Annotated in this window: 110 protein-coding genes, 2 pseudogenes and 2 riboswitches (1 of these 114 running past the window's edge); of the genes and pseudogenes, 77 read left to right on the top strand and 35 right to left on the bottom strand. The window is 70.7% G+C overall.

Features of this window, described 5'->3' with window-relative positions; genetic code table 11:
• The 9 genes in view from N1031_RS15600 to N1031_RS15560 are tightly spaced (at most 53 nt apart) and all read left to right on the top strand, a layout consistent with a single transcriptional unit that may run on beyond the window.
• Positions 1 to 827 carry the 3' portion of an ATP-binding cassette domain-containing protein gene (locus N1031_RS15600; protein ID WP_259480653.1) on the top strand. 4 nt of this gene lie to the left of the window's left edge, so the window shows 827 of its 831 coding nt (coding positions 5–831); its start codon lies beyond the left edge, outside the window; its stop codon occupies positions 825 to 827.
• Positions 824 to 1,522 carry a bifunctional 4-hydroxy-2-oxoglutarate aldolase/2-dehydro-3-deoxy-phosphogluconate aldolase gene (gene eda, locus N1031_RS15595; protein ID WP_259480652.1) on the top strand — a complete coding sequence of 233 codons (699 nt, stop codon included), beginning with the start codon at positions 824 to 826 and terminating at the stop codon, positions 1,520 to 1,522. Before N1031_RS15600 ends, eda begins: the two co-directional genes overlap by 4 nt.
• Positions 1,512 to 2,360, top strand: coding sequence for an SDR family oxidoreductase (locus N1031_RS15590; RefSeq protein WP_259480650.1), 849 nt, complete (start codon positions 1,512 to 1,514; stop codon positions 2,358 to 2,360). The genes eda and N1031_RS15590 overlap by 11 nt, the downstream gene beginning before the upstream one ends.
• Before the next feature lies 1 nt (position 2,361).
• Positions 2,362 to 3,543 (top strand): galactitol-1-phosphate 5-dehydrogenase, encoded by a 1,182-nt coding sequence (locus N1031_RS15585; RefSeq protein ID WP_259480649.1) that lies wholly within the window; start codon positions 2,362 to 2,364, stop codon positions 3,541 to 3,543.
• A complete protein-coding gene (locus N1031_RS15580) occupies positions 3,540 to 4,577 on the top strand; it encodes a zinc-dependent dehydrogenase (protein WP_259480648.1) in 1,038 nt (345 codons plus the stop codon). The genes N1031_RS15585 and N1031_RS15580 overlap by 4 nt, the downstream gene beginning before the upstream one ends.
• On the top strand, positions 4,574 to 5,545 hold the full coding sequence (locus N1031_RS15575) for a shikimate dehydrogenase family protein (RefSeq protein WP_259480647.1): 972 nt from the start codon (positions 4,574 to 4,576) through the stop codon (positions 5,543 to 5,545). Before N1031_RS15580 ends, N1031_RS15575 begins: the two co-directional genes overlap by 4 nt.
• A gap of 53 nt (positions 5,546 to 5,598) precedes the next feature.
• Positions 5,599 to 6,198, top strand: a complete 600-nt coding sequence (locus tag N1031_RS15570; RefSeq protein WP_259480646.1) for a glucose-6-phosphate isomerase — start codon at positions 5,599 to 5,601, stop codon at positions 6,196 to 6,198.
• 5 nt (positions 6,199 to 6,203) lie between these two features.
• Positions 6,204 to 7,166, top strand: a complete 963-nt coding sequence (locus N1031_RS15565) for an NAD(P)-dependent oxidoreductase (protein ID WP_259480645.1) — start codon at positions 6,204 to 6,206, stop codon at positions 7,164 to 7,166.
• Positions 7,144 to 8,046: a MurR/RpiR family transcriptional regulator gene (locus tag N1031_RS15560; protein ID WP_259480644.1), complete on the top strand. Its 903-nt coding sequence runs from the start codon at positions 7,144 to 7,146 to the stop codon at positions 8,044 to 8,046. The genes N1031_RS15565 and N1031_RS15560 overlap by 23 nt, the downstream gene beginning before the upstream one ends.
• A gap of 39 nt (positions 8,047 to 8,085) precedes the next feature.
• Here the strand turns inward: N1031_RS15560 and glpK are convergent, their stop codons facing one another.
• Positions 8,086 to 9,585 (bottom strand): glycerol kinase GlpK, encoded by a 1,500-nt coding sequence (gene glpK / locus N1031_RS15555; protein WP_259480640.1) that lies wholly within the window; start codon positions 9,583 to 9,585, stop codon positions 8,086 to 8,088.
• A gap of 123 nt (positions 9,586 to 9,708) precedes the next feature.
• Here glpK and N1031_RS15550 point away from each other — a divergent pair, with 123 nt between their 5' ends.
• Together N1031_RS15550 and N1031_RS15545 are read left to right on the top strand one after the other, a co-directional pair.
• Positions 9,709 to 10,800 (top strand): zinc-binding dehydrogenase, encoded by a 1,092-nt coding sequence (locus tag N1031_RS15550; protein WP_259480638.1) that lies wholly within the window; start codon positions 9,709 to 9,711, stop codon positions 10,798 to 10,800.
• Between the two features lie 60 nt (positions 10,801 to 10,860).
• Positions 10,861 to 11,457, top strand: coding sequence for a hypothetical protein (locus tag N1031_RS15545; RefSeq protein ID WP_259480637.1), 597 nt, complete (start codon positions 10,861 to 10,863; stop codon positions 11,455 to 11,457).
• Here the strand turns inward: N1031_RS15545 and N1031_RS15540 are convergent.
• Positions 11,430 to 12,380: a hypothetical protein gene (locus N1031_RS15540; protein ID WP_259480636.1), complete on the bottom strand. Its 951-nt coding sequence runs from the start codon at positions 12,378 to 12,380 to the stop codon at positions 11,430 to 11,432. The genes N1031_RS15545 and N1031_RS15540 overlap by 28 nt on opposite strands.
• A 15-nt stretch (positions 12,381 to 12,395) precedes the next feature.
• Positions 12,396 to 13,076, bottom strand: coding sequence for an SDR family NAD(P)-dependent oxidoreductase (locus tag N1031_RS15535; protein WP_259480635.1), 681 nt, complete (start codon positions 13,074 to 13,076; stop codon positions 12,396 to 12,398).
• Between the two features lie 96 nt (positions 13,077 to 13,172).
• Between N1031_RS15535 and N1031_RS15530 the strand changes: the two genes are divergently transcribed.
• From N1031_RS15530 to N1031_RS15515, 4 genes are all read left to right on the top strand, one after another.
• Positions 13,173 to 14,108: a transketolase gene (locus N1031_RS15530; RefSeq protein ID WP_259480634.1), complete on the top strand. Its 936-nt coding sequence runs from the start codon at positions 13,173 to 13,175 to the stop codon at positions 14,106 to 14,108.
• Positions 14,105 to 15,121 carry a transketolase family protein gene (locus N1031_RS15525; protein WP_259480633.1) on the top strand — a complete coding sequence of 339 codons (1,017 nt, stop codon included), beginning with the start codon at positions 14,105 to 14,107 and terminating at the stop codon, positions 15,119 to 15,121. Before N1031_RS15530 ends, N1031_RS15525 begins: the two co-directional genes overlap by 4 nt.
• Positions 15,118 to 15,684, top strand: a complete 567-nt coding sequence (locus N1031_RS15520; RefSeq protein WP_259480632.1) for a phosphatase domain-containing protein — start codon at positions 15,118 to 15,120, stop codon at positions 15,682 to 15,684. Before N1031_RS15525 ends, N1031_RS15520 begins: the two co-directional genes overlap by 4 nt.
• A 200-nt stretch (positions 15,685 to 15,884) precedes the next feature.
• Positions 15,885 to 16,622: a hypothetical protein gene (locus tag N1031_RS15515; protein ID WP_259480631.1), complete on the top strand. Its 738-nt coding sequence runs from the start codon at positions 15,885 to 15,887 to the stop codon at positions 16,620 to 16,622.
• A gap of 11 nt (positions 16,623 to 16,633) precedes the next feature.
• On the opposite strand, the gene N1031_RS15510 is transcribed toward N1031_RS15515, so the two are convergent.
• The 3 genes from N1031_RS15510 to N1031_RS15500 all read right to left on the bottom strand — a co-directional run bounded on the left by N1031_RS15510 (position 16,634) and on the right by N1031_RS15500 (position 19,259).
• Positions 16,634 to 17,395: an SDR family NAD(P)-dependent oxidoreductase gene (locus N1031_RS15510; RefSeq protein WP_259480630.1), complete on the bottom strand. Its 762-nt coding sequence runs from the start codon at positions 17,393 to 17,395 to the stop codon at positions 16,634 to 16,636.
• A gap of 74 nt (positions 17,396 to 17,469) precedes the next feature.
• Positions 17,470 to 18,390, bottom strand: coding sequence for a shikimate dehydrogenase family protein (locus N1031_RS15505; RefSeq protein ID WP_259480629.1), 921 nt, complete (start codon positions 18,388 to 18,390; stop codon positions 17,470 to 17,472).
• The gene (locus tag N1031_RS15500) at positions 18,387 to 19,259 is read right to left on the bottom strand and encodes an MBL fold metallo-hydrolase (RefSeq protein ID WP_259480628.1); all 873 of its coding nucleotides are present in this window, start codon (positions 19,257 to 19,259) and stop codon (positions 18,387 to 18,389) included. The genes N1031_RS15505 and N1031_RS15500 overlap by 4 nt, the downstream gene beginning before the upstream one ends.
• A 103-nt stretch (positions 19,260 to 19,362) precedes the next feature.
• Here N1031_RS15500 and N1031_RS15495 point away from each other — a divergent pair, with 103 nt between their 5' ends.
• Positions 19,363 to 20,670, top strand: a complete 1,308-nt coding sequence (locus N1031_RS15495; protein WP_259480627.1) for an MFS transporter — start codon at positions 19,363 to 19,365, stop codon at positions 20,668 to 20,670.
• A 108-nt stretch (positions 20,671 to 20,778) separates the two neighbouring features.
• Here the strand turns inward: N1031_RS15495 and N1031_RS15490 are convergent, their stop codons facing one another.
• On the bottom strand, positions 20,779 to 21,537 hold the full coding sequence (locus N1031_RS15490; RefSeq protein WP_259480626.1) for a hypothetical protein: 759 nt from the start codon (positions 21,535 to 21,537) through the stop codon (positions 20,779 to 20,781).
• A gap of 120 nt (positions 21,538 to 21,657) precedes the next feature.
• On the opposite strand from N1031_RS15490, the gene N1031_RS15485 reads away from it, so the two are divergent.
• Entirely contained in the window at positions 21,658 to 23,067 is a 1,410-nt protein-coding gene (locus N1031_RS15485; RefSeq protein ID WP_259480625.1) for a hypothetical protein, read from the top strand.
• Between the two features lie 121 nt (positions 23,068 to 23,188).
• Here N1031_RS15485 and N1031_RS15480 read toward each other — a convergent pair whose 3' ends face one another.
• Complete coding sequence (locus N1031_RS15480; RefSeq protein WP_259480624.1) at positions 23,189 to 23,398, bottom strand: hypothetical protein; 210 nt, start codon at positions 23,396 to 23,398, stop codon at positions 23,189 to 23,191.
• A gap of 94 nt (positions 23,399 to 23,492) precedes the next feature.
• Between N1031_RS15480 and N1031_RS15475 the strand changes: the two genes are divergently transcribed.
• Positions 23,493 to 25,067 (top strand): carboxylesterase/lipase family protein, encoded by a 1,575-nt coding sequence (locus N1031_RS15475; RefSeq protein WP_259480622.1) that lies wholly within the window; start codon positions 23,493 to 23,495, stop codon positions 25,065 to 25,067.
• Positions 25,068 to 25,092: 25 nt separating this feature from the next.
• On the opposite strand, the gene N1031_RS15470 is transcribed toward N1031_RS15475, so the two are convergent.
• Positions 25,093 to 26,589, bottom strand: coding sequence for an L-serine ammonia-lyase (locus N1031_RS15470; RefSeq protein WP_259480621.1), 1,497 nt, complete (start codon positions 26,587 to 26,589; stop codon positions 25,093 to 25,095).
• 44 nt (positions 26,590 to 26,633) lie between these two features.
• A riboswitch (glycine riboswitch) is annotated at positions 26,634 to 26,719 on the bottom strand.
• Positions 26,720 to 26,811, bottom strand: a riboswitch (glycine riboswitch). It lies immediately after the preceding riboswitch.
• Between the two features lie 101 nt (positions 26,812 to 26,912).
• Between N1031_RS15470 and N1031_RS15465 the strand changes: the two genes are divergently transcribed.
• The 4 genes from N1031_RS15465 to N1031_RS15450 all read left to right on the top strand — a co-directional run bounded on the left by N1031_RS15465 (position 26,913) and on the right by N1031_RS15450 (position 30,717).
• Positions 26,913 to 27,593: a trimeric intracellular cation channel family protein gene (locus N1031_RS15465; protein WP_259480619.1), complete on the top strand. Its 681-nt coding sequence runs from the start codon at positions 26,913 to 26,915 to the stop codon at positions 27,591 to 27,593.
• 160 nt (positions 27,594 to 27,753) lie between these two features.
• On the top strand, positions 27,754 to 28,275 hold the full coding sequence (locus N1031_RS15460; RefSeq protein WP_259480618.1) for a hypothetical protein: 522 nt from the start codon (positions 27,754 to 27,756) through the stop codon (positions 28,273 to 28,275).
• Positions 28,276 to 28,294: 19 nt separating this feature from the next.
• Positions 28,295 to 29,206 carry an FAD:protein FMN transferase gene (locus tag N1031_RS15455; RefSeq protein ID WP_259480617.1) on the top strand — a complete coding sequence of 304 codons (912 nt, stop codon included), beginning with the start codon at positions 28,295 to 28,297 and terminating at the stop codon, positions 29,204 to 29,206.
• On the top strand, positions 29,203 to 30,717 hold the full coding sequence (locus tag N1031_RS15450) for an FAD-dependent oxidoreductase (RefSeq protein WP_259480616.1): 1,515 nt from the start codon (positions 29,203 to 29,205) through the stop codon (positions 30,715 to 30,717). The genes N1031_RS15455 and N1031_RS15450 overlap by 4 nt, the downstream gene beginning before the upstream one ends.
• A 4-nt stretch (positions 30,718 to 30,721) precedes the next feature.
• Here the strand turns inward: N1031_RS15450 and N1031_RS15445 are convergent, their stop codons facing one another.
• The 3 genes from N1031_RS15445 to N1031_RS15435 form a co-directional block, all read right to left on the bottom strand.
• A complete protein-coding gene (locus N1031_RS15445; RefSeq protein ID WP_259480615.1) occupies positions 30,722 to 32,095 on the bottom strand; it encodes a cryptochrome/photolyase family protein in 1,374 nt (457 codons plus the stop codon).
• A gap of 57 nt (positions 32,096 to 32,152) precedes the next feature.
• Positions 32,153 to 32,596, bottom strand: a complete 444-nt coding sequence (locus N1031_RS15440; protein ID WP_259480614.1) for a MarR family winged helix-turn-helix transcriptional regulator — start codon at positions 32,594 to 32,596, stop codon at positions 32,153 to 32,155.
• 63 nt (positions 32,597 to 32,659) lie between these two features.
• On the bottom strand, positions 32,660 to 34,279 hold the full coding sequence (locus tag N1031_RS15435; protein ID WP_259480613.1) for an amidohydrolase: 1,620 nt from the start codon (positions 34,277 to 34,279) through the stop codon (positions 32,660 to 32,662).
• Positions 34,280 to 34,358: 79 nt separating this feature from the next.
• Between N1031_RS15435 and N1031_RS15430 the strand changes: the two genes are divergently transcribed.
• Positions 34,359 to 35,930, top strand: a complete 1,572-nt coding sequence (locus N1031_RS15430; protein WP_259480612.1) for a cell wall-binding repeat-containing protein — start codon at positions 34,359 to 34,361, stop codon at positions 35,928 to 35,930.
• 220 nt (positions 35,931 to 36,150) lie between these two features.
• Here N1031_RS15430 and N1031_RS15425 read toward each other — a convergent pair whose 3' ends face one another.
• A complete protein-coding gene (locus N1031_RS15425; protein WP_259480611.1) occupies positions 36,151 to 36,894 on the bottom strand; it encodes a winged helix-turn-helix domain-containing protein in 744 nt (247 codons plus the stop codon).
• A 343-nt stretch (positions 36,895 to 37,237) separates the two neighbouring features.
• Between N1031_RS15425 and N1031_RS15420 the strand changes: the two genes are divergently transcribed.
• Complete coding sequence (locus tag N1031_RS15420; protein WP_259480610.1) at positions 37,238 to 38,755, top strand: MFS transporter; 1,518 nt, start codon at positions 37,238 to 37,240, stop codon at positions 38,753 to 38,755.
• Here the strand turns inward: N1031_RS15420 and upp are convergent.
• Positions 38,740 to 39,372: a uracil phosphoribosyltransferase gene (gene upp / locus N1031_RS15415; RefSeq protein WP_259480609.1), complete on the bottom strand. Its 633-nt coding sequence runs from the start codon at positions 39,370 to 39,372 to the stop codon at positions 38,740 to 38,742. The two genes, N1031_RS15420 and upp, sit on opposite strands and share 16 nt — an antisense overlap.
• A 117-nt stretch (positions 39,373 to 39,489) precedes the next feature.
• On the opposite strand from upp, the gene tadA reads away from it, so the two are divergent.
• Positions 39,490 to 39,918: a tRNA adenosine(34) deaminase TadA gene (gene tadA / locus N1031_RS15410; RefSeq protein WP_259480720.1), complete on the top strand. Its 429-nt coding sequence runs from the start codon at positions 39,490 to 39,492 to the stop codon at positions 39,916 to 39,918.
• Positions 39,919 to 39,933: 15 nt separating this feature from the next.
• Here the strand turns inward: tadA and N1031_RS15405 are convergent, their stop codons facing one another.
• Together N1031_RS15405 and N1031_RS15400 are read right to left on the bottom strand one after the other, a co-directional pair.
• Entirely contained in the window at positions 39,934 to 40,662 is a 729-nt protein-coding gene (locus tag N1031_RS15405) for a glutamine amidotransferase-related protein (protein WP_259480608.1), read from the bottom strand.
• Positions 40,659 to 40,970, bottom strand: a complete 312-nt coding sequence (locus N1031_RS15400; protein WP_259480607.1) for a hypothetical protein — start codon at positions 40,968 to 40,970, stop codon at positions 40,659 to 40,661. The genes N1031_RS15405 and N1031_RS15400 overlap by 4 nt, the downstream gene beginning before the upstream one ends.
• A gap of 78 nt (positions 40,971 to 41,048) precedes the next feature.
• Here N1031_RS15400 and proC point away from each other — a divergent pair, with 78 nt between their 5' ends.
• Positions 41,049 to 41,900 (top strand): pyrroline-5-carboxylate reductase, encoded by an 852-nt coding sequence (gene proC / locus N1031_RS15395; protein WP_259480606.1) that lies wholly within the window; start codon positions 41,049 to 41,051, stop codon positions 41,898 to 41,900.
• A gap of 37 nt (positions 41,901 to 41,937) precedes the next feature.
• Here proC and N1031_RS15390 read toward each other — a convergent pair whose 3' ends face one another.
• The gene (locus N1031_RS15390; RefSeq protein ID WP_259480605.1) at positions 41,938 to 42,609 is read right to left on the bottom strand and encodes a potassium channel family protein; all 672 of its coding nucleotides are present in this window, start codon (positions 42,607 to 42,609) and stop codon (positions 41,938 to 41,940) included.
• The gene (locus tag N1031_RS15385; protein ID WP_259480604.1) at positions 42,602 to 44,092 is read right to left on the bottom strand and encodes a TrkH family potassium uptake protein; all 1,491 of its coding nucleotides are present in this window, start codon (positions 44,090 to 44,092) and stop codon (positions 42,602 to 42,604) included. Before N1031_RS15385 ends, N1031_RS15390 begins: the two co-directional genes overlap by 8 nt.
• 100 nt (positions 44,093 to 44,192) lie before the next feature.
• On the opposite strand from N1031_RS15385, the gene N1031_RS15380 reads away from it, so the two are divergent.
• From N1031_RS15380 to N1031_RS15360, 5 genes are all read left to right on the top strand, one after another.
• A complete protein-coding gene (locus tag N1031_RS15380) occupies positions 44,193 to 44,654 on the top strand; it encodes an ArsR/SmtB family transcription factor (RefSeq protein ID WP_259480602.1) in 462 nt (153 codons plus the stop codon).
• A 95-nt stretch (positions 44,655 to 44,749) separates the two neighbouring features.
• Entirely contained in the window at positions 44,750 to 44,944 is a 195-nt protein-coding gene (locus N1031_RS15375; protein ID WP_259480598.1) for a helix-turn-helix domain-containing protein, read from the top strand.
• Positions 44,945 to 45,026: 82 nt separating this feature from the next.
• Positions 45,027 to 45,125, top strand: coding sequence for a 30S ribosomal protein bS22 (locus N1031_RS15370; protein WP_003792170.1), 99 nt, complete (start codon positions 45,027 to 45,029; stop codon positions 45,123 to 45,125).
• 126 nt (positions 45,126 to 45,251) lie between these two features.
• The gene (locus tag N1031_RS15365; protein ID WP_259480597.1) at positions 45,252 to 45,509 is read left to right on the top strand and encodes a glutaredoxin family protein; all 258 of its coding nucleotides are present in this window, start codon (positions 45,252 to 45,254) and stop codon (positions 45,507 to 45,509) included.
• Positions 45,506 to 45,805 (top strand): Dabb family protein, encoded by a 300-nt coding sequence (locus N1031_RS15360; RefSeq protein WP_259480596.1) that lies wholly within the window; start codon positions 45,506 to 45,508, stop codon positions 45,803 to 45,805. Before N1031_RS15365 ends, N1031_RS15360 begins: the two co-directional genes overlap by 4 nt.
• A 327-nt stretch (positions 45,806 to 46,132) precedes the next feature.
• Here N1031_RS15360 and aspS read toward each other — a convergent pair whose 3' ends face one another.
• Positions 46,133 to 47,452 (bottom strand): aspartate--tRNA(Asn) ligase, encoded by a 1,320-nt coding sequence (gene aspS / locus N1031_RS15355; RefSeq protein WP_259480595.1) that lies wholly within the window; start codon positions 47,450 to 47,452, stop codon positions 46,133 to 46,135.
• 323 nt (positions 47,453 to 47,775) lie between these two features.
• On the opposite strand from aspS, the gene N1031_RS15350 reads away from it, so the two are divergent.
• The 22 genes from N1031_RS15350 to fgd all read left to right on the top strand — a co-directional run bounded on the left by N1031_RS15350 (position 47,776) and on the right by fgd (position 67,584).
• Positions 47,776 to 48,420 carry a histidine phosphatase family protein gene (locus tag N1031_RS15350; RefSeq protein ID WP_259480594.1) on the top strand — a complete coding sequence of 215 codons (645 nt, stop codon included), beginning with the start codon at positions 47,776 to 47,778 and terminating at the stop codon, positions 48,418 to 48,420.
• Entirely contained in the window at positions 48,417 to 49,034 is a 618-nt protein-coding gene (locus N1031_RS15345; RefSeq protein ID WP_310795705.1) for a TlpA family protein disulfide reductase, read from the top strand. The genes N1031_RS15350 and N1031_RS15345 overlap by 4 nt, the downstream gene beginning before the upstream one ends.
• 4 nt (positions 49,035 to 49,038) lie before the next feature.
• A complete protein-coding gene (locus N1031_RS15340) occupies positions 49,039 to 49,800 on the top strand; it encodes a cytochrome c biogenesis CcdA family protein (RefSeq protein WP_259480593.1) in 762 nt (253 codons plus the stop codon).
• Complete coding sequence (gene resB, locus N1031_RS15335; RefSeq protein WP_259480592.1) at positions 49,784 to 51,445, top strand: cytochrome c biogenesis protein ResB; 1,662 nt, start codon at positions 49,784 to 49,786, stop codon at positions 51,443 to 51,445. Before N1031_RS15340 ends, resB begins: the two co-directional genes overlap by 17 nt.
• Positions 51,446 to 51,454: 9 nt before the next feature.
• Positions 51,455 to 52,516, top strand: coding sequence for a c-type cytochrome biogenesis protein CcsB (gene ccsB / locus N1031_RS15330; protein WP_259480591.1), 1,062 nt, complete (start codon positions 51,455 to 51,457; stop codon positions 52,514 to 52,516).
• Positions 52,513 to 53,499, top strand: coding sequence for a family 78 glycoside hydrolase catalytic domain (locus N1031_RS15325; protein WP_259480590.1), 987 nt, complete (start codon positions 52,513 to 52,515; stop codon positions 53,497 to 53,499). The genes ccsB and N1031_RS15325 overlap by 4 nt, the downstream gene beginning before the upstream one ends.
• Positions 53,500 to 53,653: 154 nt before the next feature.
• Positions 53,654 to 54,544 carry a PaaX family transcriptional regulator gene (locus tag N1031_RS15320; RefSeq protein ID WP_259480589.1) on the top strand — a complete coding sequence of 297 codons (891 nt, stop codon included), beginning with the start codon at positions 53,654 to 53,656 and terminating at the stop codon, positions 54,542 to 54,544.
• 10 nt (positions 54,545 to 54,554) lie between these two features.
• Positions 54,555 to 55,487, top strand: a complete 933-nt coding sequence (locus N1031_RS15315) for an RBBP9/YdeN family alpha/beta hydrolase (protein WP_259480588.1) — start codon at positions 54,555 to 54,557, stop codon at positions 55,485 to 55,487.
• 165 nt (positions 55,488 to 55,652) lie between these two features.
• Positions 55,653 to 56,624, top strand: a complete 972-nt coding sequence (locus N1031_RS15310; RefSeq protein WP_259480587.1) for a transporter substrate-binding domain-containing protein — start codon at positions 55,653 to 55,655, stop codon at positions 56,622 to 56,624.
• A gap of 109 nt (positions 56,625 to 56,733) precedes the next feature.
• Complete coding sequence (locus tag N1031_RS15305; RefSeq protein WP_259480586.1) at positions 56,734 to 57,909, top strand: acyl-CoA dehydrogenase family protein; 1,176 nt, start codon at positions 56,734 to 56,736, stop codon at positions 57,907 to 57,909.
• The gene (locus N1031_RS15300; RefSeq protein WP_259480585.1) at positions 57,906 to 58,790 is read left to right on the top strand and encodes an amino acid ABC transporter permease; all 885 of its coding nucleotides are present in this window, start codon (positions 57,906 to 57,908) and stop codon (positions 58,788 to 58,790) included. Before N1031_RS15305 ends, N1031_RS15300 begins: the two co-directional genes overlap by 4 nt.
• 5 nt (positions 58,791 to 58,795) lie before the next feature.
• A complete protein-coding gene (locus N1031_RS15295; RefSeq protein WP_259480718.1) occupies positions 58,796 to 59,554 on the top strand; it encodes an amino acid ABC transporter ATP-binding protein in 759 nt (252 codons plus the stop codon).
• Positions 59,551 to 60,348 carry an SDR family NAD(P)-dependent oxidoreductase gene (locus tag N1031_RS15290; protein ID WP_259480584.1) on the top strand — a complete coding sequence of 266 codons (798 nt, stop codon included), beginning with the start codon at positions 59,551 to 59,553 and terminating at the stop codon, positions 60,346 to 60,348. The genes N1031_RS15295 and N1031_RS15290 overlap by 4 nt, the downstream gene beginning before the upstream one ends.
• A gap of 64 nt (positions 60,349 to 60,412) precedes the next feature.
• On the top strand, positions 60,413 to 61,678 hold the full coding sequence (locus N1031_RS15285; protein ID WP_259480583.1) for an acyl-CoA dehydrogenase family protein: 1,266 nt from the start codon (positions 60,413 to 60,415) through the stop codon (positions 61,676 to 61,678).
• Positions 61,675 to 62,010, top strand: coding sequence for a TIGR04076 family protein (locus tag N1031_RS15280; RefSeq protein WP_259480582.1), 336 nt, complete (start codon positions 61,675 to 61,677; stop codon positions 62,008 to 62,010). The genes N1031_RS15285 and N1031_RS15280 overlap by 4 nt, the downstream gene beginning before the upstream one ends.
• Complete coding sequence (locus N1031_RS15275; protein WP_259480581.1) at positions 62,007 to 62,306, top strand: TIGR04076 family protein; 300 nt, start codon at positions 62,007 to 62,009, stop codon at positions 62,304 to 62,306. Before N1031_RS15280 ends, N1031_RS15275 begins: the two co-directional genes overlap by 4 nt.
• Positions 62,303 to 63,313, top strand: a complete 1,011-nt coding sequence (locus N1031_RS15270; protein ID WP_259480580.1) for an LLM class flavin-dependent oxidoreductase — start codon at positions 62,303 to 62,305, stop codon at positions 63,311 to 63,313. Before N1031_RS15275 ends, N1031_RS15270 begins: the two co-directional genes overlap by 4 nt.
• A gap of 41 nt (positions 63,314 to 63,354) precedes the next feature.
• Positions 63,355 to 63,648: a putative quinol monooxygenase gene (locus N1031_RS15265; protein WP_259480579.1), complete on the top strand. Its 294-nt coding sequence runs from the start codon at positions 63,355 to 63,357 to the stop codon at positions 63,646 to 63,648.
• A gap of 35 nt (positions 63,649 to 63,683) precedes the next feature.
• On the top strand, positions 63,684 to 64,553 hold the full coding sequence (gene kynA, locus N1031_RS15260) for a tryptophan 2,3-dioxygenase (RefSeq protein WP_259480577.1): 870 nt from the start codon (positions 63,684 to 63,686) through the stop codon (positions 64,551 to 64,553).
• Between the two features lie 4 nt (positions 64,554 to 64,557).
• The gene (gene kynU, locus N1031_RS15255; protein ID WP_259480576.1) at positions 64,558 to 65,811 is read left to right on the top strand and encodes a kynureninase; all 1,254 of its coding nucleotides are present in this window, start codon (positions 64,558 to 64,560) and stop codon (positions 65,809 to 65,811) included.
• Positions 65,804 to 66,565 carry an alpha/beta hydrolase family protein gene (locus N1031_RS15250; RefSeq protein ID WP_259480575.1) on the top strand — a complete coding sequence of 254 codons (762 nt, stop codon included), beginning with the start codon at positions 65,804 to 65,806 and terminating at the stop codon, positions 66,563 to 66,565. Before kynU ends, N1031_RS15250 begins: the two co-directional genes overlap by 8 nt.
• Positions 66,566 to 66,579: 14 nt before the next feature.
• On the top strand, positions 66,580 to 67,584 hold the full coding sequence (fgd, locus tag N1031_RS15245) for a glucose-6-phosphate dehydrogenase (coenzyme-F420) (RefSeq protein WP_259480573.1): 1,005 nt from the start codon (positions 66,580 to 66,582) through the stop codon (positions 67,582 to 67,584).
• Positions 67,585 to 67,615: 31 nt separating this feature from the next.
• Here the strand turns inward: fgd and N1031_RS15240 are convergent, their stop codons facing one another.
• Positions 67,616 to 68,650: an o-succinylbenzoate synthase gene (locus tag N1031_RS15240; protein ID WP_259480571.1), complete on the bottom strand. Its 1,035-nt coding sequence runs from the start codon at positions 68,648 to 68,650 to the stop codon at positions 67,616 to 67,618.
• 87 nt (positions 68,651 to 68,737) lie between these two features.
• Here N1031_RS15240 and N1031_RS15235 point away from each other — a divergent pair, with 87 nt between their 5' ends.
• The 3 genes from N1031_RS15235 to N1031_RS15225 are packed head-to-tail and all read left to right on the top strand — an operon-like array spanning position 68,738 to position 71,874.
• On the top strand, positions 68,738 to 69,655 hold the full coding sequence (locus N1031_RS15235; RefSeq protein ID WP_259480569.1) for a 1,4-dihydroxy-2-naphthoyl-CoA synthase: 918 nt from the start codon (positions 68,738 to 68,740) through the stop codon (positions 69,653 to 69,655).
• A 19-nt stretch (positions 69,656 to 69,674) separates the two neighbouring features.
• Positions 69,675 to 70,901, top strand: coding sequence for an AMP-binding protein (locus N1031_RS15230; protein WP_259480567.1), 1,227 nt, complete (start codon positions 69,675 to 69,677; stop codon positions 70,899 to 70,901).
• A gap of 13 nt (positions 70,902 to 70,914) precedes the next feature.
• Positions 70,915 to 71,874, top strand: coding sequence for a 1,4-dihydroxy-2-naphthoate polyprenyltransferase (locus N1031_RS15225; RefSeq protein WP_259480566.1), 960 nt, complete (start codon positions 70,915 to 70,917; stop codon positions 71,872 to 71,874).
• Here the strand turns inward: N1031_RS15225 and N1031_RS15220 are convergent.
• A complete protein-coding gene (locus N1031_RS15220; RefSeq protein WP_259480565.1) occupies positions 71,838 to 72,197 on the bottom strand; it encodes a DUF4229 domain-containing protein in 360 nt (119 codons plus the stop codon). The two genes, N1031_RS15225 and N1031_RS15220, sit on opposite strands and share 37 nt — an antisense overlap.
• 94 nt (positions 72,198 to 72,291) lie before the next feature.
• Here N1031_RS15220 and N1031_RS15215 point away from each other — a divergent pair, with 94 nt between their 5' ends.
• From N1031_RS15215 to recQ, 3 genes and pseudogenes are all read left to right on the top strand, one after another.
• The gene (locus N1031_RS15215) at positions 72,292 to 72,642 is read left to right on the top strand and encodes a PLDc N-terminal domain-containing protein (protein WP_259480564.1); all 351 of its coding nucleotides are present in this window, start codon (positions 72,292 to 72,294) and stop codon (positions 72,640 to 72,642) included.
• Positions 72,639 to 74,336, top strand: coding sequence for a 2-succinyl-5-enolpyruvyl-6-hydroxy-3-cyclohexene-1-carboxylic-acid synthase (gene menD / locus N1031_RS15210; protein WP_259480562.1), 1,698 nt, complete (start codon positions 72,639 to 72,641; stop codon positions 74,334 to 74,336). Before N1031_RS15215 ends, menD begins: the two co-directional genes overlap by 4 nt.
• 93 nt (positions 74,337 to 74,429) lie before the next feature.
• Positions 74,430 to 76,283, top strand: a pseudogene (gene recQ / locus N1031_RS15205) (DNA helicase RecQ); the annotation flags it as partial.
• 375 nt (positions 76,284 to 76,658) lie between these two features.
• On the opposite strand, the gene N1031_RS15200 reads toward recQ, so the two are convergent.
• Together N1031_RS15200 and N1031_RS15195 are read right to left on the bottom strand one after the other, a co-directional pair.
• A complete protein-coding gene (locus N1031_RS15200) occupies positions 76,659 to 77,420 on the bottom strand; it encodes a DUF305 domain-containing protein (protein WP_259480560.1) in 762 nt (253 codons plus the stop codon).
• 4 nt (positions 77,421 to 77,424) lie between these two features.
• Positions 77,425 to 78,150 (bottom strand): thioredoxin-like domain-containing protein, encoded by a 726-nt coding sequence (locus N1031_RS15195; RefSeq protein ID WP_259480559.1) that lies wholly within the window; start codon positions 78,148 to 78,150, stop codon positions 77,425 to 77,427.
• Between the two features lie 128 nt (positions 78,151 to 78,278).
• Here N1031_RS15195 and N1031_RS20460 point away from each other — a divergent pair, with 128 nt between their 5' ends.
• The gene (locus N1031_RS20460; protein ID WP_310795703.1) at positions 78,279 to 78,989 is read left to right on the top strand and encodes a lysophospholipid acyltransferase family protein; all 711 of its coding nucleotides are present in this window, start codon (positions 78,279 to 78,281) and stop codon (positions 78,987 to 78,989) included.
• A 107-nt stretch (positions 78,990 to 79,096) separates the two neighbouring features.
• Here N1031_RS20460 and N1031_RS15185 read toward each other — a convergent pair whose 3' ends face one another.
• Positions 79,097 to 79,561 carry a winged helix-turn-helix transcriptional regulator gene (locus N1031_RS15185; protein WP_259480558.1) on the bottom strand — a complete coding sequence of 155 codons (465 nt, stop codon included), beginning with the start codon at positions 79,559 to 79,561 and terminating at the stop codon, positions 79,097 to 79,099.
• 64 nt (positions 79,562 to 79,625) lie between these two features.
• On the opposite strand from N1031_RS15185, the gene N1031_RS15180 reads away from it, so the two are divergent.
• The 11 genes from N1031_RS15180 (at position 79,626) to N1031_RS15130 (ending at position 94,575) form a co-directional block, all read left to right on the top strand.
• Positions 79,626 to 80,969, top strand: a complete 1,344-nt coding sequence (locus N1031_RS15180) for an MFS transporter (RefSeq protein ID WP_259480557.1) — start codon at positions 79,626 to 79,628, stop codon at positions 80,967 to 80,969.
• Positions 80,970 to 81,098: 129 nt separating this feature from the next.
• Positions 81,099 to 83,339: an acyl-CoA dehydrogenase family protein gene (locus N1031_RS15175; protein WP_259480556.1), complete on the top strand. Its 2,241-nt coding sequence runs from the start codon at positions 81,099 to 81,101 to the stop codon at positions 83,337 to 83,339.
• A gap of 159 nt (positions 83,340 to 83,498) precedes the next feature.
• Entirely contained in the window at positions 83,499 to 86,240 is a 2,742-nt protein-coding gene (locus tag N1031_RS15170; RefSeq protein ID WP_259480555.1) for an Ig-like domain-containing protein, read from the top strand.
• Between the two features lie 19 nt (positions 86,241 to 86,259).
• Entirely contained in the window at positions 86,260 to 87,435 is a 1,176-nt protein-coding gene (locus N1031_RS15165; protein WP_259480554.1) for a hypothetical protein, read from the top strand.
• Positions 87,436 to 87,463: 28 nt separating this feature from the next.
• Positions 87,464 to 88,588: a hypothetical protein gene (locus N1031_RS15160; protein ID WP_259480552.1), complete on the top strand. Its 1,125-nt coding sequence runs from the start codon at positions 87,464 to 87,466 to the stop codon at positions 88,586 to 88,588.
• Positions 88,589 to 88,764: 176 nt separating this feature from the next.
• Positions 88,765 to 89,736, top strand: coding sequence for an ABC transporter ATP-binding protein (locus N1031_RS15155; RefSeq protein ID WP_259480717.1), 972 nt, complete (start codon positions 88,765 to 88,767; stop codon positions 89,734 to 89,736).
• A complete protein-coding gene (locus N1031_RS15150) occupies positions 89,733 to 90,596 on the top strand; it encodes an ABC-2 transporter permease (RefSeq protein ID WP_259480551.1) in 864 nt (287 codons plus the stop codon). The genes N1031_RS15155 and N1031_RS15150 overlap by 4 nt, the downstream gene beginning before the upstream one ends.
• A complete protein-coding gene (locus N1031_RS15145; RefSeq protein ID WP_259480549.1) occupies positions 90,539 to 91,990 on the top strand; it encodes a sensor histidine kinase in 1,452 nt (483 codons plus the stop codon). The genes N1031_RS15150 and N1031_RS15145 overlap by 58 nt, the downstream gene beginning before the upstream one ends.
• The gene (locus N1031_RS15140; RefSeq protein ID WP_259480547.1) at positions 91,987 to 92,736 is read left to right on the top strand and encodes a response regulator; all 750 of its coding nucleotides are present in this window, start codon (positions 91,987 to 91,989) and stop codon (positions 92,734 to 92,736) included. The genes N1031_RS15145 and N1031_RS15140 overlap by 4 nt, the downstream gene beginning before the upstream one ends.
• A gap of 62 nt (positions 92,737 to 92,798) precedes the next feature.
• On the top strand, positions 92,799 to 93,710 hold the full coding sequence (locus N1031_RS15135) for an endo alpha-1,4 polygalactosaminidase (RefSeq protein WP_259480546.1): 912 nt from the start codon (positions 92,799 to 92,801) through the stop codon (positions 93,708 to 93,710).
• A 172-nt stretch (positions 93,711 to 93,882) separates the two neighbouring features.
• Complete coding sequence (locus N1031_RS15130) at positions 93,883 to 94,575, top strand: HAD family hydrolase (RefSeq protein WP_259480545.1); 693 nt, start codon at positions 93,883 to 93,885, stop codon at positions 94,573 to 94,575.
• On the opposite strand, the gene N1031_RS15125 is transcribed toward N1031_RS15130, so the two are convergent.
• Positions 94,566 to 95,255: a DUF2510 domain-containing protein gene (locus N1031_RS15125; RefSeq protein ID WP_259480544.1), complete on the bottom strand. Its 690-nt coding sequence runs from the start codon at positions 95,253 to 95,255 to the stop codon at positions 94,566 to 94,568. The genes N1031_RS15130 and N1031_RS15125 overlap by 10 nt on opposite strands.
• Positions 95,256 to 95,315: 60 nt before the next feature.
• Here N1031_RS15125 and N1031_RS15120 point away from each other — a divergent pair, with 60 nt between their 5' ends.
• Genes N1031_RS15120 through mtnB form a run of 4 tightly spaced genes read left to right on the top strand, consistent with a single transcriptional unit; the run spans position 95,316 to position 99,206 of the window.
• Complete coding sequence (locus tag N1031_RS15120; RefSeq protein WP_259480543.1) at positions 95,316 to 96,365, top strand: translation initiation factor eIF-2B alpha/beta/delta subunit family protein; 1,050 nt, start codon at positions 95,316 to 95,318, stop codon at positions 96,363 to 96,365.
• Positions 96,362 to 97,714, top strand: coding sequence for a phosphotransferase (locus N1031_RS15115; RefSeq protein WP_259480542.1), 1,353 nt, complete (start codon positions 96,362 to 96,364; stop codon positions 97,712 to 97,714). The genes N1031_RS15120 and N1031_RS15115 overlap by 4 nt, the downstream gene beginning before the upstream one ends.
• Positions 97,711 to 98,454, top strand: coding sequence for an acireductone synthase (mtnC, locus tag N1031_RS15110; RefSeq protein WP_259480541.1), 744 nt, complete (start codon positions 97,711 to 97,713; stop codon positions 98,452 to 98,454). The genes N1031_RS15115 and mtnC overlap by 4 nt, the downstream gene beginning before the upstream one ends.
• The gene (mtnB, locus tag N1031_RS15105; RefSeq protein ID WP_259480540.1) at positions 98,451 to 99,206 is read left to right on the top strand and encodes a methylthioribulose 1-phosphate dehydratase; all 756 of its coding nucleotides are present in this window, start codon (positions 98,451 to 98,453) and stop codon (positions 99,204 to 99,206) included. Before mtnC ends, mtnB begins: the two co-directional genes overlap by 4 nt.
• Positions 99,207 to 99,228: 22 nt before the next feature.
• On the opposite strand, the gene N1031_RS15100 is transcribed toward mtnB, so the two are convergent.
• From N1031_RS15100 to N1031_RS15080, 5 genes are all read right to left on the bottom strand, one after another.
• Positions 99,229 to 100,146: an aminodeoxychorismate lyase gene (locus tag N1031_RS15100; protein ID WP_259480539.1), complete on the bottom strand. Its 918-nt coding sequence runs from the start codon at positions 100,144 to 100,146 to the stop codon at positions 99,229 to 99,231.
• 82 nt (positions 100,147 to 100,228) lie between these two features.
• Entirely contained in the window at positions 100,229 to 101,440 is a 1,212-nt protein-coding gene (gene mtnK / locus N1031_RS15095; RefSeq protein WP_259480538.1) for an S-methyl-5-thioribose kinase, read from the bottom strand.
• A 2-nt stretch (positions 101,441 to 101,442) separates the two neighbouring features.
• Complete coding sequence (locus tag N1031_RS15090; protein ID WP_259480537.1) at positions 101,443 to 102,561, bottom strand: ABC transporter permease; 1,119 nt, start codon at positions 102,559 to 102,561, stop codon at positions 101,443 to 101,445.
• Positions 102,554 to 104,239 (bottom strand): sugar ABC transporter ATP-binding protein, encoded by a 1,686-nt coding sequence (locus N1031_RS15085; RefSeq protein ID WP_259480536.1) that lies wholly within the window; start codon positions 104,237 to 104,239, stop codon positions 102,554 to 102,556. The genes N1031_RS15090 and N1031_RS15085 overlap by 8 nt, the downstream gene beginning before the upstream one ends.
• Entirely contained in the window at positions 104,236 to 105,333 is a 1,098-nt protein-coding gene (locus N1031_RS15080) for a substrate-binding domain-containing protein (RefSeq protein ID WP_259480535.1), read from the bottom strand. Before N1031_RS15080 ends, N1031_RS15085 begins: the two co-directional genes overlap by 4 nt.
• A gap of 165 nt (positions 105,334 to 105,498) precedes the next feature.
• Between N1031_RS15080 and N1031_RS15075 the strand changes: the two genes are divergently transcribed.
• A complete protein-coding gene (locus N1031_RS15075; protein WP_259480534.1) occupies positions 105,499 to 106,074 on the top strand; it encodes a 1,2-dihydroxy-3-keto-5-methylthiopentene dioxygenase in 576 nt (191 codons plus the stop codon).
• Between the two features lie 30 nt (positions 106,075 to 106,104).
• Here the strand turns inward: N1031_RS15075 and N1031_RS15070 are convergent, their stop codons facing one another.
• From N1031_RS15070 to N1031_RS15055, 4 genes are all read right to left on the bottom strand, one after another.
• A complete protein-coding gene (locus N1031_RS15070) occupies positions 106,105 to 107,229 on the bottom strand; it encodes a VIT1/CCC1 transporter family protein (protein ID WP_259480533.1) in 1,125 nt (374 codons plus the stop codon).
• A gap of 48 nt (positions 107,230 to 107,277) precedes the next feature.
• Positions 107,278 to 107,712, bottom strand: a complete 435-nt coding sequence (locus tag N1031_RS15065; protein WP_259480532.1) for a pyridoxamine 5'-phosphate oxidase family protein — start codon at positions 107,710 to 107,712, stop codon at positions 107,278 to 107,280.
• A gap of 77 nt (positions 107,713 to 107,789) precedes the next feature.
• A complete protein-coding gene (locus tag N1031_RS15060) occupies positions 107,790 to 108,977 on the bottom strand; it encodes an acyl-CoA dehydrogenase family protein (protein ID WP_259480531.1) in 1,188 nt (395 codons plus the stop codon).
• Positions 108,974 to 109,639 carry a histidine phosphatase family protein gene (locus N1031_RS15055; RefSeq protein ID WP_259480530.1) on the bottom strand — a complete coding sequence of 222 codons (666 nt, stop codon included), beginning with the start codon at positions 109,637 to 109,639 and terminating at the stop codon, positions 108,974 to 108,976. The genes N1031_RS15060 and N1031_RS15055 overlap by 4 nt, the downstream gene beginning before the upstream one ends.
• Before the next feature lie 102 nt (positions 109,640 to 109,741).
• Between N1031_RS15055 and N1031_RS15050 the strand changes: the two genes are divergently transcribed.
• Positions 109,742 to 111,151 (top strand): amidohydrolase family protein, encoded by a 1,410-nt coding sequence (locus tag N1031_RS15050; RefSeq protein ID WP_259480529.1) that lies wholly within the window; start codon positions 109,742 to 109,744, stop codon positions 111,149 to 111,151.
• 107 nt (positions 111,152 to 111,258) lie between these two features.
• On the opposite strand, the pseudogene N1031_RS15045 reads toward N1031_RS15050, so the two are convergent.
• A pseudogene (locus tag N1031_RS15045) lies at positions 111,259 to 111,362 on the bottom strand (Fe-Mn family superoxide dismutase); the annotation flags it as partial.

Below are 111,362 nucleotides of genomic sequence, written 5' to 3'. Positions count from 1 at the left end.
CCGACACGACAACGACGACGACATCGACCACGCCCGACCCCGCTCCCGAGCTCATCCTCGAGGGCCGGGGCCTCGTGAAGCGCTACGGCCACGTGGTGGCGCTCGACGAGACCGACTTCGAGATCCGCCGCGGCGAGGTGCTCGCGGTGATCGGCGACAACGGCGCCGGCAAGTCCTCCCTCATCCAGTGCCTCTCCGGTGCGGTGCAGCCCGACGAGGGCGAGCTGCTCGTGGGCGGCGAGCGCACCACGCTCAAGTCGCCCGTCGAGGCGCGCCGGCTCGGCATCGAGACGGTGTTCCAGAGCCTCGCCGTGTCGCCCGCGCTCGACGTGGCGAGCAACATCTTCCTCGGCCGCGAGATCCGCCGCGCGGGCATCGCGGGCAGCGTGTTCCGGATGCTCGACAAGAAGAAGATGCGCCAGGAGGCCCTCGGCGCCATGTCGGAGCTCGGCCTCCAGACCCTCCAGAACGTGGGCCAGTCGGTGGAGACGCTCTCCGGCGGCCAGCGTCAGGGTGTGGCGGTCGCCCGCGCCGCAGCCTTCGGCTCGAAGGTGGTCATCCTCGACGAGCCCACCGCCGCCCTCGGCGTGAAGGAGTCCGGTCGGGTGGTGAAGCTCATCAAGGACATCAATGCCCGCGGCATCCCCGTCATCCTCATCAGCCACAACATGCCGCAGATCTTCGAGGTGGCCGACCGCATCCACATCCAGCGCCTCGGCAAGCGCATCGCGCTCGTGGAGACCGACCAGGTCGACATGGCGGATGCGGTGGCGATGATGGTGGGCGCGAAGACCCCCGAGCAGCTCGGCCTCGGGAGCCCGGCATGACCGGGAGCGGCGCGGCGGCCGGTGCGGCCACCCGCGCCGCCGACTACCTCGCCCAGGCCGGCGTGGTGCCCGTGGTCGTGGTCTCCTCGGCAGACCAGGCCCTCCACCTGGCCGACGCGCTGGCGGCCGGTGGGCTCACTGGCATGGAGGTGACCTTCCGCTCCGCGGCCGCTGCGGCAGCCATCCGGGCGGTGACGGATGCGCGTCCCGGCTTCGTGGTGGGAGCCGGGACGCTGCTCACCACGGCGTCGGTCGACGCCGCGGTGGAGGCCGGTGCGCACTTCGGGGTCGCCCCCGGCACCAACCCCGAGGTGCTCGCCCACGCCGCCTCACGAGGTCTCGACTTCATCCCGGGGGCGGCCACCGCATCCGAGCTCGACCGCGCCCTCGCGCTCGGCGCCGACGTGGTGAAGCTGTTCCCCGCCGAGGCGGCCGGCGGTGTCGCCCTCATCGACGCGCTCGCCGGGCCCTACCCGCACGCGCGGCTCATGCCCACCGGCGGCATCAGGGTCGACGATCTGCCGCGCTACCTATCCCGCCCCTCCGTGCTCGCCTGCGGCGGCACCTGGATCGCACCCCGCGACCTGCTCGAGGCCGGCGACTTCGCCGAGATCACGCGGCGGGCGGCCTCGGCCGCCGACACCGTGAGAACCATCAGAGACAACGCTCGAAAGGAGCACCACCATGGTGCCTGACTACCTGCCGACCCCCGGCGACGCGCTCGCCGGCAAGGTCGCCCTCATCACCGGCGCCGCCTCGGGCATCGGCGAGGCCGTCGCCCGCATCTATGCCGCCAACGGCGCCAAGGTGGCGATGATCGACATCGACACCGCCCGCCTCGACCAGGTCGCCGCCGACATCGCCGAGCGCAGTGCCGACCGCGGCGGCGAGGTGCTCGCCCTCACCGGAGACGTGGTCGACGAAGACCAGGTGCGCTCCTTCTTCGCCGAGACCCTCGCCCGCTTCGGCCGGCTCGACCTCGTGGTGAACAGTGCGGGCCGCGACTCGCTGGCGCCGCCCATCACCGAGGTCACGCTCGAGGAGTGGACGAAGACCATCGGCCCCAACCTCACCGGCGTCTTCCTCTGCTGCCGCGAGGCCTTCCTCGTCATGGAGAAGCAGTCCACGGGCGGCCGCATCATCAACATGGGCTCCTCGTCGACGAAGGTCGCCTCCGGGCCGGGCCACAGCCCGTACCGGGCGTCGAAGCACGGGATGCTGGGGCTGTCGAAGAACATCCTCATCGAGGGCATGGAGAAGAACATCGGCGTGACCGTGCTGAACCCCTCGCACGTGCGCACCCCCATGACCGAGATCATCGACCGCGGCCTCTACGACGGCGACCTGCCCGCCTACACCGACGGCTGGCTCGACGAGAAGGAGATCGAGGAGGGCCTCTCGGCCAGCTGCATCGACGTGTCGAACGTGGCCGAGGCCGCGCTCTACATCGCCACCCGCACGCCCGACGTCACCATCCCCACCTTCTCGCTCTACCCCACGCACAAGGTGCTGCGGTACGGCATGGAGGTCTGAGATGAAGGCGGCAGTGCTGGAGGGGGTGCGCTCGCTCGTCGTGCGCGACGTGCCCCCGCCCGAGCCCGTGGGCGTCGACCCGGTGCTCGTGCGCGTGGGCGCGGTGGGCGTGTGCGGCTCCGACGTGCTGCGCTACGGCGTGGGCAAGGGCTACGGCTTCCCGCTGGTGCTCGGGCACGAGATGTCGGGCACGGTGGAGGAGGACTCCGCCGACGGGATGCTCGTGGCGGGCGACCGGGTGGCGATCTTCCCGTGCATCCCCGACCCCACCGATCCGATGACCGAGATCGGCGAGTACACGCTCGGCGACCGGTACGACTACTTCGGCTCCCGGCGTGACGGCGGGCTGGAAGAGTACCTGCGGGTGCCGGCCCGCAACCTCGTGAAGCTGCCGGCGGGCACCTCGCTCATCGCGGGTGCGATGGTGGAGCCCGCGGGGGTGGCGCTGCACGCCGTGCGCAAGGCCGTGGTGCCGCCGAACGCGAGCGCGCTCGTGATCGGCGCGGGCCCGATCGGGCTCTTCGCGGCGCAGTGGCTGCGCATCCTCGGCGTGGTGCGCGTGCTCGTGGCCGACGTCGACGCGCGCAAGCGCACCGTCGCGGCGCAGCTCGGCTTCGAGACGCTCGACGCCTCGGCCGCGCCCTCCGACGAGCTCGCCCTGGCCGCCACCGGCGGCCGCGGGGTCGACATCTCCGTCGAGGCCTCCGGTCTGGGCGTCACCTTCCTGCAGGCGGTGCACGCCGCCGCTCACCGCGGCCAGGTGGTGCTGCTCGGCGACCTCTCGACCGACGTGGCCCTGCCCAAGGAGGCGGTGTCGCGCATCCTGCGCCGCGAGCTCGTGCTGCGCGGCACCTGGAACGCGACGATCGCGCCGCGGGTAACGAACGACTGGGAGATGGTGGTGGCCTGCCTCGGCCGCACGCTCGCGGTCGACGACCTGGTGAGCCACGTCGAGACGCTCGACGACGCGCCCGCGGTGTTCGCGCGGCTGGCGGATCGAGCGGGATGGTCGAACAAGACGGTGTTCGCGGTGTCGGCCGAGGCGCTGGCCGAGCGGGATGCGGCGCTCGCCGCGTCGCTCTCCGCGCGGCTCGCGGGGGAGGACGCCGCCGAGCGCGCCGCCACCGCGCCGGTCTCGCAAGGTGCCCCGGCCGCCCCGCTGGCCCCGGAGGTGGCCCGATGAAGGCCGCCGTCTTCCGCGAGCCCGGCGTGATCGAGGTCGCCGAAGTGCCGGTGCCGGCCATCGGGCCGGGCGACGTGCTCGTGCGCGTGCGCGCCGCGAGCATCTGCGGCACCGACCTGCGCATCGTGAAGCACGGCCACTTCCGCATCCCGGCCGGCACTCCACGCGTGCTCGGGCACGAGTGGAGCGGCGAGGTGGTGGAGGCCGGCGCCGAGGTGCAGGGCTTCGCCCCGGGCGACCGGGTGAGCGCGGCCCCCAACGTGGGCTGCGGGCGCTGCGCCCTCTGCGCCAAGGGCCTCAACCAGCTCTGCCCCGACTACGAGGCCTTCGGCATCACGATGGACGGCGGCTTCGCCGAGTTCCTCCGCGTGCCCGCCATCGCCCTCGAGCGCGGCAACCTCTTCCACCTGCCCGACAGTGTGGGCTTCGAGGTGGCGGCCGTGATCGAGCCGCTGTCGTGCTGCCTGCACGGGCAGCGCAAGGTCGAGGTGGGCGAGGGCGACACGGTGCTCATCATCGGCGCGGGGCCCATCGGATGCTTCCACACGGTGCTCGCGAAGAGGGCGGGCGCCCGGCAGGTGATCGTCGCCAACTCGCGGCAGCCGCGCCTCGAGATCGCCGGACGGATGGGCGCCGACGTGCTCGTGAACGTCACCGAGACCGACCTCGCCGCCGAGGTCGACCGGCTGACCGGAGGTGAGGGGGCCGACGTGGTCATCACCTGCGTGTCGAAGGCCGAGGTCATCTCCGCGGCCACCGGTCTCGCCGGACGGCTCGGCCGCATCAACGTGTTCTCGGGCCTCGGCGACGGCGCCCGGCCGCCGATCGACGTGAACTCGCTGCACTACCGCGAGCAGACGCTCACCGGCACCACGGGGTCGAGCGTCACCGACTACGGCGACGCCATCGACATCGTGGCGGGCGGGGGCGTCGACCTCACCCCCGTCATCACGGGGCGGTTCGCCCTCGACGACATCGCGCTCGCAATGGAGCAGTCGCGCACCGGCGCCGGTATGAAGTCGGTGATCGTGTGACCACCGTGCTCACCCCCGAGACCCTCGAGAACCAGCCCGAGCCCACCTTCTTCTTCGTGGGCGTCACCACGGGGTCGTCGTCGATCATGACGGTGTTCCCGCGCTGGGCGGAGCACCTGGGGCTGCCGCCGCGGATCGCCGGCATCGACATTCCGCTCGACGCTCCGCCCGAGGTGTACCGGCGCGTGGTGGAGTACCTGCGCGACGATCCGAACGCGCTCGGCGCGCTCGTGACCACGCACAAGCTCAACCTCTACAAGGCCAGCCGCGACCTCTTCGACGAGGTGGGGGAGTCGGCCGCGCAGCTCGACGAGATCAGCAGCATCTCGAAGCGGGGAGACCGGCTGCTCGGGCACGCGATGGACGACGTGACGGCCGGGCTCGCCTACGACGCGATCGTCGGGGAGGACACAGGCGCACGCGAGGGTGCCGGGGCCGCCGCTCGCGAGCTCCTCCTCCTCGGTGCCGGCGGCTCGTCGCTCGCGCTCACCCTGCACCTGCACCGCCTGCAGCAGGCGGGGCAGCCCGTGCCCACGCGGATCGTCGTGACCAACCGCCGCCCGGGCCGCCTCGACGAGATGCGCGCCTTCCACGATCGGCTCGGCTTCCGCATCCCGATCGACTACGTCGTCGCGCCCTCCCCCGAGCAGAACGACGAGGTGCTCTCCGGTCTCGCCCCCGGCGCGATCGTGGTGAACGCCACCGGCCTCGGCAAAGACCGTCCGGGGTCACCGCTCACGGATGCGGTCGGGTTCCCCGACGGCGCCGTCGCCTGGGACTTCAACTACCGCGGCGACCTGGTCTTCCTCGATCAGGCGAGGCGTCAGGCCGGCCGCGGCGTGCATCCGGTCGACGGCTGGTTCTACTTCCTCCACGGCTGGACGCGCGTGATGGACCAGGTGTTCGACCTGCGCATCCCCACCTCGGGCCCCGGCTTCGACCAGCTCTCCGAGATCGCCCGTCGCTGACGACGCGCGAGACCACCCACCCTTTTCCCGACACTCAGAAGGACACACCGACCATGAGCAGTACCACCGCATCCCTCGACCCCATCGTGAAGGCGGTCGCCACCCAGTTCGACCTCGGTACCGGCCTCACCGCCGACCGGCCGTCGCTCAAGCGCCCGCTCTCGGCGATGCGCGGCCTCTACGCCGACACCGAGGCCTTCGAGGCCGCCGTCGCTGCGGGCGACCCATTGAGCTACGAGTTCTACGACTTCGACGTGCCCCTGCTCGAGACCGAGGTGGCCTACGGCACGAGCATCACCTACCCCGGCAAGGTGGGCGACGAGTACTACATGACCAAGGGGCACTTCCACACCCGGCTCGAGTCGGCCGAGATCTACTTCTGCCTCTCGGGGCAGGGGCTCATGCTCATGGAGAGCCCAGAGGGCGACGTGCAGGTGGAGGAGTTCCGGCCCGGCCGCTCGGTGTACGTGCCCGGGCGCTACGCGCACCGCAGCATCAACACCTCGGCGAGCGAGCCGCTCATCACCTTCTTCGCCTTCCCGGGCGACGCCGGGCACGACTACGGCACCATCGAGACCAAGGGGTTCCGCACCATCGTGCTCGACCGCGACGGTGTGCCCGAACTCGTGGCGAACCCGCGCTGGGCGGACTGAGCGGCATGGACGCCGCTGTCTCTGCCTCGGCGGGGCGCATCGTCGTAACGCCCCGCTCGGCCTACGGCCACCCAGCCCTCGAGCGGATGCGCGACGCCGGTTACGAACTCGTCTTCCCGTCACCCGGAGCGGTGCCCACGCCCGAGCAGCAACGCGCGGCGCTCGGCTCGGCCGTGGGGTACCTCGCGGGGGTCGAGCCCGTCACGCGCGAGACGCTGGCGGCGGCTCCGCGGCTGCGGGCGATCTCGCGCAACGGCACGGGTGCTGACGCGATCGACCTGGCCGCCGCCTCGGAGCTCGGCGTGGAGGTGCTGCGGGCACCCGCCGCCAACGCGCAGGGCGTGGCCGAGCTCGCGGTCGGGCTGATGCTCGCCGCGGCGCGCTCGCTGCCCTCGGCCACGGCGGCCATCCGCGCGGGGGAGTGGGGCCGGTGGGAGGGGATCGAGCTCGCCGGGCGGCGGCTCGGCCTCGTGGGCGCCGGGCAGGTGGGCCGGCGCGTGGCGCGTGTCGCCCTGGCGCTCGGGATGAGCGTGCGGGCGTTCGACGCCTACCCCGACAGCTCGTTCGCGCCCGACGGCGACTTCGCCTTCGCACCCCTGGAGGAGGTGCTCGCCACCGCCGAGGTGCTGAGCCTGCACGCGCCGCCGGCCGCGACCCCGCTGCTGGATGCGCGGGCGCTCGCTGCCCTGCCCGCCGGCGCGATCCTCGTGAACACGGCGCGTGCATCCCTCGTCGACGAAGCGGCCGTGCTCGCCGCCCTCGACTCGGGCGGGTTGCGGGCCTACGCCACCGACGTGTTCGAGGTGGAGCCGCCCGGCGTCACCACGCTCACCGCGCATCCCGCCGTTCTGGGCACCGCGCACATCGGCGGCTTCACCCGCGAGAGCGTCGACCGGGCCCTCGGGGCAGCGGTGTCGAATCTGCTCGACGCCTTAGACTCTGACCGTGAGCGACCAGGCGATGAGTGACAACATCCTGCACCAGATCTCGCGCCGTGCAGGGTCGCTCAGTCCTGCGCTGCGAGGCGTGGCCGACGTCATCCTCACCAACCCCGAAGAGGCGCAGGCGCTCTCCATCACCGAGCTCGCCGGGCGGGCCGGGGTGGCCGACTCGACGGTGTCGCGGTTCCTGCGCGAGCTCGAGCTCGACGGCTACAACCAGCTGCGCCTCGGCATCGCCCAGGCCATCTACTCGCGGCCCGGCGCCGGAGAGCAGCGCACCAACTGGGTGTACGAGGGCGTGCTCAAGGGCGACAGCACCGAGAACGTGATCGAGAAGGTGCTGCACGGCAGCTACGAGTCGCTCACCCGCACCGCCGAGCGACTCGACCCCGAGGTGATCGCCGACACGGTCGAGCGCATCCACTCGGCCTCGTCGCTCTACTTCGCCGCCATGGGGTCGTCGTCGAGCGCGGCCGAGAGCGCCACCATGCGGTTCCTCCGCGCCGGGGTGCGGTGTCACTTCTTCCGCGACCAGAGCGTGCAGTCGATGGGCAGCGCCACGCTCGGGCCCTCCGACGTGCTCATCGCCATCAGCGACTCGGGCGACTCCACCTCGGTGGTGTCGTCGGCGCAGATCGCGAAGTTCCACGGGGCGCACACGGTGGGGGTCACTTCCAACGTCGACTCGGCGCTGGCCTCCGTGGTCGACACGGTGCTGCTGACGGCCGGGACGGTGGCCTCGTCGGACGTGTACGGTGAGTCGGTCACGGCGAAGTGGGGGCAGCTGCTCGCGATCGACGCGCTGTACGCGTCGTACGCCACGACGTACTACGAGGAGACGGCCGACTACCTGCAGGAGTCGTACCTCTCGGCCATCCGGCCCACGCGCGTCAGCGGCTCCCGGTAATTCGGGAGATAGCCCGAGAGCAGGGGAGCCGACTCGTCGTCAGTGCGCGACCCAGTCGAGGGAGCGCTCGACGGCCTTCGTCCAGCCGGCGTAGAGCTCGGCGCGGGTGGCGGCGTCCATGTGCGGCTCGAAGGTGCGCTCGATGTCGATGGTGTCGCGCAGCTCCTCCTGCGACCCCCAGAAGCCGACGGCGAGCCCGGCGAGGAAGGCGGCGCCGCGCGCGGTCGACTCCGTGATGCGCGGGCGGTGCACGGGCACCCCGAGCTGGTCGGCCTGGAACTGCAGGTGGAAGTCGTTCGCCACGGCCCCGCCGTCGACGCGCAGCTCGGGCAACGGGGTGCCCGACTCGGCGTTCATGGCCTCGATCACGTCGCGGTAGGAGTAGCTCATCGACTCCAGGGCGGCACGCACGAGCTGGGCGCGCCCGGTGCCGGGCGTGATGCCGAACACCGTCGCCCGTGCGTACTGGTCCCAGTACGGCGACGCGATGCCGGTGAACGCCGGCACCAGGTACACACCTCCGGTGTCGGGCACCGACTCCGCGATCTCGGCCGTCGACGCCACGTCGTCGATCACCCGCAGCTCGTCGCGCAGCCACTTGATGGTGGCGCCGACCCCGAAGAACACCCCTTCGAGCGCGTACTCCACCCGCCCGTCGAGGCCCCACGCGATGGTCGTGATGAGCCCGGCCGACGACTCCACGAGGGTCGTGCCTGTGTTCATCATGACCGAGCCGCCGGTGCCGTAGGTGGCCTTGACGGATCCCGCGGTGAAGCAGGCCTGCCCGAACAGGGCGCCCTGCTGGTCGCCGGTCGCCGACGCCACGGGGATCGCCGCGCCCAATCCGGCGGTCGAGCCCGTCACCCCGTACACCTCGCTCGAGGGCCGCACCGCGGGCAGCACGGCGAGCGGGATGTCGAGCAGCTCCAGGATCTCCGCATCCCACTCCAGGCGGCGGATGTTGAACAGCATCGTGCGCGAGGCGTTCGAGTAGTCGGTCACGTGCGCGGCGCCGTCGGTGAGCTTCCAGATGAGCCACGAGTCGATCGTGCCGGCCAGCAGCTCGCCGGCCTCGGCGCGGGCGCGGGCGCCGGGCACGTTGTCGAGCAGCCACTTCAGCTTCGTGCCCGAGAAGTAGGTGTCGATCGGCAATCCCGTCGCCGTGCGCACCCGTTCGGCGTGCCCGGCCTCGCGCAGTTCGTCGCAGAATCCGGCGGTGCGACCGTCCTGCCACACCAGGGCGTTGTGCACGGGCTCCCCCGTCACGCGGTCCCAGAGCACGCAGGTCTCGCGCTGGTTCGTGATGCCGATCGCGGCGACCGCCTCAGCCGCCACCCCCGACTCGGCGAGCACCCGCTGCGCCACGCGACGCTGCGACTCCCAGATGTCCACCGCATCGTGCTCCACCCAGCCGGGCGCCGGGTAGTGCTGCGCGAACTCCTCCTGCGCGATGTGCTCCACCGAGCCGTCGTGGCGGAACAGGATGGCGCGCACGCTCCCCGTTCCCGCATCCAGAGCCATCACGTGCGTCTTCGTCATCGTCGGGCGTGTCCACTTCATCGTGTGTGTTGACCGGGCTCGCTGCCCATCACTAGAGTGGCCGAAGTTTCTTTCGAATTCAACCCGAATTGCGAAAAAATTACCGACACGGGAGTCTTCACCATGCGCGCCGCCGTCCTGCACGCCCCTCACGAACCCCTGCGCATCGAACAGGTCGACACTCCGGATGTGCTGCTCGCCCAGGAGGTGCGGGTCGCCACGGCCGCCGTGGGGCTCTGCCATTCCGATCTCCACGTGATCGACGGCCGGGTGGCCCGGCCGATGCCCGTGGTGCTGGGGCACGAGGCCTCGGGCGTCGTGACCGAGGTCGGCGACGCGGTGACGGATGTGCGGGTGGGCGACCACGTGATCGCCTGCTTCGTCGTCTATTGCGGCGCGTGCCGGCAGTGCCGGGCCGGGAGGCCGGCGATGTGCCAGAATCGCGAGGCCACCATGCGGCCGGCGGAGGCGCCGCCGCGTCTGGCCCAGTCCGGCCGCGAGGTGCATCAGTGGACGAACATCGGGGGCTTCGCCGAGGAGATGGTGCTGCACCGCAACGCCGTGACGGTGATCGACCCGCGCATGCCGCTCGACCTCGCGGCGATGCTCGGCTGCGCCGTGGCCACCGGGGTGGGGTCGGCGCGCACGGTGGCGGGGGTGGGGCCGGGTGACCACGTCGTGGTGATCGGCGCGGGCGGGGTGGGGCTCAACGTGTGCCAGGGTGCGGCCGGCGCGGGCGCGGCGAGCGTCATCGCTCTCGACCGCAGCGACGAGCGCCTCGCCCTCGCGGCCGAGAGCTTCGGCGCCACGCACACCATCAACACTGCGGCTGATTCCCATGCCGCCGCGACGATCCATCGGCTCACCGACGGGGGAGCCGACCACGTGTTCGAGGCGGTCGGCGTGCCCGCCCTGGTCGATCTCGGCCTCGAAGCGGCGGCGCGGGGCGGATCGGTCTGGGCGGTCGGCGTTTTCGGCGACGACGCGGAGATCGCATTCCCCGCGGGGCATCTGCACTCGGGCAAGGGTGTGCACGGGGTGCGTGCTGGTTCTCTGGTGCCCCGGCGCGACCTGCCGCGGTTGGTGCAGGACTACCTGGCGGGCGCACTGGAGCTGGACGCGTTGGCCGGCCGTCGCATCCCGCTCGACGACATCCAGGACGGCATCGCCGACCTGGAGCGGGGAGTGGGAGCCCGCACACTGGTCGTGTTCTAAAGCGGTAACCGCATACCCCTAGACTGAGCATCACATCAGAGCTTTTGGGGAGCCCGACATATGAAGAACACAGAATTCGACCGTCGCACCGTCATGACCGCCGCGGCCTGGTCGGTGCCAGTCGTCGCCGTAGCCGTCGCCACCCCGCTCGCCTCGGCCTCGACCGAGCCGGCCACGCCCTCCCAGTACTTCGCCGGAACGCCTGCGACGCTGCTGGTGGGGTCGCAGGACACGTCTCCCGCGACCGCGCTCTACGCGGAGGGCCCCAGCTCGCTCTACATCCAGGCCGGCCCCGGAGGCCTCGACACCGAGGTGACATTCCTGGTCTCCCGCAGCGACTCCGCGCCGGGCGAGGCACCCGCACTCTTCCTGAGCGGCTTCACCCTCGTGGGGCAGGGTGCACTGCCCACGAACTGGACCAACATGGACATCGGCGGAGGCGTCACCAGCAGCCGCATGACTGTCGTGCTCGGTGCCAACGAGCTGGGGCGCATCGACTTCACGTTCTACTACAAGGACACCCCCGCGGCGACCTTCGCCCCTCTGGCCACGTGGCAGGTCCAGGTGCAGACGGTCTGGCTCTCCGACGTGACCACCACCGTCGAGGCCACCACGGAGCTCACCTCGGGCTACGCGATCGGCGTCTCGCCCACCTGAGCCGCCTCGCGCGCCGCGTCGCGCCCAGCGGGCCCCGCTCGCCGCTGCACGATCCGCGCGGCGAGCCGGCGCGAGGTGGCGCGGTCGGCACGCTCCACGGCGTCGACGATCACGGCACGCTCGGCGGCACGACCCGGCGACGCGATCAGCGCGCACGCCAGCTCGGCGCCGAACACGTCACCCGCGCCCACCAGCGCCGCGGGCTCGAGCGGTCCTGCTTCGCCGGTCGACACGTCGATGCGCTCACCGCGCAGGTGCACGCTCGCCCCCAGCGGCCCGCGCGTCACGACGATCGCGGTCGACGGATGCGCGCGCGACCAGGCGTGCGCGCGTGCATGCGCGACGCCCGGCAGGTCTTCCTCGCTGAGCACGGCCACGTCGAAGCGCGGCAGCACGTCCCCGGCCTCGACGAAGTCGCGTGGCAGCACCGGCCGCAGGCCGTCCGCGCCGGGCGCGCCCGGTTCGCGCAGGTAACCCTGCACGAGCAGCAGCCGAAGCGCGTCGGAGGGCACCGCCGCGGTGAAGGCGTCGACTGCACCCGCCCACGGCGAGGGTAATAGCGGCGTGAACAGCAGGGCGGCCGCGTCGCCCAGCGCGTCGGCGGTGCCGGAGTCGCGCCCGGGTGCGGTCACGAATGCCGTGTCCGCCTCACGCACCGACTGCATTCGCTGCGTGCGCCGCACGTCGTTGCGGTAGACGAGGGTGCGGTCGCCGACGGCCGGCTCGAGCATCCGGAGCCCCGTGCCAAGCGCGGCGAAGTCGCGACCGTGTGGCGCAGAGACGAGCGGCGTGCATCCGGCCTCGGTGAGCACGGGCGCCATGAAGACCGCGGGCGAACCGGCAGTGCGGTGCACGCTGCGGTCGGTCTGGATCTCGTCGACGCACACGTGGCCGGCGATCACCACGGTCGTCGGGGAGGTCATCCGACGAGCCTACGCTCACCCGATCGAGTAACCCCCGTCGACGTCGAGCACGCTCCCGGTCACGTACGACGCCTCGGTCGACACGAGGAACCCGATGGCCGCCGCGACCTCGGCCGCCGTGCCCCAGCGGGCGAGCGGGATGCGCGTGGTGATGCGGGAGTAGCGCTCGGCGTCGTTGCGGGCGCGACGCGACATGGGGGTCTCGATCCAGCCCGGGGCGACGGCGTTCACCCGGATGCCCTCGGCGGCGTACGCCACCGCCTGCGACCGGGTCAGCGCTACGATCGCGCCCTTCGAGGCCGCGTAGGCGGGGGCGCCGATCGAGCCGAAGTAGCTCCACATCGAGGCGAAGTTCACGATCGCGCCGCCAGCGTCGGCGAGCCGTGAGCGCAGCAGCTCGGCGACGGCCAGCACGCCGGTCACGTTGATCTCGAGCACGCGGTCGAAGCTCGCGGGCAGCCACTCATCGTCGCGCAGCACGGCGGCCGCGGTGACCAGCGCCGAGACCGGGCCGAGGTCCTCCACTGCGGTCCGGAGCGCATCCGGGTCGCTCACGTCGGCACGCACGAACGAGATGCCCTCGGGCAGGTCGGAGTCGCTGTCGAGGCCGATGGCGCGCACCTGCCAGCCGCGCGAGACGAGCAGCTCGCCGACGGCCCGGCCGATGCCGGTGGCGCCCCCGGTCACAACGGCCACGGGTGGATGCGCTTCGGACATGGTCTCTCCCTCGAGAATCGAAATTTATTCTGAGAGTAGCTTGACGACGGGGGAAATTTCAAACAGCATGGGCGCATGCCCTCTGCAACGACGCATCCGCCCGCCCCCCACCCGCCCGCGAAACACCCCTCGGCGGCGCTCGCGCCTGCCCGCCCCGTCGCCGACGCCGCGCTGCTCGCCGACCGCGCCGAGTTCGTGCGCACCGAGGCCATCCGGCTCATCGAGCTGGCCAAGGTCGGCCATTACAGTTCCGTGTTCTCGGCCGCCGAGATCTTCGCCGCGCTCTACTACGGCGTGATGCGCACCGACCCCGCGAACCCGCAGTGGCAGGGCCGAGACCGCTTCCTCATGGGCAAGGGCCACGCCGCCGTGGGCCTCTTCCCCGTGCTCTCCGACCTCGGGTTCTTCCCCGCCGAGGTGCTGAACGGCTACACGCGGCTCGGCAGCCCGCTCGGCGACCACCCCGACATGACGAAGGTGCCCGGCATCGACTTCAGCTCGGGCTCCATCGGGCACGCGCTCTCGAACGGTCTCGGCATGGCGCTCGGGGGCCGGATGAACGGCGACGGCTTCTCGGTGTTCGTGATGCTGGGCGACGGCGAGATGCAGGAGGGGCAGGTGTGGGAGGCGGCGCTCGCGGGCGCCCACCACCGTCTCGGCAAGCTCGTCGCGATCGTCGACCGCAACGGGTTCCAGCTCGACGGCGAGGTCGACGAGGTGGTGGGCATCGAGCCCCTCGCCGACAAGTGGCGCGCCTTCGGGTGGGAGGTGCACGAGGTCGACGGGCACGACGCGGTCGCGGTCCGCGACCTGCTGCTGGGGCTCGCCGACCGGCCCGCCGAGGCCGCGCCGAGCTGCGTGATCGCGCACACGAAGAAGGGCAAGGGGGTCGGCTACATGGAGACCGAGCCCGGGTGGCATCTCGGCTACCTGGTGCCGGCGGATGCGGAGGCGGCGGTCGCCGAGATCCGCTCGGCGGCAGCCTCGACCGGAGCGGGGGTGCGCGCATGAGTGCCCCCGCCACCCTCTCCGAGGGGTCGTGGCAGTACCGCGGCCTCAACGCCCAGAACCCCGGGCTCGACCACCTCTCCGACGGCCTGCTCGATCTCGTCGAGGCCGGAGTTCCCGTGGTGGCGGGCACCGCCGACCTGCAGTACTCCAACGGCCTCGTGAAGTTCGCCCGCGCGCATCCCGACCGCTTTCTGCAGTTCGGCATCTCCGAGCAGAACATGGTCTCGGCCGCGGCGGGCCTCGCCACCACGGGGCACACGCCGTTCGTGGCCACCTTCGCCTCGTTCCTCGCGCTGCTGTGCTGCGAGCAGATACGGATGGACGTGGCGTACACCAAGCTCCCGGTGCGGCTGATCGGCCATCACACCGGCATCGCGCTCGGGTTCTACGGCACGAGCCACCACGCCACGGAGGACATCTCCACGATGCGGGCGATCGCGGGGCTCACCGTGGTGTCGCCCGCCGACGGTCCGCAGTTGCGGGCGGCGATCCGCGCATCAGCCAGCTGGCCGGAGCCCATCTACTTCCGCACCAGCCGCGGGCGCGACCCGCAGGTCTACGCCGACGACGTGGAGTTCGTGTTCGGGCGGGGGGTCGAGCACTCCACCGGCACCGACGTGACCCTCATCGCCTGCGGCACCCAGGTTCATCCGTCGCTCGCCGCGGCCGAGGCGCTCCGCGCGGAGGGGCTCTCGGTCGGGGTGATCGACATGCCGACGATCAAGCCGCTGGATGCGGAACTGGTGCGTGCCGCCTCGGCCCGCAGCGCCCTGGTGGTGACCATTGAGGAGCACAACGTGCTGGGCGGGCTCGGCGCCGCCGTGGCGGAGGTGATGGCGGAGTCGCCGTCGCGCGCCCGCCTGGTGCGGCACGGAATCCACGACGAGTACAGCCTCATCGCGCCGCCCACGCACCTGTACCGGCACTACCGGCTGGATGCGCCGGGCATCGCCGAGGTCGTGCGCGAGGCGCTCGCCGGGGCCGATGCCGGGGCGGAGGTGCGCTCCGCATGATCGCCGACGCCACCTCGGCCGCCGTGCGCGCGGCGGCCGCCGACGCCCTCCCCGGGCACTGGCATCCCGCCGACGGCACCCTGCTGCCTGGACCCGCGGTCATCTTCGACCTCGACGGGGTGATCGCCGATGCACTGCACCGGCAGCACTTCCTGCATCGCGAGGAGCCTGACTGGGCGGGGTTCTACGGCGGCGTCGAGGCCGACGGCGTGATCGAGGCCGGCCGTGTGCTCGCCTCGACGGTGCGCGACGAGGTGCGCGTCGTCATCCTCACCGGCCGCATCGACGACGTCGCCGCCACCACGCGCGCCTGGCTCGACGGTCACGCCCTCCGCTGGGACCTGCTGGTGTGCCGCCCGCCCGACGAGGACGACTCCTCGCGCCACGCCGTCGACTACAAGCGCGACGAAGTGGCCCGCCTGCGCGACTGGGGCGTCGACCCCGTGCTCGCCATCGACGACAACCGCAAGATCACCGACATGTACGTCGAACTCGGCATCCCGAGCCTCTACCTCCCCAGCGGCTACTACGACAACACCTCCCGCTACGACGGCGGCGTCTGACCCTCTTTTCGAGAGCGAGGTATGCTCGACTTCGTTCGATCGTTCGATCGTTCGATCGTTCGATCGGCGCGAGAGATCCCCGAGATCGGTTCGAGATCACGGAAAAAAGTGAACCCCGGCCGTCACACTGAGTGCGCTGCGCCGGGGGCTATGGGTCAATCGTAGGTGCGGAGCGCAGTGGGCGCAAGGAAGCGGGTCCAGTGGAACGTCTCGTGGCGACGATTCCGCCTGTCAGATTCGCCCGGTACCGTCTCGCGTGCGATCGGACGGAGGTAGAGCCGATCGCGCTTTACCGGTGGGCGGCATCCGTGGCTCTGGCGGTGTTCGACGATCTCGCGACGGTGGAGATCGCGATGCGATCGGCGATGGCCCGGGAGCTCGCCTCCGAGTTCGGCCTCGAGTGGTACCGGCGCACCGACATCCTGGACGACGGCACAGCAGCACTCGTCGGTGAGGCCTGGCGAAGGGGTCGGCTCGCACAGCTCACGGGGACGACCGATGTGATTCACGGAAAACTCGTCGCGACGCTCATGTTCGGGTTCTGGGTGAAGCTCCTCGGGCGAGGGGCTTATAGAGGCAGCGGAACCGAGCGCCGCCGGGTCATCTACGACAGTGTGTTGTGGAAGCCGGCTCTGCGGCGTGCATTCCCTCATGTCGCTGATCTCGATCGTGCACGTGTCGAAACCGCGGCTCGACGGGTGCAGGCGCTTCGCAACAGGATCGCGCACCACGAGCACATCATCTGGGGCGTGCCGCTCCCGGGGGAGATGAACGTCGATGGATCACCGGTGCGCCTCCCGCTCCGCGAGGCGCATGACACCCTCGTCGGGCTTGCGGGGTACGTCGACGCGGGCCTTGAGGGTTGGCTGCGACAGTACTCGCAGGTGGAGACCCGGTTGGAGCTCTGCCCTGTCGAGTCCGTGGCCAGGTCGCTCTAGCGGGGGGCGGGTCACTGGGCGGTGTAGCCGCCGTCGACGGGGAGGACGGTGCCGGTGATGAAGGAGGCGGCGGGGGAGGCGAGGTAGAGCACGGCGTCGGCGATCTCGGAGGGCCGGGCGATGCGGCCGAGCGGATGCGTCGCCGCGATCGTGCGGAGGGTGGCCTCCGGGTCGGGCAGGGCGGCGAGCGGCTCCCGCACGAACGGGGTGTCGACGGTGCCCGGCGCGACCGCGTTCACCCGCACGCCCGATGCGGCCACCTCGACCGCGAGCGCCTTCGTGAGCGTGACGATCGCTCCCTTGCTCGCGCCGTAGACCGCCTGGTTCGCGAGCCCCACGAGGCCCGAGATGGAGGTGACGTTCACGATCGAGCCTCCGCCCTGCGCCGTCATCGTGGGCAGCACCGCCCGCGAGAACAGGAATACGCCGCGCACGTTCGTGCGGAGCACCGCATCCCACTCGGTCACGGTCGTCTCGGCGAGCGGCTTGAGCAGAAAGCGGGCGGCGTTGTTCACGAGCACGTCGACGCGCCCGAAGGCGTCGAGCGCCGCGGTCACCGCGCGTTCGGCGGTAGCGGGGTCGGCCACGTCGCCGATCACCGTCAGCACGCCCGGATCGGCGGCGAAGAGCTCCGCCGCGGACGGATCGACGTCGACCGCCACCACGTGGGCACTTTCAGCGAGCAATCCTCGCACCGTGGCCAGGCCCACCCCCGACGCGGCTCCGGTGACGATCGCGACGCGGGGGTCGGCGGGGCTTGCGGGTGTGGGCATCGTCGCTCCTCGGGTGGGAGGGGCGGTCCCTCCGGCCCTGTCTCCCACGACGACGCTAGCGCGTGCGCCGCCGCTCAGGCCATCGCGGAGCGGGCGATCGCCGACATCTCGTCGAACACCGGCCCGGAGATGTCGACCTGGTGCACCACGGCCACCACGTGGGTCCAGGAGTGCACGAAGTAGTCCCATCCGTCGACCACCCGTGTGCGAGCGGAGGCGCCCTGCGCCCGCGCCTGCTCGAGGAAGAGCCGCTCGCCCCGGTAGTTCATGTCCCACGCGATCGAATCATCGGGGTAGCGCACCCCGTCCGAGGTCGGCGACCCGGGCCTGTCCTTGCCCATACCGGTCGCGTTCACCACGATCGAGTGCGGCGGCAGCGTCGCGACCACCGCATCCGTCGCGGCGGCGTCGGCGGCCACCACGGGGTCGAGCGGGATGCGCAACCCCACCGAGTCCGCGAGCGCGGTGAGCTCCGAGAGTCGGTGCGGCGAACGGGCGGTCACCCGGATGCGCGCGGGCGCGTCGAGCCCGGCCTCCGCCGCCCGGTGCACGCCGAGCACCGTCGCGACCGACGCCCCGCCGGCCCCGAGCAGCAGCAGCTCGCCACCCGCATCCCACCACCCCTCGCCCGCGAGACCACGCAGGGCGAGGGAGCTCGTGCGATCGTCGAGCGCCGCTCCGAGCATCCGGTCGCCCCGCTTCGCGATGCAGCTCACCTCGTGCAGCAGCCGTGCCGAGTCGTCGAGCTCGTCGAAGAGGTCACGGGCGGCGTTCAGCACGGCGAGCTTGTGAGTGGTGATGAGCGCCCCGATCGAGGCGGGGTCGTCGCGGATGCGCTCCACGGCCGCCCGGTAACCCTCGGCGGGCGCGTCGAGCGCGAAGTCGATCCCGCGCAGCTCGGAGTCGATGCCGAGGTGCTCCATCCAGAGCGGATAGATGCGCTGCATGGCCGACTGGCCGGTGGTGACCCCGAAGAACCAGAACGTGCTCGTCACGCGCGGGCCCCCGCGATGCGAGACGCGCCGACGCCACTCAGACGGAACGGCTCGCCCAGCACGGGCAGCCGCCAGGCCACGTCGTCGACCTCCTCGAGCGCGGCCCGCAGCTCGTCGGGGTTGGCGGTGTTGAAGGCGAACAGCCCCCAGTGGTGCGGCACGAGGGCCGGGATGCGCGCGGCGCGGCACAGTGCGACCGCCTCGTCGACCGAGAAGTTGCCGGGCACGCCGTGGTCGACGCGGTGCGCATCCCGTCCGTTCACCGGCAGCAGGGCGATGTCGACATCGAGCTCGCGGATGATCTGCTCCTGCCCTTCGTAGGGTGCGCAGTCGCCGGAGTGGTAGATGCGCAGGCCGCCGAGCTCGATCACGTAGCCGAGGAAGAGGTTCTGACCGTGGGCGTCGAGCTCGAGGTGCTCGTGGGCGGCGGGCACCGCGGTGACGGCGACGGCGCCGATGCCGGCGTGCTCGCCCGCGTCGAGCCCGAGCAGCCGTGCGGGCGGAATGCCGCGGGAGACGGCTTTGACGGCTTCGGAGCGGGGCACGATGAAGAGCGGGTCGCTCGAGGTCTGCAGGTAGGGGATGGAGCCGAGGTCCATGTGGTCGGTGTGTCCGTGGGTGCAGAGCACCAGGGACAGCCCGGTGACGTCGGAGGGGTTGACGGGCGTGGGGTGGAGGCGAGTGTGGGGGAAGACGCGGCCGCGGTACTTCAGGGCGAGCACGTCGCTGAGGTAGGGGTCGATGAACACGAGCTCGTCGCGGTGGCGGAGCGCGAAGCCGGCCTGGCCGAGCCACCAGGCGACGACCTCGTCCTCCCACCCCTCCGGGGCGGGGAACGCGGGGTCGATCACGGTTTCGGCGGGGGACATCGGCGGCTCCTTCGCAAGAATTTCTCTCAGACTAGCCAGTATCGAAATTTCTTGCAAGAAACCCGGAGGGCTCGATGTCGGTGGTCATGTATACGCTGTTCACATGACGGATGAGACGGCACCCGCCACCCCGGAGATCCCCGCGCACTGGAAGCGCAATGTCACCCTGTTCCTCAGCGGCCAGACGGTCTCGCTGTTCGGGTCGATGATCGTGCAGTACGTGGTGATGTGGTGGGTGACCTTCGAGACCCAGTCTGGCCTCGCGGTCGCCCTCTACGCCGTCGCGGCCTTCCTGCCTCAGGGCGTGGTGTCGATCTTCGGTGGCGTGCTCGCCGACCGCATGAACCGCAAGGTGCTCGTCATGCTCGCCGACGGCACCATCGCCGCCGTCACGCTCGTGCTCGCCCTGCTCATGCTGAACGGCATCACCGATCTGTGGATCATCCTGCTCGCCGTCGCCGTGCGCTCCGTCGGCGCCGGGGTGCAGACGCCCGCCGTGCAGGCGATGATCCCGCAGATCGCCCCGCCCGACCAGCTCATGCGTGTGAACGGCTTCTTCCAGACCATCCAGTCGGCCATGGCCCTGCTCGCCCCCGCCGCGGCCGGTGCCGTGTTCGGCATCTTCGGCATCGTGCCGGCGTTCTTCATCGACGTGGTCACGGCTGTCATCGGCATCCTGCTGCTCGCGATGGTGGTGGTGCCCACGCTCGACCGGGTGGCCGAGAAGGCGTCGACCTACCGCGAAGACCTCGTGGAGGGCATGCACTACATCTGGCACCACCGCATCGTGCGCTGGCTGCTGGTGGTGTTCGCCATCATCTTCCTGCTCACCGTGGCACCGTCGTTCGTCACCCCGCTCCTCATCGCCCGCACCTTCGGCACCGAGGTGTGGATGGTCACGGTGCTCGAGATCGCCTTCAGCATCGGCATGTTGCTCGGTGGTGTGCTGGTCTCGACCGTGCTGGCGAAGGTGAGCCGCATCGGCCTCATCATCGTGTCGAGCTTCGCCTTCGCCGTGTTCACCATCGCGCTCGGCCTGAGCCCGAACCTCTGGGTGTTCTACGCCTTCATGTTCCTGTTCGGTCTCGGGGTGCCGCTGTTCTCCGCCCCGTTCATGACCCTGGTGCAGGAGACCGTCGACCCCGACAAGCACGGCCGGGTGTTCAGCTACGTGGGCATCGTGATGGCGCTCGCCACCCCCATCGGCATGTCGGTGTTCGGCCCGCTGGCCGACGTCATCAGCGTGCAGGCGCTGCTCATCGCCGGTGGTGTCGCCACGGTGATCGTGATCGTGGTGGCGCTCCTGCTGCCGTCGGGCCGGGCCGCGGTCGCGGCGGCGCAGGCCACGCAGAAGGCCGCAGAAGCTGCGGATGCAGAGCCCAAGGCTGGTACTGACCAGGCGGGTGCTTGAGGTGTGTATCTGCTGACCGGATGGGTGGCACCGGCCTTGGCGGTTGCGAGGGCCGCGCGGGATGATGCGCGCGGCCCTTGCCTCGTGGCGGACTGATGAAGCAGGGGTTCAGATGCAGCCAGAGGAATACACCGTGAATACCTTCGCGTTGCCTCTCCATGCGTCGTACACCTGCGTGACGTAGGGGAACGCGAAGTCGTACGTGTCCTTTACCCTGAAGCAGTTCTGCGAAGTCCTCCAGATTGTATGAGTGCCCATAGCCAGGAAGTAGTCGGTGCCATCGTCCGTAGGGTTGCTGGGGAACTCGGTGTACTCGTTTACCTTGAGAGAGCGAGCGACGTCCATCAGTCGCGCATTCTGCTGGAAGAACGACCACTCGATGACGGCGTTCGTGCCGCTCCTGTCGTAGTAGTGACTGTACAGTTGGGCGTAGACACTCCCGTTGTTCTTGATCGGAATGCCTGAAACCGGGAATGGCGTCTCAGTCGGTGTCTGGGGTGAAGTCTCGGGCTGGTCGCAGCGAGGAACTCCGGGTGTCCAGCCATTCGAGTGTGTCTCGACGAAGGCGTTGGGGAGCCAGGTGCCATTCGAGGTCAGTTCCCAGATGCTCGACGTGGTGACATCGCTGGTGACGGACTGTCCTTCCTGCTCGCACACGACTGTGACGGTCGTGCCGTCGGGCAGTGCAGCGCCCACCTTGGTTGACTCCATTGAAGGCCCGGAACGGGGGTAGATTCCCACGTGAGTCCACGCGACCTTGAACTGGGCATCCGCGAATGCTGCGGTGGAGTGACCGCCGGTCACCAGGGCGACTGTGGCGGCAGCGATTCCCAACGTGATGGCGAAGGGATGGGCTCGGAACTTCATGGGTGCTCCCTTTGTTGACTGCGGATCGGCGTGTGATGTGGCGACAGCAACGCGGTCGCGTTGTTGGGGTGATGGGAGGAGGCGTTGTCTCAATTGGGATGCTAGCTGTAGCTTTTTTCCATGGTCAACGAAGATGAGCGTGGGAATTCCCACACCCTCGATGAGTTCTCCACACCTGTGCGCCAAGCTGACAGCTGGCGGATCTTTCGGCATGAACTGGTGACGTTCATGGATGTCAGAAAGATGTCTGCTTCCGAGCTCGCAAATCTGCTGCCCACCTTTGTTTCTGCGGCAACCGTCCGCCAATGGAGAAGAACGGACAAGCCGACTCACCCGCAGTTGAGTCTGCTGCCGTTGATTGCGCAGGCGCTCGCGATGAGCGGTGACCCAGATTCGGGGCAGGTGGACCCGTTGTATCTTCCGCAACGAGTTTCCACGCTCAGAGCACGAGTTCTCCAGCTCTCAGAGGACATATCTGCGCTGCACGCATCGACGGGAGTAGGCAGAGTCGTCGATGCCGCGCTCAACTCGAGCGAATGGGCAGTAGCTGTCTGGCCCGCGGTCGACGCGTTCACCGTGAGGAGCGAGGCTGGCTCGCAGCTGTACGCGCTGCACGTTGCGGACCGGCTCGACTTCCGCCGAACCGATGACCTCCCTGCTGATGACTCTGAGGTGTGGGCGCATTTCCGAGAGCCTCTTGAATTCTCCGGAGCCCTTCACACCGGCGCCACGGAGCCACGATGGCCTGCGGCCGATGGTGAGAAAGACCTCACCTCGCATTGGTCCGTCCGACATGTGGGTCGGGAGCACCCGTCCTCGATAGAAATCTCCCATCCACACTTACCTCACGTTGCCGTGACGGCGCTCACGGTATCGTCGTGGGCAGGGGATGTCGCGGCGCACCTCGCCAAGCTCCTCGGGTACGGTCTGACGTCGACTCGTGATCTGGTGCGCACGGTCTATGGCGTACGAAATCTTGATCTTGACGGGGCAGAGATGGACCAGTTCCAGCGGCATCTCCTTGAGCGACCGCGTCACAAGCGAGTGTGGAGTCATTGGTCGACCGGGTCGCAAGCCGCCGCCCTCCTCCTGGGCAATCCTGCTTCGCACATTCATCATGTCTACATTCAGAGCGACGAGTGGGCACTCGAGGCAGAGATCGCTCGGCGCCAGGTTGCGCTGAAAAAACGTGGGCACCAACCGAACGACGAGGTGATCCTCGCGATGAGTGAGCGGCTGTGGCTGTTGCGCGAATCATTGGAAGCGAAGATCAAGTCGGGCGCACGCGAGCTACTCGTCGTGCATGACGGGGCTCTCCGGCACAAGCCAGCGGACGAAACTGCTCGGAGGTCGGCTCGCTTCGAGCAGTCCTTCGAATTCGCGGCACGCTCACTCAAGGTCTGGGCCGACGCAGGTCAGCTCGATCTTGAAGTTCTCAACACCCACTGGTCACGCCCGGGTGACCCGCACAAAGACACTCTCGTGAGATATGTGCGCAACGCTTACCCCGAAACGTTCGGAAGGGACTAGAACTCTTCTTCTTCTTCTTCTTCTTCACTGCGGAAGTTCAAATGCTGCCGCTCCTTCGAATGCTGAACATGGATCGTCCCCCGATCCGCGGGAAAACTTCCACCAAGCCTAGACCACACGCCTAGTCGGTGAGGTCTTCGTAGCCGAGGTTGTCGTGGATGACCTCTTCGTCGTCGTCGAAGATCGCGTCCACGTCAGTCTCGTCGGTGGCGTCGGGGTCGTCGTCCACGTCATCCGTGTCGTCGAGGTCGACGTCTTCGAGCTCGGTGTCGGAGAGCGAGAACTCCTCCGCCTCGTCGGGCTCCTGGATGCGGTCGCTCAGGTCGGACATGCGCTACCCCTCTCGTGTCGTCGCTCGATGCGGCACCTTCCACGCTACGCGCAATTCGGGGAGAGGTGCCAGGTGGTGTCGATACCATGCAGACATGACGCGGCCGGGCAGGGGATCACTGATCCGCCGCACCGCCGCCGGAGCCCTGCGCGGCGTGCGCGAGGGAGGGGCGATCGCCTGGAAGGGCGTGCCCTACGCCGCGCCACCCGTGGGTGAGCGGCGCTTCCGCCGGCCCGTCGCACCCGATCCGTGGCCCGAGCTCCGCGACGCGAGCGGCTTCGGCCCGATGGCGCCGCAGCGGGTGCTGCGCTCGATGGAGGTCGACACCGCGATCGGCATCGCCGAGGACTGCCTCACCCTCAACATCTGGGCACCCGCCGACGTCGCCGACCGCGAGCATCCTCTGCCCGTCATGGTGTGGATCCACGGCGGCGGCTACTTCCAGGGCTCGACGGGCCAGCGCTACTACGACGGCCGGCACCTTGCCGAGAACGGCGACGTGGTGCTGGTGAGCATCAACTACCGGCTCGGGGTGCTCGGCTTCCTCGACTTCTCGGCGTTCTCGCCGGTGGCCGGCGGCTCGGGTCTCGGCCACGGCTTCGACACGAACGTCGGGCTGCGCGACCAGATCTTCGCCCTGGAGTGGGTGCGCGACACCATCGGCGAGTTCGGCGGCGACCCGCACGACGTGACGCTCTTCGGCGAATCGGCGGGCGGCGCCTGCGTGATCGCCCTCATGGCCTCACCGCAGGCCCGGGGGTTGTTCCACCGCGCCATCGCCCAGAGCCCCCCGGTCACCTCGGTCTACGGCCGGGAGCGGGCCGAGGGCGTCGCCCGCCGATTCCTCTCGATCGTCGGCATCGACCCGGCGCACGCCCACCGATTGCGCGACCTCGACCCCTTCGACCTCGTCGACGCGGGGGCGGAGCTCATCCACGAGGTCTCCGCCACGGTGCCGGGCACCCTGGCGCTCGCGCCCGTGCAGGGCGACGACGTGCTGCCCGAGTTCCCGCTCACCGTCTTCCAGCGCGGCGAGGCGGCGCGCATCCCGCTCGTCATCGGCACCAACCACGACGAGTCGTCGTTCTTCAAGCTCATGCGCTCGCCGCTGCTGCCCATCACCCCGGCCTCGGTCGAGCAGATGTTCGCCGAGATCGCGAACGACAACCCGGCCTTCGAGGGGGCCGGGCGCCGCATCACCGAGGCCTACCCCGCCTACCCTCGGCGCCGCACGCCCGCCGAGGTCTCCCGCGACGCGGGCTTCAGGATGCCGTCGGTGTGGCTCGCCGAGGCCCACTCCGCGATCGCACCCACCTGGATGTACCGCTTCGACCACGCCACGCCTCTCCTGCGCGTCACCGGCATCGGCGCCACGCACGCGGCCGAGCTCGCTTACGTGTTCGGCTCGTTCGCGCCCCGCGGCAAGGACATCGTGTTCGCGCTCGGCGGCCGGCCGGAGGCGCTCGCCGTGTCGGCGCGCATGCAGGCGCGCTGGCTCGCCTTCGCGCACGGCGGGGCCCCGGATGCTGAGGGTGCGCCGGTGCACTGGCCGCGCTACGACGCGGAGACCAGGGCGACCCTCCTCATCGGGCGGGAGGACGAGGTGGTCGACGACCCGGACGCCGAGATCCGCGAGGCGTGGGGGCCGGAGGCGCTGGCGTTCCGCTGAACCGCCCAGCGCCGTGGTGCGCCGCTCAGCAGTCGACCACGCTCACGGGCACGTTCACGGCGAGGCCGCCGCGCGCCGTCTCCTTGTACTTCGCGTGCATGTCGAGCCCCGTCTGCCGCATGGTCTCGATCACCTGGTCGAGGCTCACCCGGTGGCTGCCGTCACCGCGCAACGCCATGCGGGCGGCGTTCACGGCCTTGCCCGCTGAGATGGCGTTGCGCTCGATGCAGGGGATCTGCACGAGGCCGCCGATGGGGTCGCAGGTGAGGCCGAGACTGTGCTCCATCGCGATCTCGGCGGCGTTCTCGACCTGCGCCGGGGTGCCGCCGAGCACCTCGGCGAGGCCCGCCGCCGCCATCGAGGCGGCCGACCCCACCTCGCCCTGGCAGCCCACCTCGGCGCCCGAGATGGAGGCCCGCTCCTTGAACAGCGATCCCACGGCGCCGGCCGCGAGCAGGAACCGCACCGTGGTGCCGTCGCGATCGCGCCGGCCCGATGGGGTGTACTCCAGCGCGTAGTGCAGCACGGCCGGGATGATGCCGGCCGCCCCGTTGGTGGGGGCGGTCACCACGCGGCCGCCCGAGGCGTTCTCCTCGTTCACCGCGATGGCCACGAGGTTCACCCAGTCCTCGGCGAACGCCGGATCGCGGCCGGGGTCGTCGGCCTCGAGCTCCCGGTGCCAGCGCTGGGCGCGGCGGGGCACCTCGAGAGCGCCGGGCAGCACCCCCTCACGGCTCATGCCGGCGTGCGCACACTCCTCCATCACGCTCCGGATGTGCAGCAGGCGCGACCGCACGGCCGCGTCGTCGACGTCGCCGCCCCGGGTTTCGAACCGCAACATGGCCGCGCTCACCGAGCCTGCCTCGGCCGCGCGGGCGAGCAGCTCGGAGCCCGACCCGAACCCGGCAGCGGAATCGCCGGGGTGGGCTGGCCGGGCGGTCGCGTCCTCGGCGCCGACGACGAAACCGCCCCCGATCGAGAAGTACTCGCGCTCCAGCACGCGGGTGGGAGTGCGGGCGGTGAAGCGCAGACCGTTCGGATGGCGCGCCAGCACCTCGCGGCGGTGCAGCACGATGTCGTGCGCACGCAGGGGTGCGAAGACGTGGTCGCGCGCTGTGGGGTCTCCGCACCGCGCATCCGTGTCGGCGCCGCTGTAGTCATCCGCGTCTCCCGCCCGCTCCGGGCCCAGCCGCACGCCGCCCTCACGCTCGATGCGCTCGAGCGCGGCCGACTTCTCGGCCACGGTCAGTCGTTCGGGTCGCCACCCGTCGAGCCCGAGCAGCACCGCGGGCAGGGTGCCGTGGCCGTGACCGGTCGCCGCCAGGGAGCCGAAGAGCTCGACCTGGAGCGACGGAGCGTCACCCGTGCCACCCGCACCGTCCGCGCCGGCCCCGTGCATCCCGAGCAGGCCCTCGGCCCGCAGCTCGTCGGCGAAGCGGAGGGCCGCGCGCATGGGCCCGACCGTGTGCGAGCTCGACGGGCCGATGCCGACGCGGAAGAGGTCGAAGGTGCTGACGGTCACGAGGAGCTCCGGATTCCGGCGGCGCGCGGCACCGCCTGCTGAGCTCCCCCTCTGTCATGGGTGCCTGAGAGTTTCGCGCGAGGCGCTTTCCCCGTCGGCGAGCCGCTCGAACGGCTGCTTTCCAGAGTGGCCTGTCGGCGCGGTACGGGTACCTGAGAGGTTGTCGGGGAGGATTGCTCCTTCGGTGCCGGGTCGTGCATCCGGCTCTCCCGCGTCGGCTGTCGGCCGTGGCGTGTTCGGTTGTGCGGCCAGCCTAACCCGCGCGGCCGGGCGGGGGAAGACAGCTGACCGGGCCCACCGGACCCTCGTGGTATGACTTGACCATGGTCGCCGAAACCTTCGTCACGCCGTTCTGGCTCGACCTCGCGGCCACCGGTCTCGGCAGTGTGCAGGGCGCCATGTTCGCGGCGCAGTTCAAAGACCGCAGGCTCGACCTCCTGGGGGTCGGTCTCATCGGCATGGCCGCCGGGTTCGGTGGCGGAATCATCCGCGACCTGCTGCTCAACCAGGTTCCGGCCGCGCTCGAGACCAACTGGTACATCCCGGTCGCGATCGTGGCGGCCCTGCTCGGCATGCTGCTCGAACGGCTCTTCTCACGGCTGAACGTGGCCATCACCATCCTCGACGCGGTGAGCCTCGGGCTGTTCTGCGCCATCGGCACGAGCAAGGCGCTCTCGCTCGGTCTGCCCGTCGTGCCCGCCGTCTTCGTGGGGATCGTGGCGGCGGTCGGGGGCGGCATGCTGCGCGACATCCTGCTGGGGCTGCCGATCGGCGTGATGCACGTGGGGTCGCTCTACGCGGTCGCGGCCGGTGCCGGAGCGGTGTTCCTCGTGGCGGCGATCTCGTCCGGGTCGGACATCACCGTGGCCGGGGTGGGCTGCGTGATCGTGACCACCCTCATCCGGCTGCTCGCGGTGCGGTTCGGGTGGAGCCTGCCCGAGCAGCGCACCATCAGCACCCTGCGCCGGCTGCGCCGCCAGCGCGGCCGGCAGAACGACCTCTGAACGTTTCGCGGGCCGGTTCCGTTGACCCTGGATGAGGCCGGCGCTGCCCCGGATGCGACGCATAGACCGTGCATCGAGTGCTCATAGCGACCTGCCAGAGTGGCTCGTTACCGTCGCAGAACCGACCCCACCACCGTTCGACACGACGACAGGACAGCAGATGAACCTCCGACAGAAGCAGATCACCCTGGCCGCCATGACCGGCCTCTCGATCTCGGTCGCCCTGGCCGGCTGCGCCACCGACACCGCCGGATCGGCCGAGGCCGAGACGGTGCCGACGAGCTCGAGCGGGTCCTCCTCCTCGTCTTCGTCGGACTCCTCGACCACCGACTCCTCGACCACCGACTCGTCCTCGACCGACTCGTCCTCTTCCGACTCCTCGGCGAGCACGTACACCGATGGCACCTACGAGGCCACCGGCAGCTACACCTCCCCCAACGGCCAGGAGGAGATCGACGTCTCGATCACCCTCGAGAGCGACATCATCACCGCCGTGACGGTTACCCCCGAGGCCACCAACCCCAACTCCGTCAACTACCAGACCCAGTTCGCCGACGGGATCGCCGCCGTCGTGGTGGGCGAGGACATCGACGAGATCTCGGTCTCGCGGGTCGCGGGCTCCAGCCTCACCAGCGGCGGCTTCAACGAGGCCGTCGAGGCCATCAAGGCGGAGGCGTCGTGACCGGGGACCGGCGTCGCTCGTGAGCGCACAGGCCGCCGAGCCGGCTCCGGAGCGCTTCGACTTCGAGGCGATCGGAACCCGCTGGCAGATCGAGACCCCGGCGGGTGCCCCCCTCTCGCCGACGGTGCGCGACGAGGTGCTCGCGCGCATCGACCGCTTCGACGAGGCCTACTCGCGGTTCCGCCCCGATTCGCTGGTGGCCCGGCTGGCGGGAGGGGCGGGTACCGTCTCCTTCCCCGACGACGCCCCACCGCTGTTCGAGCTCTACGACCGCCTGGTCGCCGCCACCCACGGCGCCGTCGACCCCCTCGTGGGCGCCGAGCTCGAGCTGCTCGGCTACGACGCCTCCTACTCGCTCGCCCCGGCCTCGGCCGAGCGGCGGGCGGCGGCGGATGCGCGTGGTCGTGCCCACTGGACCGGTGACGTCGTTCGGAAGGGCGGAACCGTCACCACCGAACGGCCCGTCGTGATCGACGTCGGTGCCGCGGGCAAGGGCTACCTCGTCGACCTCGTCACCGAGCTGCTCGCCGGGCACGGCGTCGACGAGGTGGTGGTCGACGGGAGCGGCGACATCCGTCATCGCGGCGCGACGCCCATCCGGATCGGCCTCGAGCATCCGTTGCAGCCCGGCAAGGCGATCGGCGTCGCGACCCTGCAGAACGCCTCGCTCTGCGCCTCGGCGAGCAACCGCCGCGTGTGGGGCGACGGGCTCCACCACATCCTCGACGCGCGCACCGGCAGCCCCGCGCGCGAGGTGATCGCCACCTGGGTGATCGCGGCCGACACCGCCCTCGCCGACGGCCTGGCCACCGCGCTCTTCTTCACCGGCGCGCACGAGCTGGCGAAGACCTTCCACTTCAGCTACGTCCGCATGTACGCCGACGGGCGCGCCGAGCGCTCACGAGACTTCCCCGGAGAACTCTTCACATGAAAGCACGACTCGACACCCTGCTCGGCCGGGTGACCATGTACAACCTCGTGGTGATGGTGCTCGGCGCCCTCATCGTGGTGTCGTTCGTGGCGAGCGCCTTCGGGCAGCTGTTCTACACCCCGCTGCAGCTGCTGCTCACCCTGGTGGTGGCGCTGGTGTCGACCGTCGCCTCGAGCTGGTTGATCGCCCGGCTGTTCCGCACCCGGGCGCAGCTGCAGTCGGCCACCATCACGGCGCAGCTCATCTTCTTCGTCTTCCTGCCGACGGGTGAGCTCACGGGGCTGCTGCTGCTCGCGCTCACCGGGCTCGTGGCCTCGGCGTCGAAGTTCGTGCTCGCCTGGCGCGGGCGGCACCTGTTCAACCCGGTCGCCGCCGCCGCGGTCGTCATGTCGGTCACGGCGCTCCACCCCTCCGGTTGGTGGGTGGCCACGCCCGTGCTGCTGCCGTTCGTGGCGGTGGGCGCCCTGCTGGTGCTCTACCGCACCCGCAAGCTCTCCCTCGGACTCACCTTCATCGTGCTGGCCACCGTCATCAACACGGTGCGCATGGTGCTGCTCGGCACCACCGTGCCCGACGCGCTGTGGCTGGCACTCGGCTCGTTCCCCGTCGTCTTCCTCGCGGGGTTCATGCTGAGCGAGCCGCTCACCCTGCCGCCCCGGCGGTGGCAGCAGCTGGGAGTGGCCGGGCTCGTGGCCGTGCTCTTCTCCATCCCGTTCCAGATCGGGCCCGTCTACTCCTCGCCCGAGATCGCGCTCGTCATCGGCAATGCCGTCGCGTTCGCGTTCGGCCAGCGGCGGGCGGTGCGACTGCGGTTCCTCGGGTCGCGGGAGCTCACGCCCACCTCGGCCGCGTTCGACTTCGCTCCGGCGGCGCCGCTGCGCTTCCGGGCCGGCCAGTACGTCGAGCTGACGCTTCCGCACGCCAAGGCCGACGCACGCGGCACACGGAGGGTGTTCAGCATCGCCTCCGGCCCCTCCTCGGCTTCCGAGCTCGTGAGCGTGGGGCTCAAGCTGCCGCAGCCCGGCAGCTCGTTCAAGCGCGCTCTCCGTGACCTCGAACCCGGATCCACCGTGCGGGCCACCTGGGTGGGCGGCGACTTCCTGCTGCCCGCCGACGCCTCCACGCCGGTGCTGCTCGTGGCGGGGGGAATCGGCATCACACCGTTCGTGTCGCAGCTCGCCGAGCGTGCCGCGGGTGGTGCCCGGCCCGTCGACGTGGTGCTGGTGTACGCGGTGTCCGATCCGGCCGAGCTGGCCTATGCGCCCGAGCTCGCCGCCGCGGGCATCCGGGTGCTCGTCGCTTCGCCCGTTGCGCCGCCGTCGATGCCGACCGGGTGGGAGCACCTGGGCGCCGGCCGCGTCACGGCCGAGCTGCTGCGGTCGTCGGTGGGCGACGTCGCGTCGCGGCACGCCTACGTGTCCGGCCCTCCCGGGTTCGTCGACCATCTCTCCACCGAGCTGCGGCGGGCGGGCGCCCACCGCATCCGCACCGACCAGTTCTCGGGGTACTGATCGGTCAGCGGATGCTGGCGTAGGCGTCGAGCGCGGCCCGGCGCGACTCCTTGAGGTCGACCATCGGCTCCGGGTAGTCGGCGGTGCCGAACTCGGGCACCCAGCGCTTCACATACTCGCCGTGCGGGTCGAACTTCTCGGCCTGCAGCTCGGGGTTGAACACGCGGAAGTAGGGCGCGGCATCCGGCCCCGATCCCGCCACCCACTGCCAGTTGAGGGCGTTGCTGGCCGCGTCGGCGTCGACCAGCGTGTCCCAGAACCAGGCCTCGCCCACGCGCCAGTCGACGCGCAGGTTCTTCACCAGGAACGACGCGACCACCATGCGCACCCGGTTGTGCATGACTCCGGTTCTCCACAGTTCGCGCATTCCGGCGTCGACGAGCGGGATGCCCGTGCGACCCTGCTGCCAGGCCTCGAGATCCGGGGCGCTCGGCTTCACCCACGGGAAGGCGTCGAACTCCTCGCGCATGTTCTCCGTGCCGAGGGAGGGCAGGTGGTACAGCAGATGGTAGGCGAACTCGCGCCACACGATCTGGCGCAGAAAGGCCGACGCCCCGGCGGCGTCGGCGGGCGCGCCGGCCCTGTGGCGGTCGGTGGCGTGCCACACCTCGAAGGGGCTGACGTCGCCGAAGCGCAGGTGCGGCGACAGGCTCGAGGTGCCGTCCTCGGCGGGCAGGTCGTGCTCGTCGGGGTAGGCGCCGATGCCGGCGCGGAGGAATGACGAGAGGCGATGGCGGGCACCTGCCGAGCCGGGCCGCCAGCGGTCGCGGAGGCCCTCTGCCCAGTCGGGTCTCGTGGGGAGGAGTGCCCAGTCGGCGAGGTCGTCGCCGTCGAGGCGGCGGTGGTGGAAGCCGCCGTCGGGTGCCGCCGGCGCGGGCAGCGGTTGCCGCGGTGGCGGCCCGGCGAGCACCGCCTTGTAGAACGGGGTGAAGACCTTGTACCAGCCGCCCTGGCCGGTCTGGATCGTCCACGGCTCGACGAGAACCGAGGCCTGGAAGCTCTGCACCTCGATGCCGTCGGCCCTGAGCCCGCTCTTCAGCTCGGTGTCGATCGCGCGCTCAGCATCGCCGTAGCGGCGGTTCCAGAACGCGGCGTCGGCCGAGGTCTCCGACACGACGGCGGGCACCACCTCGGCCGCCGGGCCGCGGCGGAGCGTGAGCGTCAGGCCCAGCTCCTCGAGCTCGCCCGCGAGCGCCTCGAGGCTGCCGTGCAGCCACCAGCGGGAGGCGCCACCGAGCGGGCGTACACCGGCGCTCTCGTCATCGAGCACGTACAGGCACACGATCGGTGCGTCTCGCTTCGCCGCCGCCGTGAGAGCGGGATTGTCGCGCACGCGCAGGTCGTCGCGAAACCAGACGAGGGTGGTGGAACCGGTCATGCTCCCAGTCAACCCCGTCCGGCGCCGCGCCGCGCCGCCTGGGCCGTGAGTGGCCGCCTACTTGCCCGCGACACCCCGGCGCAGCTTGTCGCAGAGGCGTGCCAGCTCGGCGAGCTCGTCGGGGGAGAGGTGACCGCTCATGTGCGCCGTGATCGACTCCGCGTGCAGCACGGCCGCCTGCCGGTACACCTGCACGCCGTGCTCGGTGAGGCCCACCAGCGTGCCCCGACCGTCGCTCGGGTCGTCGTTCTTCTCCAGGATGCCGCGTCCCACCAGCCGATCGACCAGTCGGCTGATCGAGGGCTGGGTGAGCAGCACCTTCTCGCCGAGGTCGCGGATGCGCAGCACCTTGCGGGGCTGGATGAACAGGTTGAACATGACGTCGTACTCGTTGAGCGACACGATGCCGGTGGGGAACTCCGTGGTCAGCTGGCGCATGACCGTCACCTGGGCGCGGAAGAGCGACTCCCAGGCGGCGACGGGAGAGACATCGGGGGCCATCAACGCTCCTGAACTCGGTGCCGAACAGTTGACACATTCTCGCACGTCTCGTGGGGGTGATCGTCAGCCGTGGTGCACGCGCTCCCCGCCGAGCCAGGTCTCGACCACCTCGAGCGAGGCCAGCGCGTCGCCCTCGAGCGCCGAGGGATCGGCGGCCAGCACCACGAGGTCGGCGAGCTTGCCCACCTCGAGGCTGCCCACCTCGTGCTCCGAGAAGAGCTGCCAGGCTGCATCGATGGTCTGCGCGCGCAGGGCCTGGTCGAAGGTCACGCCCTCGGCGCCCGGCAGCCGGTGCCCGCTGCGCGAGGTGCGGTTCATCGCCACGGCCATGTTGCGCAGTGGTTCGGCAGGCGTCACCGTGCCATCGTTGTGGAACGAGATGCGCAGCCCGGCGTCGACGGCCGCCCGGGCGTTCGCCCACGGCCCACCGTGCTCGGCGCCGAAGAGGTCGTCGACGAGCACGTCGCCCCAGTAGTAGACGTGGTCGACGAGCAGGCTGACCGTCACACCCAGGCGGGCGGCGCGCTCGAACTGGGCGGGCGTCATGGCGCCTACATGCTCCATGCGCAGCCGGTGGTCGGTGCGGGGGTGCCGCCGCAGCATCGCCTCCCAGGTGTCGAGCACCAGGTCGACGGCGCGGTCGCCGTGCACGTGACAGGCCAGCTGCCAGCCCTCGGGAAAGTACTGCCCCACGATCGCGTCGAGCTGCGCGCGGTCGTAGTTGGCCGACCCGCGCGACCCGGGCGGAACCCCGATCGACCGCGTCGCCTCGGTGTCGAGGTAGGGGAACGACAGCAAGATGTTGCCGACCCACGGCGACCCGTCGGCCCAGGTCTTCACCCCCACCTGCCGCACCAGCGCGTCGCCCTCGCCGACGGGAACCGAGGCCGAGGCGCCCGGCGCGGACATCTCGTAGAGCCGCAGCCGTGCGGTGAGCCCTCCGGCGGCGCGCGCGGCATCGACCGCGGGCTGCTTGCGGTGATCCCAGCTCATGTCGGCGACGGTCGTGATGCCCACGCGGTTGAGCGTGGCCAGGTAGGTGCCCAGGAGTTCGGGGAGTGCCCCCGCAGCCTCGCCGAGTGCAGGGCCGAGGATGCGGAACACGGCCCCGGTCTCGTACCCCTTGCCGTCGAGCTCGCCCCGCGCATCCCGCCCCCATCGTGCGCCGGGCGGGTCGGCGGTGGCGGCGGTGACCCCGGCGGCCGCTGCCGCGGCGGTATTGAAGTACGCCACGTGGCCGGAGTTGTGCAGGATGACGATCGGCGTCGCGCCGCCGACCTCGTCGAGCTGCTGGATGGTCGGGTCGACCAGGCCCTTCTGCAGCAGTCCGTCCCACCCGTTGAAGTACGCGCCCGCCGGCCGCTCGGCCACGCCGGCGCGGATCGCCGCCCACACCTCGTCGGCCGTCGCGAGCGTCACCGGGCGGATGTCGACCATGGAGCGGCTGAGCATCACGGTGCTGTCGCTAGGATGCCCGTGCGCCTCCACGAACCCAGGCAGCAGCACCCGCTCGCCGAGCTGCACCACCTCGAGCCCGGCGCCCGTGGCGGTGGCACTCGCCCGCACGTCAGCCTCCAGACCGACGGCGACGATCTGATCCCCTCGCACGAGCAACGCCTCGGCACGCGGCATCGCGGCATCCACGGTGATGACATGCCCGACGAAGAGCGTCTCCTGCACCATGGCGCCACCTTATCCTGTCCCATACTGACAAATCGTCATGTCATGACTATGATGAGCGATCATCATCAAGGAGGTTGGCATGCGTCGAATTGCCGTCGTGCTGGGAATCGTCGGTGCGGTTATCGCGGGCGCAATGGCGGGTCCCGCAACGACTGCGGTCGCGGTCGGGCCTGTCGTGCGTGACGACGCCTACACGTTCCTCGTCGGTCTGGAGGCGCGGGTGCCTTCGCCTGGGATCCTCGCCAATGACGATCCCGTGGATTCGCTGCCGGGACTCCGCATCGTCTCGCCCTTGAAACACGGTTCCATATCGGGAACCGGAACGGTCGGGCGAGGGGGCTTCGTCTATACCCCCGACAACTGGACGAACCCTTTGGATGACTCGTTCACCTACTGTCTGTTCGACGGGGGCGACTGTGTGACGAACGTTGCGACGGTCCGCATCACCTTCGAACGTCCGGTTCCCGCAGATGACGTGTTCAGTACACCGCAAGACACCGCGCTCACTGTTATGCGCCCGGGCCCCGTCGCCAATGACTCCTCGAGTGCTTATGCGTGGGCGGCGTTGACCAAGCCGGCGCACGGCGTCCTCACCTCGCCGCCCGCTGCGGGCGGATTCGTCTACACGCCCGCTGCGGGATTCAGGGGGACTGACAGCTTCGAGTACTGCATGTCAGCCGTGCAGGGGTCGCCAACGGACTGCGTGTCCGAGACGGCCACGGTCTCGATACGGGTGGGTGAGCCGGCGGTCTCGCGAATTGCAGGGACCGATCGGTATGACGGCGCGGCGCGAGTGGCTCAGGCGGAGTTCCCGTCGCCGGCGGTTGGTACGCCGGTGTTTGTCGCATCAGGCGAGAACTTTCCCGATGCACTGGGCGCCGGGCCGGCCGCCGTGAAGCGAGGGGCGGCTCTGCTTCTGACGAGAGCGGGCGAGCTGCCTGCGAGCACCGCGACGGAGATCGCCCGGCTAAAGCCCGGCGTGGTTACCGTCGTGGGTGGTCCTTCCTCGGTGTCCGACGCTGTGCTCGCGTCGATCCGAACCATCGTGCCTTCGGCGACGGTGACCCGTGTCGGTGGAGCGGATCGCTATGCCGTGAGCCGGGCGCTCACCGTATCGGTGTTCGGCACTGCTGATCACTCGTTCGTCGCGACCGGCGCTACGTTCCCCGACGCGCTGTCCGCGGGAGCCGCAGCGGGGGCGGTCGCCCAGCCCGTGACGCTGCTCGATGGTCGTGCGGGGGCGGTTGATCGACCCACGCTCGACGCGTTCCGAGCCATGAACGTCTCGGCCATCACGCTGGTGGGCGGCGAGGCGAGTATCTCGTCAGGGGTACAGAGCTCACTGAGGCCGATCGGCCCTGTCGCGCGTCTGGCCGGGTCTGACCGCTATGGCACCTCGGTGACGATCAATGCGTCTCGCTTCGGGTCTGCAACGACCGCATTCATCGCAACCGGTACGAACTACCCCGACGCGCTGGTCGGCAGTGTCATCGCGGGCGCGTCGAAGTCGCCGCTCTATGTGGTGCCTGGCACCTGTGTGCCGCAGGCGGTCTTGACCGACATCTCCCGCGTGGGCGCGACCAGGATCGTTCTGCTCGGGGGCGAAGCGTCGCTCACGCGCGACGTCGAGAACCTCGTCCCGTGTGCGTGAGCTGCCTGCGCCTTAAATGATTGAGGGCCCGTCGTAGAGGCTAACGACGGGCCCTCTCCCTTGCACCAAGAGTGTCCTGCAATCACATTCCGCGGTAGCTGCCACAGCAAACAACTAACGCTCTATGAATATATAACGGTCAGGTAACGGTGCGCTAGTTATCGAATCGTTATTTTTCTGGGAAATTCCTGTGTAACCCGTTCGGGGGCGTTCAGGTGGCTCAGAACAGGTCGGGCGACGGGGTGGAGGTGTGGCGCACCGAGACGTCGGCGTGCCGGTCGAAGCGGTAGCCGACGCCGCGCACCGTGCGCACGATGTCCTCGTAGTCGCCGAGCTTCGAGCGCAGGCGGCGAACGTGCACGTCGATGGTGCGCTCGTTCGGGGCCTCCTCGTCGCCGGAGCTCCAGAGGGCAGTGATGAGTTCCGCGCGCTCGATGGTGCGGCCCTCGCGCAGCACGAGATACTGCAGCAGCTCGAACTCCTTGTAGGTGAGGCCGGCGACCGTGTTGTCGAGCAGCACGCGCTTGCGCGAGAGGTCGACGACCACCCCGTCGCGGGCCCGGTCGTCTTCATCCGGCGTGTGGCGGTGCTTGGCCAGGGCGGCCGGATCTTGCAGGGCGAGGCGCACCACGTCGACGTCGCGGCCGCCGGCACCACGGGGGGCGAGAGCGACGGCGGCGTAGGTCTCTGAGGAGGGGGCGAGGCGGGCGGCGAGGGCGCGCAGCTCGGCCACGATCGCTCCGAGGTCGGTGCCGTCGGCGGTGGCCTTGTCCTCGTCGATGCCGACATAGAGCACGAAGCCTCGAGCTTCGGTGCCCTCGGGAACGGCGCGGATGCGGGGGGCCGGGTCGGCGGGGTGGGCTACCGGAGCCGCGGCAGGAGCCGGGGCGACTGCGGCGGCGGCGGCACCGTGCGCCAGGCGGGTGAGGTGGGTGGGGCGGGTTTCGAGAGGAGCGATCGACATGGAAGTAGTCCTTGCGGCAGCGGCTCGTGTTCGACGAACCGGAAATGTGTCTGTGTTCGGGACTCGGGTGTGAGTCCTCGGGGAGGGCACCGGATCACGGTGCCGGGAACGCAGCTTCTCGACGTGCCTTCAGCGGCGACGGAGACTGCGCTCGACGGGATTCGTCGTCAGCGACACATTCGACAACACATGACGACGCCGCCGGCCATCATCATGCCGGCATCCCCGAGGGCCTCAAAGGAGGTCAGGGCGTGCGCGTTGTCAGTCATGCCCAGTAGCTAACCGGATGCATACACCGGTTGTCAAGGCGCGAGATCGTTAACAAAGGTATAGATTCGTGCCCATGACTGCACTGCCGGGACCGATTCCGATCCAGGGGCGGGCCAGGTGGCAGGCCTTCGCGGTGTGCGTCGCCGTGGCCGCGCTCACCATCCTCGACCTGTCGAAGGTCAACGTCGGCCTGCCGTCGATCGAGGCCTCGCTCTCGGCCGACTCCAGCCAGTTGCAGTTGATCGTCGCAGGCTATGCCCTCGCCTTCGGTCTGGCTCTCGTGCCGTCGGGCAGGCTCGGCGACCTCTACTCCCGCAAGGTCATGTTCCTCATCGGCCTCTCGGCCTTCACGCTCACCAGCGCGCTGTGCGCCGTGGCGCCGAACATCGAGGTGCTGTTGCTCGCACGCATCCTGCAGGGTGTGGCGGCGGGCATCCAGATGCCCCAGGTGCTCGGGTTAGTGCAGCAGCTGTTCCAAGGTGAGGAGCGCGGCCGGGCGTTCGGGATGTTCGGGGCCACCATCGGCGTCGCCACCGCGTTCGGCCCGACCCTCGGCGGCCTCCTCATCGCGATCGGCGGTGCGGCCGACGGGTGGCGGCTGCTGTTCTGGATGAACGTGCCGCTCGGCGTCATCGCCTTCCTCTTCGCGATCCGGCTGCTGCCGCGCACCCAGACCCATCAGGCCGGGGTGCGCACGCTCGACCTGGTGGGCATCGTGCTGCTCGGCGCATCCGTCTTCACCTTCATGCTGCCGTTCGTACTCACCACCGGAGGTCCTGATGACAGCCCGTGGCGCTGGCTCTTCCTGGCGGCGTGCGCCGTGTTCGTGGTGCTCTTCATCGCGTGGGAGCGGCGCTACGAGAGGGCGGGTAAGTCGCCCGCCATCCGCTTCGCCCTGTTCTCGATCGGCTCGTACCGCAATGGTCTGCTGCTCGCGGCGGCGAACTTCGCCGCCGTGCCGTCGATCTTCCTGCTCACGACCCTCTTCTTGCAGCAGGGCCTCGGCTTCGCGCCGGTGTTCGCCGGGATGGTGAGCATCTCGTTCGCGCTGACCTCGGCTGTCACGGCGCTCATCGGCGGCCGGCTCGTCGGCCGCTACGGCCGGCGCCTGGTGGTGCTCGGGCTGGTGGTGTCGATCACGGGGTTCGTGCTCGTGCTGCTGGCCGCGGTGCTGCCGCCGGCCGAGTGGTCGATCTGGCTGATGGCGGCGGCCATGGCCGTGGCGGGGGCGGGCGGCGGCTTCGTGGTGTCGCCGAACCAGACCCTCACGCTCGCCGAGATCCCCGTGACCGAGGGTGGCGTCGCGGGGTCGATGGCCCAGGTGGGTCAGCGCGTCGGAACCGCGGTCGGGGTCGCGGCGGCGACGTCGATCTTCTTCTCGACGCTCTATCGCGAGGGACCGGGGAACGCCGACAACGTGGCCGTCTACCACGACGGCTTCAGGAACTCGCTCTTCGTGCCGCTCGCGCTGCTGGGGCTCGCCCTCGTGGTGGGGCTCCTCGACCTGCGGCGACGCCGACGCGTCGCCGACGCGGCAGAGGTTGCGGGCCCGGCGACACCGGCGGGCGCGCCCGATCAGACGGTGCCGTAGAGGCGGTCTCCGGCGTCGCCGAGCCCGGGCACGATGTAGCCCTTCTCGTTGAGGCGCTCGTCGAGCGCACCGAGCACGAGGGTGACGTTCTTGCCCTCGGTGGCCTTCTCGATCGCGGCGACTCCCTCCGGTGCGCCGAGCAGGCAGATCGCGGTCACATCCTGGGCCCCCCGGCGGAACAGGAAGTCGATCGCGGCGCTCAGCGAGCCACCCGTGGCGAGCATGGGGTCGAGCACGAAGCACTGCCGGTCGGAGAGGTCGTCGGGCAGGCGCTCGGCGTAGGTCGACGGTTCGAGGGTCTCCTCGTTGCGCACCATGCCCAAGAAGCCCACCTCGGCGCTCGGAACGAGTTTCACCATGCCCTCGAGCATGCCGAGACCCGCGCGGAGGATCGGCACGACGAGGGGGCGCGGTTCGGCGATGGCGACGCCCTTCGTCTCGGCGACCGGGGTCTGCACGGTGACGGGCACCACGGTCACGTTGCGGGTGGCCTCGTAGGCGAGCAGTGTGACGAGCTCCTCGGCGAGGGCGCGGAAGGTGGGCGACGGGGTGTTCACGTCGCGCAGGACGGTCAGCTTGTGGGTGATGAGCGGGTGGTCGGCAACGTGGACTCGCATAGGGTCAATCTACTGGGCCTCGCACGAGGCCGACACGGTGAGTGACCGGGGAGGAGCAGTCGCGTGGCAGATGACGGTGCGGGCGCGCTGCCCCCCGCGGAGGTGCAGGCCGAGTGGATGCGCGTGGCGCGCGACGAGGCGGAGCTCGCCCTGGCCTCGGGCGACGTTCCCGTCGGGGCTCTCGTGGTGGGGCCCGACGGGGCGGTGCTGGCTCGTGCCCACAACGAGCGCGAGGTGCGCGACGACCCGACGGCGCACGCCGAGGTGCTCGCCATCCGGGCGGCGGCGGAGGCGCTCGGCGATTGGCACCTCACCCGGGCGACGCTCGTCGTGACGCTCGAGCCGTGCGTCATGTGCGCCGGGGCGATCCTCGCCGCCCGCATCCCGCGCGTGGTGTTCGGGGCGTGGGACGAGAAGGCGGGAGCGGCGGGCTCGCTCTACGACGTGCTGCGCGACCGGCGGCTGAACCACCGGGTGGAGGTGATCGCGGGAGTCGATGAGGAGGCCTGCTCCCGCCAGCTCACCCGCTTCTTCAGAGAGCGCTGACCGCGTGCCGCGGCCTCAGCGGGGGAGGCGGGCGAGGTAGTCGGAGAGCAGGAGGCGGGAGGCGGTTTGCATGGCGGCGCCGTGACGAGCCCGCTCGTCGCGGAGGGCTTCGGCGTCGTAGCCGTGCTCTGCCACGAAGGCGGCGTCGCCCACGAGCCACTGCTCGTGCATCTCGTCGGTGAGCTCGGGGTGGAACTGCACCGCGAGCAGCCAGTCGCCGCTGCCGTACGCCTCGTGCCGGTACTCCGCCGACGACGCCAGCAGAGTGACCGAAGTGGGCAGGTCGAAGGTGTCGCCGTGCCACTGCGCCATCCTCGTGCCGGCGACGTGCCGCACGGGGGAGTCGAATCCCTCCGCCGTGGGGGTCACTTCGCGGTAGCCCACCTCGACGGTGTCGCCGCGGCGCACCTCTTCACCGAGCGCGGCCGCGATGATCTGGGCGCCGAAGCACACCCCCAGCGTCGGCCGACGTTCCGCCAGGCGCTGCTGCAGGTGAGCGATCTCGGGGGCGATGAACGGATACGACTCCGACTCATACACCCCGGCGGTCGAGCCCAGCACCACGAGCAGCTCGGCGTCTGCCGCGTCGGCGAGCGCCTCGGTGAACCCCGGGGTCCGCGCGTCGATCAGGTCGATCGTGTAACCGTGCTCCTCGAGCACCGGACCGAAGTTGCCGAGCGCGACCGTGGGGTCGTGCTGGACGACGACCGCACGGCGCCCCGTGGTCGGGGCCGTCGGGGTCAATCCGCGCTCATGATGACGATGGCGGAGGTGTTGGTCTCGAGGTCGACGACCGGCGCGACGACGGCGGGCTCGACGTAGACGGCGACGGCGCCGGGAGCGGCCACGCGCACCGCGGCTTCGACGTCGTCGATCACGAGCACGACATCTCGCAGCTCGGAGTCGGCCGCGAGCGCGATGCGTGCCCCGACCACGAGCTCGCCTGCACCCGTGTCGACCACGGTGAGGTCGATCAGCCGCTCGACCCTCTCCGTCGCCTCGATCGCGTCGCGGATCGCCGCGGTGGCGTCGTTCTCGCCGGGTGTGCTCACGGTGGTCATCTCCTTCGGGTGCCGTTCGGCGGTCGGGTGCCGATCAGCGTGGCCTGCCGCCAATCCTAGGATGGACGGATGAGCGCAGCTGAGAGAACCCTCCTCCCCTCCGTCGCGATCCTGGGCGCAGGCTCGATGGGCCGCGCCATCCTCGCCGGCATGCTCTCGCCCGCTGTCGAGGTGGACGGCGGCATCGTGGTGACCAACCGCAGCGCCGCGAAGGCGGCCGAATTCGACGATGAGCCCCGCGTCGAGGCCATCGCCACCGACGACGATCCCGAGGGCAACCGCCGTGCCGCGGCCGGTGCCGCCATCGTGCTCGTCGCGGTCAAGCCCGCCATGGTGCCCGCGCTCCTCGACGAGATCGCCGATGCGCTCCGTCCCGGCGCCGTCGTGGTGAGCGTCGCCGCCGGAGTGACCGTGGCCACCTTCGAGAAGCACCTGCCCGCCCACGTGGCCGTGCTGCGCTCCATGCCCAACACTCCGGCCGTGGTGGGCCGGGCGGTGACCGGTCTCTCGGCCGGCACCCGCTCGAGCGATGCCGACCTCGAACTGGTGCGTTCGCTCTTCGAGACGGTGGGAACGGTGGTGGAGGTGCCTGAATCACAACTGGATGCTCTCAGCACCATCTCCGGTTCGGGCCCCGCCTACGTGTATCTGTTGATAGAAGCCCTCACCGCCGCCGCTGTGGAGAAGGGATTCACTCCCGATCAGGCGGCGATTCTGGTGAACGAGACCTTCGCCGGCGCGACCGAGCTGCTCACCGCATCCGGAGCCACGCCCACCGCCCTGCGCATCCAGGTCACGAGCCCCAAGGGCACCACCGAACGCGCCCTCGCCGTGCTCGACGACGCCGACCTGCCCGCCCTCTTCACTCGCGCCACCGACGCCGCCCTCGCCCGCGCGAAGGAACTCGCCGCCAGCGCCTAGCCGGAACCGAAAACCGGAATCGGGGCCCCGACGGGCCTCAGTTGCCGAGCGTGGCGAAGGTCTCGATGTCGCTCGACTTGCCCGAGACGATGATGAGGTCGTGGTTCGACACCACGGTCGACTCCGTGGCGTAGGTGAACGGCTTGCCCGGGCTCTTCACACCCACCACCGTCACGTGGTACTTGGTGCGCACGCCCGACTCGGTGAGGTTGAGGCCGCGGATCGGCTTCGGCGGATACATCTTCACGAGGGCGAAGTCGTCGTCGAACTCGATGAAGTCGAGCATGCGGCCCGACACCAGGTGCGCCACCCGCTCGCCGGCCTCGGCCTCGGGGTAGATCACGTGGTTGGCGCCGATGCGCTCGAGAATCTTGCCGTGCGAGCGCGAGATGGCCTTCGCCCAGATCTGCGGCACCTTGAGGTCGACCAGGTTGGCGGTGATGAGCACCGACGCCTCGATCGACGAGCCGACCGCCACCACCGCGATCTGGAACTCCGAGGCACCGATCTGGCGGAGCGCCTCGACGTTCTTCGCGTCGGCCTGCACGGTGTGCGTCACCCGCTCCGACCACTTCTGCACGAGCCGCTCGTCTTCGTCGATGGCCAGCACCTCGCGGCCGAGCCGGTCGAGCTCGCCCGCGGTGGCGGCGCCGAAGCGGCCGAGGCCGATCACGAGCACCGGTGCGTCGTGTCTGATCCGGTCAACCAACGATGGGCCTCTCTTCCGGGCGCTTGTAGAGCTGCTGCCGTTGGCTCGCGGCGAGGGCCGCAGCCAAGGTCACAGTACCAACGCGGCCCATGAACATGGTGGCCGCCATCACGTACACCCCGGCATCGGGCAGCGACGCGGTGAGGCCGGTGGTGAGCCCCGAGGTCGCGAAGGCCGAGATCACGTCGAAGAGCACGTGGTCGAGCGGCGCCTTCGAGATCTGCAGGATGATGATGCTCGACACCGCGACGGTGGTCGCGCCCCAGAGCACCACCGAGACGCCGAGTCGCAGCACGTCGGAGGGGATGCGGCGGCCGAACGACTCCATGTCCTGCACGCCGCGCGCCTCGGCGAAGGCGGCTAGGAAGAGCACGGCCAGGGTGGTTACCTTGATGCCGCCCGCGGTCGAGGCCGATCCGCCGCCGATGAACATGAGCATGTCGGTGACGAGCAGGCTCGACCCGTTGAGGTCGGGGATGTCGATGGTCGAGAAGCCGCCCGATCGCGTCATCACCGAGAGGAAGAAGCTCTGGAAGACCGTGTCGGAGGCGCCCAGCGTGCCGAAGGTCTTCGGGTTGTCGAACTCCAGCACGATGTAGAGGGCCGCACCCGCCACGATGAGCAGCGCGCTGGTCACGAGTGTGAGCTTCACGTGCACCGACCAGCGCACCCGGTTGGCGATGGTGCGGCCCTTGGCCTTGCGCCGCGCCTTCCAGGCGCCGAGCGAGCGCGAGAGCGCGTAGATCACCGGGAAGCCGATGCTGCCGAGGAAGACGCCGATCATGAGGATGGTCAAGAAGAAGTAGTCGTCGGCGAACGGCGCCAGCCCGTCGGCGTTGGGTGCGAACCCGGTGTTGGTGAACGCCATGGCCGAGTAGTAGAAGCTGTGCCAGACGGCGGTGCCGACGTCGATGCCGTCGAGCAGCATCCGGGGGAAGAGCAGGGCGGCGAGCACCACCTCGATCACGAACGCACTGATCGCGACGGTGGCGAGCAGTGAGCCGATCTCACCCAGCCGCACCGCCTGGCCCTCGGCCACGGGGCCGTGGTGCATGCGCAGCGGGTTGGTGTCGCTGGCCGCGATGAGGCGGGCACGCAGCCCGAGCTTGCGCGACACCGCCAGGCCCAGGATGCTCGCCAGGGTGAGTACCCCGAGGGCACCGATCTGCACGCCCACGTAGATCAGCACGTGCCCGAACACCGACCAGTGGGTGGCCATGTCGACGGTGGCGAGCCCGGTGACGCAGATGACCGAGACAGCGGTGAAGAGGGAGTCGGCCAGCCCGGTGGCCTTGCCGTCGGCGCTCGCGATCGGCAGCGAGAACAGCGCGGTGAAGAGCAGGATGAGGCCGGCGAAGATGAGGATCGCGAAGCGCGAGGGCGAGCTCTCGGAGAACTCCGACAACCGCACCCGCGCGCGGCCGACGACGGTGCGGCCCCGGTTGAGCGGGTTGCGGCTCACGGCCGTGGTGCGGACGCTCATTCCTCATCCTCGCCTCGGCGGGGCCGTTCGCACCCCGGTGAACGGGAGCAATGCTACCGCTGGTGGCGCAGAACGGGGGCCTGCGCACTACCCTTGACGCATGGCCGACATCTTCTCAGTGATAGCTGATCCGACGCGACGCCAGCTCCTGTCGTTGCTGCTCGACCGTTACGTCTCCGCGGAGCCCGCGGGCGCATCCGGTGCGGGGGAGGGCGAGTACAGCGTCTCCGAGCTCGTGGGGCAGCTCGAGCTCAGCCAGCCGACCGTGTCGAAGCACCTCAAGGTGCTGCGGGATGCGGGGCTCGTCGTGGTGCGCGAGGAGGGGCAGCACCGCTTCTACCGCATCGACGTGTCGCCGCTGGAAGACGTGGAGGACTGGCTCATCCCGTTCCTCTCCGCCGACTTCGACACGGCCGAGGAGGACGAGCTCTGGGAGAACGCCTCCGACGCCGTGAAGTCGGCCGCGGCCGCGTTCGGGCAGAACGTCGGCCGGCGTGCGGCGCAGACCTCGCACGCGGTCAAGAGCGTGGCCGACGACCTGGTGTCGAAGCTGCGTCGCTGAGTGTTGTGTGTGAGGCTCGTGTGCCTCTATAGTTTCGGATATTCACATCCGTCACACCCACATCCTGCAACCACACATCACAGATTGGCGAGGCCATGGCTTCTGACCTGGACGACGTGCGCTTCCTGACCGTCGCGGAGGTCGCCGAGATGATGCGGGTGTCGAAGATGACGGTGTACCGCCTCGTGCACGCCGGTGAACTGCCCGCCATCCGCTTCGGCCGCTCCTTCCGGGTGCCCGAGTCGGCCGTCGCCTCCGCGGTGTCGAAGCACATCGCCGACTCGGCCTGACGGCAACTGCTACACTTCTGCGAGGCTCTTCAGCCTCTGGCCGCCGATCGGTGCGGTCTCTCCCCGAACGTGTGAGGTCCAAGTGGGTTCCGTTATCAAGAAGCGTCGCAAGCGCATGGCGAAGAAGAAGCACCGCAAGCTGCTTCGCAAGACCCGCCACCAGCGTCGCAACAAGAAGTAGCCGCGCCGCCACTTCTGCAACAGCGCGACAGCGCCGGGATGCGTCCCGGCGCTTTTCGCTGTGCCCGGGCGTGACGATGCGGGTGCGCCGGGCGAAGCGGGTGCGCCGGGCGAATAGGCTCAAGGGGTGCCGATCTCGCTCACCTTCATCGCGAAGCCGGGCTGCCACCTCTGCGACGACGCCCGTGAGGTCGTGGCCGCGGTGCTCGCCGAGCTGCCCCAGGTCGAGGTGGAGGTCACCGAGCTCTCGATCCTCGACGACCCGGCACTGCTCGACGAGTACGCCGAGGAGATCCCGGTCGTGAAGATCGACGGCGCCGTGCACACCATCTGGCGGGTCGAGCCGGCCCGTCTCCGAACCGCCCTGCTGGAGGCCGCCCCATGATCCGCCACGTCGTCGCCTGGAAGCTCTCGGCCACCGATCCCGCCCAGAAGGCGGCCGACGCCGCCGCCATCACGGCGCTGCTGTCGTCGCTGCCCCCGCTCATCCCGTCGATCGCATCGCTCACCGTGGGCCCGAACGTGGCCTACTTCGAGAAGAACTGGGACGTCGTGCTGGTCGCCGACTACGCCACCCTCGCCGACCTCGACGCCTACCAGCAGCATCCCGCCCACCTCGAGGTCGCCCCTCAGGTCGCCGCCCTCGTCTCCGACCGCGCCTCCGTCGACATCGAACTCTGACCCGACCGTCGCGGCGGCCCCGACTGCGCCCCTTCTCGCCATCGAGAAGTCGCGAACTGCCGCCAAATCACCGGAGAAGGGGCATTTTGCGACCTCCCGATTCCGTCGATTCGAGGGGTACCCCATCTGGCTCCAACGCTGTCATAAACTGAGCATGGCTTGGTTATGAACAAGGGGCGAGGCGCGTTGTGAACGTAGTGGTCTGGAACGCGTTCGCGATTGCGCCCGTCGTGATCGTGGTTGTCGCGCTGGCGGTGGGGGCGATCTTCTGGATGCGCCGTCGTGGATGACGCCGCAGCGGGCGCGGGCGGGGGCGGGGCCGCCGGGTTACGGGGTGAGGCGGGTGGGGCCGCGGAAGAGGTAGACCACCTCGCGGAGGTTGGTCTGGTGCAGCATGAGCATGAGCACGCGCGAGAGGCCCATGCCGAACCCGCCGTGCGGGGGCACGCCGTAGCGGAAGAAGTCGAGGTAGAACTCGAGCTCCTCGGGGTCGAGCCCCTTCTCGCGAGCCTGCTCGATGAGCACCTCCACGCGGTGCTCGCGCTGGGCGCCGGTCGAGATCTCGACACCGTTGTAGACGAGGTCGTAGCTGTTCGTGAGCGTCACGTCGTCGGCGTGACGCATGTGGTAGAACGGCCGGATGCTCGCGTGGTAGTCGGTGAGGAACACGAAGTCGTGCCCGAACGTCTCCTTGACGTAGGCGGCGATCTGGCGCTCGCCCTCCGGGTCCATGTCCGCGTCGTCGCGCGGCACGACGTAGCCGCGCGAGGCCACGATCTCCTTCGCCTCGGCGAGCGGGATGCGCGGGAACGGCGTGGTGGGCACCTCGATGTCGACGCCGAACAGCGCCTTGATCTCGTCGCCGTGCTTCTCCTTCACTGCGGTGAAGCCGGCCACCATGAGCTCTTCGTGCAGCTTCATCACGTCTTCGTGGGAGTCGATCCACGAGATCTCGGAGTCGACGCTGGTGAACTCGGTGGCGTGACGCGAGGTGAAGGACGGGTCGGCGCGGAACGCGGGGCCCACCTCGAACACCTTGCCGAAGCCGGCGGGCTGCGCCATCTGCTTGAAGAACTGCGGGCTCTGCGCGAGGTAGGCCTTGCCGTCGAAGTAGTCCACCTCGAACAGCTCGGCCCGCGACTCCGACGCCGAGGCCATGAGCTTGGGGGTGTGGATCTCGATGAAGTCGTGCTCCACCCAGTAGGTGCGCCAGGCGTGCTCGAGCGTGGTCTGCACCCGGAACACGAGGTTCTGCTCGGGCCGGCGCAGGTCGAGGAAGCGCCAGTCCATGCGCTTGTCGATGCCCGTCTCGTCGGAGATGGGGGTCTCAGGGATGGCGGCGGCCACCACCTCGAGCGTGGCGAGCTTCACCTCGATGCCGCCGAGCTTCACGCGCTCGTCGTGCTTGAGCTCACCCGTGACGGTGATGAACGAGCCCTGCGCGAGCCCGGAGATGCTCGCGGCGACGGCCTCGGTCTCCTCGGTGCGCGGGTTGACCAGCTGAACGGCACCCGACTCGTCGCGCAGCACGACGAACTGCACCTTCTTCTGATCGCGAACGGTCTCGACCCAGCCCGAGACCGTGACGGGTCCGTCTTCGAGGGCGGCGAGGTTCTTGACGAGGGTGCGGGAGCTCTGTGCTGTCACGGAGGACGAGTCTACAGGCCGAGCTCCCGGGCCAGCAGGCGCGGGCCAGGATGCGCGGGCCGGGGCGGGCGGGCCTCAGCGGGTGGGCTGGCGGCGGTAGCCGTCGGTGGCCACGGCCTTGACGGTGGCGGCGATGCCGGCGAGGGCGACGAGAGCGAATGCGGACAGCGTGATGAGGGTCATGAGTGTGCCTTTCTGTACTCCATTTGAGCAGCTACAACTTTTCAGCACAATCGCATAGTTCTACATATGAGCGTTAGGCCATCTTCATGATCGAGCGCTCTCGGCGAACGCTCGGCATGGCCGCTCGTAGACTGGTAGCCGTGCCCGCCCGCCAGATCCACCTCGTCCGCCACGGTGAAGTCTTCAACCCCGACGAGGTGCTCTACGGCCGCCTGCCGAACTTCGGTCTCTCCGAGCTCGGACACCGCTTCGCCAAGGCCGCGGCCGACGACCTGATCGCCCGCAAACGCCCCGTGGTGGCGCTCTACACCTCTCCGTTGCAGCGCGCCCGCGAGTCGGGCCAGCCCATCTCCCAGGGCTTCGAGCTGGCGCCGATGATCGAAGACCGCATCATCGAGCCCACCAACGCCTTCGAGGGGCGACGGATGCGCGGCCCCGGCGGCGCGCTCCGCGACCCGCGCATGTGGCGCTTTCTCTGGAACCCCTGGCGCCCCGCCTGGGGCGAGCCCTTCCGCTCCATCTCCACCCGCATGCTCGCGGCGATGAACGACGCCTACGATCGCGCCGACGACGGCGACGTGGTGATGGTGAGCCACCAGCTGCCCATCTGGATGGCCCACCGCACCATCGTGGGCGAGCGACTCCCGCACGACCCGCGCAAGCGCCGCTGCGCCCTCTCCAGCATCACGAGCTTCGAGCGCCGCGACGGCCGATTCGTGGAGGTCGGCTACACCGACCCCGCAGCGGCCCTCGCCGCCCGCGCCACCGACGTGGGTGCCGTGTGACCGGCGCGCGACGCGGTGCCGGTCACCGGATGCGCGTGGCCACGGCCGCGCTGGTCGCCGCGGCGACCCTGGTGGTCGCCGGGTGCTCCAACGACGACCTCGCCGAGCAGTACCGCGAGGGCAGCAACAAGGGCTACATCGCCGGCGACGGAACCGTGACCGAGATCGCGGTCGAGAACCGTGGCGACCCCATCGACTTCGAGGGCACCGACGAGAACGGCGAGCCGGTGTCGTCGGCCGACTACCGCGGCGAGGTGCTCGTGGTGAACTTCTGGTACGCCGGATGCGCCCCGTGCCGCTACGAGGCGCCTCTGCTCCAGGGGCTGAACGCCGAGTACACCGAGGAGGGCGGGGCGGCCTTCCTCGGCGTCAACGTGCGCGACCAGGCGCCGACGGCGGTGAGCTTCGCCGAGACCTACGGCGTCACCTATCCCTCGGTCGTCGACACCGACGGCGCGCTCCAGCTGGCGTTCTCGGGCGAGGTCAGCCCGAAGGCGGTGCCCACCACCCTGGTCATCGACCCCGAGGGCCGGGTGGCGGCCCGCATCGTGGGCCTCGTGAGCGAGGAGTCCATCCTCGACACCCTCATCAAGTCGAACCTCGGAACGAGCTGACGCCGTGGGAGGCAATCCGTTCGCCGAGGTGGTGCTGAGCGGCCAGCTGCTGCTCGCCATCCCGGTGGCGCTCCTGGCAGGCCTGGTGTCGTTCGCCTCACCCTGCGTGCTGCCGCTCGTGCCGGGCTATCTCGGCTACGTGGGCGGCTTCACGGCGGCCGACGCCGGCGCCGAGGAGCGCAAGGCCGGCCGCCGGCGCATGCTGCTCGGCATCTCCCTCTTCATCCTCGGCTTCTCGCTGGTGTTCCTGGCCTACTCCGCGGTGTTCGGCGCGCTCGGCACCTGGCTGATCGTCTGGCAGGACGCGATCACCCGCGTCATGGGTGGGGTCGTGATCGTGCTCGGCCTGGTGTTCATCGGTCAGTTCAGCTTCTTGCAGCGCACCATCAAGCCCAGTTGGCGGCCCGCGACCGGGCTGGCCGGCGCTCCCGTGCTGGGCATCGTGTTCGGCCTGGGCTGGACCCCGTGCATCGGCCCGACGCTCGGAGCGATCCAGGCGCTCAGCCTCACCAGCGGCTCGGCGTGGACGGGCGTGCTGCTCGGCTTCTTCTACTGCATCGGTCTCGGGGTGCCGTTCCTGCTGGTGGCACTCGGCTTCGACTGGGTGGCCGGCTCGGTGGCCTTCCTCAAGCGCCACATCCGGGCCATCAACATCATCGGCGGCGCCCTCCTGGTGGCCATCGGCGTACTCATGGTCACCGGGGTGTGGACGATCTTCCTCTACGAGATCCAGGCGGTGATCACCGGTTTTGTCACGCCCATCTGATCACGCCGACGCCCCGCTCGAGGAGCGCACCGACGACGTCACCCTTCCCCGGCTCGGGCCGGTCGGCTGGCTGCGCTGGATGTGGCGCCAGCTCACGAGCATGCGCACGGCGCTGTTCCTGCTGCTGCTGCTCGCGCTCGCGGCGGTGCCCGGCTCGCTCGTGCCGCAGCGCGCGGCCGACCCCAACGGCGTCACCCAGTACTTCGTCGACAACCCCGACCTCGCCCCGGTGCTCGACACCTTCCAGGTGTTCGACGTGTACACCTCGGTGTGGTTCTCGTCGATCTACCTGCTGCTGTTCGTCTCGCTCATCGGCTGCATCATCCCGCGCACCAAGCACCACTTCGAGGCGCTGCGGGCGAAGCCCCCGCGCACACCGGCCCGGCTCGCGCGCCTCGCGGGCTACACCACCCGTGAGCTCGAGGGCGGTGAGGATGCGGCGACGCCCACCTCCGTCGTCGATGCCGCGCGGGCGCAGCTGAAGCGCCTGCGCTACCGCACCGTGGTGTTCACGGGCGTCGACCGCAAGACCGGTCTCGACGTGGTGTCGGTGTCGGCCGAGCGTGGCTACCTGCGCGAGACCGGCAACCTGGTGTTCCACTCGGCGCTCGTCGGCATCCTGGTGACCGTCGGCATCGGCGGCGGCTTCGGCTACCAGGGTCAGCGCGTGGTGGTGGAGGGGCAGACCTTCGTGAACACCCTGTTGGCCTACGACTCCTTCAACCCGGGCCGCTTCTTCAGTGACAGCCAGCTCGAGCCGTACTCGCTCACCCTCGACGACTTCACCGCCTCGTACGAGACGCAGTCCCTGCAGGCGTTCGGTCAGCCGCTCGACTACACCGCCACGGTGACCACGTCGAACGGCTCGGGTGAGAGCTCCCAGCACGAGATCAAGGTGAACGATCCGCTCAAGATCGGTGGCACCGACGTCTACCTGCTCGGCAACGGCTACGCCCCCACCATCACGGTGCGCGACCCCGACGGCACGGTGGTGTTCACCGACTCGGTGCCCTTCCTGCCCCAGGACTCCAACCTCACCTCGCTCGGTGTGGTGAAGATCCCGGACGGCCTCGCCGAGCAGGTGGGCATGATCGCGTTCTTCTATCCCACCCAGGAGCAGGGGTCCACGGGGGCCTACTTCTCCACCTACCCCGACCTGCAGTACCCGGTCATGACCCTCAACGTCTACGACGGAGACCTGGGGCTCGACGGCGGGGTGCCGGAGTCGGTCTACACGCTCAACACCGACACCATGACGCAGCTCACGGGCGGTGACACCGGGGTCGACTCCCTCGAGCTCATGCCCGGCGACACGGTCGAGCTGCCGAACGGGCTGGGCACGGTGACCTTCGACGACGTGAAGCGCTTCGCCTCGTTCGACATCCACCACGACGCCACCCAGGGCTGGGTGCTCGCGTTCTCGCTGCTCGTGCTCGGCGGGCTGCTCACCTCGCTCTTCGTGCCGCGCCGCCGGCTCTGGGTGAAGGCCACCGGGCGTGCCGACGGCACCGTGCTCGTGGAGTACGCGGGACTCGCCCGGGGAGACGACCCGAGACTCGACGAGGCCGTGGCCTCGTTCGCCCAGAAGCACTCCGAGGCCTTCCCGCCCGCAGCAGCCCGTGACCCCTCCGACAGCAAGGCTTAGGCTCTACTCGTGACGCAAACCCTCGACGAGATCTCGATCATCCTCATCTACTCGGCCATGGCCGTGTACGCTCTGGCGTTCATCGCGTTCACGCTCGATCTGGCCCGGCGGTCGTCGACGGTGAAGAAGGCCGTCGCGGCGGTTCCGGCACAGACGGCGTCGGAGGAGGCACCCCTCGCCGAGGTGGCCGCCGTGGGAGCGGCGGCATCGGGCGGGGCACCCCGCAAGGGCCGTGCCGCAGCGGGCGCCGCCGGCGACGGGTCGGCCGAGGGGTCGCTCGTCTCGCTCGACGGCATCGACGCCGCGGGCCGCCGCTCGCTGGCGCTGCGCCTGGGTGTGGCGTTCACGGTGCTGGGCTTCGTCATCCAGCTCGCCGGCGTCGTGCTGCGTGGCATCGCCGCCTCGCGGGTGCCGTGGGCCAACATGTACGAGTTCTCCATCACGGGCACGCTGCTCATCGTCGCGGTGTTCCTCGTGGTGCTGGTGCGCGAAGACCTGCGCTTCCTCGGTGCCTTCGTCACGGGCCTCGTGCTGGTGCTGCTCGGCGTCTCGACCGTGAACTACTACGTGAGCGTGGTGCCGCTGCCGCCGGCCCTGCAGTCGGCCTGGCTCGTCATCCACGTGCTCGTGGCCATCCTGGGCACGGCCTTCTTCGCGCTCGGTGGCGCGCTGTCCGTCATCCAGCTGCTGCAGACCCGCGGCGACGGCCTGGGCCGGCTCGCCACGAAGCTCAAGCTGCGGTTCCTGCGCACCCTTCCCGACGCCGAGACGCTCGAGCGCCTGGCCTACCGGGTGAACATCGTCGGGTTCGTGTTCTGGACCTTCACGCTCATCGCGGGCGCCATCTGGGCCGAGCGCGCCTGGGGTCGCTACTGGGGGTGGGACACCAAGGAGGTGTGGACCTTCATCATCTGGGTGATCTACGCCGGCTACATCCACGCCCGTGCCACCCGGGGCTGGCGCGGTTCGCGCTCGGCCTGGCTCGCGATCATCGGCTTCGCGGCCGTGCTGTTCAACTTCGGCGTGGTGAACGTGTTCTTCAAGGGCCTCCACGCCTACTCCGGCCTGTGAGCGCGGGCCCTGTGAGCGCGGAGGGCTGGCTCGGGCGCTGGATCGAGCCGGTTCCGGTTCCCGAGGGCAGCCGGCGCCCGCAGCGTCTGCGTGTGCCGTTCGTGCTGCCCGACGGCGACGGCGACGGCGACAGCCCGACCATCGTGTCGGCCCGTGCCCGCGTGGCGGCGCGGGGCGACGTGGCGCTGTTCATCAACGACCGGCGGCTGGATGCGGAGGGGCCGTCGACGGGTCCCGCCGGCGAGCCGATCGCGCGCGAGTACGACGCGATCTCCACGCTGGTGGCCGGCGAGAACGTGGTCGGGCTGATCCTCGGCGAGAGCTGGGGCGCGACGACGCCGGTACCGGGGGTGCGGCCGTTCCCCGGCGAGACGCCTCCTCTCGCGGTGCTGTTCGACCTCGTGGTGGAGCTCTCCGACGGCTCGGAGGTCGTGGTGGTCTCCGACGAGTCGTTCCGCTGCACCACGGGCGCCATCATCTACTCCGAGCCGGGCAGGGGCGAGCGGCAGGAGCACGCGCTGCGCGACGCCGGGTGGAAGGAGGCGGGCTTCGATGACGCCCGCTGGACACCGCCCCGCATCGCCGCCGATCAGAGCCTCGACGCGATCGTGCGGCCCGACGAGGCCGAGACGCAGGAGGCCGTGCGGGTCGTGGGCGAGAGCGCGGCGCGCACCCAGCAGTCGTGGGGGCCGGGCGGGCAGGTGCTGGTCGACTTCGGTCGTCGCCTGGTGGGCCGCCTGCGAGTGCGCTTCACCCTGCCCGCCGGGAGCGAGGTGACGCTGGAGCACCTGCCCGCGCATCCGGAGGAGGGTGAGCCGACCGTCATCGGCACCGACGTGTTCGTGTCGGCCGGCACCGTCGACGAGGTGTTCGAGCCGGGTTACGCGCTGCACGACTTCCGCTACGTGCGCGTGACGGGTCTGCCCGCTCCCGACGCGGCTGCGTTCTCGGTGCTCGAGCTCTCGGTGCCCGCCGGCGCCTGACCGCCCGATTCCGCCGGCCGGAACGGTCTGGACGACCGTCATGATTCAGAAATGTTACGGTCGCGTTTAAACGTCTTACGCATCCCTGACGACCGTCGCAGATCGGTTAAGGTCAGATCGGCGCGACATCCGAGACCGCGCGGAAGGTGGTGTCGTGAGCGAGATCCTCGACGACATGGACTCCCGGCCCGGGAGCACCACGTCGCTGCTGCGCACGGTTCTCGGCCTCTATCTGCGGCAGCTCGGCGGCTGGATCGCCGTGGCCGACCTGCTCGAGCTGATGGAGGCGCTCGATGTGCCGGCGCCCCGCACCCGCACGGCGCTGGTGCGGGTGAAGAAAAAGTCGCTCGTGGTGCCTGAGACGCGCGACAAGGTGGCCGGCTACTCGCTCGTGCCCGAGGCGGCGACCATGCTCGCCCGCGGCGACCGGCGCATCTACCACCCCCGCAACATGGGCCCGGAGAGCCGCTGGTGTGTGGTGTCGTTCTCGATCCCCGAGGAGAACCGGCACCTCAGGCACCAGCTGCGCCGGCGCCTGCACTGGATCGGTTGCGGCACCGTGTCGCCCGCGCTCTGGATCTGCCCGGCCTACCTCGCGGGCGAGGTGGAGGAGATCCTCGACGACCTCGAGCTGCGGGAGCACTCGACCGTGTTCATCGCGGAGCGACCGCGCGTGGCCGGAGATCTGCGTCAGGCGATCGAGGGCTGGTGGGACCTCGACGAGATCCGCGGTCACCACGAGGCCTTCCTCGAGCAGCACGCGGCCGACGGCCTCGTGCCCACCGACCCGCCGGTGTCGGCCAGGGAGGCGTTCGCCATCTACATCCGCAGCGTCGACACCTGGCGCATCATCCCCTACATCGACCCCGGCCTGCCCGCGGGGCTTCTGCCCGACGACTGGCCCGGCGACGCGAGCAACGCGCTGCTGCTCGAGCTGCGCGAGCGGTTCAGCGGGCCGGCCACCGACTTCGTGTCGGAAGTGACCGGCACGGCCATCGCCGACCCGGCCCTCGGCGCGTCGCCCGCACTGACCGTCACCGACTGAGAGCGAGACCATGTCCGACACCACCCTCCTCGGCCGCCGCTTCCTGCTGCTGGACGGCTGGCAGCACCGCCGCGAGCCCCTGCACTGGCAGGGCTGGCTCGCCGAGCGGCTGGTGGAACGCGGCGCCGAGGTCGACTACCTCACCCTCCCGGACCCCGAGAACCCGCGGTTCGCCGACTGGTCGGCGGTGGTGGGCCGCGCGCTCGTGCGCGACGGCGGCCCCAAGGGTCTCACGGTGATCGCCCACGGCCTCAGCGTGCTGCTCTGGCTCCGGATGTGCGGCGAGGCGACGTCTCCGCTGGCCGAGCGGGTGGTGCTGGTCGCGCCGCCCGCATCCGGTCTGCACGGCGGCGACGTGTCGGCCCCGCTCGGTGCCGAGGTGACACCGGATGCGGTGGCCGCGGCCGCGCTCCGGCCCACGCTCCTCGTCTGGTCGGCCGACGACCCCTACCTTTCGGAGGGCTCGGGTGGTGCCGATGCGCTCTACGGCGTGCCGCTCGGACTCGAGTCGGTCGAGGTTCCGGGAGGGGCGCACCTGAACGCGGCTTCGGGGTTCGGCCCCTGGCCGGAGATGCTCGAGTGGTGCGTGACGGGTGGCTGGCCGGCGGCCCGCTCGCTCGACGGCGACCTCGCCCGGCTCTACGCGCCGGCGGGGCACCGGCTGGGGATCGTCGTCGCGGGTGACCTGCCCGCCTCCGTGCTGGCCTCGGTCGACACCTCGCTCGAGGCCAAGGGTCTCGCGCCCGAGCGTCGCCGTGCGCGACTGCAACCGCGGGTGGGCGAGGAGAGGCTGCGCGACACCGACGTGGCGGAGTTCGGCACGCTGTACGGCCATGAGTACTCGGTGGCGGTGCTCGCCACTACGCTCACCGAGAACCAGGATGGGCGCTCGCGCGTCGAGTCGGCCTACGTGGCGGCGGGCTGTCCCGTGATCTGGGTCTGAGTGGGCGGTTCATCACAAATTTGTGACGTCAGTCAGTGAATTGAAACATGACTGTAACCGACAGAAATCTCGCGGTCACATCGCTTCTGTAGGAATGGAGTCGGCAGGTTGGCACCACGGGGCCTGCACCCCCCGCACCATCCCGACACGATAGGACCCCTGACTATGAGCTCCTCCATCCCTTCCCGTTCCCTCCGGGCCAGGCGCCTGGCCCTTCCCGGCATCGCCCTCCTCTCCGCCGTGGCCCTCGCGGGCTGTTCGGGCACCTCCGACGCGGCGACCCCCACCGAGACGGCCGCCGCCGACGACGTGTTCAGCCAGGAGCTGCACGACCTGCTCCCCGAGTCGATCCAGGAGAGCGGCGTCATCTCGTTCGGCGCCCTCTGGGAGACGCCTCCGGTGATCGGCGCCGACATCAACGACCCCGACACCCCCGTGGGCATCGCTCCTGACCTCGTCGCTCTCATGGCCCCCATCCTCGGCGTCGACGCCGAGTGGATGAACATGCAGTGGCCGGCGCAGCTGCCGGGCGTGCAGGCGGGCACCGTCGACGCCCTGTTCGGCCAGGTGAGCATCACCGCCGAGCGCGAGCAGAGCATCGTCGACCTCGTGCCGTTCCAGAAGAGCAGCCACTCGCTGCTGCTGCCGGCCGGGAATCCCGAGGACATCGAGAAGATCGCCGACATGTGCGGCATGACCATCGCCGTGCCTGTCGGCTCGAACCAGTCGGCCACGGTGCAGGCGATCAGCGACGCCGAGTGCGCCGCCGACCCGATCCAGATGGCCGAGTACCAGGGCGCCACCAGCGCCGTGCAGGCGCTGCGCGCCGGAACGGTCGACGCCTGGTTCGACACCACCTCGGCCCAGGAGGCCGTCGTGGCCGCCGACCCCGACGTGTTCACCTCGGTCGTCATCCCCGAGAGCGAGATGCCCACGCAGTTCGGCGGCATCGCGGTGTCGAAGGACGCGCCCGGCCTCTCCGAGGCGCTCGCGGGCGCTCTCAAGATCCTCATCGAGGACGGCAGCTACGACGCGATCTACGAGGAGTACGGCGTCTCGTCGCAGGCCATCACGGTCGACGAACTGATCATCAACCCGATGACGGGCACCGCCCCCGGCGAGGTCGCGGCCTCCTGACCGGTCGGGAGCGGCCGGCATCCCCCCGCCCGGCCGCTCCCGGCTTCCCGCCCCGCACCTCGTGTGCCGGGCGACCCGCATCCGTGTCACCCCAGAAAGCGACTCCCCGATGACGCTCACCGACACCGTCCACGACCCGCTCCTCGACGGGCTCCGGCCGCCGCTCGATGCCGCGGCGATCCTCGCCAACGTCGAGACGATCCTCCCGATCGTCGCCGAGGAGGCGTCGGCCTCGAGCGAGCTCGGGCACCTCACCGACCGCATGGCCGCCGCGCTCGCCGCCGCCGGCGTGTTCCAGGTGGGCTTCGCCGCCCGCCGCGGCGGCCCCGAGCTCAGCCTCACCGACCAGACCCGCCTGGTGGAGATGATCGCCACCATCGACGCCGGTGTCGCGTGGAACGCGGCCATCCTCGCCGCCACCGGCTTCTACGCCGGACGCCTCGACGACGAGGCCTTCGCCGAGCTCTACCCCGACCTCGACCGGCCCACCTGCGGCTCGTTCCACCCCCGGGGCCGCGCCGAGGTCGTCGACGGCGGCTACCGGGTCACCGGCCGCTGGAAGTTCGGCAGCGGCATCCACTCCTCCCACTACGTGCTCGGCGGCGTCGAGGTGTTCGACGGCGGCGAGAAGGTGCTCAAAGACGACGGCAGCGCCCTCGTGCTCGGGGTGTGGCTGCCGGTCGGCGAGGTCGAGATCCTCGACGACTGGCAGGTCGTGGGCCTCCGCGGCTCCGGCTCGAGCGGATACGCCGTCGACGACGTGTTCGTGCCCGCAGCCCACTCCTTCGACCGCTACTTCACCCCAGACCCCGACGCCGAGCCGCTCAACAAGCTGGTCGACCTGCCGTTCTACAGCACCGCATCCATCGCCGTCGGCATCGCGCAGCACGCCGTCGACCTGGCCGCGGCCGAGCTGCGCAAGCGAGCCGCCGGCCCCGTGCCCGTCGACGCCCGCAAGCTCGGCCTGCTGGGCGAGGCGGAGAGTCTGCTGCGCGCCGCCCGCGCGGTGGTCTACTCGGGTGTCGCCCGCATCGACGAGGCGGTGTTCACCCCCGGGGTGCTGCCGAGCGCCTCGGTGATGGCCAGGGGCGACGCGCCCGTGGCCGCCGACCTCGCCCGGCGCATCGTCGACCTGTGCGCCGAGCTCATGGGGTCGCAGGTGATCTACCTCAGCGGCCCGTTCGAACGACTGATCCGCGACCTCGTGGGCGTGACCGCCCACGCCTCGACCTGGCGCAGCCGCTGGGTCGACGTGGGACGCACCCTGGTGGAGGAGGAACGATGACCGACAGCCCGGCAGAGGCGGCGGTGGGCCGCGAGGGTGCGCGCCCGCTGCTGCTGCGCGAGACCAAGCTCAACGTGGTGCCGGTGCGGCACTGGGGGCGCGGAGTGCTGGCCGTCGTCTCGGTGGTGATCCTCGCGAGTGTGGTGATGGGGCTGTGGACCAACCCCAACATCGAGTGGCCCATCGTCTGGGAGTTCGTGTTCAGCCCGGCGATCCTCAAGGGCCTCTGGTCGACCCTGCAGATCAGCGCGGTGTCGATGGTGGTGGCGCTCATCCTGGCCGTCGTGATCGCGGTCATGCGCATCTCGCCCAGCCGCATCGTGAGTGGGTTCGCCGCCGCCTACGTGTTCATCTTCCGCGGCATCCCGATGATCGTGCTGCTCATCTTCGTGGGCAACCTGGGCCTGTTCTTCCAGGATTTCGCCATCGGCATCCCGTTCACCGACATCACCTTCTGGTCGGTGCCGGTGAAAGACGTGATGAGCCCGTTCCTGGCCTCGGTGATCGGCCTCTCGCTCGCGGGCTCGGGCTACATGGCCGAGATCGTGCGCGGCGGCCTGCTCTCCATCGGCCGCGGCCAGCACGAGGCGGCGAAGGCGCTGGGCCTCAACCGCACGCGCACCCTCCGCTACATCGTCATGCCGCAGGCGCTGAAGGTGCTGCTGCCCCCGATGGGCAACGAATTCATCAGCATGCTCAAGGCCTCCGCGATCGTCTCGGTGATCGCGGGCGGCGACCTGCTCACGGTGGCGCTCGGCATCTCGGGCGTGAACTTCCGCACGATCGAGCTGCTGATCGTCGCATCCATCTGGTACCTGCTGGTGATCGCCGTGCTCACCGTCGTGCAGTACTTCGTCGAGAAGAGGACGGCAGAGCGATGAACCCCATGATCTCGGTGGAGGGCGTCGACAAGTGGTTCGGCACGAACCAGGTGCTCTTCGACATCGACCTGCAGATCGCCGAGGGCGAGATGCTCTGCCTCATCGGGCCCTCCGGTTCGGGCAAGAGCACGCTGCTGCGCTGCATCAACCATCTCGAGGAGATCAACACCGGCCGCATCCGGGTCGACGGCGAGCTCATCGGTTACCAGGAGAAGCGTGGACGGCTGCACGAGCTCACCGAGCACGCGGCCTGCCGGCAGCGGGTGGGCACGGGCATGGTGTTCCAACAGTTCAACCTGTTCCCGCACATGACCGCGCTCGAGAACGTGTCGTTCGCGCCCATCAAGATCAAGGGCACTCCGAAGGCCGAGGCGCACGAGCACGCGCGCTCGCTGCTCGAGCGGGTGGGCCTCGGCGGCAAGGCCGGCTCCTACCCCTCGCAGCTCTCGGGCGGTCAGCAGCAGCGGGTGGCGATCGCCCGCGCCGTGGCCATGCGGCCGAAGGTGCTGCTCTTCGACGAGCCGACCAGCGCGCTCGACCCCGAGCTGGTGGGTGAGGTGCTCGAGGTGATGAAGGACCTCGTGCGCACCAGCCAGATGACCATCGTGGTGGTGACCCACGAGATGGGCTTCGCCCGCGAGGTGGCCGACCGCGTGGTGTTCATGGCCGACGGCCGCATCGTGGAGCAGGGCACCCCGGCCCAGGTGCTCGACTCGCCGCAGAACGAGCGCACCCGCGAGTTCCTCTCGGCGGTGATCCGGTGAGCGCGGCCGAGGCCGCCACGAGCACGACTCCGGATGCGCGGGGCGCGCTGGCCGGCGAGGTCGCCTTCGTCGCCGGGGCGACCGGCTCGCTCGGCCGCGAGATCGTGCGCGAGCTCGCCCGGCTGGGTGCCACCGTCGTGGTGCACTGCCGTCGCGACCGTGCGGGAGCGGAGGCGCTCGCCGAGTCGCTGCCGGGCTCGCATCTCGTGGTGCAGGCCGACCTCTCCGACCCCGCGGCGCTCGACGCGGCCTTCGCCGAGGTCGAGAACACCGTCGGGCCGGTGACGGTGCTCGTGAACACCACGCACGAGAGCCACGGCGTGGTGCCCGTGGCCGAGCTCACCCCCGAGATCCTCGACAGCCAGTTCGGCTCGGTCAAGGTGCACGCGGCGCTCGTGGGCCGGGTGGTGCCGGGAATGCGCGCCCACGGCTGGGGCCGCATCGTCTACATCTCCGGTGCCCTCATGTCGCGCCCGTACCCCGGCTTCGGTGCCTACGGCGCGGCGAAGTCGGCCGCGACCGCGCTCACCCGCTATCTCTCGGTCGAGGAGGGCCGCAACGGCATCACCGCCAACGTCGTCGCCCCCGGCCGCGTGGTTGACCCCGCCGACGACGAGCCGCTCGACGCGACCCGCCAGGCGCTCAGCGACCGCCTGCTCGAGCGCACCGCGCTCGGCGTCTTCCCCTCGCCCCTCGAGGTCGCCCAGGTGGTGTCGATGCTCGTCGGCCCCGGGTCGGCCGCGCTCACCGGCCAGACCATGTGGGTGACCGGCGGCGAGCCGATCGGCGCCTGACCGCATCCGGTCACCCCTCCATCCCCCGCTCCTCCCGAGTCCGATCCAGAAAGGACGGTGTCCCATGACCACGGTCGACACCCCCGCCGAGCCGCTCACCGGCTCCACCGATCCCGTTCTCCTCGCTCCCGACAGCGCCGAGGCGATCGTCGCCAACGCCCACGCCATCCTCCCCGTCGTCGCCGAGGAGGCCGACGAGATCGAGAACCTCGCCCGGCTGAGCCCCCGTGCCGCCCGCGTCATGCGCGCCGCCGGGGTGTTCGAGATGGGCTTCCCCGCCTTCCGCGGAGGGGTCGAGGCCACGCTCGCGCAGCAGGTCGAGGTGACCGCGCTCGTGGCGGCGGTCGACGCCTCCGCCGGCTGGAACATCGGCGTGCTCAACGCCGGCGGGTACTACGCGGGGCGCCTGGGCGACGAGGCCTACGCCGAGCTCTACCCCACCCGCGACATGCCCACGAGCGGAGCCTTCCACCCCCGGGGGCGCGCCGAGCGGGTCGACGGCGGCTACCTCGTGACCGGCGAGTGGAACTGGGGCTCGGGCAGCTACACCGCAGAGCACATCGTGGGCGGCGCCGAGGTGTTCGAGAACGGCGAGCCCGTGCAGGGGGCCGACGGCAAGCAGATGCACCTCGGCTTCTGGCTGCCGCGCGAGGCCATCGAGGTGGCCCACAACTGGCAGACCCTGGGCGTGCGCGGCTCCGGCAGCACCTCCTACTCCATCACCGAGCCCGCCTTCGTGCCCGCGCGGTACACCTTCGACCGCGAGGGTCTCGACAACCCGCTGGCCGACCCGCTCAACAAGAGCGTGCCCGTCTCGCACTTCGCCCTCACGGGTGTGGTGCTCGGCGTCGCCCGCCACGCGGTGCAGCTCGCGGGCGACTTCGTGCGTGAGCGCATGGGCTCCATCGATGCCGCGAAGATCGACGCCGCCACCCGGCAGGCGCTCGGCGAGGCGATGGGCGAGGTCGACTTCGCCTACGCCGGTGTGCGCGAGGTGGCCAGGCTCACCGACGAGGTGCTCTGGACCCCCGGCCTCGGCCTCACCCCGGTGCAGAAAGCCCGCATGACGGCGGCCAACGCCGTCGCTGCGAACGCCCTCCGGCGGTCGCTCAACCTCTGCATGGAGATCGCCTCGGCCCGCTACATCCTCGACGTCAACCCCATCCAGCGGGTCATCCGCGACGGGATGAGCGCCCTCGCCCACGCGGGCACCCGCCGGGCGCACCTGGCCTCCTATGCCTCCGCAGCCCTCAACAACCCCGAGTGCGGCTACACCATCCCCGACGACGTCTCGAACGACGGCGGAGCGCTCGTGCGCGAGGCGAGATGAGGGGCGTGCCCGGCTCTGCCGCTCTCCCACCAACTCCGGCGATCTCGCCCGGCAGCCCGCGGGTGCGGGTGACCGTCACCCGGGTGGACCGTCCGCGCGGGAGGACGAGGGTGGGCGACTGGTTCGAGATCAACGGAAGCAGGCTCATTCTTCCTCCCGGACAGTCGTTCTGCCCTTATGCGCTGGCGGCGGTCTTCCCCGTCGTGGTGATGCGGCAGGGCGATCTGCCGGCCGACAGCTGGCTGGTGCGCAAGCCCTATATCTGCGGGCCCGATGCCGAGGAGAACCTCGTGATGAAGGTCGAGGCCGTCTACGAGGAGGCGGCAGGATGAGCGGGCGCACCGTGCGCTGCACAGTCGAGTCGATGAACTACTCGGCCTGCGCGCTGAAGAAGGGCGACTGGTTCGAGGTCGACGCCGAGGGCCTGCGGATGCCCGACGGCCAGTCGTTCTGCGCCTTCGCCATCGCCTCGGTGCTGCCGCTCGTGAACGGGCGCCTCGGCGACGACGACCCCGACGAGTGGCTCGACTCGAAGCCGCTGCTGCAGTGCCCCGACCCGCCCGAGGCGCTCTGGATGCGGCTGGAGAACGTGACCGAGCCGAGTACTGAACCAGGAGCATCCGCATGACCCGTCCCGTCACCTTCAGCGCCCGCATCGGCTCGGCCTCGGCCGGTGTCGAGGCGCTCGCCGACCGCGCCCTCCTCGCCGAGGAGTCCGGCTTCGACCAGGTGTGGACCGGCAACGACCTGTTCGGCCACTCGGGTCTCGTGGGCCTCGCCGCCATCGCGATGCGCACCACGCGCATCCGCTTCGGCTCGGGCGTGATGGACCCGGTGTCGCTGCACCCCGCCCAGATCGCCAGCTACGCCTCGGCGCTGCAGGAGCTCTCGGGCGACCGCTTCCTGCTCGGGCTCGGCGCGGGCTCCGACGTGTTCTTCTCGTGGGCCGGCCTCACGCCGCCCCCGCCCGTGGTGCGCACCCGGCAGGCCGTGCTGGCCATCCGCGAGCTGCTCGCCGGGCGCAGCCCGATGGGCGTCCCCGGGGTGGCCGACGGCTGGACCGAACAGGCCGTGCTGCACGATCCGCGGCCCACGCCGATCTATGTGGGCGCCATGGGGCCGAAGATGATCGCCATGACCGGGCGCATCGCCGACGGCGCGCTCTCGCTCTGCCTTCCGCCTCGCCACGTGTTCGGCGTGATCGACCAGCTCAAGGCGGGCGCCGAGAGCGCCGGACGCAGCATCGACGACCTCGACGTGGCCGCCTGCGTGTGGGTGTCGATCTCCGACGATCGCGACGAGGCGAGGGCCCTGCTCGCCAAGCACATCGCGCTCTACAGCGGCTCGCTCTCGACCGCGGCGCTCGAGGCCAACGGGCTCGACCCCGAGGAGTTCGCGCGCACCCAGGCGCTCATGTCGGAGGGGCGCGAGGCCGACGCCGTCGCCTCGGTCACCGACTCCATGCTCGAGCTCGGCATCGTGGGCGAGGCCGCCGAGGTCATCGACCAGTGCGGCGCGCTCATCGCGGCGGGGGCCCGCCACATCTCGTTCGGGCCGCCCATGGGGCCCGACCCCGCAGCCGCTCTGCGCCTCCTCGGCAGCCAGGTGCTGCCGCGGCTGCGCGAACAGTTCTGAACCCCTTCCCGTACCACCCATCCCCCTGCTAGGAGAGAACCATGCTGTACGTCTACGGCGGAGTGCCGACCGACCCCGCGAAGCGCGCCGAGATCGAGGAGGCCGCCCGCGTGTTCGAGGCCGCCTGCCTCGAGGAGGAGGGCTGCGTCACCTACAGCCTCTCGTGGTCGATCGCCGAGCCCGGCTTCCTGCGGCTGCTCGAGGTGTGGGAGCCGAGCGAGGCGCACGCCGTGCACACCCAGCAGCCGCACGTGCTGGAGTGGACCTCGTTCATCGCCTCGGCCTCCACGGCTCCGCCCACGTTCACCAAGTACGTGGTCGATGTCGTTTCTTAAACGTGACGCACGTCAGAGTTAAGAGATAGACTGCCATGGTGGACAACGACAAGACGGCGGAGACGAACACCCGCGAGCTCGAAGAGGGCATCGTCACCGATCTGCGCGAGAAGATGACCTACGGGTCGTACCTGGGGCTCGACACCCTGCTGAGCGCGCAGAGCCCGGTGTCGCAGCCCGAGCACCACGACGAGATGCTCTTCATCATCCAGCACCAGACCACCGAGCTCTGGCTGAAGCTGGTGCTGCACGAGCTCAAGGCGGCGAGCGCGCTCATCGCGTCCGACGACCTCGCGGCGGCGCTGAAGAAGATCGCGCGGGTGAAGCACATCCAGAAGACGATGACCGAGCAGTGGTCGGTGCTCGCTACCCTCACGCCCAGCGAGTACGCGCAGTTCCGCGACTCGCTGGCGAACTCCTCGGGCTTCCAGTCGTTCCAGTACCGGGCGGTGGAGTTCGCCCTCGGCAACAAGAACGCCAAGATGCTCGCGGTGTTCGACGGCGAGCCCGGCGCCAGGGCCCTGCTGCAGGAGCTGCTGGAGCAGCCGAGCCTCTACGACGAGTTCCTGCGCTACCTCGCCCGTCAGGGGTTTGCCGTCCCCGTCTCCGTGCTCGAGCGCGACGTGACGGTAGCGCACACGATGACCCCCGAGCTGCTGCCGGTGTTCATTCAGATCTACGACAACTCCGCTGAGAACTGGGCCGTCTACGAGGCCTGCGAAGAGCTCGTCGACCTCGAGGAGAACTTCCAGCTCTGGCGCTTCAGGCACCTCCGCACCGTGCAGCGCACCATCGGCATGAAGGTGGGCACGGGCGGGTCGAGCGGCGTGGACTTCCTGCGCCGGGCCCTCGACCTCACCTTCTTCCCCGAGCTGTTCGCGGTGCGCACCGAGATTGGACGCTGACACGATGACCACCCTTCCCGCGGCGGGCCTCGCCGACGCGCCCGTGCCCGACGCCTCCGTGCTCGACGCGGCCGACCCGCTGGGCGGCTACCGCTCGCGATTCCTCGGCGCCGACGACCCCTCGGTGCCCGCCTATCTCGACGGCAACTCGCTCGGCCGGCCGCTGGCCTCGCTGCCCGGGGTGTTCTCGTCGTTCGTCACCGAGCAATGGGGCGGCCGTCTCATCCGGGGCTGGGACGAGTCGTGGCTGAACCTGCCGCTCGCCCTCGGCGACCGCATCGGGCGCTCGGTGCTCGGCGCCGCCGCGGGCCAGACCGTGGTCGCCGACTCCACCACGGTGTCGCTCTACAAGCTCATCCGCACCGCGCTCCACGCGCGGCCCGGGCGCAGCGAGATCGTCATCGACCGCGGCAACTTCCCCACCGACCGCTTCGTGGTGGAGGGCGTCGCGGCCGAGACCGGGGCGCACATCCGCTGGATCGAGACCGAGCCGGGCAGGGGCGCCACCCTCGCCGACGCCGAGGCCGTGATCGGCGACGAGACCGCGGTCATCGTGCTGAGCCACATCGCCTATCGCTCCGGCTACATCGCCGACGTGCCCGGCATCACCGCGCTCGCCCACGAGCGGGGCGCGCTGGTGCTCTGGGACCTCTGCCACTCGGTGGGCTCGGTGCCGATCGAGCTCGACGCCTGGGGCGTCGACCTGGCCACCGGATGCACGTACAAGTATCTCAACGGCGGCCCGGGTTCGCCGGCGTTCCTCTATGTGAACGCGGCGCTGCTGGGCGAGGCCAGGCAGCCCATCTGGGGCTGGATGGGCGACCGCAACCCCTTCGCCATGGCCGACGGCTACGTGCCGGCCGACGGCATCCGGCGTTTCATCAGCGGCACCCCACCCGTGGTCGGCATGATCGCGATGCAGGAGATGCTGGGGCTCATCGAGGAGGTGGGCATCGACGCGATCCGCACGAAGTCGCTCGCGCTCACCGACTACGCCATCGCGCTGTTCGACGAGCGGCTCGCGCCCCTCGGCGTCACGCTCTCCTCGCCGCGCGAGCACGAGGTGCGCGGCAGCCACGTCACCATCGACCACCCCTCGTTCGCCGGCCTGATGCAGGAGCTGTGGTCGCGCGGCGTCATCCCCGACTTCCGGGCGCCCTCGGGCATCCGGCTCGGGCTCTCGCCCCTGTCGACGAGCTTCGCCGAGGTGGAGTTCACGGTGGAGGCGATCCGGTCGCTGCTGGCGCCGCGTGCGTGAGCCCGATCACGTCGACGTCTACGGGGCGCATCCCGATCAGCTGATCGAGCTGTACCGGGGCGACGGGATGCGCGGCCTCGTCGTGCTGCTGCACGGGGGCTTCTGGCGCAGCCGGTGGGACCGCACGCATCTGCGCCCGATGGCCGTCGCGCTCGCGGAGGCCGGATGGGCGGTGGCGCTGCCGGAGTTCCGGCGGGTCGGCGGGGGCGGCGGGTGGCCGCACACTTTCGACGACGTGCGCCGGATCGTGGCCGCGGCGCCCGAGCTGGTGCGGGAGCGCTTCGGTGCGGGGTCCGTGTCGCGGGTGGTGCTCGCGGGGCACTCGGCGGGTGGGCATCTCGCGGTCTGGAGCCAGGCGGCGTCGGGATCCGCCGCGGTCGCGTCGGTCGACCACGTGGTGTCGCTGGCCGGGGTGCTCGACCTCGCCGAGGCGCACCGGCTGGCGCTCAGCGGCGACGCGGTCGGCGAGCTGCTCGGCGGCCCGTCGGAGCCCGGCTTCATCGACCGGCTGGCGGCTGCCGACCCGATGACCCTGCCCGTGCCCGACGGACCCACCCTCGCGCTCGTACACGGGGAGGACGACGACGAGGTGCCCGCCTCGTTCAGCCGGGTTTACGCTGATCGTGACCCGCGCATCCGGTTCACCCCGCTCGCCGCGGCCGGTCACTACGAACTCATCGACCCCGCCACCGCCGTGTGGCCGAGCGTGCTCGCCGCGCTCGAGGCACCCGGCCGGCGCGGGGACGCGCACTGAAGGAAGGCACGCACATGGCCATCACGCTGGGATACAAGGCTTCTGCCGAGCAGTTCGGCCCGCGGGAGCTGGTGGAGATCGCCGTCGCCGCCGAGGGGCACGGCTTCGAGTCGGTCGCCGTGAGCGACCACTTCCAGCCCTGGCGGCACACCGGTGGGCATGCGCCGTCGGCGCTGGCCTGGATGGCCGCGGTGGGGGAGCGCACCTCGTCGGTGCGCATCGGCACGAGCGTGCTCACGCCCACCTTCCGCTACAACCCGGCGGTGCTGGCGCAGTACTTCGCCTCGATGAGCGTGCTCTACCCGGGCCGCATGTGGCTGGGCGTGGGCTCGGGAGAGGCGCTCAACGAGATCGCCACGGGCGCGAAGGAATGGCCGGAGTTCAAGGAGCGGTTCGCGCGTCTGCGCGAGGCCGTGGCGCTCATGCGCGAGCTGTGGACGGGCGACCGTGTGTCGTACGAGGGCGAGTACTACTCCACTGTCGACGCCTCCATCTACGACGTGGAGCCCGGAGGCGTGCCGGTGTACATCGCCGCGGGCGGACCGGTCGTGGCGCGCTACGCCGGGCGTGCGGGCGACGGCTTCATCTGCACCTCGGGCAAGGGAGCCGAGCTCTACACCGAGCAGCTGGTGCCGGCCGTGAAGGAGGGCGCCGAGAAGGCGGGGCGTTCGTTCGAGGACATCGATCGCATGATCGAGATCAAGCTCTCCTACGAGGAGACGCTCGACGCCGCGCTCGACAACACCCGCTTCTGGTCGCCGCTGTCGCTCTCGAAGGAGCAGAAGCACGACATCACCGACCCGATCGAGATGGAGAAGGCCGCCGACGCGCTGCCGATCGAGACCATCGCCAAGCGCTGGATCGTGGGCACCGACCCCGACGAGGTGGCCGCGCAGATCGGGCAGTACGTCGACTGGGGCTTCAACCATCTCGTGTTCCACGCGCCGGGGCACGACCAGGAGCGGTTCATGACGCTGTTCGAGCGCGACCTGGCGCCGCGGCTGCGGGCGCTCGGGTAGGACGCCGGCGCGGGCGCGGGGGCTTGTGGGGCTATCGCAGGAGGGCGTGCACGCGCTCGACGCGGTCGCGCCACCAGCGCTCGCGCTCGGGTGCGGCCTTCCAGCGTTCGAGCTGTGCCGGGTCGACCTCGGGCCGCTCGACCGGGATGCTGCCGCCACGCGGCACGAGGCTCCGGCCGGGCGCCGCGACGTCTCCCGTGAACAGGTCGACGGTCGCAAGCCCGCAATCGTAGGGGAGTTCGGGCAGGGCTGCTGCCAGATGCGCCCCCATCGCGATGCCCACCGAACTCTCCAGCGCGCTCGACACCACGGCGGGCAGCCCGGCCTCGGCCACCAGCGCCGCGGCGCGCCGAACCCCACCGAGCGGCTGCGCCTTCACCACAAGCAGGTCGGCGGCGCCGGCCCGGGCCACGGCGAGGGGGTCGTCGGCCTTGCGCACGCTCTCGTCGGCCGCCACGGGGATGCCGAGGTAGCGGATGCGGCGGCGCAGCTCGGCGAGCTCGTCGACGCTCGCGCAGGGCTGCTCCAGGTACTCGAGGTCGAACTCCGCCAGCCGGTGCACGGCGTGCTCGGCCTCGTCGAGGTTCCAGGCGCCGTTGGCGTCGAGGCGGATGCGGCCCTCGGCCCCCACGAGCTCGCGCACGCGCTGCACCCGGGCCACGTCGTCGTCGAGCGTCTGGCGGCGCTCGGCGACCTTCACCTTGACGGTGCGGCAACCGTCGTAGTGGGCGAGCACCTCCTCCACGCGCTCGGGGGCGACCGCGGGGAGGGTGGCGTTGACGGGGATGGAGGTGCGGGTGGGGACGGACGCGGGTGCGGACGCCGGCACGGGTGCGGACGCCGGCGCGGGCGCCCAGCCGAAGTCGATCGCCGCGCGGAGCCAGGCTGCCGCCTCGTGGTCGCCGTACTCGATGAAGGGGGAGAACTCGGTCCACCCCGCCGGGCCTTCGAACAGCGCGAGCTCGCGCGTGTCCTGACCGCGGAAGCGGGTGTGCAGGGGGAGGGCCACCACCTGCATCCCGCCGAGCAGCTCGTCGAGCGGTGGGGGCGTCGTCGTCTCGTCCATTCCTGCACAAGTCTGCCGCGCGAGCGAGGTTCTCCACAGCATCCGGCTTCGAGAGTCCCGGATGCGCGTGGGGCGTAGCCTTGCAGCATGAGTGAACGCACCACGGTCTCCGACATCTTCGATCCCGCCGAATGGGTGGTCGCACCGGTCTCCGAGGGCTTCACCGACATCACCTACCACCTCGACGTGGAGGGCAGGGTGGCGCGCATCGCGTTCGACCGGCCCGAGGTGCGCAACGCCTTCCGGCCCAAGACGGTCGACGAGCTCTACATCGCGCTCGACGACGCCCGGCAGAACCCGAGGGTGGGCGTGGTGCTCATCACGGGCAACGGCCCGAGCCCGCGCGACGGCGGGTGGGCGTTCTGCAGCGGCGGAGACCAGCGCATCCGAGGGCGCGACGGCTACAAGTACTCCGAAGAGGAGACCGCGGCGGGCATCGACCAGGCGCGCTCGGGTCGGCTGCACATCCTCGAGGTGCAGCGGCTCATCCGGTTCATGCCGAAGGTGGTCATCGCGGTGGTGCCCGGCTGGGCGGCGGGCGGAGGGCACTCGCTGCACGTGGTGTGCGACCTCACCATCGCCAGCGCCGAGCACGGGCGGTTCAAGCAGACCGACGCCGACGTGGGGTCGTTCGACGCGGGCTACGGCAGCGCCTACTTCGCGCGCCAGGTGGGGCAGAAGTTCGCGCGTGAGGTGTTCTTCCTCGCCGAGGAGTACAGCGCCCAGCGCGCCTACGAGATGGGCGCGGTGAACCGCGTGGTGCCGCACGCCGAGCTCGAGGCCGAGGCGCTGCGCTGGGCCCGGGTCATCCTCGGCAAGTCGCCCACGGCGGTGCGCATGCTCAAGTTCGCCTTCAACGCGGTCGACGACGGCCTGGTTGGTCAGCAGGTGTTCGCCGGCGAGGCCACCCGCCTCGCCTACGCCAGCGACGAGGCCGTCGAGGGCCGCGACTCCTTCCTCGAGAAGCGCGACCCCGACTGGTCGGCCTTCCCCTACCACTTCTGATGGCGCGGGTCCGTCTCTCATGACCAGACCGCTCGAGATCGTCGAGGCGGAGACCTCGGCGGTCGTGGAGTCCCTGCAGCGCGCTCTCGCGCACGACGGGCCGGCGATCCTCCCGCGCGAGTCCTCCGACGCCGAGCACCGTTCCGGCGGTGCCCTCCCCTCCGAGGTCCCCGGGAGGGTCGCGCTCGTGGTGGAGACCTCGGGGTCGTCGGGCGCTCCGAAGCGGGTCATGCTGTCGGCCGATGCACTGCTGTCTTCGGCGGCAGCCACCGAGAACGCCCTCGGCGGTGGTGGCCAGTGGCTGCTCGCGCTGCCGGTGCACTACATCGCCGGCCTCCAGGTGCTCGTGCGGTCCATCACGGCGGGCACGGCGCCCGTGGTGCAGGCTGCCGTGGTGCACGGCGCCGGTCACTTCTCGGCGTCGCAGTTCACTGATCTCGCTGAGCGGCTCACGCACCCGCGCCGCTACACCTCACTCGTGCCGGCGCAGCTGGCGAGGGTGGTGGAAGCGGCCGAGACCGACGAGCGGGTGAGGCGGGCCGCGCGGCGATTCGACGCGGTGCTCATCGGCGGCCAGGCGCTCCCGCGTCGCCTGCACGAGCGTGCGCGCGCTCTCGAGATGCGGGTGGTGCGCACCTATGGCTCCAGCGAGACCGCGGGTGGCTGCGTCTATGACGGGCGCCCGATCGGCAGCGCGGTCGTGCGCGAGGTCGGGGGCGAACTCCAGATCGGCGGGCCCATGCTCGCCGAGGGCTACCTCGGAGACGACGAGCTCACGGCCGATCGTTTCGTCGTGGCGGAGGGGCGGCGGTGGTACCGCACCTCAGACGGGGGCAGTGTCGAGGACGGTGTGGTCGCGGTGACGGGCCGGCTCGACAACGTCATCATCTCGGGCGGGGTCAAGGTGTCGCTCGATCGAGTGGAGCGACTGGTCCAGGGCGTGCCGGGGCTGGAGTCGGCCGTGGTGGTCGCGGCGGCCGACGAGACCTGGGGGCAGGTGCCCGTGGTCGTGGCGGAGAGCGGGGTCGGGCCGGCTGCAGGTGCAGGTGCAGGTGCCGGCCCAGGTGCGGGTGCGGGTGTCGATCCTGACGAGAGCTGGCGTGCGGCCCGGGCCGCCGTCATCGCGCAGCTCGGCCGGCCGGCGGCGCCCGCCGAGATCGAGTGGGTGCCCGCACTGCCGCGCCTGGCCTCGGGCAAACCCGACCGGCAGTCGGTGGCCAGCTGGTTCCAAGGGCCCCGAGACTAGACTCGCCCGCGAGATGTCGAAAACGAAGAAGCGCCCGTCGGGCAACCCGGCGAGGCAGGCCGCAGGCCGCAGTGCGACCGGTACCCCCGCTCCCCGTGGTCCCCGCTCGGCGTTCGGCGCCTGGGTCGCCGGGGCGAGACTGCGCACGCTCACCCTCTCGGTGGCGCCGGTGGCGCTCGGAGCCGGCGCGGCGATGGTCATCACCGACATCTCGAAGACGAGGCTGCTGCTGTGCCTCCTGGTCGCGGTCTTCCTGCAGATCGGTGTGAACTACGCCAACGACTACTCCGACGGCGTGCGCGGCACCGACGACGTGCGAGTCGGGCCACCTCGGCTCACCGGGTCGGGGCTCGTGCCGGCCAAGCGCGTGCTCGCGGTCGCCCTGGTGTTCTTCGGGCTCGCCGCCGCATCCGGTGTCGTCATCACCGTGCTCACCGGCCACTGGTGGCTGCTCGCCGTGGGCGCCGCGGCTATCGCGGCGGGGTGGTTCTATACCGGCGGCAAGCACCCCTACGGGTACTACGCGCTGGGCGAGCTGTTCGTGTTCGTCTTCTTCGGTCTGGTGGCCACCGCGGGCACCACGTTCATCCTGGCCGGAGAGGTGAACTTCGAGAGCTGGGCCGGCGGGGTCGCGGCGGGGGCCATCGCGTGCGCGGTGCTCATGGCCAACAACATCCGCGACATCGAGCAAGACCGGCTGGTGAAGAAGCGCACCCTGGCCGTGCTCATCGGCCGCACGGCGTCGCGCATCGTCTACGTGTTCTGGCTGCTCGTCGCCTACGCGATCCTGGCGTTCTTCAGCCTGCTCTACCCGCTGGCTCCGCTGGTGTTCTTCACCCTGCTCGTGACGGTGCCGGCCACCATCATCATGCTCACGGCCAAGAAGCCGCGGGAGTTCGTGACGGTGCTGCAGCTCACGAGCCTGTTCGGGCTGCTCTACGGCGTGGGGCTCGGGTTGTCGTTCGGATTCTGAGCCGGTTCGGCGGGGGAATCGTCGGCGGGTTCGGTGGCGCGTGCCGACTCGATGGCGTCGTCTTCGGCCAGCTCGTCGTCGGAGCGGGGCGCCTCGGTGTCGCGCGACGCGCGGCCGCGCGACGCCCGGGCGTCGTGCAGCGATCGCGAGGCCTCGTCGCGAGGGCGGCGCAGGGCGATGATCGAGATGCAGAGGGCGATCACCGCGGCCAGCACCGCCGCGATCCAGGGTGTGATGCCCACGAGGAGCAGCACCGTGAGCACGACCGCGAAGATACCCAGGCGGATGAGGGTGTACACGAGCCAGGTGCGTCCGGGATTCACGCCCTCGAGTCTAGGCCGCGCATCCTGAACGCCCGCCGGTGCGCGGTGGGAGAACACGCAGTCGGCTCCCGGATGCCGGGGGTACAGTTGCTCCATGGCCCGCCTACTCCTCGCACTCGTGATCGTCATCGTGGCGTTCACCGTGTACGCGCTGGTCGACTGCCTCATGCTCCCGAAGTCGCGAGTGAAGGCTCTTCCCCGGCCCGTCTGGGTGCTCATCATCCTGTTGTTCACGCCGCTCGGCGGCATCCTGTGGCTCCTCATCGGGCGCGGGCGCCGGTCGACCACGCCGCCGCCGCGCACTCTCGCGCCCGACGACGACCCCGACTTCCTCGGCACCATCAAGCCCGTGTACGACCCCCAGCAAGATGAGCGCATCCGTGAGCTCGAGAAGCGCCTGGCCGAGACCGACGACGAGTCGGACAGCGGCCGCGCCGAGCGGTGACGGTCAGTCCCGCCACCACGTTCGCGCACCGGCTCGCCGCCGAGCTGGTCGAACGAGGGGTCGAGCACGCCGTGGTGTCTCCCGGTTCGCGGTCGCAGGCTCTGGCTCTGGAGCTGGCACGCCTGGAGACCCAGGGCCGCATCCGGCTGCACGTGCGGATCGACGAGCGCGTCGCGGCGTTCACCGCGCTCGGCATCGCGCGCGAGAGCGGCCGGCCGGCGCTGGTCGTGACGACCTCGGGCACGGCGGTGGCCAACCTCGTGCCCGCCGTGGTGGAGGCGCACCACTCGGGGGTGCCGATGATCGTGCTCACCGCCGACCGGCCGGAGTCGCTCCGCGGCACCGGCTCGAACCAGACCACCGTGCAGCCCGGCATCTTCGGGGTGTTCGCCGTGGCCGAGGTCGACGTGCCGGCACCGACCGCTCAGGGCATCCCTGACGCGGGTGCGCTCGCAGAGTGGGCGGTGGCGGAGGCCACCGGCGGTTCGGGCCGGCCCGCGGGGGCGGTTCATCTCAACCTCCAGTTCGCGGAGCCGTTGTCGGGTTCGGTCGACCCGTCGATCGCCACGGTGCCCTGGGCCGCTCCCGTGGCGGCGGTGCCCTCCGATGGTGCGATCGCGCGCCTGGAAGCCGGGCCGCGCACGATCGTGATCGCGGGGGCGGATGCGGGAGAGGTCGCCGAGGAGACGGCCCGCCGCGCGGGCCTACCGCTCGTCGCCGAGGTCTCCAGCGGAGCCCGCTTCGGGCCGCTGCTGGTGGGGTCGTATCGCGAGCTGCTCGCGCATCCCGAGTTCGGCGGCGAGGTCGAGCGGGCCATCGTGTTCGGGCATCCCACCCTCAGTCGCGAGGTGCCTGCGGTGCTCGGCCGGCCGGGCGTCGAGGTGCTGGTGGTGGCGGGCCGGGGGGCACCCTTCCTGCCCGCCGGTGCCCGTGCGGTGGCGGGGGTCGACGTGTCGGGCCTGGATCCGCGCGACCCGCAGGCGCGGTCGTGGACCAACCGCTGGGTGCTCACCGGCCGGGGCCTGCTCGACGAGGCCGATGCCGAGGACGACGTCGACGCCCCCGTGGTGAGCGACAGTGGTACCGGGGACGTCGATGCGTCGCGCGCCTTCGCCCGGGGCGAGCTCGCGGCGCTGAACGCGCCGGTCACCCGGCGCTCGCTCGTGCGGGCGGCCTGGAGGGCGAGCTGGCCGCACGATCGGCTCGTGATCGGCGCCTCCCGCCTCATCCGGGTGCTCGACCAGGCGGCGGCGGGCAAGCGCATCCCGGTGCACGCGAACCGCGGACTCGCCGGGATCGACGGCACGGTGTCGACGGCGCTCGGGATCGCGGCCGCGGCGGCCGGTTCGGGCGCCAGGCGGGTGGGCACCACGCGCGTGCTGCTCGGCGATCTCGCGCTGCTGCACGACGCCGGGGCGCTCGCACGCACGCCGGGAGAGCCGGTTCCGCGGGTGCAGCTCGTGGTCGGCAACGACGGTGGCGGCACCATCTTCGACGGTCTCGAGGTGGCGGGAACGGCCGAGCGGGAGGCGTTCGACCGGGTGCTCTACACGCCGCAGGCCGTCGACCTCGCGGCGCTCGCCGCCGCGTACGGATGGGAGCACCGGCAGGTGACCCGCCGGGGGGAGCTCGACTCGGCGCTGGCGTCTCCCGCGCCCGGGTGCAGCATCGTCGAGGTGACGCTCGAACGGTGAGGTGCTCTCCTGCACAGTGTGGTGCGGGGTGGGAATTCTCCACAGAGCGGTCGCGGCGGCGGTGATGTCCTGGGGCCGAACTAGGCTCGACCTGTGACATCGACGACCTCAGCCACGGCACTCGACACGCTCCGCTGCGTGTTCGGCTACGACTCCTTCCGCGGAGACCAGGCGGCCATCGTCGAGCACGTCAGCGACGGGGGAGACGCGGTCGTGCTCATGCCCACGGGCGGCGGCAAGTCCCTGTGCTATCAAATCCCCTCGCTGGTGCGCGAGGGCACCGGCGTCGTCATCTCACCCCTCATCGCCCTCATGCACGACCAGGTCGAGGCGATGCGCGCCGTGGGCGTGCGGGCGGCGTTCCTCAACTCCACGCAAGACGCGCGTGAGCGAGGCGAGGTCGAGCGCGCCTACCTTGCCGGCGAGCTCGACCTGCTCTACGTCGCACCCGAGCGGCTCTCCGCCGAGAGCACGAAGCGCTTCCTCGAACAGGGCCGCATCGCCCTGTTCGCCATCGACGAGGCGCACTGCGTGGCGCAGTGGGGGCACGACTTCCGGCCCGACTACCTGGCGCTCGCCGAGCTGGCCGAGCGGTGGCCCACCGTCCCGCGCATCGCGCTCACCGCCACGGCCACCGAGGCCACCCACCGCGAGATCACCGAGCGGCTCTCGCTCGGGCACGCCCGGCACTTCGTGGCGAGCTTCGACAGGCCGAACATCCAGTACCGCATCGACGGCAAGAACGAGGTGCGGAGGCAGCTGCTCTCGTTCATCCGAGACGAGCACTCCGGCGAGGCCGGAATCGTCTACGGGCTTTCGCGCAACACCGTCGAGAAGACCGCCGAGTTCCTGTCGCAGAACGGCATCGACGCCATGCCCTACCACGCGGGGCTCGACGCCGGGCTGAGGGCACGTACGCAGTCGCGGTTCCTCCGTGAGGACGGCGTCGTGATCGTCGCGACCATCGCCTTCGGCATGGGCATCGACAAGCCCGACGTGCGCTTCGTCGCCCACATCGACCTGCCGAAGTCGGTCGAGGGCTACTACCAGGAGACCGGGCGCGCGGGTCGCGACGGGCTCGCCTCGACGGCCTGGATGGCCTACGGGCTGCAAGACGTGGTGCAGCAGCGGCGCATGATCGACGAGTCGCCGGGCGACCTCGCCCATCGCCGGAGGCTCTCGGCTCACCTCGACGCCATGCTCGCCCTCTGCGAGACCGTGTCGTGCCGTCGCGTGAACCTGCTCGGCTACTTCGGGCAGGCCAGCGAGGCGTGCGGAAACTGCGACACCTGCCTGCGGCCCCCGGAGTCGTGGGACGGCACGGTTCCCGCGCAGAAGCTGCTCTCCACCGTGGTGCGGCTCGAGCGCGAGCGCCGTCAGCGCTTCGGGGCCGGGCACCTCGTCGACATCCTGCGCGGCAAGCGTACCGAGCGGGTCGCGCAGTGGGGGCACGACGAGCTCTCCACCTGGGGCATCGGCGGCGAGCTGAGCGAGCAGCAGTGGCGCGGGGTGGTGCGGCAGCTGCTGGCCCAGGGCCTGCTCGCGGTCAACGACGACGGGTACGGCACGCTCGTCATCACCCCCGAGAGTGCCGCGGTGCTGTCGGGAGCGAAGCAGGTGCATCTGCGGCGAGAGCCCGAGCGTGCCGCGAGGTCGAGAGGGTCGGGCGGTTCCTCCGGAGCCGGCGGATCGGGTCGTGCCGGCTCCTCGGCGAAGGAGGCGCTCTCGGCCTCGGACGGCGAGATCTTCGAGGCGCTGAGGGCGTGGCGCGCGGCGACGGCGAAGGAGCAGGGAGTGCCGGCCTACGTGGTCTTCCACGACGCCACGCTCGCCGCCGTGGCCGAGCTCAAGCCGTCGAGCGTCGGCCAGCTCGCGGGGATCGCCGGGATCGGTGAGCGCAAGCGGGAGTCCTATGGCGAAGGTCTGGTGGCGGCGGTGGCTGCGGCACTCGACGGGTCGGGGGCACTCGACGGGTCGGGGACGATAGACGGGGCGGGGTCCAGTGGGGTCGCTCGGGCCGGAGGCGAGCGCTCTGCGATCGGCGGGCAGTCCGCCCGCGGCGATTCGGCGGCAGCGGCACCGCGGGGGCGCAGTGCGGCCCGGGGGAGCTCATCTCGCGGGGTGCAGCGCACCACCCGGCGGGTCGTCTTCCCCGATTCTGCCGAGCCCGAGTTCGCCCCCGAGTTCGCCGACGTCTTCCCCGACTACGACGCGTACGAGCCCCCGCCGCTCGACGACTCCGACGCGCCACCGCCCGACGACGCGCCGCCGGAGCGTTGGTGAGGGGCTGAGGGTCGTCAGGGCTGAGGCGGTGTCGAGGCGTCAGCCGCGTTCGGCCAGCAGCTCGGTCATGTAGTCGATCTCGCCCGACTGGGCGAAGATCACGGCCTTGGCGAGCGCGAGCACCAGCGGATTCGTGGTGCGGGCCTCCACCGCCTCGGCCATCTCCACGCCGCCCTGGTGGTGGGCGATCATGAGCTGCAGAAAGAGGCGCTCGGCGTCGACGCCGCTCAGCTCACCGAGCCGCTGGATGTCCTCGTCCGAGGCCATCCCGGGCATCGGGCCGCCCGGCACCATGTCGCCCGACCCGCTCGACGCCGTGGCGGAGCCGGCATGGCCGCCGTGGCCGTTGTCGGAGCCGTCGAGAGTCGGCTGCAGCATCCAGGTCATCGACGGCTGGCTCGAGGCCTGAGGCAGCCCCCACGCGTTGAGCCAGGCGTACATCTGACCCGACTGCTGCGACTGCGAGGTGGCGATGTCGTAGGCGAGCTGGCGTACGTCCGGATCGTCGGTCTCGTCGCGCACGATCATCGCCATCTGCACCGCCTGGTCGTGGTGCTGCTGCATGTCGCGGGCGAACCCTGCCTCCACGCTGGTGTCGCCCGGTACCGGCACCCGCGGCGCCGACAACCATCCCGCCGCGAACGCTCCCAGCACCACCACGACGGCCGCGACCACCCCCGCGAGCACGAGCCGGCCTTTCGGGGTCTTCGACGAGGCGGCCGGCACGCCGACCGGGCGTTCTGCCCCGGTGCCGCCGTCACTCCCCTCGCCGCTGCGCGGACCGTCCGTGCTGTCGCTCACCGGATCAGGCGACCTTTCCGGCACCGTCCACCCCGCCCGTGCACGCGGCGCCGGGCTCGGGGGCGTCGTTGGAGCGCCAGAACTTGGTCACGAAGTCGGCCAGACGGGTGTCGTCGCCCCCGTCGAGGAACACCTGGTTGCCCCAGGCCGAGGCCACGACGGGCGAGGCCAGTCCCTCGAAGGGCGAGAGCACCACGTAGGTGTCGGGCAGCTGGTCGCGGAGGGTCTGCACCCCGGCCTCGTCGACGACGGCGGGGTCGTAGGTCACCCACACCGCACCGTGCTCGAGGGCGTGCACGGCGTTCTCGTTGGGCACGGGCTCGGAGTACACGCCGCAGTTCAGCCACACCGCGGCGTGGTCGCCGCCGGCCGGCGGGGTCATCGCATAGTCGACCGTGCCCGAGACGTGGTTGGCGGTGAGGTCGGGGTAGGTCTGCAGCTCGCCGATCGAGATCGAGGCGGGGTCGACCTTGGGCTCGGCGCTGGTCACCACGAAGGTGATGATGAGGCCCACCACGAGTGCCCCCGCGGCTCCGCCGCCGATCCAGCCGAAGCGCCGGTTGCGCTGCTGCCGCTTCTGCTGGGCGAGCATGGCCGCCACCTTCTCGGCACGGCGCGCCTCACGCTCCTGCTTGACGGTGAGCTTCTTGGCCTGATCCTTCGCCTTCGGGGGGACGGGCGACGAGGAATCGGAACTGGGGGACACGGCACTCGTTTCGGTCGTGGACATCGGCAGTTGACGCTACAACTATTACGGAGGGCACCTGGAAAATCCATGGGTGCCTCCCCGCGCGTCCCCGTCCGGCTGAGGGAATTCGCATAGCTCGCCGTGCATATGACCCGTGTGAGGATCGGGAGATGTTCAAGTCGGCGGCGAAGGCGATCGCGCGGCCGGTCGCCTCGGTGGTGTACCGCCCGACGGTGATCGGCGCCGACAGGCTCCCGGCCGACGGCCCGGTCGTCATCGCGAGCAACCACCTCAGCTTCATCGACAGCGTCGCCATCACGATCGTCGCCCGCCGCGACGTGCGGTTCCTGGCGAAGTCCGAGTACTTCACGGGGGCGGGCTTCACGGGGCGGATGTCGAAGCTGTTCTTCGAGTCGATCGGCGCCATCCCGGTCGATCGCGAGAGCGCGACCGCCGCGCAGGACTCGTTGCAGCGCGGCCTCGAGGTGCTGCAGGAGGGCGGGGTGTTCGCGATCTACCCCGAGGGCACGCGCTCCCGCGACGGCAGGCTCTACAAGGGGCGCACCGGGGTGGCCTGGCTCGCGCTCACGGCGGGGTGCCCTGTCGTGCCGGTAGGGCTCATCGGCACGGAGGAACTCCTGCCCGTGGATGCGGCCCTCCCGCGCATCCGCCCCGTCACCATCGAGTTCGGTGAGCCGATCGACTCGGCGGGGTATGGCGACGCCGCCTCCGCCCGCGCGCGACGCCGTCTGACCGACGACGTCATGACCGCCATCGCCGGCCTGTCCGGTCAGGAGCTCGCCGGCGTCTACAACGAACCCCCACCCCACTCCGTCGCCGAACGCGTCCGCCGCGCCCTCCACCGCAACGACCCGGCCTGACGCCGCATCCCGCTCGTCGGCGACCCGCCAAGAAGTCGCCCATCCACCTCGTTCTCGAAGGATTATTGGCGGCTCGCGGGCCACACGGATGGGCGGCGCGAGCCGGGTCAGCCCCAGGTCTCGATTGCGGCGGGGCCGGGGCGGAGGGTGACCTCGGATGCGGGGTGCGAGCGACCCTCGGGGTCGACGAAGGCCAGGGAGAGCGGCTCTCCGGCCGTGGCGTCGACGATCTCGGAGGCGCGACCTCCCGTGTAGGGCTGAAACGTGTCGCCCCACTGCACCATGGCGCCGAGCACGAGGGCGAGCCCCTGACCCTTCTCGGTGAGGTGGTAGCTGGACCGCTCCCGGCTGCCCGGCTCGCGGTAGGCGCGCTTCTCGAACACCCCGGCCTCGACGAGCCGCGTCAGCCGCGCGCTCAGCACGTCGCTCGGCGCACCGAGCGCATCGCGGAACTCGGAGTACCTCGTGCGCCCCTTGAACGCCTCGCGGACCACGAGCAGAGACCACTTCTCGCCCACCACGTCGAGGGTGCGCACGATCTGGCATCGCGCTCCGGAATCGTCAGCAGCCATGTGCGGCAGTGTACGACTCCCTCATCTGAATTGGAAATTCCAATCCAGGGTGTACTCTCGACCCATGTCGTCCTCCGCTCCCTCCACGCCCGCCGGGCACGCACGGTTCCGTCTGGGCCGGCGCGGCACCTTCTGGTCCGCCGCCCTGGTGCTCGCCCTGTCGCTCTGGTCGAGCGGCGCGCCCAGCGTGCTCTACCCGATCTACGCGGCCGAGTGGAACCTGCCGCCGGTCGTGGTGACCGGTGTGTTCGGCGCCTACCCGCTGGCGCTCCTGCTGGTGCTGCTGTTCTTCGGCGGCCTCTCCGACGCCATCGGCCGCCGCCGCGCGATGCTCCTCGGCACCGCGCTGATCGTGGTGGCCGCCGGGCTGTTCGCGATCGCGCCCGACGTGCTGTGGTTGTTCGCCGCCCGCATCGTGCAGGGCGTCGGCACCGGTCTGGCGCTCGGAGCGGCCACCGCCGCGATGGTGGAGCACAACCCGTTCCGCAACCCGCGTGCGGCGAGTGCCGCGACGACGGCCTCCACCGCGACCGGTCTCACCATCGCCCTCGTGCTCTCAGGAGCCCTCGCCCAGTTCGCGCCGCTGCCGCTGGTGCTCTCGTACGTGGTGCTCGCGCTGATCGCCGCCGTCACGCTCGTCGCCCTCGCGCTGACCCCCGACGACTCGCCCCGCACATCCCGCGCCGACTCGCCCCGCGCCGGCGACACCCGGGCGTCCGTTGCCGACGGCACCCGCACATCCCGCCGCTCCGGCACGCTGCACCTGCCCCGGGGCGCGGTGCTCGCCTTCGCCGCGGCGACACTCTCGGTCTCGGTGGCCTACACCGTCGGTGCGATCTTCCTGTCGCTCGGATCGCAGATGGCCCGCGATCTCACCGGAACCTCGAACCTGCTCGTGGTCGGAGCCCTCCTCGGGGTGTCGTCGCTCGCGATCGGCGTCACCGCGCTCCTGCTCGGGCGCGTCCCCGCCCACGTCTCCATCATCGTCGGAGGGCTGCTGTCGCTGACGGGCCTCGCCGTGATGGCGGCCGCCGCGGCCGCCGGATCGATCGCACTGTTCCTGCTCTGGTGCGTGGTGGGCGGGATCGGGTACTCCTTCTGCTTCACCGGCGGCCTCGGCCTCGCGTCGCGCGTCGCGCCCGAGGCCCACCGGGGCGCCACCCTGTCGTTGCTCTACCTCGTGAGCTACCTCCTGCAGGCCGGCACCGCCGTGGCGGCGGGTGCGCTCGCCACCGCCCTGGGTCTACGCGCCGCCGTCGACATCGCGGCTCCGGCGCTCGCCCTGCTCGCCGTAGCCGCGATCGTGCTCTCCACCGCCGATCGGCGCCGCACGCGGGCGAAGGATGCGTCACGACCCGTGAGCGAGACACCCGTTTTGTCTGCCTCGTCACAGCCTTCGCCCAGCTGACTGTCGCATCCCTACAGGCGCCGGCACCGCGCATCCGTCTGCCGTTGTAGGCCGGTCACCGCCCGTTTTCGCCCCCGGGAGCCTGCTCGTACCGTGGATGCACGCACCACGACGACGAGGACGACGAGAATGACGAACACGGTCGGCACCACCCCTTCGACGCCCCACGGCGAGCCCGACGGCCGGCCCCTGGGCCGCGACGAAGACGCCGTCGAGCCCGACGCGATCGAGGTCGAACTCGACCGTTCGACCCGACGAGAGGCGCGGCCGTCCGGGGCCGGCTCCGCCGCATCCGTCTCCGCCCCTGCCTCCGACGCGCGCCGAGCGCACACCAACGACGTCGTCGTCGCGCGCACCGACGTGGAGTGGCTCGGCCGCTACCTGCTCGGAACCTGGGCCGAGGCCCGCCTGGCCTCGCGCGAGCTCACCGCCCGCCCCGAGATGCAGCGCATCGAGGGCCTGAGCCTCGAAGCCCACCGCGAGCGCGTCTTCGGCCAGCTCAAGCTGCTCGTCGAGAACGGGCAGGTGCACCGCGCCTTCCCGGCCTCGGTGGGAGGGGCCGACGACCACGGCGGCAACATCGCCGGCTTCGAGGAGCTCGTGGTGGCCGACCCGAGCCTGCAGATCAAGTCGGGCGTGCAGTGGGGCCTGTTCGGAGCCGCCGTGCTGCACCTCGGCACCGAGCGGCACCACAAGGCGTTCCTGCCCGGCATCATGAGCCTCGAGGTGCCCGGCGCCTTCGCCATGACCGAGACGGGTCACGGTTCCGACGTGGCCGCCATCGGCACCACCGCCACCTACGACGAGGCGGCGGGGGAGTTCGTCATCGACACCCCTTTCCGTGGTGCCTGGAAGGACTACCTCGGCAACGCCGCGAAGGACGGCATCGCCGCGGTGCTCTTCGCCCACCTCGTGACGAAGGGCGTCGATCACGGTGTGCACGCGTTCTACGTGCCGATCCGCGACGCCGCGACGGGCGAGTTCCTGCCCGGCGTGGGGGGAGAGGACGACGGTCTCAAGGGCGGACTCAACGGCATCGACAACGGCCGGCTGCACTTCACCGGTGTGCGCATCCCGCGCGAGAACCTGCTCAACCGCTACGGCGACGTGGATGCGGACGGCACGTACACGAGCCCCATCGCGAGCCCCGGGCGGCGCTTCTTCACCATGCTCGGCACGCTCGTGCAGGGCCGGGTGTCGCTCGACGGCGCCTCCACCGCCGCGGCGAAGATGGCCCTCAAGATCGCCATCACCTACGGCAACGAGCGCCGGCAGTTCACCGCGGGCAGCGACACCGACGAGGAGGTGCTGCTCGACTACCAGCTGCACCAGAAGCGACTGCTGCCCAAGCTCGCCACCACCTACGCCGCGAGTTTCGCGCACGAGGTGCTGCTGACCAAGTTCGACGAGGTGTTCTCGGGCGCCGCCGACACCGACGCCGACCGCCAAGACCTCGAGACCCTCGCGGCCGCGCTCAAGCCACTGAGCACCTGGCACGCGCTGGAGACCCTCCAGGAGGCGCGCGAGGCCTGCGGCGGCGCCGGCTTCCTGGCCGAGAACCGCCTCACCGGGCTCCGCGCCGACCTCGACATCTACGCCACCTTCGAGGGTGACAACCACGTGCTGCTGCAGCTCGTGGCCAAGCGCCTGCTCAGCGACTACGGCAAGCGCTTCGCCAAGGCCGACTTCGGCGTGCTCGCCCGCTACGTGGTGGAGCAGGCGGCCGGCCGCACCGTGCACGGCTCGGGCCTGCGTTCGCTCGGCCAGACCATCGTCGACTTCGGCTCCACCGCCCGCTCGGTGGGGCAGCTGCGCGACACCTCCTCGCAGCGGCAGCTGCTCACCGACCGGGTGCACACCATGGTGGCCTCGGTCGCCGCGAAGCTCCGCCCGGCCCCGAGGCTGTCGCAGAAGGATGCGGCGGCCCTGTTCAACCAGCACCAGACCGAGATCATCGAGGCGGCCCGCGCCCACGCGGAGCTTCTGCAGTGGGAGGCGTTCACCGACGCGATCGAGGGCGACGACCCGCGCGCCGCGGGCATGGACGACGGCACGCGGGTGGTGCTCACCTGGCTCCGTGACCTGTTCGGCCTCGGGCTCGTCGAGAAGCACCTCTCTTGGTACCTCATGAACGGCCGCCTCTCGCCCAAGCGCGCCCAGGCCGTCGGGCTCTACACCGAGCGCCTCGCCGCCCGCCTGCGCCCCCACGCGCAAGACCTCGTCGACGCCTTCGGCTACGGCCCCGAGCACCTCCGGGCCCCCATCGCCACGGGCGCCGAGAAGGGCCGGCAAGACGAGGCACGCGCCTACTACCGTGATCGCCGCGAGGCCGGCACCCTCCCCACCCCCGAGAAGTCGCTCGGCAAGTAGCGTTGGTCGGGCGAGGGCTCGCCTTGATTGGGTAGAGATTACTCAGGAGGCGGAGCGTTCATCCGCTCGTACCCTCGTGAAATGCCGCTCCACCTCGCCCCGTTCCATCCCGAACCCGAACCTTCCAACCGGTCGTCCGTCCGGCGTCGACTCACGTCGGTGGTGCCTGTCGCAGTGGTGGTGGCCTCCGTCTTGGTGGGAGGGCTCCCGGCAATCGCCGGGCCGACAGGGTTCATCTCGCTCCAACCGGTGTTCGAGTCGGCAGGGCCGACTCTGATCGCGGAGGGAATGGGTCAGTCGTTCTCGGGCGACGGTCGCTACACGGTGTTCGAGTCGAATGAGCTGCTCACCCCCGACGCGGTGGGCGACGTGCGGCACGTCTACCGGAGGAACACGGCGGACGGGACTCTGGAACTCGTCTCTCGACGGGCGCGTCCCGACCTTCCGGTCGGTCCGGCCTACAGGGCGTCGATCTCCGCAGACGGCAACTGGATCGCCTTCCAGACCACAGACGCCGGAATCTTCGAGGATGATCCGTCGCCGGTCGGCTCGATGCAGATCGCCCTCACGGATATGTCGACCGGAGAGATCATCCGCGTCTCCACACCGCGGGGCACGGTGCCCGTTCCCGGAGAGATCCTGAGTGCGGTGAACTCGGATGCCATGGTCTCGGCCGACGGAAGCCATGTCGTCTTCGTCTCGAATCAGCCCGGAATCAACAACCACGGTGCTCCCACGTCGATCCTGTCGACCGTCGAGCTATTCGATCGCTCGACCGGTGACATCACGAACGTCTCCGGTGGGGTGAACGCCGGCACCGGCGCTGCCGAGATGGCCCGGGGTGCCAGCGACGAGCCCGTGGTGTCGGCGGACGGCCGGTTCGTGGCGTTCACCTCGGATGCCACCAATCTGGGGGTGGCCGCCACGACGCCGGCTCCTACTGCGTCGACGTCATCTCCCACAGCCACTCCGGCTCCAGTCGAAAACGCCCCCGAGCGCAGGAGCTACGTCTACCGGTGGGATTCGGAGACGGGAAAGTCGATCCTGGTGAGCGCGTCGGTCGACGACACCGGGAGCGGCTTCACCAAGACCGATGACGACTCTTATGGGCCCACCATCTCCGGTGACGGGTCGAAGGTGGGCTTCATATCCGGCGCGACGAACCTCGTGGGGCCCACAGAAGTACCGACGACAGACGATCACATGACTGACGCGTTCGTTCGTGATCTCTCCGGTAAGGGCGCCGCCGTCACACACAGGGTCTCGTTGGTCATGGTCGATGAGGCGAAGCCGGACTGGCCGGACTCCTACGGCTACAGCCCTTCGGTGGTGAGGGTGCGGCGCTGGTACGAGCCGTGGGCCTCGACCACGAGAATCGCTCTGGCCGCCGACGGCCGCAGCGCCGTGCTCACCTCAATGACGCCGCTGGTCTCCATCCACGGCGACTGCGTCGGCTGCCAGAACTTCGTCGACGACAACAGCGCTCTCGACGTGTACCAGGTGCTGCTGACCGACGACGCCCGCCCCACCGCGCTGCAACCGGTGTCTGTGAAGCGAACCGACCAGTATGTCGCCAACACGACCGTACGGGCACTCCTCCGAGAATCCACCACCGGCGGTGGCGATTCCGTGGCCGACGGCAAGACTCCCTCCACCGCCGATGGATCCTGGGTGGCTTTCGGCTCGCTCGCCGGTGATCTCCGGGGGATCACCGGAACCACCCCGATCGGGTGGGGTCCGCCCTCGCCTGGTCATCCGAGTGGAGCCGTCACCGACTGGCTGCCGATCTACGTCGACGGCGGTGAGCCTGATGACCACTCAGAGCCGGTGCGCACCTTCACCGTGGCAGCGAATGCCTTCAATCCGCACCTGCACGTGCCGCTCGACGATCAGGCGGCGCTCGAGAAGCGGCCGACTCAGGCGATCGACTACGAGACGCGCATCCGATCGCTGCCGACCCTCGGAACACCCGCACAGGTGACCGCCACGAGCTTCTTGAGTGTGCCGTCCGTCGCTCCGAAGCAGAGCGACATCACCTACGGGCTCACCGTCACCGCGAACTCGGCCGGCTCGGCCGAGGTGGTCATCGAGTTCGACCAGTTCGCCGTCATGCGGGAGCTGAGCATCCCGCCGTACTGGGTCAAGGCAGCGGGCGATGCGGCGAACACCGTCACGTACACGAACACGCGTCTGAACGCCGGCGACACCGCCACATTCTCGCTGGCGCTGCGCAATACGAATGCACTCCTCAATGCGACGACCGCGAAGGTCGTCGCTTCGATCAACGGTGTGAGTCAAGCCGCCCAGGCCAGCGCCGCCGTGCGGCCGCCGCCACCTGTGTGCACTCAGCCGAGCACGGCCACGAAGGTGGTGGCAGGCGTCGCGACGAACCTCTTGCACACGCAGTGCGTCTCCGCTGCGACTCCGACCCGTGCGACCGTTCGGGCGGAGCACGGCAGCGCCGAACTCAAATACGGCGGCGGAATCACCTACACACCCGACGCCGGGCATCGCGGTGCCGACAGCATCACCGTGACCGGCGTCGACGGTTACTCCCGAATCAGCGATCCGGTGATCATCCCGGTCGAGGTCGTAGCGCCTCCGATTGCCGCGGGGGATTCGTACACCGTCGCGGGTGGATCCGTGCTGACGGTTCCGGCAGACCGTGGCGTGCTGGCTAACGACACGCTCCCCGCGGTCGACAGCGCCTGGCGGGTGCAACGAGGGTATCCACCGTCGAGCGGAACTCTCTCGATGGACGACGCCACAGGTGCCTTCACCTTCACGCCGGCCGACGGCTTCGTGGGAGACGTCACCTTCAAGTACCGCGTGAATGGCACAGGGCCGAACTCTGCAGCGTCCACCCCCATCGTGACGGTGGCCATCCATGTCACCCGATGAAGCGCTTAGCGAGGAACGGATGACCATGAATTCGCGTGCGGTTGTTGGTCGTGACGGCGCGAACCGTCGTTGCAGGGGTGCGGGTGTCGGTGGCTCCGCGCTGACGCTGGCCCTGTTGGCCGTGGTCGTCGGAGTAGCTCCGTCGGCGGCGTGGGCCGCCGATGATCTGTCCTGCGATGAGACCAAGGATCCGCCGGTGCGGGTGGTGCAGACGTCGGATGCGGACTACAACACCTATGACACGCAGACGTGCACGGGCGGGTCGTGGGTGTCCCGAGTCGTCGTGCGTCTGAGCAAGACTGTTCCGCCGCGCTCCGCAACGGTGGACGACCCGCTCGATCCGAACCGGCGAGTAACAGTGTCCGAGTTCTTCGACATCTCTCGGAAGGACGATCCGTACGGCATCCTGGAGGGCTTCAACGCGACCAAGGCGGCTGGATTGCCCAAGACCGACGACGAGAAGCGGGCGGTCGTGGACGCTCGTCTTGCGGTGGCCGAGCCCGCGGTGCAGGCAGCGGCACGTCGCGCGGCGATCCCGCTTCCCGCAGCGTGCCCCGACTTTCCCGAGGCCGGCACAGACGCCCCGGAAAGGCAGACCTTCCTGTACAAGCCGCCGGTGGCCACTATTCCAGGGGCCCCTGGATCGGGCGGGTACATCACGTACCAGTTGGGTGACGGACTCAGCGAGAGTCAGGTTCAGACCTGGAACATCGCGGTCGGCGCCGTGAATGCGGCGCTGGCGTACAACCCAGGCTTGCCCCAGCTCAAACTCTCTCGAGCCGGTGATGGAGTCGAGCCGACTCTGGAGCTGGAAGACCTTCCGAAAGGCGGGCTTGATGAGCATTGGTACATGCCACCATTCGACGAGGGAGTGCTTGAGGGACAGATGCGTCCCTATATCGGGGTCGACGGCCACCTGCGGAAGGGCACTGTCTACCTCCACTCCGACCCCCATTATGGAACCACGTTCACCGCGGTGCACGAATTGCTGCATGCCTATGGGGTGAGTGATTTCTCAATACCTGACGGTCACCCCACCGGTGTGCTGGTCATGCATGCAGCTAGTCCGCTCATCAATTTCGTGGAACGTGCGGAGCCTCGTGCCGAGTGGGTGTACTACGGCGTCAAGAGTGAACCCCTTTACGGCTTGGTCGATGTGTGCACCCTGGAGACGATTCAGAAGATCAAGCCGTAGCGGCGGTCCGGGTTTATCACAGAAGGAGATGACCGTGAAGTCAGGTGCGCGAGGAACCGCGATAGCGCTGGCGTTGATGGCAGTGGTGATCGGAGGCGTTCCGGCTGCGCCGGCGTGGGCTGCCGACGATCTGTCCTGTGATGAGGCCAAGGATCCGCCGGTGCGTGTGTTGGCGACTTCGGATTCGGATTACAACACTTTCGACACGCAGACCTGCACGGGCGGGTGGTGGGTGTCTAGGGTTGTCGTCCGCCTGAACAAGAATGTTTCGCCACGCTCCGCGACGGTCGACGATCCACTCGATCCGAACAGGCGGGTGACGGTTTCGGAGTTCTTCGACATCTCGCGGAAGGACGACCCGTACGGGATCTTGGAGGCGTTCAAGGCGACGAAGGCGGCCGGTTCCCCCACGACCGAGGACGAGAAGCGTGAGGTGGTGCAGGCTCGCCTCGACGTGGCCGAACCTGCCGTGCAGGCTGCAGCGCGCCGAGCGGCAATCCCCCTCCCCGCCGCATGCCCCAACCTGCCCGAAGTCGGCACAGCCGCCCCCGAGAGGCAGACCTTCCACTTCAAGCCGCCGGTGGCCACGATTCCAGGGCCGGCTGGATCCGGCGGATTCATCACCTATCAGCTGGGTGACGGGCTCAGCGACGGCCAAGTGAGTATCCTCACTGAGGCTGTCACGGCAGCGAACGCGGCGCTGGATGTGAACCCTCGACTTCCCCAGATCAAACTCTCCCGTGCCGGCGACGGTGTAGCCCCCACGCTGGAGTTCGAGGATCTTCCCGAGGGCGGGGCCGATGGCTGGTCGTTGCCGCCGGATTCCGGAAGAGTCAACGGGGAGGTGCAGCCGTATCTCACGCCTGACGGACGGTTGCGGAAGGCCTCCGTCTTCCTGAACGCCGATCCACACTTCGGAACCGTCGCCGTCGCAGTTCACGAGCTCTTGCACGCATACGGCGTGAAGGACTTCTCCGATCCCGATGACCAGCACTCCGGAGTACTCGTCATGCACGGAACCGCTACGCGCATCAACTTCGTCGAGCGACTCGAGCGTGCCCCGTTGTGGGAGGACTACGGAATCGAGAGCGAGCCGCTGTTCGGGATGGTGGATGTATGCACTCTGGAAACCATCCAGAAGATCACTCCTTAGTGGCGGTCGCGGTGGTACTCAGGTATCACGAAGACCGCGGGTGGCCATGCGAATTCGGCACCGGCGTCGGATGGGCGTGGCTCCGCGCATCCGTAGCTTCGAGGTGTGGGATGCAACGCGCATCCTGCGACACCGAGCACACGGATGCGAGAACGAAGGATGCGGGGACGCGGGCGATGATCGAAGCCACAGCACTGACCAAGCGATACGGGGCGAAGACGGCGGTGCACGACGTCAGCTTCGCGGTGAGGCCCGGGCAGGTGACCGGCTTCCTCGGCCCGAACGGGGCGGGCAAGTCGACGACCATGCGCATGATCATGGGCCTGGACCGCCCGACCTCGGGGCGGGTGACCGTCAACGGGCTGCCCTACGCGCAGCACCGCTCGCCGCTCCACGAGGTGGGTGCACTGCTCGAGGCGAAAGCCGTGCACACCGGCCGGAGTGCCCGCAACCATCTGCGGGCGATCGCGGCGACCCACGGCATCCCGAACCGCCGCGTCGACGAGGTGATCGACCTCACCGGCCTGCACGCGGTGGCGGGCAAGCGGGTGGGCGGGTTCTCGCTCGGCATGGGCCAGCGGCTCGGGCTCGCGGCGGCCCTGCTCGGCGACCCGGCCACGCTCATCCTCGACGAGCCGGTCAATGGCCTCGACCCCGAGGGCGTGCTGTGGGTGCGCGGCTTCGTGCGGCAGCTGGCCGCCGAGGGCCGCACCGTGCTGCTCTCGAGCCACCTCATGAGCGAGATGGCGCTCACAGCCGACCACATCATCGTGATCGGCAAGGGGCGGGTGATCGCCGACGCCAGCGTGGCCGACATCGTGGCCTCGACGCAGACCTTCGTGCGGGTGCGCAGCCCTCGCGCCGCCGAGCTGGCGCGCCGGCTCGGGCAGGCCGACGTGACGGTCACCGAGGTCGACCCCGGCCTCATCGAGGTGCGCGGTCTCACGGCCGACGCCATCGGCGACGCGGCCCTCGGCCTCGGGGTGGCGTTGCACGAGCTCACGACCGTGCAGGGCTCGCTCGAAGACGCCTACATGAACCTCACGCGCGACGAGGTGGAGTACCGCACCACAGTCGACCCCGGTGCCGCGGCCGGTGCGGCCGGCGCCACCGGTGCCGACGCCGGTCTCGAGGCGGTGGCCCGATGAGCGCCTCCACCTTCGCCGCCCCCTCGCCCGCGCCGGCGAGGGCCTCCCACCGCCCGCTGCCGCCGGCCCGACTCCGCTTCACCGGGGTGCTCCGCAGCGAGTGGATCAAGCTCATCACCCTCCGCTCGACGATCTGGGCCTGGATCGTGCTCGTGCTGCTGCAGGTCGGGATGGGCGTCATCTTCGTGCTCACCATGGATGCCGCCCCGGAGGGTGGCCCGCTGCAGCAGGGGGCGGATGCGGGCGCAGCCGACGCGGTCGCGCAGACGGCCGTCATGGCCTCGTCCCTCGGCATCCTGCTCGGCCAGCTCGTGATCTCGGTGCTCGGCGTGCTCGTCATCACCGGCGAATACGGCACCGGGCAGATCCGCTCGAGCCTCACGGCCGTGCCCAAGCGCCTGCCGGTGCTCTGGGCGAAGGCGATCGTGTTCGGGGTCACGAGCTTCGTGCTCGGCCTCATCGCGGTGGCCGCAGCCTACGCCGTCACCTGGCCGCTGCTCGACGACCGCGGGTACACCTCCGACCTCACCGACCCCGACGTGTGGGCACGGCTCGTGGGCGGTGCGGGCTACCTGGCGCTCATCGGCCTCATCGCCTTCTTCATCGGGGCGCTGCTGCGGCACACCGCCGCGGGCATCGGAGCGGCCGTCGGCCTGCTGCTGGTGGTGCCGACGGTGCTGCAGTTCATCTCGGCCGAGTGGGCGACGGTACTCGGGCAGTGGCTGCCGGGCAGCGTGGGCCAGTCGCTGTTCTTCGGCGGAGACGTGTTCGAGCCGTGGCAGGCGGTGCTCGTTATGCTCGGGTGGATCGCGGTGCTCGCCGCACCCGCGGCCATCCTGCTCACCCGGAGAGACGCCTGACCACCACCCCCGGCCCCCTGACGGGCCCCAGCAGCGCCACGTCGGCGCCGGCGGCACAGCCCGCCGGCGCCGACGACCTGCGCCTGCCGAAGCCGCCGGGGTTCATCCGGAGCTTCTTCAACCGGCACCCGTGGCTGCTCGACGGGTTCATCGCCGCGGGGATCGGCCTGCCGATGCTCGTGTACGCGCTCGTCACGCTGGCCAGGAGCGCCTTCGGCGACTCGCCGTTCGGGGGCGAGGCGATCCGCTCCTCGCCCTACTTCGGGCTGGTGCTGCTCTATCTCGCCGCCGCGGTGACCGTCGGCATGCTCTTCCGCCGCCACGTGCCGAGCGTCACGGCCGCCATCTGCGTCATCGCCCTGTTCGCCTCGAGCACGACCGCGCAGCAGATCGCCGGCCTGCCGATGATGATCGCGCTCTATGCGCTCGCCGTCTACCGCTCCACCCGCTCGGCCTGGATCTGGACCGCCGTCGCCACCGGCGTCGGCATCGTCTCGCTGGTGCTGCAGGTGCCCACCGACCTGGCCACGATCGTGGGCTACGGTCTGCTCAACGGCCTGCTGCTCGTCATCGCCACCCTGGTGGGCATCACCTTCGGCAACCGCCGGCGCTACATCACGGCGCTCCTCGACCGCGCGGCGCAGCTCGCCCGCGAGCGTGACCAGCGCGCCCAGCTCGCGGCCTCGGCCGAGCGCACGCGCATCGCCCGCGAGATGCACGACATCGTGGCGCACAGCCTCACCGTCATCGTCGCCCTCTCCGACGGCGCCGAGGCGAGCATCGAGCGCAACCCCGAGACGGCGCGCGAGGCGGTGCGGCAGACCGCCGTGACGGCACGACGGGCCCTCGCCGACATGCGGCGCTCGCTGGGCGTGCTGACCGAGCCGGGCTCGGGCACCGGTGAAGGCGGTGCGGATGCGGGTGGCACGGGCGGACCGGGCGCCGCGGATGCGCGGACCGCATCGGCCGAGGGTCTGGCCCCGCAGCCCCGGCTCGACGACCTCGGCGAGCTCGTGCAGTCGTACCGCGCGGCCGGCCTGCCGGTGCGCTTCACGGTCACGGGCGAGCCGCGCGGCGACGCCCTGCTGCAGCTCACCGTCTACCGCGTGGTGCAGGAGGCGCTCACCAACGCCCTGCGCTACGCCGTGCAGGTGACGCGAGTCGACGTGACGATCGGGTTCGCTGCGGCGGGTGTGACGATCGAGGTGGCCGACGACGGAGTCGATCCGGCCCGCGGTGCCGGCTCCGCGGGCAGCGGGCGCGGCCTGGTCGGGATGCGCGAACGGGTCGCGACCCTCGGTGGCACGGTGACGGCCGGGCCCGCCGGCGGGCGGGGCTGGACGGTGCGCGCCGAGCTGCCCGGTGCCCACGACAGCGAGGAGACCAGCGCATGACAGACCACACCCCCGCCTCCATCCGGGTGCTGCTCGTCGACGATCAGAGCCTCATCAGGATGGGCATGCGCATGGTGCTCGAGGCCCAGGCCGGCATCGAGGTGGCCGGCGAGGCGGCCGACGGCTGGGAGGCGATCGCCGCGGTGGAACGGCTGCACCCCGACGTGGTGCTGATGGACGTGCGGATGCCCGGGCTCGACGGCATCGCGGCCACCCGCAGCATCGTGGCGGCGCACCCGGCGAGCCGCATCCTCATCCTCACCACCTTCGACCTCGACGAGTACGCCTTCGCTGGGCTCCAGGCGGGGGCCAGCGGGTTTCTGCTCAAAGACGCGCAGCCGGCCGAGCTCGTGGCCGCCATCCGGGCGGTGGCCTCGGGCGACGCGGCGGTGTCGCCGCGGGTGACGCGCAAGCTGCTCGAGCTCTTCGGGCCTCAGCTGCCGGGAGGTGCACCGGCCGGAGCGATCACCGCCGTCGCTACGCAGCCGGTCGCATCCGCTGCCCCGGCCGGAGGCACGGCGGCTCTCGACCCGACGGCCGCCGCCCGCCTGGCGTCGCTCACCGAGCGCGAGCGCGAGGTGCTGGTCGCCATCGGCGAGGGTCTCAGCAACACCGAGATCGCCACGCGGCTGTTCCTGTCGGAGTCCACGGTGAAGACCCACGTCGGCCGGGTGCTCATGAAGCTCGAGCTGCGCGATCGCGTGCACGCCGTCATCTTCGCGTACTCGGCGGGACTGGCCGGGTGAGCGGCCGGCTCCGCGCATCCCGGTCCCCGGCGCTTCTCCGGTTGGGCAGTTAGTATCGCCCCATGCGTACGGCGACGAAGACGGCGACCGCAGGACTCGCCGTGCTCGTGCTCGCTGCCGCCCTCACCGGATGCGCGGGCGAGCGGGGCGAGGTGGGCGACGGCGAACCGGTCGCGACAGGCACCTCCTCCGCATCCGCCACGGCCGAACCCACCGTGCCCGCCACGAAGACACCCCGCGGCGTCGTGATCGGCGGGGTGACGCCGCTGCCCACGGGCGAGCGCTTCGACTACCAGCTCGGCGGGGGCTATCCGCCCGCGGACGGCGTGGGGATCGTGGCGCGCGACAGCACCGACGTTCCCGAGGCCGGGCTGTACTCGATCTGCTACGTCAACGGGTTCCAGACCCAGCCCGGTGCCGACTGGCCCGAGGAGCTGGTGCTGCACGACGACTCCGGTGACGAGGTGTTCGACCCCGGCTGGCCCGACGAGCGCATCCTCGACATCTCGAGCGAGGCGAACCGCCAGGCCATCGCGGCGATCCAGGCCGAGACCATCCGCGGGTGCGCCGAGGCGGGGTTCTCGGCGGTGGAATTCGACAACCTCGACTCGTACACCCGCTCGGGCGGGGCGCTCGACCTCGACTCCGCCGTGGCCTTCGCGCGTCTCCTGGTCGACCAGGCCCACGTGTCGGGTCTCGCCGCGGGGCAGAAGAACACGCCCGAGCTCGGCGAGCGGGGCGCGAGCGAGATCGGCTTCGACTTCGCCGTCTCGGAGCAGTGCGCGCTCTACGACGAGTGCGCCGCCTACACCGACGTCTACGGAGACCGGGTGCTCGACATCGAGTACGTCGAAGACCTCGACGGTGACTTCGCCGAGGTGTGCGCCGACCCGGCGACCCCGCCGCACGCCATCCTCCGCGACCGCGACCTCGCGCCGGCCGGCGCCGAGGGCCACGTGTACGAGAGCTGCTGAGCCGGGGGCCGGATGCCGCATCCGCACCCGGTGAGCCGTCGACAGGTCTTCACCCTCCGTTCACCCGACCTTTGAGTGCCGAGACCGTCCCCTGTCGCCGACTGCGCCGAGGATTGGTCACAACCCTGGGGCCGCCGTGCCGCGCAGCCCGGGTGACACGGGGGCGAGACAGATGGATCACGGCAGCGCAGCAGCGCGACACGGGCACGCCGCGGTGCTGGCCGCCGAGCGCACGGCGCTCGCCGAGTGCATGGTGCTGTTCGACTGGAACGGCACCGTCGTGCTCGATGCCGACCGGGCCAGGGCGGCGCTCAACGCGGTGCTCGCGAACCGGGGACTGCCGATGCTCGGCGAAGCGGAGTTCTCGCTGAGGTTCCGGCTGCCACTGTCGGAGCTGTTCGCCCGGCTCGGCGTGGCCGAGGCCGATCTCGGCCCGGCCGAGGAGGAGTGGTCGGATGCGCTGGAGAGCATCCGGGCCCGGCTTCGACCCGGAGCGGCGGACTGCCTCGGCGGTCTCAGCCGGTCGGGGGCCTGGCTGGGTGTGGTGTCGGCCGTCTCGCCGGCGGCGGTGCGCTTCGACCAGCGGTCGCTCGCGGTGCCCGCGGTGTGGAACTCGGTCGATGCGGGGGTGGCCGACAAGTACGCCGTGCTCGTGCGCCATCGGCCGCAACGTGCGTCGGCCTATTTCGTGGGCGATTCGCTCGACGACATGCGCTGCGCCTCGGCGGCGGGTTACACCCCGGTCGGCGTCGCGGGCGACCACCTCAGTGCCGAGGCGCTCCGGGCGGCGGGTGCCGTGCACGTGATCGAGCACCTGGGCGAGCTGCGAGCCATCGTGGGACCGGGCCCGGTCGATCAGCTGTAGCTGGAGTAGCTACCGCCGTAGACGGTCACCGTCTGGAACGCGATCGACACGATCACGACCGTGAACACGATCGTCGCGATGACCCCGACCGCGAGCAGGGCGATGGTGACCCACATCGGAGCGATGCCTCGGCCGGCCCGGCGGCGCACCACGACGGAGCGGCCGATCGGGTACACCGAGCCGAGGAACGCCCAGGCCCAGTGGAACGGGCGCGGGTAGCCGAGACGGGTGAGCCAGCGGTGGTCGAGGAAGGCGAACACGACTCCCGCCGCGTAGATGGCCCAGCCGAGCACCGTCACGATGCCCTGGGCGAGGAGCCCGGCCGGGGTGTAGCCGGCGTAACCGCCGAAGGGCGTGCCGTAGGGGTCGGCGAACGAGGCGGCGAGCACGCGGTCGAACTCGATCAGCGAGAGCGGGGCGAGCAGGAACGACACCAGGGGGAGGAGGGTGACGATCCAGATGAAGGGGCCGTAGACGGGCGTGCCCGGTGCGACGGAGAGCGGCGCCTGGGCGGCGTAGGCCGGGTAGGCGGGGGCTGCCGGTGCGGCGGGGGCCGGCGCAGCGGGGGCGTCGGTGTGCTCCGTCCAGCGGGTGCCGTCCCACCAGCGGCGGGCGGCCTGGCCCGAGGGGTCGGGGTACCATCCCGCGGGAACCTGGGCCGGGCCGGACGCATCGCTCATGGCACCAGCATAGGGTCGCCCCGGCCCGGTATCCTCGTGGGGGGACACGACAGGAACCACATGACCACAGCATCCGAAGCCAGGCCGGTGCTCGACGACTCGGTGCGGGTCGACGGGCAGACCGTGCTCGTCCTCGACCGACGGGTGTTCCCCGAGAAGGTCGAATGGGTGCGGGCCCACGACGCCGAGGAGGTGGCCGCGGCCATCACCGCGATGGTCACGCAGAGCTCCGGCCCGCTGTTCGCGGCCTACGCCGGGCTCGAGATCACGGCGCTCCAGGTGGCCGGCCTCCCCGTGGCCGACGCGGCCGAGCGGATGCGCGTGGCCGGCTCCGCTCTCGCCTCGGCCCGCCCCACGAATGCCCATCCCCGCGAAGCGGTCGAGCGGGTGCTGCGCGCCATCGAGCCCGCCGCCTCCACCCCCGAACTCGTCGAGCTCGCGGTCGACGCCGCCCGCTCGGGCGCCGACCTGTACCGCCGGCGCAGCCGACTGCTCGGCGAGGCGACCGTCGACCTGCTGCCCGACGGCGCGCGCCTGCTCACCCACTGCTGGATGGACACCTACCTCATCGAGCTCGTGCGCGCCGCCCGGGCCGATGGCAAGCGCTTCGAGTGGGTCGCCACCGAGACCAGGCCGTACCTGCAGGGCGCCCGGCTCACCGCACACACCCTGGCGGAGTTCGGCGAACGGGTCACGCTCATCACCGACGGCATGGGGGCGGCCGCCCTCGCGCCGGGGTCGACGCTCGGGCGCATCGACGCGCTCGTCACGGCTGCCGACCGGGTCTCGCTCGACGGCAGCGTGGTGAACAAGGTGGGCACGCTCGGCCTCGCCGTGGCGGCTTCGGCCTTCGGGGTCCCCTTCCACGCCCTGGTGCAGGCGCCTGACGTGAATGCGCCCACCGCCGCCGACATCGTGGTGGAGCAGCGCGACCCTGCAGAGGTGCTGTCCACGCTCGGCCGGCGCACCGCATCCGGACTCGTCACCGAGGCCTGGTACCCGGCGTTCGACGTGACGCCGCCGCGCTTCGTCACCCGCGTCGTCACCGACCGCGGCGCCTTCGAGCCCGAGCGCGTGCGCGACTACTTCGAGGCGGAGGCACGCGCATGACGGTGACGGCGCAGAGCCCCTACCCGTTGCTCGAGGGACGCGCCGACGTGGTGGAGTACCTCGTGCTGCGCGGGCTGCTGCCGCTCGTGGCCGCCGCCACCTCCGAGGTCGAGGTGCGCGAGGTGACGGCGGGCAACATGAACCGCGTGTTCCTCGCCGGCGGGCCGCTCGGGTCGCTCGCCGTGAAGCAGGCGCCGCCCTGGGTGCAGGTGGTGGGGCCGGAGTGGCCGGTCGATCCCGATCGCATCGTGAGCGAGGCGCGCACCTACGAGCGGCTGGCGGAGCGGGTGCCGGAGAGCATCCCGCGCATCCTCGACTTCGACGCGGAGCGGCACGTGCTGGCGATGGAGGACCTCTCCGATCTGGCGGTGCTGCGGGATGTGCTGGTGGCGGAGCTGGCGGCCGGTGCGGATGCGGATGCTGCGGTCAGTGCGGGTGTGGATGCCGCGGCCGGTGCGGACGAGGCCGCCGGGGTCGACCACGTCGCGCTGGGGCAGGTGGTGGGCCGTTTCGTGGGCGAGCTGGCCGCGGCGACCCGGCGGACGACCCTGGGTGACGAGGCGCACGCGGCGCTCGTCGCCGTCTCGGCGAACCCGGAGCTGTGCGCGCTCACCGTCGACGTGGTGCTCGACGAGCCCTACCGTGAGCACGAGCACAACCGCTGGCACCCCGCGCTCAAGGAGCGCGTGCGCGAGCTGTACCGCGACGACGAGGTGCGCGCCGCGGTCGCGGGCGTGCGCGAGGCGTTCGAGGGCCGCGCCGAGGCGCTGCTGCACGGCGATCTGCACAGCGGTTCGGTGATGGTGGGGCGGCGCGACGGCGAGCAGGCCGTGAAGGTGTTCGACCCCGAGTTCAGCTTCGTCGGCCCGATCGGCATGGACCTGGGGCTGTTCTGGGCGAACCTCGAGATCGCCGCGCTCGCCGCCGACGCCCTCGGGCGGCCGGAGCTCGCGGCGGAGCGGTACTCGGCCGTGGCGGCCTCGCTCGACGCGTTCGCCCGCGCCTGGAACGACCCGGGCACACTCGACGGCATCGTCGCCGACGCCTGGCGCTTCGCCGGTGTGGAGGGGATGCGCCGCGCCGCCGGGTTCTCGCACGCCGCCGACATCGAGACCCTGCCCGAGCCGGCCCGAGCCGCCGCCTCGGTGCGGCTGTTCGACGTGGCGCGCGCGCACATCCTCACCGGTGCCGCGGTGCGGCACGACTTCGCGCGGGATGCCGGCGTATCCGCTTCCGAGCCCGCGCCCCGCGCATCCGCTGCCGACGGCGACGACACCGCGCCCCGCGCATCCGGCGCCACGCCCACCACCCCGACCGCACCATCCGCCGCCCCCGAGGAGCGCCCGTGACCGACCACCCCGCCCCCACCCCCGACCCGCTCGTCGTCACCGCGACCTACCTCGTGGTCGACCTCGAGGGCACCACCAGTGCCGCCGGGTTCATCCTGGGCGACCTCTACGACTACGCCCGTCCGCGCCTCGCCGCGTGGATCGACGGGCACGCCGACGATCCCGCCATCGCCGAGGCGCGCCGTCAGGTGCTGCGCGACGCCTCGCTGCCGGGCGACGCCACCACCGACGCGGTCGTCGCCGTGCTTCACGAGTGGATGGAGCGCGACGTGAAGGCGACGCCGCTCAAGACCATCCAGGGCCAGATCTGGGCGGAGGGCTTCGCGCGCGACGAGATCTCGTCGCACTTCTTCGACGACGTCATCCCGAAGCTCCGTCGCTGGCACGAGCAGGGCGTGGGGCTCGCGGTGTTCTCGTCGGGCTCGGTGGCTTCGCAGGTGCCGTGGTTCAGGCACTCGCCCGACGGCGACCTCACGGGGCTCATCACCGACTACTTCGACACGGTCAAGGCGGGTTCGAAGAAGGAGCGCGCCTCGTACGACGCCATCGCGAGCGCGCTGGGCGTCGCCGCCTCTGAGCTCGCGTTCTTCACCGACAACCCCGGCGAGGTGGCGGCCGCCGTCGAGGCGGGCTGGCAGGTCGTGGCGTTCTCGCGTGCGGGCGAGCCGTTCTTCGAGGCCGACTTCGGTGGCGTGCCCGTGGTGGCCTCGTTCGACGACGTGGAGATGGTGGCGCCGTGAGGGCCATCGACGACCCCCGCGCGGCCCACGGGGACGTGTTCGCGGGCGGAGAGCTGACGGATGCGGTCATCACGGCCGCCGGGGCGGCTCTGGCCGCTGAGTCCGCCCGATTCGCGGGGCTCGGCTGGATGCCCGGCACGGCCGGGAACCTGTCGGTCACGCTGGGGCGTGACCCGCTCCGGCTCGCGGTCACCGCATCCGGGTTCGACAAGGGCGAGCTCACCGCCGACGCCGTGGTGCTGGTCGACGGCGAGGGGGCGTGGGTGCCCGACGCCGAGTTCGGCGGGGAGGCGACGTCGGGCTCCGGCGTGTCGGGCGCTTCCGGTGCGGGGCCGACCGAGCGGCTCGGGCTGCCCACCCGGCCATCGGCCGAGGCCGGGCTGCACGCGCGGATCGCCGCCGTGACGGGCGCGGGCGCGGTCATCCACGTGCACGCGCTCGCCGCGGTGCGGGCCGGGTTCGCGTGGCCGGAGGGTGTCGTGCTGCACGACCTCGAGATGCTGAAGGGCATCGGGCACTCCGCCCACGGTGAGCGGGTGGTCATCCCGGTGGTGCAGAACCACCAGGACATGAGGGTGCTCGGCGACGACTTCGAGCGGGTGTACGTGCCGGCCACCGAGTCGCGGCGTGAGGTGCCTGCGCTCATCGTGGCGAGCCACGGCATCTACGCGTGGGGGGCCGACCTGAAGCAGGCGCGGTGGCACCTGGAGCTCACCGAGGCGCTGCTGCAGATCGCGCTCGCGACGCGCTGATCGGCGGGCCTTCGGTTCCGTCTCAGACCCCGAAGGCGCCCCGCAGCAGGGTGGAGGTGAGCTCGGCGTCGACCGGCACGGCTTCTCCGTCGAGCCGGCGCACGGGTGCGACGAGGCGGCCGCTCGAACACAGCCAGATGGCGTCGGCTGTGCCGAGCTCGGCCTCGGTGAGCACCGCGTCCGCGGTCTCGAACCCGAGCCCGGCGAGGGTGCGGAACACGGCCGCCTGCGTGGTGCCGGCGAGGATGCCGAGGTCGCTGCGCGGGGTGCGGAACAGCTCGCCGTGGCGCACGATCACGCTCGACGTGGGGCCCTCGAGCACGATGCCGTCGCTGCTGACGAAGATGACGTCGTCGGCGTCGCGGCGCTCGGCCTCGCGCAGGGCCGCCTTGTTCACGGCGTACGAGAGGGTCTTGGCGCCCTGCAGCAGCCACGGCGAGGTGCGGGCGACGTCGTGGCGGTAGCCGCGGTCGAGCGTGACGACGGCGATGCCGTGCTCGCGGGCGCGGCTGTGGTCGGGGCCGGTGAGCACCTGCACCCAGCCCGTGGGAGTGTCGGCACCCTCGATGCCGCGGCTGTAGAGCAGCTTCACGAGCAGCTCCGTGTCCGGCGCGGAGGAACGGGCTGCGGGATGCGCGGCGACACCGGCGCGGGCCGCCGCCTCGAACGCCGCGGTGTCGGGCTCCGGGAGGTCGAGCAGGGCGGCGGAGTGGGCCAGGCGGTCGAGATGCTCGTCCAGGGCGATGAAGCGTCCGTCGATCACGGCGATCGACTCGAACACCCCGTCGCCGCGGGTGAGCGCCAGATCGGCCACGTTCACGGCCGCCTCGGTCAGCGGGACGGGTTCGCCGTGGGCCGGTGCCTGCGTCTCGCGGGCTCGTGAGACCGCCGCGCGACCCGCTTCGAGGAACACGACCACGTCGCCGTCACCCAGCACCATCAGAACCTCCCGCTGCGTCGCTGGCGCGCCGCGTCTCCATCCTGCCCCCTCGCCGCGTGCCCATCGCCCACACGCGCCGCGTTCAGTGGGCGGAGCGCAGGGCGGCGAGTGCCTCGGCCGAGAGGGCGTCGACGCTCGGGATGCCGTGGCGGGTGAGGGCGAGCACGCGGCCCGCCCGCAGCACGCCGCGCGCCGCCCCGACCCTCAGCTCGGGCGGAAGCGACTCGATGTCCGACGCCTTGGCGAACCCGACGATGCGCCGGATCGCCTTCGCGGCCGCGAACACCGCGGCGTCGTCGCGCACCTCGGCGAGCAGCCGTTCGAGCACCTCGTCGCCCCACACCCGCGGGTCGAGGCGCGTGGGCCAGAGCGCTCGGTACTCGCTCTCGAACGCCTCCCACAGCCGCCCCGGCAGCGCCGTGATCTCTTCGGCGCGCGATGCCTCTCCCAGGGCGAGCGCCCGGGCGGCAGCGATGACGAGGTTCGCCCAGACAGCACCGAGGTCGAACCCCGTCGGCCCCACGAACCCGAACTCGCTGTCGAATGCGCGCACGGAGGCCGCAGCATCCGGAGCCGCCGCCCGCACGAACACCGACCCCGTGTGCAGATCGCCGTGGATCAGCGACTGCGCGGTGGTCATGAACCGCCACTTCGCCAGCCCCATCTCGCGCACCAGCGGGGCGTCGCTGCGCAGCGCCGCCACATCCGCCTCGTTCTCGGGCAGCACACGGTTGTGCTCGTGCTCGATGTAGGGCTCGGTGAACACGAGGTCTTCGGTGATCTGCGCCAGCTCGGGGTTGACGGCCCTCGCGACGAGTGCCTTGTGCTCGAGCGGGTCGAGCCCTAGCGGCGAGGTGGCGAACGCTGCACGGGCGACGTAGCGGCCGAGCTCCTCGGCGGCGTACGCGTGCACGCGCCCCTCGTTGAGCTCGCTCCGCCACACCCGGTGGTCGGAGAGGTCTTCGATGGCGAGCACGTAGTTCGAGGCGTCGAAGTCGAAGAAAGCGGGCACGTGCTCGGGGTCGGCGACCACGTGCCGGCCGAGGACGGTGGCCTCGCGGGTTGACCGCTCGCGGGTCATAGGCCACGAGGGGTCGGTGCGCACGTGCGGAAGCGACTGCTTGAGCACGAGCGACGCACCGCTCTCGTCGGTGACGATGAACACGAGGTTGAGGTTGCCGTCGCCCACCTCACGCACCGAGCGGATGCGCGCGGCGTCGATGCGCCCGGCCAGCGCGGGACGGGTGACGAGGTAGGCCGCGATCGACTCCGCGGAGAGCTGGCTGTCGCTCATGGTCACGACGCCGAGGTGGTCGATCCGGCGGTGACGACCGTGCGTCGCCGCGAGAAGGTGAAGCTGAACAGGAGGGCGACGAGCAGCACCACGCCCTTGCCGAAGTCTTGCGCGTAGTAGGGCAGGCCCAGCATGGTGAACCCGGTCACCATCACGGCGATGAGCACGGCGCCGAGCGCGGTGCCCCAGGCGTTCGGCCGGCCGATGCCGAGCACCGAGACGCCGACGAGCGCCACGGCGACCGCGTCGAGCAGCAGCGAGTTGCCGGCGCTCACGTCGCCCTGGCCGATGCGGGCGGCCAGGAGCAGGCCGGCGATCGAGGCGAGCAGGCCGCAGCCCATGTAGGCCAGGGTGCGGTACCACTGCACGCGGATGCCCGCCAGCCGAGCCGCCTCGGGGTTGGCGCCCACGGCGAACAGGGCCCGGCCCCAGCGGGTGCGCTCGAGCAGGAACCAGAGCACCACGGTGATGACGAGGAAGAGGATGACCGGCACCGGCACCGGGCCGATCGAGCCGCGGTCGAGCCAGAGGAAGTCGGCGGTGAACTTGCCCGGCGCGGTGGTGCCGTTCGAGAGCGTCATCTGCGACGAGATCGACTTGCCGTCGACGATGATGAGCTTGAGGCCCACGATCACGAACATGGTCGTCAGCGTGGCCAGAAGGTCGGGGATGCGCGCCACCACGATGAGGAACGCGTTCAGCGCCCCGATGAGCAGGCCGCACACCAGCACCACCGACACGGCCACGCCGCCCACCTGGTTGCCGATCACCATGGTCCACGCCGCGATCGACACGGCGAACCCGGCCGAGGCGCCGACCGACAGGTCGATGCCTCCGACGGTCATCGCGAGCATCACGCCGAGACCCGCGATGGCGGTGGGGGCGATGTACTTCAGCATGCCGAAGACGTTGTCGACGGTGCGGAAGTTCGGCTCGGTGATGAGGAAGAACAGGATGAGGGCGGCGGTGACCGCCACGAAGCCCCATTTCACGACGAACGCGGCCGCGCGCTCGCCGGTGGAGCGGCGGGTGGCCGAGACGCGGGCCGCGGTGGTGCCGGCCGTGGTGTCGCCGGCTGCGGGGGTGGGGGCGCCGGGAGCGGTGGCGCGGGGGCTAGGCATTCGAGGGCCTTTCGGGGGAGGGCTCTGGGGTGTCGGGGGCCGCGGTGGGGGTGGCCGCCGCGGCGCGCTGTGGTGCGGCCGTGGGAGCCGTGACCTCGGGGGCGGCGGAGGCGACGGGAGCGACGGGGGCTGCGGCATGGTCGCGGCCGAGGAAGGCGGAGATGACCTCGGAGCGGTCGACCTCGTCGGCGTAGCGATCGAGTTCGACCTCACCGGCCACGAGCACGACGATGCGGTCGGCGACCTCGAAGATCTCGTCGACGTCGCTGGAGAGCACGACGGCGGCGGCACCGTCGGCGACGAGGGTGGACAGCCGGGCGCCGATCTCACGCCGGGCTGCGATGTCGACCCCGCGGAACGGTTCGTCGAGCAGGGCGAGTCGCGGGCCTGCCGAGAGCCAGCGCCCCACGACGACCTTCTGCTGGTTGCCGCCCGAGAGATCGTCGATCGACGCGTCGGGGCCGTCGGTGACCACCGACAGGCTCTCGATCACGTCTTCGGCGCTGCGCCGCTCGAGAGTGCGGCTGAGCAGACCGCCGCGGCTGGATCGCTTGAGGAACGGCAGGCTCACGTTCTGCTCGAGCGACCAGCCGGGCAGGAGCGCTTGACGCTGGCGGTCTTCGGGCACGAGCACGACGCCCGAACCGATCGCGTCGCCGGGGCGCTTGGGGGAGTAGGTGCCGCCGCCGAGGGCGAGCGAGCCCGACCGGAGCGGCGCAAGCCCCGCCAGCGCCTCGGCGATCTCGGTCTTGCCCGCGCCGATGAGCCCGAGCACACCGAGCACCTCGCCGGCGCGGATCTCGAGGTCGATCGGGCCCGACTCGGGCAGCAGCCCGACGCCGTCGAGACGGGCGACCGTCTCGGTTCCGCGGCGGGTGCCGCCGCGGTCGTGGTCGACGTCGGTGGCCCGGCCGAGCATGTCGTGCAGGATGCCGTGCCACTCGAAGGGCCGTGCGGAGTCGCTCTGCACGATACCGTCACGGAGCACGACGACCCGGTCGGCGAGGGCTTCGATCTCACCGAAGCGGTGGGACACGTAGACGATGGAGAGGCCGGAGGCGCGGAGTGCGCGGAGCACGTCGAACAGTCGCTCCGCCTCGGCCGCCGTGAGGGCGGAGGTGGGCTCGTCGAGGATGAGCAGCCGGGGCGTGCTGCGCAGGGCCCTGGCGAGCACGAGCAGCTGGGCGTCGGAGATGGCGAGGTCGGCCGCGTCGCGCGTGAGTACCGAGTCGGGCCAGTCGAGTCCGAGCGCCGCCAGGGCGCTGCGCGCCTCGGCGAGGGAGGAGCGGGCGGTGCGGAAGGGGCGGCGGGAGGCCCGGGCCAGGTCGTCGAGGGTGAGGTTCTCGGCCACCGAGAGGCCGGGCACGATGCCGTCGGCCACCTTCTGGTGCACCGCCGAGATGCCGAGCTGCCGCGCCTGCACGGGTGAGCCGAGCTGGGCGACCTCGCCCCCCACTGTGATCTCGCCGCTGTATCTCGGGTTGGCGCCGGAGAGCGCCTTGATGAGTGTGGACTTGCCCGCCCCGTTCGCCCCGAGAAGCGCCGTGATCTCGCCGGGGCCGAAGTCGAGGTTCACCCCGGTGAGCACCACGTTGGAACCGTAGGCGACCGAGACGCCGACGAGGGACACGACGGTGGCGTCGTGCCCCTCGATCGGAGCGGGAGTGCTGAGCGTCATTCGGAGACCGCGGGCAGCCAATCCGTGACGAGGGTGTCGGAGAGCTCGAGCGACGGCTCGGCCGCGCGGAGCTCGGTGACATTCGTGACCGAGTTGTCGGCCAGGAACTGCTGCGTGATGGTCTTGGCGGGGAACTGCACGTCGGTCTCGTCGAGCTCGCCGGCGAGGCTGAGTGCGAGGGCGCGCACGACACCAGCACCGACGGCGGCGGGGTCGGTGGCCGAGGTGGCGACCCAGGGGCTGCCGTCGGCGGTCATGACCTCGATGTCGGCGTTCGAGATGTCGATTCCGTACACCTTCACCTTGTCTTGCAGGTTGTTCTGGATGACGGCCTGCACCGTGCCCTTCGTGATCTCATCGTACGGGGCGAAGATCGCTTGCACGTCGGGGTTCTGCTTGAGGGCGGCGTCGACGAGCGGGATGTTGTCGGTGGCGGTGGACTCGCTGACCTTGCCGGTAGAGAACAGCACGTCGAGGTTGTGCTCGGCCACGTAGTCGTTCCAGACGACCGCGCGGCGGTCCAGTGCGGCGAAGCCCTCGGCCGAGACGTAGCCGACCTTCGCGCCGTCTCCGACGTCGTCGATGAGCTGGTCGAGCACGCCCGAGGCCATCGACTCGTCGGACTGGCTCGAGGTGATGACGCCCTCGGAGTCGGTCAGCGCGAGGTCGTAGACGATGATGGGGATGCCCGCGTCGACCGCCTCGGTGATGAGGGGCTGCAGGGTGTCGGTCTGGCCGTGGTCGACGATGATGGCGTCGGGCTTGGAGGCGATGGCCTGCTCGAGGTCGCTGGCGTGCTTCGCGTTGTCGTTGCGCGCATCCGTCACCTGCAGGTCGATGTTGGCGAACGCGGCCTGGGCCTGGGCGCCGGCGCCCCACGCCTCGAAGTAGTCTCCGGCGCCGCTCTGACGGACGAGCGCGACCTTCAACGGGTCGCCGTCGAACGGCGCGGGGAGGGCGGCGGAGGCCGTGGGGGCGGAGGTGGCGGCGGTGGTGGACTCGGTGGTGCCGCTCGACTGCGAGCAGGCGCTGAGGCCCAGCACGCTCACGGCGACGAGCGCCGTGAGGACTGCACCGGTGCGGGTGATGGCCATTGAAGGCTCCTTCGGGATGTTCGGGGACCGGCCCGAGGGCCGGAGGGCTGTGATTGCGGTTCGATTCAACCGTGTGGGCGCGTCGGCGGCCGAATCGTGTTTCCGTCTGTTACTTTCTGCGGTCTCGGGCCCGGCTGTGCAGGAGGAGAGGTCTAGCATGGATGCATGACCCTGCTGACCGTGTGGAACGACACCGACCCCTCGACGCCCGTGCTGCAGACACGAGACTTCGACACCATCCGCGACGTGCTCGCGGGCCTGAACGCCCGCTTCAGCCGCTGGGAGCTCAAGGAGCTCTCGGCCGAGCCGTCGCAGGAGGAGGTGCTCGCCGCTTACGCCGACGAGATCGCCGAGGTCAACCGCGAGCACGGCTACACCCTGGTCGACGCGGTCTCCATCACCCGCGCCGACACCGACGAGTACCGCGAGCTCGCCGCCCAGGCCCGCCAGAAGTTCCTCAACGAGCACCAGCACGACGACGACGAGGACCGCTTCTTCGCCCGCGGCTCCGGCGTGTTCTACCTGCACGCCGACGACAAGGTGCACGCGGTGTTCTGCGAGCCCGGCGACGTGCTCTCCGTGCCGAAGGACACCACGCACTGGTTCGACATGGGCACGAACCCCGACTACGTGTCGGTGCGCTTCTTCCACGACGACGACGGCTGGGTGGGGCACTTCACCGGCAGCGACGTGGCCGCCAAGTTCGCCACCTACGACGAGCTGGCCTCCGTCTCGGCGTAGCCACGACGCTCTCGCGCCCGGCGCCGCGCGTCAGCCCAGGGTCGCGCCGAAGAGCAGGCCGAGCAGGTAGGTGACCGCAGCCGCGCCGTAGCCGATCGCGAGCTGGCGGAGGGCACGGCGCAGAGGCGGCCCTCCTGAGAGCAGGCCCACGATCGCGCCGGTCGCGAGCAGCGCCAGGCCCACGAGGCCGGCGGCGATCGCGACGGCGGGCCACCCGCTGAGGCCGAACAGGTAGGGCAGCACCGGGATGACCGCGCCCGAGGCGAAGAAGCAGAACGACGACAGCGCGGCCTGCCAGGCTGTGCCGATCTCCTCGTGGTCGTCGTCGGTGCCTGCGGTTCCGGCAGGGCCGAGGTCGGGTGCGGTGATCCCCGCGTCGCCCGCGCGCGGGATGCGGATGGCCGAGGTCGCGGTCGTGAGGCCGCCGAACACGTCGCGGGCCCGAGCCTCCGCCTCCTCCTCGCTCAGACCGCGTGCGCGATAGACGAGAGCGAGCTCGTTGGCGTCGACGTCGAGTCGCGGCACGGCCCGGGCGGCGTCGAGGTCGGGCGTGGAGGCGGCGAGCAACTCGCGCTGCGACCGCACCGACACGAACTCCCCGGCACCCATCGACAGCGCACCGGCCAGGAGGCCCGCGACGCCCGTGGCCAGCACGACCGTGCTCGGAACCCCCGTGGCGCCGATGCCGAGTACGAGAGCGAGGTTCGACACGAGGCCGTCGTTGGCACCGAAGACGGCCGCGCGGAAGGTACCGGAGAGGCGACTCCGGCCGCGGGCGGCCAGCCCTCGCACCACCTCGCCGTGGATGCGCTCGTCGGCCGCCATGGCGTCGGTGGCGTCGGCGTCGTCTTCATAGGGGGATCGCGCCTCGGCGCGCTGCATCAGCGCGAGCACGAACACCGAACCGAATCGACGTGCCAGCACCGCGAGCATCCTGGTGCGCGCGTCGGCCCGGCGGGGTTCGCCGACCTGGTCCCCGAGCAGTCGCAGCCAGTGGCTCTCGTGCCGCCCCTCGGCCTCGGCCAGGGCCTCGAGGATCTCCCTCTCGGTGCCCGTGCGCCGATGGGCGAGCTCGCGGTACACCGCCGCCTCCGCCCGTTCGTCGGCGAGGTACTGGCGCCAGCGGCGCAACTGCGCGGGTGTGGGCTCCGCCATGCTGCTCATGCTAGCCGGAGGGGCAGCGCGAGCGGGGCGCGGCCCGCCTCACCAGGCGAGGGCCGACACCGGCGTGAACATGATCGCGGCGCTGAACGTGGCCTCGATCTGCTCGAGCGGCATGCCGTAGTCGGCGATCGCCTCGCGGTACTTGTCGGCGTAGGCGCTCCGGAAGGGTGCGAGCACGCTCGCGGCCGACTGCTCCGCGATCTCGGCCGAGCCTCGCAGCACCACCACGTCGTCTCCGAAGCGGCCCCCGGCCTGCAGGTGGATCACGACGGGTGAACCCGCACGCACGTGCCGCACCTTGGCCGTCGACGGTTCGCTGAACACGTACACCCGGCCGTCGTGCCAGAAGAACCACACCGGCACCGCGTGCGGTGCGCCGTCTGCACCGACCGTCACGATCCAGGCGATCAGGTCGTGCTCGAGCATGTGCAGCGCCTTCTCGCGCACCTCGTCGTCGGGGAACAAGTTCGACATCGCAGCCTCCTCGGGTTGCCGAGCACCCTACGCTCCGCGGCGCGCATCCGCCGCCTGTGCGCCTCGGACGAGTGCCGCTAGCTGTACCCCGACGGCTCGGGATGCGTGCCGGTCAGGGCGTGGTCGCCCACCTCCTGCGCCTTGTAGGCCACCGGGTCGTGCAGCGTGATGGTGCGGGCGTTGCGCCAGAACCGGTCGAACCCGTACTTCTCGCCCGTGGCACGCGCGCCCGTCAGCTCGAACAGGCGCGAGGTGACCTCGAGCGTCGTCTTCGTGGTGACCACCTTGGCCGCGGCGATCTCGACCGCCACCTCGCCGCGTTCGTCGTCGGTGAGCTCCCAGCCCCGCTCGGCCGCTGCGGCCAAGAGCTCGGTCGAGTGCCAGGTGAGGGCGTCGGATGCTCGGGTCGCCGAGGTGAGGTCGCCGATCAGCTCCCGGATGAACGGGTCGTCGACGGCGCGCTCGACACCGCTCGTCGACCACGGCTTCGTGGTGGTACGTACGTACTCGGTCGCGGCGGCGAGCGCCCCCTCGGCGAGCCCCACGTGCAGGTGGTTGAGCGCGGCCTGGAAGAACAGGATCGACAGCGACGCGAACGGCCGGTAGCGGTCGCCGGACTGCCCGCCGTAGCCGAGCACGTAGCGCTCGGGCACGAACGCCGACTCGAACGACACCGATCCTGAGGCCGAGAGCCTCTGGCCGATGCTCTCCCAGTCGTCGTGGTGCACCACGGAGGGCTGGGTGGCGTCGATGATGACGGCGAGCTTCTCGCCGGTGTCGGTGCGCGTGGCGCTCGCGGTGATGCGGTCGGAGACCTGTGCGCCCGTGGCGAAGAACTTGCGCCCCGAGACGGTGAAACCGCCCTCGGCGGGGGTGAGCTGCAGGCCGGCGTCGCGCGGGTTGCCCGCTCCGCCCCAGAACAGGTGCTTCTCGGCCAGCTCGCGCTGCAGTCCCTCGATGGCCGCCTCGTTCTCGTTGAGCTGCAGGCGCCACGAGTTCACGAAGTGGTAGGCGAAGACGTGCCCGAGACCAGCGTCGGCCCGGATGACGGGCCGGAGCGCGCGGAACACCGTCATCCAGTCGAGCCCGCCCCCGCCGAGCGATACGGGCACCAAGGCGGGCAGCAGGCCGGTCGCCCGCAACCGCTCCACCTCGGCGAACGGCGCGGTGCCCTCGTGGTCGCGCTCCGCCGCGACGGCGGCGAACTCCTGCGCCAGCGCGTCGAGAGCCGACACGGCCTCGGCGGGAGAGGTGAGCGTCTTCATCGACCGGCCTCCGGCGACCCGGCGGCCACCGATTCCGCCCAGGGCGTGCGGTTCCAGCTGCGCACCACGTGGCACGAGTGCTCGAAGCCCAGCACGCTGATGCTCGCGGTGTCGAGCGCCAGGTACTCTCCGCCGGAGACCGGCAGGCCCACCCAGGTGGCGGCGAGGGTGCGCAGGAAGTGCCCGTGCGAGAACACCAGCACGTCTTCCCCTTTCTCCAGCACGGCCTGGGCCCGGTGGATGACGGCGAGGTCGCGCCGCAGCAGATCGGCCGCCTCTTCGCCCCGGCCCTCGGCGTCGATCTCGACCCCGTTCACCCAGAGGTTCCACTCCTCGCCGAACCGCTCCGAGATCTCGGCGCTGGTGAGACCCTCGTAGGCCCCGTAGTCCCACTCCGCGAGGTCGCCGTCGACCTCCAGTTCCTCACCGAACCCCGCCAGCATCGCCGTGTCGACCGCGCGACGGCGCGGACTCGACAGTACGAGACCGAACGAGCGGCCCTCCAGCACGCGCCCCGCCGCCCGGGCCTGCGACTCGCCCACCGCGGTGAGCGGAACGTCGGTGCGGCCGGTGTGGCGCCCGCCGAGGCTCCACTCGGTCTCGCCGTGACGCACGAGCACCAGGCTGGGGCTCGCGGGATGTGCGGAGGTGCTCTGGGTCATGCCTTCAGGCTATCGGCCACGACACGCCCGCCTGTCGTGCGGCGAGCATCCTGTGGACAGTGGCGAAACCTGACCGCAATGTGGAGGAGTCAGAATGCGACCATGAAGCTCCTCCTCACCGACGCCGTGATCATCCCGATGGCCGACGGGACCGACTGGTTCCGCGGCTGGCTCTCCGTCGCCGACGACGGCACCGTCGCCGCGCTCGAAGCGGGCGAGCCGCCGGCAGAGGTGCTGGCCGAGGCGAAGGCCGACGGCGCCGAGGTGATCGACGCCGCGGGGGCCTTCGTCGCACCCGGCTTCATCTCGGCGCACAGTCACATCTTCACCGGGGGTATGCGCGGCATGACCCCGGGCGAGCCGCTCTACGGCTGGGTCGGCGAGCAGAGCACCTTCATCGCCGGCGCCGACGTCGACGACATCTACTGGTTCACCCTGCACGGCTGCCTCGACTTCCTCGGCAACGGCGTCACCAGCGTCTACAACTTCACCGACTCGCGGGTGGTCGGTAAGTACGACCCCGACACCGACACGCGCGAGATCTACTCCATTCGCCCCGAGGCATATCTCACCCGACAGCTCGATGCCGCGCGCGACGCGGGCATCCGCACCATGAACGCCATCCGCGTCGACACCGAATTCCAGCCCGCGGCCGAGGCCTTCGAGGTGTTCGACCGGGCCATCGCGCACCTCAAGTCCGAGGTGCCTGCCGAGCTCGACCTTGGCGCCTCGGTGTTCGGCGCCGTGCAGTGGTCGGCCACCGCGCAGGCCGCGCGCGACGAGGTGACGGCGATGGACGCGCACGGCATCGGCAACCAGGCGCACTTCCTCGAGACCAGCGAGGCGCTGGAACAGCAGCGCGAGAAGTTCCAGTGGTACGAGGAGGCGGGGGCGCTGCGTCCCGGGTTCCTGTTCGGTCACTTCGTGCACCCCGACGAGTACATGGCGCGCACCGCAGCCGAGAAGGGGGCGGGCATGGTGTGGCAGCCCACCTCCAACGGCCGCCTCGGTTCCGGAGTCGCCGACATCCCGCTCTACCGCGAGCTCGGCATGCCCATCGGCGTCGGTCTCGACGACCAGAGCTGCACCGACGTCGCCGACCCCTTCCAGAACATGCGCATCGGAGCATATACACAGCGTGCGGTGAACAAGGACGCCGCGGTCGTGATGCCGCGCGAGATGATCCGGATGCACACCCTGGGCTCCGCCGAGGCGCTCGGGGCCCACGTGGCCGAGCGGGTGGGGTCGCTCGAGGTGGGTAAGTTCGCCGACCTGCTGCTGGTCGACCCGTCGGCGCCCGACACCGGGCCCGTGTGGGACGTCTACGCCCACTACGCCTTCGCCTGCGGGCTGCGGAACCTCAAGAAGGTGTTCGTGGGCGGCGAGCTGGTGTCGAGCGAGGGCGTGTCTGCGCATCCGCTGGCCGCCGAGGCCTCGCGCGAGCTGCACGCGCGCGTGCGCGAGGTGGCCGCACGCTCCGAGGAGCGCAGCCGCGAGCGCCTCGCCTGGTAGCGCCCCGTCGCCCGTCCCCGCGCATCCGTCGGCCAAGTAGACGCGAATGGCCGCCTCCCACACGGGGAAGCGGCCATTCGCGCTCACTCGAGCGTGCCGGGCACGACTCAGAGGGTGATGAGCCCCGCGGTCTTGGTGCGGGCGGCCTCGAGCCGCGAAGCGACGTTGGACCAGTTGGCGATGTTCCAGACGGCCTTGATGTAGTCGGCGC

Origin of the sequence: Herbiconiux moechotypicola (genome assembly GCF_024979255.1) — a bacterium.
Lineage (GTDB): Bacteria > Actinomycetota > Actinomycetes > Actinomycetales > Microbacteriaceae > Herbiconiux > Herbiconiux moechotypicola.
Note: the sequence above shows the minus strand (reverse complement) of the source record. Positions and strands in the feature narration are given on the sequence as shown.

Bases quoted from the DNA above. Each gene is read 5' to 3' on its own strand.
- N1031_RS15265 (WP_259480579.1), top strand. From the start codon at position 63,355: ATGCTGTACGTCTACGGCGGAGTGCCGACCGACCCCGCGAAGCGCGCC.
- N1031_RS15140 (WP_259480547.1), top strand. From the start codon at position 91,987: ATGACAGACCACACCCCCGCCTCCATCCGGGTGCTGCTCGTCGACGAT.
- N1031_RS15585 (WP_259480649.1), top strand. From the start codon at position 2,362: ATGAAGGCGGCAGTGCTGGAGGGGGTGCGCTCGCTCGTCGTGCGCGAC.
- N1031_RS15180 (WP_259480557.1), top strand. From the start codon at position 79,626: ATGTCGTCCTCCGCTCCCTCCACGCCCGCCGGGCACGCACGGTTCCGT.
- N1031_RS15115 (WP_259480542.1), top strand. From the start codon at position 96,362: ATGACGGTGACGGCGCAGAGCCCCTACCCGTTGCTCGAGGGACGCGCC.
- N1031_RS15055 (WP_259480530.1), bottom strand. From the start codon at position 109,639: ATGACCCAGAGCACCTCCGCACATCCCGCGAGCCCCAGCCTGGTGCTC.
- N1031_RS15175 (WP_259480556.1), top strand. From the start codon at position 81,099: ATGACGAACACGGTCGGCACCACCCCTTCGACGCCCCACGGCGAGCCC.
- N1031_RS15300 (WP_259480585.1), top strand. From the start codon at position 57,906: ATGACCGACAGCCCGGCAGAGGCGGCGGTGGGCCGCGAGGGTGCGCGC.
- N1031_RS15120 (WP_259480543.1), top strand. From the start codon at position 95,316: ATGACCACAGCATCCGAAGCCAGGCCGGTGCTCGACGACTCGGTGCGG.
- tadA (WP_259480720.1), top strand. From the start codon at position 39,490: ATGCGCGTGGCGCGCGACGAGGCGGAGCTCGCCCTGGCCTCGGGCGAC.
- N1031_RS15315 (WP_259480588.1), top strand. From the start codon at position 54,555: ATGTCCGACACCACCCTCCTCGGCCGCCGCTTCCTGCTGCTGGACGGC.
- N1031_RS15090 (WP_259480537.1), bottom strand. From the start codon at position 102,561: ATGCCTAGCCCCCGCGCCACCGCTCCCGGCGCCCCCACCCCCGCAGCC.
- N1031_RS15380 (WP_259480602.1), top strand. From the start codon at position 44,193: ATGGCCGACATCTTCTCAGTGATAGCTGATCCGACGCGACGCCAGCTC.
- N1031_RS15225 (WP_259480566.1), top strand. From the start codon at position 70,915: ATGTCGAAAACGAAGAAGCGCCCGTCGGGCAACCCGGCGAGGCAGGCC.
- N1031_RS15545 (WP_259480637.1), top strand. From the start codon at position 10,861: ATGAAGAACACAGAATTCGACCGTCGCACCGTCATGACCGCCGCGGCC.
- N1031_RS15480 (WP_259480624.1), bottom strand. From the start codon at position 23,398: ATGTCCGACCTGAGCGACCGCATCCAGGAGCCCGACGAGGCGGAGGAG.
- N1031_RS15215 (WP_259480564.1), top strand. From the start codon at position 72,292: ATGGCCCGCCTACTCCTCGCACTCGTGATCGTCATCGTGGCGTTCACC.
- N1031_RS15375 (WP_259480598.1), top strand. From the start codon at position 44,750: ATGGCTTCTGACCTGGACGACGTGCGCTTCCTGACCGTCGCGGAGGTC.
- N1031_RS15550 (WP_259480638.1), top strand. From the start codon at position 9,709: ATGCGCGCCGCCGTCCTGCACGCCCCTCACGAACCCCTGCGCATCGAA.
- N1031_RS15185 (WP_259480558.1), bottom strand. From the start codon at position 79,561: ATGGCTGCTGACGATTCCGGAGCGCGATGCCAGATCGTGCGCACCCTC.
- N1031_RS15565 (WP_259480645.1), top strand. From the start codon at position 6,204: ATGGACGCCGCTGTCTCTGCCTCGGCGGGGCGCATCGTCGTAACGCCC.
- mtnK (WP_259480538.1), bottom strand. From the start codon at position 101,440: ATGAGCGACAGCCAGCTCTCCGCGGAGTCGATCGCGGCCTACCTCGTC.
- N1031_RS15540 (WP_259480636.1), bottom strand. From the start codon at position 12,380: ATGACCTCCCCGACGACCGTGGTGATCGCCGGCCACGTGTGCGTCGAC.
- N1031_RS15085 (WP_259480536.1), bottom strand. From the start codon at position 104,239: ATGACGCTCAGCACTCCCGCTCCGATCGAGGGGCACGACGCCACCGTC.
- eda (WP_259480652.1), top strand. From the start codon at position 824: ATGACCGGGAGCGGCGCGGCGGCCGGTGCGGCCACCCGCGCCGCCGAC.
- N1031_RS15160 (WP_259480552.1), top strand. From the start codon at position 87,464: ATGACCGTGAAGTCAGGTGCGCGAGGAACCGCGATAGCGCTGGCGTTG.
- N1031_RS15435 (WP_259480613.1), bottom strand. From the start codon at position 34,279: ATGGTGCAGGAGACGCTCTTCGTCGGGCATGTCATCACCGTGGATGCC.
- N1031_RS15360 (WP_259480596.1), top strand. From the start codon at position 45,506: ATGATCCGCCACGTCGTCGCCTGGAAGCTCTCGGCCACCGATCCCGCC.
- N1031_RS15440 (WP_259480614.1), bottom strand. From the start codon at position 32,596: ATGGCCCCCGATGTCTCTCCCGTCGCCGCCTGGGAGTCGCTCTTCCGC.
- proC (WP_259480606.1), top strand. From the start codon at position 41,049: ATGAGCGCAGCTGAGAGAACCCTCCTCCCCTCCGTCGCGATCCTGGGC.
- N1031_RS15155 (WP_259480717.1), top strand. From the start codon at position 88,765: ATGATCGAAGCCACAGCACTGACCAAGCGATACGGGGCGAAGACGGCG.
- N1031_RS15150 (WP_259480551.1), top strand. From the start codon at position 89,733: ATGAGCGCCTCCACCTTCGCCGCCCCCTCGCCCGCGCCGGCGAGGGCC.
- N1031_RS15385 (WP_259480604.1), bottom strand. From the start codon at position 44,092: ATGAGCGTCCGCACCACGGCCGTGAGCCGCAACCCGCTCAACCGGGGC.
- N1031_RS15525 (WP_259480633.1), top strand. From the start codon at position 14,105: ATGAGTGCCCCCGCCACCCTCTCCGAGGGGTCGTGGCAGTACCGCGGC.
- N1031_RS15235 (WP_259480569.1), top strand. From the start codon at position 68,738: ATGAGTGAACGCACCACGGTCTCCGACATCTTCGATCCCGCCGAATGG.
- N1031_RS15495 (WP_259480627.1), top strand. From the start codon at position 19,363: ATGACGGATGAGACGGCACCCGCCACCCCGGAGATCCCCGCGCACTGG.
- N1031_RS15530 (WP_259480634.1), top strand. From the start codon at position 13,173: ATGCCCTCTGCAACGACGCATCCGCCCGCCCCCCACCCGCCCGCGAAA.
- N1031_RS15310 (WP_259480587.1), top strand. From the start codon at position 55,653: ATGAGCTCCTCCATCCCTTCCCGTTCCCTCCGGGCCAGGCGCCTGGCC.
- N1031_RS15070 (WP_259480533.1), bottom strand. From the start codon at position 107,229: ATGGCGGAGCCCACACCCGCGCAGTTGCGCCGCTGGCGCCAGTACCTC.
- N1031_RS15130 (WP_259480545.1), top strand. From the start codon at position 93,883: ATGGATCACGGCAGCGCAGCAGCGCGACACGGGCACGCCGCGGTGCTG.
- N1031_RS15520 (WP_259480632.1), top strand. From the start codon at position 15,118: ATGATCGCCGACGCCACCTCGGCCGCCGTGCGCGCGGCGGCCGCCGAC.
- glpK (WP_259480640.1), bottom strand. From the start codon at position 9,585: ATGACGAAGACGCACGTGATGGCTCTGGATGCGGGAACGGGGAGCGTG.
- N1031_RS15165 (WP_259480554.1), top strand. From the start codon at position 86,260: ATGACCATGAATTCGCGTGCGGTTGTTGGTCGTGACGGCGCGAACCGT.
- N1031_RS20460 (WP_310795703.1), top strand. From the start codon at position 78,279: ATGTTCAAGTCGGCGGCGAAGGCGATCGCGCGGCCGGTCGCCTCGGTG.
- N1031_RS15080 (WP_259480535.1), bottom strand. From the start codon at position 105,333: ATGGCCATCACCCGCACCGGTGCAGTCCTCACGGCGCTCGTCGCCGTG.
- fgd (WP_259480573.1), top strand. From the start codon at position 66,580: ATGGCCATCACGCTGGGATACAAGGCTTCTGCCGAGCAGTTCGGCCCG.
- N1031_RS15270 (WP_259480580.1), top strand. From the start codon at position 62,303: ATGACCCGTCCCGTCACCTTCAGCGCCCGCATCGGCTCGGCCTCGGCC.
- upp (WP_259480609.1), bottom strand. From the start codon at position 39,372: ATGCGAGTCCACGTTGCCGACCACCCGCTCATCACCCACAAGCTGACC.
- N1031_RS15590 (WP_259480650.1), top strand. From the start codon at position 1,512: ATGGTGCCTGACTACCTGCCGACCCCCGGCGACGCGCTCGCCGGCAAG.
- kynA (WP_259480577.1), top strand. From the start codon at position 63,684: ATGGTGGACAACGACAAGACGGCGGAGACGAACACCCGCGAGCTCGAA.
- N1031_RS15100 (WP_259480539.1), bottom strand. From the start codon at position 100,146: ATGGTGCTGGGTGACGGCGACGTGGTCGTGTTCCTCGAAGCGGGTCGC.
- N1031_RS15445 (WP_259480615.1), bottom strand. From the start codon at position 32,095: ATGACCGGTTCCACCACCCTCGTCTGGTTTCGCGACGACCTGCGCGTG.
- N1031_RS15240 (WP_259480571.1), bottom strand. From the start codon at position 68,650: ATGGACGAGACGACGACGCCCCCACCGCTCGACGAGCTGCTCGGCGGG.
- N1031_RS15135 (WP_259480546.1), top strand. From the start codon at position 92,799: ATGCGTACGGCGACGAAGACGGCGACCGCAGGACTCGCCGTGCTCGTG.
- N1031_RS15465 (WP_259480619.1), top strand. From the start codon at position 26,913: ATGGTCGCCGAAACCTTCGTCACGCCGTTCTGGCTCGACCTCGCGGCC.
- N1031_RS15420 (WP_259480610.1), top strand. From the start codon at position 37,238: ATGACTGCACTGCCGGGACCGATTCCGATCCAGGGGCGGGCCAGGTGG.
- N1031_RS15295 (WP_259480718.1), top strand. From the start codon at position 58,796: ATGATCTCGGTGGAGGGCGTCGACAAGTGGTTCGGCACGAACCAGGTG.
- N1031_RS15450 (WP_259480616.1), top strand. From the start codon at position 29,203: ATGAAAGCACGACTCGACACCCTGCTCGGCCGGGTGACCATGTACAAC.
- N1031_RS15570 (WP_259480646.1), top strand. From the start codon at position 5,599: ATGAGCAGTACCACCGCATCCCTCGACCCCATCGTGAAGGCGGTCGCC.
- N1031_RS15305 (WP_259480586.1), top strand. From the start codon at position 56,734: ATGACGCTCACCGACACCGTCCACGACCCGCTCCTCGACGGGCTCCGG.
- N1031_RS15490 (WP_259480626.1), bottom strand. From the start codon at position 21,537: ATGAAGTTCCGAGCCCATCCCTTCGCCATCACGTTGGGAATCGCTGCC.
- kynU (WP_259480576.1), top strand. From the start codon at position 64,558: ATGACCACCCTTCCCGCGGCGGGCCTCGCCGACGCGCCCGTGCCCGAC.
- N1031_RS15510 (WP_259480630.1), bottom strand. From the start codon at position 17,395: ATGCCCACACCCGCAAGCCCCGCCGACCCCCGCGTCGCGATCGTCACC.
- N1031_RS15425 (WP_259480611.1), bottom strand. From the start codon at position 36,894: ATGTCGATCGCTCCTCTCGAAACCCGCCCCACCCACCTCACCCGCCTG.
- N1031_RS15500 (WP_259480628.1), bottom strand. From the start codon at position 19,259: ATGTCCCCCGCCGAAACCGTGATCGACCCCGCGTTCCCCGCCCCGGAG.
- N1031_RS15280 (WP_259480582.1), top strand. From the start codon at position 61,675: ATGAGGGGCGTGCCCGGCTCTGCCGCTCTCCCACCAACTCCGGCGATC.
- N1031_RS15430 (WP_259480612.1), top strand. From the start codon at position 34,359: ATGCGTCGAATTGCCGTCGTGCTGGGAATCGTCGGTGCGGTTATCGCG.
- N1031_RS15275 (WP_259480581.1), top strand. From the start codon at position 62,007: ATGAGCGGGCGCACCGTGCGCTGCACAGTCGAGTCGATGAACTACTCG.
- N1031_RS15580 (WP_259480648.1), top strand. From the start codon at position 3,540: ATGAAGGCCGCCGTCTTCCGCGAGCCCGGCGTGATCGAGGTCGCCGAA.
- N1031_RS15075 (WP_259480534.1), top strand. From the start codon at position 105,499: ATGACCCTGCTGACCGTGTGGAACGACACCGACCCCTCGACGCCCGTG.
- N1031_RS15125 (WP_259480544.1), bottom strand. From the start codon at position 95,255: ATGAGCGATGCGTCCGGCCCGGCCCAGGTTCCCGCGGGATGGTACCCC.
- N1031_RS15230 (WP_259480567.1), top strand. From the start codon at position 69,675: ATGACCAGACCGCTCGAGATCGTCGAGGCGGAGACCTCGGCGGTCGTG.
- N1031_RS15475 (WP_259480622.1), top strand. From the start codon at position 23,493: ATGACGCGGCCGGGCAGGGGATCACTGATCCGCCGCACCGCCGCCGGA.
- N1031_RS15195 (WP_259480559.1), bottom strand. From the start codon at position 78,150: ATGTCCACGACCGAAACGAGTGCCGTGTCCCCCAGTTCCGATTCCTCG.
- N1031_RS15285 (WP_259480583.1), top strand. From the start codon at position 60,413: ATGACCACGGTCGACACCCCCGCCGAGCCGCTCACCGGCTCCACCGAT.
- N1031_RS15460 (WP_259480618.1), top strand. From the start codon at position 27,754: ATGAACCTCCGACAGAAGCAGATCACCCTGGCCGCCATGACCGGCCTC.
- N1031_RS15050 (WP_259480529.1), top strand. From the start codon at position 109,742: ATGAAGCTCCTCCTCACCGACGCCGTGATCATCCCGATGGCCGACGGG.
- N1031_RS15065 (WP_259480532.1), bottom strand. From the start codon at position 107,712: ATGTCGAACTTGTTCCCCGACGACGAGGTGCGCGAGAAGGCGCTGCAC.
- N1031_RS15060 (WP_259480531.1), bottom strand. From the start codon at position 108,977: ATGAAGACGCTCACCTCTCCCGCCGAGGCCGTGTCGGCTCTCGACGCG.
- N1031_RS15485 (WP_259480625.1), top strand. From the start codon at position 21,658: ATGGTCAACGAAGATGAGCGTGGGAATTCCCACACCCTCGATGAGTTC.